The 112,062-nt window shown below is 66.4% G+C and carries 96 protein-coding genes, 2 tRNA genes and 3 pseudogenes; 48 read left to right on the plus strand and 53 right to left on the minus strand.

The window, feature by feature from the left end; translation table 11 throughout:
• Positions 1-190: 190 nt before the first annotated feature.
• Entirely contained in the window at positions 191-1,399 is a 1,209-nt protein-coding gene (locus tag A9G05_RS10070) for an ammonium transporter (protein ID WP_069560842.1), read from the minus strand.
• Between the two features lie 359 nt (positions 1,400-1,758).
• Here A9G05_RS10070 and A9G05_RS10075 point away from each other — a divergent pair, with 359 nt between their 5' ends.
• The 6 genes from A9G05_RS10075 (at position 1,759) to A9G05_RS10100 (ending at position 6,633) form a co-directional block, all read left to right on the plus strand.
• Positions 1,759-2,073: a YqjD family protein gene (locus tag A9G05_RS10075; RefSeq protein WP_044406086.1), complete on the plus strand. Its 315-nt coding sequence runs from the start codon at positions 1,759-1,761 to the stop codon at positions 2,071-2,073.
• A 1-nt stretch (position 2,074) separates the two neighbouring features.
• Positions 2,075-2,464, plus strand: a complete 390-nt coding sequence (locus tag A9G05_RS10080; protein ID WP_069560843.1) for a phage holin family protein — start codon at positions 2,075-2,077, stop codon at positions 2,462-2,464.
• Positions 2,461-2,793 (plus strand): hypothetical protein, encoded by a 333-nt coding sequence (locus A9G05_RS10085; RefSeq protein ID WP_069560844.1) that lies wholly within the window; start codon positions 2,461-2,463, stop codon positions 2,791-2,793. The genes A9G05_RS10080 and A9G05_RS10085 overlap by 4 nt, the downstream gene beginning before the upstream one ends.
• A 108-nt stretch (positions 2,794-2,901) precedes the next feature.
• A complete protein-coding gene (locus A9G05_RS10090; protein WP_069560845.1) occupies positions 2,902-4,065 on the plus strand; it encodes an EAL domain-containing protein in 1,164 nt (387 codons plus the stop codon).
• A 102-nt stretch (positions 4,066-4,167) separates the two neighbouring features.
• Complete coding sequence (locus tag A9G05_RS10095) at positions 4,168-5,499, plus strand: deoxyguanosinetriphosphate triphosphohydrolase (RefSeq protein ID WP_069560846.1); 1,332 nt, start codon at positions 4,168-4,170, stop codon at positions 5,497-5,499.
• Between the two features lie 9 nt (positions 5,500-5,508).
• Complete coding sequence (locus A9G05_RS10100) at positions 5,509-6,633, plus strand: FUSC family protein (protein WP_083272534.1); 1,125 nt, start codon at positions 5,509-5,511, stop codon at positions 6,631-6,633.
• Positions 6,634-6,679: 46 nt separating this feature from the next.
• Here A9G05_RS10100 and A9G05_RS10105 read toward each other — a convergent pair whose 3' ends face one another.
• Complete coding sequence (locus tag A9G05_RS10105) at positions 6,680-7,321, minus strand: response regulator transcription factor (protein WP_069560921.1); 642 nt, start codon at positions 7,319-7,321, stop codon at positions 6,680-6,682.
• Between the two features lie 373 nt (positions 7,322-7,694).
• Between A9G05_RS10105 and A9G05_RS10110 the strand changes: the two genes are divergently transcribed.
• Positions 7,695-10,658, plus strand: coding sequence for an HD domain-containing phosphohydrolase (locus A9G05_RS10110; protein WP_069560847.1), 2,964 nt, complete (start codon positions 7,695-7,697; stop codon positions 10,656-10,658).
• A 70-nt stretch (positions 10,659-10,728) separates the two neighbouring features.
• Here the strand turns inward: A9G05_RS10110 and A9G05_RS10115 are convergent, their stop codons facing one another.
• Positions 10,729-11,070, minus strand: a complete 342-nt coding sequence (locus tag A9G05_RS10115) for a YggL family protein (RefSeq protein ID WP_044406107.1) — start codon at positions 11,068-11,070, stop codon at positions 10,729-10,731.
• Positions 11,071-11,263: 193 nt separating this feature from the next.
• Here A9G05_RS10115 and dacB point away from each other — a divergent pair, with 193 nt between their 5' ends.
• Positions 11,264-12,712: a D-alanyl-D-alanine carboxypeptidase/D-alanyl-D-alanine-endopeptidase gene (gene dacB / locus A9G05_RS10120; RefSeq protein ID WP_069560922.1), complete on the plus strand. Its 1,449-nt coding sequence runs from the start codon at positions 11,264-11,266 to the stop codon at positions 12,710-12,712.
• 31 nt (positions 12,713-12,743) lie between these two features.
• On the opposite strand, the gene A9G05_RS10125 is transcribed toward dacB, so the two are convergent.
• Positions 12,744-15,497, minus strand: coding sequence for a diguanylate cyclase (locus tag A9G05_RS10125; protein WP_240923299.1), 2,754 nt, complete (start codon positions 15,495-15,497; stop codon positions 12,744-12,746).
• A gap of 132 nt (positions 15,498-15,629) precedes the next feature.
• Complete coding sequence (gene rlmKL / locus A9G05_RS10130; protein ID WP_069560849.1) at positions 15,630-17,816, minus strand: bifunctional 23S rRNA (guanine(2069)-N(7))-methyltransferase RlmK/23S rRNA (guanine(2445)-N(2))-methyltransferase RlmL; 2,187 nt, start codon at positions 17,814-17,816, stop codon at positions 15,630-15,632.
• A 429-nt stretch (positions 17,817-18,245) separates the two neighbouring features.
• Between rlmKL and rmf the strand changes: the two genes are divergently transcribed.
• Positions 18,246-18,461, plus strand: coding sequence for a ribosome modulation factor (gene rmf, locus A9G05_RS26485; protein WP_074968920.1), 216 nt, complete (start codon positions 18,246-18,248; stop codon positions 18,459-18,461).
• Positions 18,462-18,550: 89 nt separating this feature from the next.
• Here rmf and A9G05_RS10135 read toward each other — a convergent pair whose 3' ends face one another.
• A complete protein-coding gene (locus A9G05_RS10135) occupies positions 18,551-19,588 on the minus strand; it encodes a quinone-dependent dihydroorotate dehydrogenase (protein WP_069560850.1) in 1,038 nt (345 codons plus the stop codon).
• A gap of 54 nt (positions 19,589-19,642) precedes the next feature.
• Positions 19,643-19,867, minus strand: a complete 225-nt coding sequence (locus A9G05_RS27185) for a DUF2835 domain-containing protein (RefSeq protein WP_069560851.1) — start codon at positions 19,865-19,867, stop codon at positions 19,643-19,645.
• Positions 19,868-20,020: 153 nt separating this feature from the next.
• Here A9G05_RS27185 and A9G05_RS10145 point away from each other — a divergent pair, with 153 nt between their 5' ends.
• Complete coding sequence (locus tag A9G05_RS10145) at positions 20,021-20,935, plus strand: DUF6685 family protein (protein WP_069560852.1); 915 nt, start codon at positions 20,021-20,023, stop codon at positions 20,933-20,935.
• A gap of 21 nt (positions 20,936-20,956) precedes the next feature.
• Here the strand turns inward: A9G05_RS10145 and A9G05_RS10150 are convergent, their stop codons facing one another.
• From A9G05_RS10150 to A9G05_RS10170, 5 genes are all read right to left on the minus strand, one after another.
• Positions 20,957-22,150, minus strand: a complete 1,194-nt coding sequence (locus A9G05_RS10150) for a CaiB/BaiF CoA-transferase family protein (RefSeq protein WP_069560853.1) — start codon at positions 22,148-22,150, stop codon at positions 20,957-20,959.
• Positions 22,151-22,169: 19 nt separating this feature from the next.
• Positions 22,170-23,807: an AMP-binding protein gene (locus tag A9G05_RS10155; RefSeq protein ID WP_069560854.1), complete on the minus strand. Its 1,638-nt coding sequence runs from the start codon at positions 23,805-23,807 to the stop codon at positions 22,170-22,172.
• Between the two features lie 66 nt (positions 23,808-23,873).
• Complete coding sequence (locus A9G05_RS10160) at positions 23,874-24,710, minus strand: amidohydrolase family protein (RefSeq protein WP_069560855.1); 837 nt, start codon at positions 24,708-24,710, stop codon at positions 23,874-23,876.
• 52 nt (positions 24,711-24,762) lie between these two features.
• Entirely contained in the window at positions 24,763-25,902 is a 1,140-nt protein-coding gene (locus A9G05_RS10165) for an acyl-CoA dehydrogenase family protein (protein ID WP_069560856.1), read from the minus strand.
• Between the two features lie 198 nt (positions 25,903-26,100).
• On the minus strand, positions 26,101-27,405 hold the full coding sequence (locus A9G05_RS10170) for a dicarboxylate/amino acid:cation symporter (RefSeq protein WP_069560857.1): 1,305 nt from the start codon (positions 27,403-27,405) through the stop codon (positions 26,101-26,103).
• Positions 27,406-27,727: 322 nt separating this feature from the next.
• Between A9G05_RS10170 and A9G05_RS10175 the strand changes: the two genes are divergently transcribed.
• On the plus strand, positions 27,728-28,726 hold the full coding sequence (locus tag A9G05_RS10175; protein WP_069560858.1) for an AraC family transcriptional regulator: 999 nt from the start codon (positions 27,728-27,730) through the stop codon (positions 28,724-28,726).
• Positions 28,727-28,878: 152 nt separating this feature from the next.
• Here the strand turns inward: A9G05_RS10175 and A9G05_RS28070 are convergent.
• Positions 28,879-29,172, minus strand: a pseudogene (locus A9G05_RS28070) (putative quinol monooxygenase); the annotation flags it as partial.
• A 160-nt stretch (positions 29,173-29,332) separates the two neighbouring features.
• Between A9G05_RS28070 and A9G05_RS10185 the strand changes: the two are divergent.
• On the plus strand, positions 29,333-29,929 hold the full coding sequence (locus tag A9G05_RS10185; protein ID WP_069560859.1) for an NAD(P)H-dependent oxidoreductase: 597 nt from the start codon (positions 29,333-29,335) through the stop codon (positions 29,927-29,929).
• A gap of 17 nt (positions 29,930-29,946) precedes the next feature.
• On the opposite strand, the gene A9G05_RS10190 is transcribed toward A9G05_RS10185, so the two are convergent.
• The 4 genes from A9G05_RS10190 to A9G05_RS10205 all read right to left on the minus strand — a co-directional run bounded on the left by A9G05_RS10190 (position 29,947) and on the right by A9G05_RS10205 (position 34,057).
• Positions 29,947-30,435: a GNAT family N-acetyltransferase gene (locus A9G05_RS10190; protein ID WP_069560860.1), complete on the minus strand. Its 489-nt coding sequence runs from the start codon at positions 30,433-30,435 to the stop codon at positions 29,947-29,949.
• Between the two features lie 179 nt (positions 30,436-30,614).
• Entirely contained in the window at positions 30,615-32,168 is a 1,554-nt protein-coding gene (ahpF, locus tag A9G05_RS10195; protein WP_069560861.1) for an alkyl hydroperoxide reductase subunit F, read from the minus strand.
• A 138-nt stretch (positions 32,169-32,306) separates the two neighbouring features.
• Positions 32,307-32,870: an alkyl hydroperoxide reductase subunit C gene (ahpC, locus tag A9G05_RS10200; protein WP_044406148.1), complete on the minus strand. Its 564-nt coding sequence runs from the start codon at positions 32,868-32,870 to the stop codon at positions 32,307-32,309.
• A gap of 224 nt (positions 32,871-33,094) precedes the next feature.
• Positions 33,095-34,057 carry an NAD(P)H-quinone oxidoreductase gene (locus A9G05_RS10205; RefSeq protein ID WP_069560862.1) on the minus strand — a complete coding sequence of 321 codons (963 nt, stop codon included), beginning with the start codon at positions 34,055-34,057 and terminating at the stop codon, positions 33,095-33,097.
• Between the two features lie 127 nt (positions 34,058-34,184).
• Between A9G05_RS10205 and A9G05_RS10210 the strand changes: the two genes are divergently transcribed.
• Both A9G05_RS10210 and A9G05_RS10215 read left to right on the plus strand, forming a co-directional pair.
• Positions 34,185-36,266, plus strand: a complete 2,082-nt coding sequence (locus tag A9G05_RS10210; protein WP_069560863.1) for a carboxy terminal-processing peptidase — start codon at positions 34,185-34,187, stop codon at positions 36,264-36,266.
• Between the two features lie 90 nt (positions 36,267-36,356).
• Positions 36,357-38,105 carry a bifunctional diguanylate cyclase/phosphodiesterase gene (locus tag A9G05_RS10215; RefSeq protein ID WP_069560864.1) on the plus strand — a complete coding sequence of 583 codons (1,749 nt, stop codon included), beginning with the start codon at positions 36,357-36,359 and terminating at the stop codon, positions 38,103-38,105.
• Between the two features lie 166 nt (positions 38,106-38,271).
• Here the strand turns inward: A9G05_RS10215 and A9G05_RS10220 are convergent, their stop codons facing one another.
• The 7 genes and pseudogenes from A9G05_RS10220 to A9G05_RS10250 all read right to left on the minus strand — a co-directional run bounded on the left by A9G05_RS10220 (position 38,272) and on the right by A9G05_RS10250 (position 41,512).
• Complete coding sequence (locus tag A9G05_RS10220; RefSeq protein WP_069560865.1) at positions 38,272-38,742, minus strand: sel1 repeat family protein; 471 nt, start codon at positions 38,740-38,742, stop codon at positions 38,272-38,274.
• Positions 38,742-39,107, minus strand: a complete 366-nt coding sequence (locus A9G05_RS10225) for a hypothetical protein (RefSeq protein ID WP_069560866.1) — start codon at positions 39,105-39,107, stop codon at positions 38,742-38,744. The genes A9G05_RS10220 and A9G05_RS10225 overlap by 1 nt, the downstream gene beginning before the upstream one ends.
• The gene (locus tag A9G05_RS10230) at positions 39,104-39,412 is read right to left on the minus strand and encodes a helix-turn-helix domain-containing protein (RefSeq protein ID WP_069560867.1); all 309 of its coding nucleotides are present in this window, start codon (positions 39,410-39,412) and stop codon (positions 39,104-39,106) included. Before A9G05_RS10230 ends, A9G05_RS10225 begins: the two co-directional genes overlap by 4 nt.
• A 127-nt stretch (positions 39,413-39,539) precedes the next feature.
• A pseudogene (locus tag A9G05_RS10235) lies at positions 39,540-39,984 on the minus strand (YkvA family protein).
• A gap of 401 nt (positions 39,985-40,385) precedes the next feature.
• Positions 40,386-41,111, minus strand: a complete 726-nt coding sequence (locus A9G05_RS10240) for an FKBP-type peptidyl-prolyl cis-trans isomerase (protein WP_069560869.1) — start codon at positions 41,109-41,111, stop codon at positions 40,386-40,388.
• A gap of 233 nt (positions 41,112-41,344) precedes the next feature.
• Positions 41,345-41,421, minus strand: a tRNA-Asp gene (locus A9G05_RS10245).
• A 15-nt stretch (positions 41,422-41,436) separates the two neighbouring features.
• A tRNA-Val gene (locus A9G05_RS10250) sits at positions 41,437-41,512 on the minus strand.
• Positions 41,513-41,669: 157 nt separating this feature from the next.
• On the opposite strand from A9G05_RS10250, the gene rdgC reads away from it, so the two are divergent.
• From rdgC to sugE, 3 genes are all read left to right on the plus strand, one after another.
• Positions 41,670-42,590: a recombination-associated protein RdgC gene (gene rdgC, locus A9G05_RS10255; RefSeq protein WP_044406173.1), complete on the plus strand. Its 921-nt coding sequence runs from the start codon at positions 41,670-41,672 to the stop codon at positions 42,588-42,590.
• Positions 42,591-42,647: 57 nt separating this feature from the next.
• Entirely contained in the window at positions 42,648-43,595 is a 948-nt protein-coding gene (locus A9G05_RS10260; protein ID WP_069560870.1) for a bile acid:sodium symporter family protein, read from the plus strand.
• Positions 43,596-43,761: 166 nt separating this feature from the next.
• Entirely contained in the window at positions 43,762-44,076 is a 315-nt protein-coding gene (gene sugE, locus A9G05_RS10265) for a quaternary ammonium compound efflux SMR transporter SugE (protein ID WP_069560871.1), read from the plus strand.
• A 55-nt stretch (positions 44,077-44,131) separates the two neighbouring features.
• Here sugE and A9G05_RS10270 read toward each other — a convergent pair whose 3' ends face one another.
• The 5 genes from A9G05_RS10270 to A9G05_RS10290 all read right to left on the minus strand — a co-directional run bounded on the left by A9G05_RS10270 (position 44,132) and on the right by A9G05_RS10290 (position 48,624).
• Positions 44,132-46,006 carry an MFS transporter gene (locus A9G05_RS10270; protein WP_069560872.1) on the minus strand — a complete coding sequence of 625 codons (1,875 nt, stop codon included), beginning with the start codon at positions 46,004-46,006 and terminating at the stop codon, positions 44,132-44,134.
• Positions 46,007-46,135: 129 nt separating this feature from the next.
• Entirely contained in the window at positions 46,136-46,465 is a 330-nt protein-coding gene (locus A9G05_RS10275) for an AzlD domain-containing protein (protein ID WP_044406183.1), read from the minus strand.
• Positions 46,465-47,178: an AzlC family ABC transporter permease gene (locus tag A9G05_RS10280; RefSeq protein ID WP_069560873.1), complete on the minus strand. Its 714-nt coding sequence runs from the start codon at positions 47,176-47,178 to the stop codon at positions 46,465-46,467. Before A9G05_RS10280 ends, A9G05_RS10275 begins: the two co-directional genes overlap by 1 nt.
• A gap of 37 nt (positions 47,179-47,215) precedes the next feature.
• Positions 47,216-48,058 carry an AraC family transcriptional regulator gene (locus A9G05_RS10285; protein ID WP_069560874.1) on the minus strand — a complete coding sequence of 281 codons (843 nt, stop codon included), beginning with the start codon at positions 48,056-48,058 and terminating at the stop codon, positions 47,216-47,218.
• Positions 48,055-48,624, minus strand: coding sequence for a GNAT family N-acetyltransferase (locus A9G05_RS10290; RefSeq protein WP_069560875.1), 570 nt, complete (start codon positions 48,622-48,624; stop codon positions 48,055-48,057). The genes A9G05_RS10285 and A9G05_RS10290 overlap by 4 nt, the downstream gene beginning before the upstream one ends.
• Positions 48,625-48,859: 235 nt before the next feature.
• On the opposite strand from A9G05_RS10290, the gene A9G05_RS10295 reads away from it, so the two are divergent.
• Positions 48,860-52,336, plus strand: a complete 3,477-nt coding sequence (locus tag A9G05_RS10295) for a PAS domain-containing hybrid sensor histidine kinase/response regulator (protein WP_069560876.1) — start codon at positions 48,860-48,862, stop codon at positions 52,334-52,336.
• A 38-nt stretch (positions 52,337-52,374) separates the two neighbouring features.
• Here A9G05_RS10295 and A9G05_RS10300 read toward each other — a convergent pair whose 3' ends face one another.
• Positions 52,375-53,190 (minus strand): MerR family transcriptional regulator, encoded by an 816-nt coding sequence (locus A9G05_RS10300; RefSeq protein WP_069560877.1) that lies wholly within the window; start codon positions 53,188-53,190, stop codon positions 52,375-52,377.
• Positions 53,191-53,457: 267 nt separating this feature from the next.
• On the opposite strand from A9G05_RS10300, the gene A9G05_RS10305 reads away from it, so the two are divergent.
• Positions 53,458-54,378, plus strand: coding sequence for an alpha/beta fold hydrolase (locus tag A9G05_RS10305; RefSeq protein WP_069560878.1), 921 nt, complete (start codon positions 53,458-53,460; stop codon positions 54,376-54,378).
• A gap of 121 nt (positions 54,379-54,499) precedes the next feature.
• Here A9G05_RS10305 and putP read toward each other — a convergent pair whose 3' ends face one another.
• The 3 genes from putP to A9G05_RS10320 all read right to left on the minus strand — a co-directional run bounded on the left by putP (position 54,500) and on the right by A9G05_RS10320 (position 59,541).
• Entirely contained in the window at positions 54,500-55,993 is a 1,494-nt protein-coding gene (putP, locus tag A9G05_RS10310) for a sodium/proline symporter PutP (protein WP_069560879.1), read from the minus strand.
• A gap of 576 nt (positions 55,994-56,569) precedes the next feature.
• Positions 56,570-58,609 (minus strand): TonB-dependent receptor, encoded by a 2,040-nt coding sequence (locus A9G05_RS10315; protein ID WP_069560880.1) that lies wholly within the window; start codon positions 58,607-58,609, stop codon positions 56,570-56,572.
• Positions 58,610-58,788: 179 nt separating this feature from the next.
• On the minus strand, positions 58,789-59,541 hold the full coding sequence (locus A9G05_RS10320) for an AraC family transcriptional regulator (protein ID WP_069560881.1): 753 nt from the start codon (positions 59,539-59,541) through the stop codon (positions 58,789-58,791).
• A 152-nt stretch (positions 59,542-59,693) separates the two neighbouring features.
• On the opposite strand from A9G05_RS10320, the gene lon reads away from it, so the two are divergent.
• The 5 genes from lon to cmoB all read left to right on the plus strand — a co-directional run bounded on the left by lon (position 59,694) and on the right by cmoB (position 65,080).
• A complete protein-coding gene (gene lon, locus A9G05_RS10325; RefSeq protein ID WP_069560882.1) occupies positions 59,694-62,090 on the plus strand; it encodes an endopeptidase La in 2,397 nt (798 codons plus the stop codon).
• 70 nt (positions 62,091-62,160) lie between these two features.
• Complete coding sequence (locus A9G05_RS10330; RefSeq protein ID WP_240924759.1) at positions 62,161-62,559, plus strand: protease inhibitor I42 family protein; 399 nt, start codon at positions 62,161-62,163, stop codon at positions 62,557-62,559.
• Between the two features lie 93 nt (positions 62,560-62,652).
• Positions 62,653-63,306, plus strand: a complete 654-nt coding sequence (locus tag A9G05_RS10335) for a lysoplasmalogenase (RefSeq protein WP_069560884.1) — start codon at positions 62,653-62,655, stop codon at positions 63,304-63,306.
• A 65-nt stretch (positions 63,307-63,371) separates the two neighbouring features.
• Complete coding sequence (gene cmoA / locus A9G05_RS10340; RefSeq protein ID WP_069560885.1) at positions 63,372-64,115, plus strand: carboxy-S-adenosyl-L-methionine synthase CmoA; 744 nt, start codon at positions 63,372-63,374, stop codon at positions 64,113-64,115.
• Positions 64,112-65,080 (plus strand): tRNA 5-methoxyuridine(34)/uridine 5-oxyacetic acid(34) synthase CmoB, encoded by a 969-nt coding sequence (gene cmoB / locus A9G05_RS10345; protein ID WP_069560886.1) that lies wholly within the window; start codon positions 64,112-64,114, stop codon positions 65,078-65,080. The genes cmoA and cmoB overlap by 4 nt, the downstream gene beginning before the upstream one ends.
• 114 nt (positions 65,081-65,194) lie before the next feature.
• On the opposite strand, the gene pdxJ is transcribed toward cmoB, so the two are convergent.
• The 11 genes from pdxJ to rpoE form a co-directional block, all read right to left on the minus strand.
• Positions 65,195-65,944, minus strand: a complete 750-nt coding sequence (gene pdxJ / locus A9G05_RS10350) for a pyridoxine 5'-phosphate synthase (protein WP_069560887.1) — start codon at positions 65,942-65,944, stop codon at positions 65,195-65,197.
• Positions 65,937-66,641 (minus strand): DNA repair protein RecO, encoded by a 705-nt coding sequence (recO, locus tag A9G05_RS10355; RefSeq protein ID WP_044407215.1) that lies wholly within the window; start codon positions 66,639-66,641, stop codon positions 65,937-65,939. Before recO ends, pdxJ begins: the two co-directional genes overlap by 8 nt.
• Positions 66,642-66,647: 6 nt before the next feature.
• The gene (gene era, locus A9G05_RS10360) at positions 66,648-67,550 is read right to left on the minus strand and encodes a GTPase Era (protein ID WP_044407217.1); all 903 of its coding nucleotides are present in this window, start codon (positions 67,548-67,550) and stop codon (positions 66,648-66,650) included.
• On the minus strand, positions 67,543-68,232 hold the full coding sequence (rnc, locus tag A9G05_RS10365) for a ribonuclease III (protein WP_069560888.1): 690 nt from the start codon (positions 68,230-68,232) through the stop codon (positions 67,543-67,545). Before rnc ends, era begins: the two co-directional genes overlap by 8 nt.
• Entirely contained in the window at positions 68,229-68,606 is a 378-nt protein-coding gene (locus tag A9G05_RS10370) for a DUF4845 domain-containing protein (RefSeq protein WP_069560889.1), read from the minus strand. The genes rnc and A9G05_RS10370 overlap by 4 nt, the downstream gene beginning before the upstream one ends.
• 107 nt (positions 68,607-68,713) lie before the next feature.
• Positions 68,714-69,568 carry a signal peptidase I gene (lepB, locus tag A9G05_RS10375; RefSeq protein ID WP_069560890.1) on the minus strand — a complete coding sequence of 285 codons (855 nt, stop codon included), beginning with the start codon at positions 69,566-69,568 and terminating at the stop codon, positions 68,714-68,716.
• Between the two features lie 5 nt (positions 69,569-69,573).
• Positions 69,574-71,373, minus strand: a complete 1,800-nt coding sequence (gene lepA, locus A9G05_RS10380; RefSeq protein WP_069560891.1) for a translation elongation factor 4 — start codon at positions 71,371-71,373, stop codon at positions 69,574-69,576.
• A gap of 151 nt (positions 71,374-71,524) precedes the next feature.
• Positions 71,525-72,940, minus strand: a complete 1,416-nt coding sequence (locus tag A9G05_RS10385; protein ID WP_069560892.1) for a DegQ family serine endoprotease — start codon at positions 72,938-72,940, stop codon at positions 71,525-71,527.
• A gap of 208 nt (positions 72,941-73,148) precedes the next feature.
• Complete coding sequence (locus A9G05_RS10390; protein ID WP_069560893.1) at positions 73,149-74,099, minus strand: MucB/RseB C-terminal domain-containing protein; 951 nt, start codon at positions 74,097-74,099, stop codon at positions 73,149-73,151.
• Positions 74,100-74,109: 10 nt separating this feature from the next.
• Positions 74,110-74,691: a sigma-E factor negative regulatory protein gene (locus A9G05_RS10395; protein WP_069560894.1), complete on the minus strand. Its 582-nt coding sequence runs from the start codon at positions 74,689-74,691 to the stop codon at positions 74,110-74,112.
• Positions 74,692-74,724: 33 nt separating this feature from the next.
• On the minus strand, positions 74,725-75,306 hold the full coding sequence (gene rpoE / locus A9G05_RS10400; RefSeq protein ID WP_069560895.1) for an RNA polymerase sigma factor RpoE: 582 nt from the start codon (positions 75,304-75,306) through the stop codon (positions 74,725-74,727).
• Between the two features lie 374 nt (positions 75,307-75,680).
• On the opposite strand from rpoE, the gene nadB reads away from it, so the two are divergent.
• On the plus strand, positions 75,681-77,297 hold the full coding sequence (nadB, locus tag A9G05_RS10405; RefSeq protein WP_069560896.1) for an L-aspartate oxidase: 1,617 nt from the start codon (positions 75,681-75,683) through the stop codon (positions 77,295-77,297).
• On the opposite strand, the gene A9G05_RS10410 is transcribed toward nadB, so the two are convergent.
• Both A9G05_RS10410 and A9G05_RS10415 read right to left on the minus strand, forming a co-directional pair.
• Positions 77,266-77,718 carry a protein YgfX gene (locus tag A9G05_RS10410; protein ID WP_069560897.1) on the minus strand — a complete coding sequence of 151 codons (453 nt, stop codon included), beginning with the start codon at positions 77,716-77,718 and terminating at the stop codon, positions 77,266-77,268. The two genes, nadB and A9G05_RS10410, sit on opposite strands and share 32 nt — an antisense overlap.
• On the minus strand, positions 77,702-77,956 hold the full coding sequence (locus A9G05_RS10415; protein WP_044407239.1) for a succinate dehydrogenase assembly factor 2: 255 nt from the start codon (positions 77,954-77,956) through the stop codon (positions 77,702-77,704). The genes A9G05_RS10410 and A9G05_RS10415 overlap by 17 nt, the downstream gene beginning before the upstream one ends.
• Before the next feature lie 120 nt (positions 77,957-78,076).
• Here A9G05_RS10415 and A9G05_RS10420 point away from each other — a divergent pair, with 120 nt between their 5' ends.
• The 3 genes from A9G05_RS10420 to A9G05_RS10430 are packed head-to-tail and all read left to right on the plus strand — an operon-like array spanning position 78,077 to position 80,704.
• Positions 78,077-79,018, plus strand: coding sequence for a folate-binding protein YgfZ (locus A9G05_RS10420; RefSeq protein ID WP_069560898.1), 942 nt, complete (start codon positions 78,077-78,079; stop codon positions 79,016-79,018).
• Positions 79,019-79,056: 38 nt separating this feature from the next.
• A complete protein-coding gene (locus A9G05_RS10425; RefSeq protein WP_069560899.1) occupies positions 79,057-79,893 on the plus strand; it encodes an HDOD domain-containing protein in 837 nt (278 codons plus the stop codon).
• 58 nt (positions 79,894-79,951) lie between these two features.
• Positions 79,952-80,704: an ABC transporter substrate-binding protein gene (locus A9G05_RS10430; RefSeq protein WP_069560900.1), complete on the plus strand. Its 753-nt coding sequence runs from the start codon at positions 79,952-79,954 to the stop codon at positions 80,702-80,704.
• A 12-nt stretch (positions 80,705-80,716) separates the two neighbouring features.
• On the opposite strand, the gene A9G05_RS10435 is transcribed toward A9G05_RS10430, so the two are convergent.
• Entirely contained in the window at positions 80,717-82,102 is a 1,386-nt protein-coding gene (locus tag A9G05_RS10435) for a sensor histidine kinase (protein WP_069560901.1), read from the minus strand.
• Entirely contained in the window at positions 82,095-82,766 is a 672-nt protein-coding gene (locus A9G05_RS10440) for a response regulator (protein WP_044407382.1), read from the minus strand. Before A9G05_RS10440 ends, A9G05_RS10435 begins: the two co-directional genes overlap by 8 nt.
• 199 nt (positions 82,767-82,965) lie before the next feature.
• On the opposite strand from A9G05_RS10440, the gene A9G05_RS10445 reads away from it, so the two are divergent.
• The 7 genes from A9G05_RS10445 (at position 82,966) to A9G05_RS10475 (ending at position 89,858) form a co-directional block, all read left to right on the plus strand.
• Positions 82,966-84,231 (plus strand): OprD family porin, encoded by a 1,266-nt coding sequence (locus tag A9G05_RS10445; protein ID WP_069560902.1) that lies wholly within the window; start codon positions 82,966-82,968, stop codon positions 84,229-84,231.
• Between the two features lie 30 nt (positions 84,232-84,261).
• Positions 84,262-85,239 carry a tripartite tricarboxylate transporter substrate binding protein gene (locus A9G05_RS10450; protein WP_069560903.1) on the plus strand — a complete coding sequence of 326 codons (978 nt, stop codon included), beginning with the start codon at positions 84,262-84,264 and terminating at the stop codon, positions 85,237-85,239.
• A gap of 99 nt (positions 85,240-85,338) precedes the next feature.
• Positions 85,339-85,794 (plus strand): tripartite tricarboxylate transporter TctB family protein, encoded by a 456-nt coding sequence (locus A9G05_RS10455; RefSeq protein ID WP_069560904.1) that lies wholly within the window; start codon positions 85,339-85,341, stop codon positions 85,792-85,794.
• A 4-nt stretch (positions 85,795-85,798) separates the two neighbouring features.
• Positions 85,799-87,310, plus strand: a complete 1,512-nt coding sequence (locus A9G05_RS10460; protein ID WP_069560905.1) for a tripartite tricarboxylate transporter permease — start codon at positions 85,799-85,801, stop codon at positions 87,308-87,310.
• Entirely contained in the window at positions 87,303-88,355 is a 1,053-nt protein-coding gene (locus A9G05_RS10465) for an AbrB family transcriptional regulator (protein ID WP_069560906.1), read from the plus strand. The genes A9G05_RS10460 and A9G05_RS10465 overlap by 8 nt, the downstream gene beginning before the upstream one ends.
• Positions 88,356-88,567: 212 nt before the next feature.
• Positions 88,568-88,891: a DUF6176 family protein gene (locus tag A9G05_RS10470; RefSeq protein WP_069560907.1), complete on the plus strand. Its 324-nt coding sequence runs from the start codon at positions 88,568-88,570 to the stop codon at positions 88,889-88,891.
• A 244-nt stretch (positions 88,892-89,135) separates the two neighbouring features.
• Positions 89,136-89,858, plus strand: coding sequence for a 4'-phosphopantetheinyl transferase (locus tag A9G05_RS10475; RefSeq protein WP_069560908.1), 723 nt, complete (start codon positions 89,136-89,138; stop codon positions 89,856-89,858).
• Position 89,859: 1 nt separating this feature from the next.
• Here the strand turns inward: A9G05_RS10475 and A9G05_RS10480 are convergent, their stop codons facing one another.
• A complete protein-coding gene (locus A9G05_RS10480; protein WP_069560909.1) occupies positions 89,860-91,476 on the minus strand; it encodes an ATP-binding protein in 1,617 nt (538 codons plus the stop codon).
• 37 nt (positions 91,477-91,513) lie between these two features.
• Complete coding sequence (locus A9G05_RS10485) at positions 91,514-92,236, minus strand: response regulator (protein ID WP_069560923.1); 723 nt, start codon at positions 92,234-92,236, stop codon at positions 91,514-91,516.
• 709 nt (positions 92,237-92,945) lie between these two features.
• On the opposite strand from A9G05_RS10485, the gene A9G05_RS10490 reads away from it, so the two are divergent.
• The 9 genes from A9G05_RS10490 to A9G05_RS10525 all read left to right on the plus strand — a co-directional run bounded on the left by A9G05_RS10490 (position 92,946) and on the right by A9G05_RS10525 (position 107,152).
• Entirely contained in the window at positions 92,946-95,840 is a 2,895-nt protein-coding gene (locus A9G05_RS10490; RefSeq protein ID WP_069560910.1) for a ribonucleoside-diphosphate reductase subunit alpha, read from the plus strand.
• Positions 95,841-96,155: 315 nt separating this feature from the next.
• Entirely contained in the window at positions 96,156-97,400 is a 1,245-nt protein-coding gene (locus A9G05_RS10495) for a ribonucleotide-diphosphate reductase subunit beta (protein WP_069560911.1), read from the plus strand.
• 117 nt (positions 97,401-97,517) lie between these two features.
• Entirely contained in the window at positions 97,518-98,306 is a 789-nt protein-coding gene (locus A9G05_RS27190) for a hypothetical protein (RefSeq protein WP_139131123.1), read from the plus strand.
• 349 nt (positions 98,307-98,655) lie between these two features.
• Complete coding sequence (locus A9G05_RS10500) at positions 98,656-99,189, plus strand: transposase (protein ID WP_069560912.1); 534 nt, start codon at positions 98,656-98,658, stop codon at positions 99,187-99,189.
• A gap of 940 nt (positions 99,190-100,129) precedes the next feature.
• The gene (locus A9G05_RS10505) at positions 100,130-100,621 is read left to right on the plus strand and encodes a phage antirepressor (RefSeq protein ID WP_240920422.1); all 492 of its coding nucleotides are present in this window, start codon (positions 100,130-100,132) and stop codon (positions 100,619-100,621) included.
• A gap of 325 nt (positions 100,622-100,946) precedes the next feature.
• Positions 100,947-102,647, plus strand: coding sequence for a sulfate adenylyltransferase (locus A9G05_RS10510; protein ID WP_069560914.1), 1,701 nt, complete (start codon positions 100,947-100,949; stop codon positions 102,645-102,647).
• Between the two features lie 945 nt (positions 102,648-103,592).
• Complete coding sequence (locus A9G05_RS10515; protein ID WP_069560915.1) at positions 103,593-105,644, plus strand: TonB-dependent receptor; 2,052 nt, start codon at positions 103,593-103,595, stop codon at positions 105,642-105,644.
• A 129-nt stretch (positions 105,645-105,773) separates the two neighbouring features.
• Positions 105,774-106,358, plus strand: coding sequence for a 2OG-Fe(II) oxygenase (locus A9G05_RS10520; RefSeq protein ID WP_069560916.1), 585 nt, complete (start codon positions 105,774-105,776; stop codon positions 106,356-106,358).
• On the plus strand, positions 106,355-107,152 hold the full coding sequence (locus A9G05_RS10525) for an ATP-grasp domain-containing protein (RefSeq protein WP_256548347.1): 798 nt from the start codon (positions 106,355-106,357) through the stop codon (positions 107,150-107,152). Before A9G05_RS10520 ends, A9G05_RS10525 begins: the two co-directional genes overlap by 4 nt.
• Positions 107,153-107,165: 13 nt before the next feature.
• On the opposite strand, the gene A9G05_RS10530 is transcribed toward A9G05_RS10525, so the two are convergent.
• Positions 107,166-107,621 (minus strand): hypothetical protein, encoded by a 456-nt coding sequence (locus A9G05_RS10530; protein ID WP_069560917.1) that lies wholly within the window; start codon positions 107,619-107,621, stop codon positions 107,166-107,168.
• A 121-nt stretch (positions 107,622-107,742) separates the two neighbouring features.
• Positions 107,743-108,336, minus strand: coding sequence for an RDD family protein (locus A9G05_RS10535; protein WP_083272537.1), 594 nt, complete (start codon positions 108,334-108,336; stop codon positions 107,743-107,745).
• Between the two features lie 212 nt (positions 108,337-108,548).
• Between A9G05_RS10535 and A9G05_RS10540 the strand changes: the two genes are divergently transcribed.
• From A9G05_RS10540 to A9G05_RS28425, 4 genes and pseudogenes are all read left to right on the plus strand, one after another.
• The gene (locus A9G05_RS10540) at positions 108,549-108,989 is read left to right on the plus strand and encodes a DUF2846 domain-containing protein (protein WP_069560918.1); all 441 of its coding nucleotides are present in this window, start codon (positions 108,549-108,551) and stop codon (positions 108,987-108,989) included.
• A 129-nt stretch (positions 108,990-109,118) separates the two neighbouring features.
• Entirely contained in the window at positions 109,119-110,003 is an 885-nt protein-coding gene (locus A9G05_RS10545; RefSeq protein WP_069560919.1) for a LysR substrate-binding domain-containing protein, read from the plus strand.
• Between the two features lie 190 nt (positions 110,004-110,193).
• Positions 110,194-111,033 (plus strand): bifunctional allantoicase/(S)-ureidoglycine aminohydrolase, encoded by an 840-nt coding sequence (locus A9G05_RS10550; protein ID WP_256548348.1) that lies wholly within the window; start codon positions 110,194-110,196, stop codon positions 111,031-111,033.
• Positions 111,034-111,682: 649 nt separating this feature from the next.
• Positions 111,683-111,763: pseudogene (locus A9G05_RS28425) on the plus strand (hypothetical protein); the annotation flags it as partial.
• Positions 111,764-111,772: 9 nt separating this feature from the next.
• Here the strand turns inward: A9G05_RS28425 and A9G05_RS10555 are convergent.
• On the minus strand, positions 111,773-112,062 hold a 290-nt coding region (locus tag A9G05_RS10555; protein WP_139131124.1), incomplete at its 5' end, for a DUF2938 family protein.

Below are 112,062 nucleotides of genomic sequence, written 5' to 3' on the forward strand. Positions count from 1 at the left end.
CACCCGGCACGGCGGCGGGAGTGGATCGGTGGAGTGCGATCCCCCTGCGCCACCTGAGCCCCCGTAGCCCGGACTTCAGTCCGGGAATGGGCTGCACCGGATTCCTGAGCTGAAGCCCAGGCTACGGGCGGAGCGCCCCACAAACGATAAAGAGGCGCACAGGTGCGCCTCTCTGTACCACCTGCCGGGGTCAATCCTGGCTGGTCGCGCCGATGCGGTGGATCGACAGGTCGGCGCCGTAGTACTCCTGCTCCTGACTGAGGCGGATGCCCAAGGTCTTCTTCAGCAGGCCATACACGGCGAAGCCCCCCACCAGCGCCACCAACAGGCCCAGCGCGGTGCCGATGAACTGGCTGGCGAGGCTGACGCCGCCGAGGCCGCCCAGGGCCTGCTGGCCAAAGATGCCGCAGGCGATGCCGCCCCAGGCGCCGCACAGGCCGTGCAGGGGCCAGACGCCGAGGACGTCGTCGATCTTCCATTTCACCTGGGTGGCGGTGAAGGCCCAGACGAACAGCCCGCCGGCGATGGCGCCGGTGGCCAGGGCGCCCACCGGGTGCATCAGGTCGGAGCCGGCGCACACCGCCACCAGGCCGGCCAGCGGTCCGTTGTGCAGGAAGCCGGGGTCGTTGCGACCCACCAGCAGCGAGGCCGCCGTGCCGCCCACCATGGCCATCAGCGAGTTGACCGCCACCAGGCCGCTGACGCCCTGCAGAGTCTGGGCGCTCATGACGTTGAAGCCGAACCAGCCGACGATGAGGACCCACGAACCGAGAGCCAGGAACGGGATGTTCGAGGGGGCGAAGGCGATCAGCCGGCCGTCGCGGTAGCGGCCATCGCGGCGGCCCAGCAGCAGCACTGCGCCGAAGGCCAGCCAACCGCCCACGGCATGCACCACCACCGAGCCGGCGAAGTCATGGAAGCTGGCGCCGAAGCTGGCTTTCAGCCAGTCCTGCAGGCCGAAGTTGCCGTTCCAGATCAGCCCTTCGAAGAAGGGGTAGACGAAGGCGACGATCAGCGCGGTGGCGCACAGTTGCGGGCCGAACTTGGCGCGCTCGGCGATACCGCCGGAGATGATCGCGGGGATGGCGGCGGCGAAGGTCAGCAGGAAGAAGAACTTCACCAGCGCGTAGCCGTGGTCCTCCGCCAGTACGGCAGCCGGCTGCAGGAAGGTGACCCCATAGGCCACCCAATAGCCGATGAAGAAGTACGCCAGGGTGGAGATGGCGAAGTCCGAGAGGATCTTCGACAGGGCGTTGACCTGGTTCTTCTGTCGCACGGTGCCGACTTCGAGGAAGGCGAAGCCGGCGTGCATGGCCAGGACCATGACCGCGCCCATCAGGATGAACAGGGTGTTGGAGCCGTGGATCAGGGTTTGCACGGCGCTGCTGAGGTTTTCCATCGAGAGGGGGCTCTCCGGCAGTGAAAGGGCACCAAGAAAGGTCACAGCACCATCACAGCGCACCAGACTGATGCCACCCCACCGGGGGCCACTCCCTGGCGATGCCCCGCAACGGGGCAAAAGGCAGTGTGAAGCATCGGCTGATTCATGACTTTTCCTTTATTTATCAGTCGCTTGATCAATCAAGCGTGCACCTCGGCAGGCCGCCTTGCCGCTCGATAACGGGGCGTTTTCCAGCCGGGCGCACCAGGGCAAAGCAAGCCGCATACCAAGGCACGGCGGACGGCCGGGCAAATTTCCCCTGAACCCTTTGCGCCAGGAAGGGCTCAGAACCCCTGAGCCTTTCAAGGAGAACCACCATGCCCCGCAACAACGCCTCCCGCGCCCAGGACGACCTGATAGCCGAATTCCAGGCCCTCGTCGGTGACACCGAGAAACTGCTGCAGCACACCGCGAGCCTGGCCGGCGAGCAGGCCGAGGACCTCCGCCTGCAGATCCACGACTCCCTCAAGCGCGCCCGGGAAACCCTGAACCTCGCGGAAGAACGCCTGGTGGACAAGGGCAAGGCCGCCGTCGCCGCCACCGAGGGTTATGTGCAGGAGCACCCGTGGCAGACCATCGGCCTCGCCGCCGGGGTCGGCTTCCTGCTCGGCCTGCTGGCCAACCGCCGCTGACATGCAGGCGGACGCGCCCAACCCCGAGGCCGGCGAACCCGGCCCGTCGCCGCGCCGCCTCGGCGCGGCCGTGCTGGGGCTGCTGCACAGCCATGTGGAGCTGTTCGGCATCGAACTGCAGGAGCAGAAAGCCAGCAGCCTGCGCCTGCTGCTGTTTGCCGGGCTGGCGCTGGTCTTCGCCCTGCTGCTGCTGATGAGCCTGTCGGCGCTGGTCCTGGTGCTGTGCTGGGACGCCTGGCGCCTGCAGGCCATCGGCGGGCTCTGCCTGTTCTACGGGCTGCTCACCGTCTGCTGCGCCTGGCGCCTGAAGCTGGCCGTGGACGACGAAGCCTCCCCCTTCGCCGGCACCCTCGAAGAGCTGGCCCTTGACCGTGAGCGCCTGCTGCCATGACCCAGCCCCTGCCCACCTCCCGCCGTGAACTGCACAAGGCGCTGGTCCGCCTGCGCCTGGAGATGCACCGCCAGGAGATCCGCCACGAAGCCCAGGTGATCACCCGGCCCCTGCGCCGGGTGAAGGGCCTGGCGCAAGGCTGGCAGCATCCCCTCGGCCAGGGGCATGCACCACTCTGGGGCATTGCCGGCATCGCTGCGCTGGGTTTCTTCGCCGCTCGCGGCGGCTCGCTGGCGCGCTGGGTCCGCCTGGGTGGCACCCTGCTGCCGCTTCTGGGTGCCCTGTGGAAGCAACGCAGCCAGGCAATGGACCGCCCGCCCCGCTCCTGATCGTCGGACAAGCTGGCCACGTTCTTGCTAATGGATCGGTCCGGGCATCGCCCGCCGTTCCCGCGCTGGCCTGCGCGGACCCTGGGTCATTACAACAAGGAGCCGCCCGTGATCGAGGGGCAACCACTCGCCTCTTTCCAGCCCTTCATCGATACCGCCACCGGCCGGATCGCAGGGGTCGAGGCCCTGGGTCGGCTGCGCATGGAGGACGCCACCCTGCATTCGGTGGGCCCGCTGTTCGTCGACCCGCGCATCCCGCCCGCCGCCCTGCGCCGGCTGGACCGGGAGATCCGCGAGGACGCCCTGCGCCGCCTGCACGAAGCACCGGCCGACTGGTTCCTCAGCCTCAACATCTCGCCCCGCTGGATCAGCCGGCTGCGCCCCGGCCAGGCCCTGCCCAGCCTCAAGCAGCTGCAGCGCAACGGGGTGAGCCCCACGCGCATCGTCTTCGAGATCACCGAACTGGGCGGCGCCAGCCAGCGCCTGCCGGACGTGGTGGCGCGCTACCGCGAGGCTGGGGCGCGCATCGCCATCGATGATTTCGGCGCGGGTTATTCGCAGCTCGACCGGGTGCTGGCGTTGCAGCCGGACATCCTCAAGCTGGACATGCAACTGTTCCAGGCCGCCGCCCGGGGCGGGCCGAGCGGCGAGGTGGTGAAGGCGCTGGCGCAGATGGCGGAGAAGACCGGCTGCTGGATCATCGCCGAGGGCGTGGAGACCGAGGCCGAGCTGGACTTCGCCCTGGAGTGCGGCGCCCGCTACGTGCAGGGCTACCTGTTCGCCGCGCCGCACCTGGCGTTCTTCCCGGCGGATGCCTTCGTCGCACGCTTCGCCGAGCTGCGCGATCGCTACGTGAAACGCAAGCTGGCCCAGCGCTCGCAACTGATGGACATGCGCCAGCAACTGAACCGCCTGATGAACCAACTGAAGGCCTGGGCCGAGGCCGGCGGCGACCACCAGGCGCTGCCGAACCCCGCCGAGTTCCCCAGGCTGCTGCGCATCTACCAGTGCGACCGCACCGGCACCCAACTGACCCCCAACCTGGAATGGCACCAGGGCGCGTGGCGGGATGACGCCCGCTACCAGGGCCACAACTGGTCCTGGCGGCCGTACTTCTACCAGTTGCTGGCCGAGGGCTGGGAGGAGCGCCGCCTGACCCTCTCCAGCACCTACCGCGACGCCACCACCAACCAGTACTGCCTGACCGCCGGCCAGTTCATCGACAACGGTCGCCGCCTGCTGCTGGTGGACATCGACGCCGCCGGGCTCTGAGCCAGGCGCGGAACTCCTGCGGCCGTCCCAAGGTCCACTTGCCTCGCCCGGGCTTAACCGGGAAGCTAGCCTCCCATTGAGCCACTGAGGCGAGGACAGGCATTGGACTGGCAGACACTGCTTACGCGGGAACGGCTCGGCAAGCCGGTGCACAGCACCGAGGAGCTGGGCCGCAGCCCGTTCCACAAGGATCACGACCGCATCATCTTTTCCGGCGCCTTCCGCCGCCTGGGCCGCAAGACCCAGGTGCACCCGGTCTCCAGCAACGACCACATCCACACCCGCCTGACCCATTCCCTGGAGGTGGGCTGCGTCGGCCGCTCCCTGGGCATGCGCGTGGGCGAGGTGCTGCGCGAGGCGCTGCCGGACTGGTGCGAACCCTCGGACCTGGGGGTGATCGTGCAGTCCGCCTGCCTGGCCCACGACATCGGCAACCCGCCGTTCGGCCACTCCGGCGAGGACGCTATCCGCCATTGGTTCCAGCAGGCGGCCGGGCGCGGCTGGCTGGATGCGATGAGCGACGTCGAGCGTGCCGACTTCCTCAGCTTCGAGGGCAATGCCCAGGGCTTTCGCGTGCTCACCCAGCTGGAGTACCACCAGTTCGACGGCGGTACGCGCCTGACCTACGCCACCCTAGGCGCCTACCTCAAGTACCCCTGGACGTCCCGGCACGCCGAGGCATTGGGCTACAAGAAGCACAAGTTCGGCTGCTACCAGAGCGAACTGCCGCTGATGGAGCAGATCACCCAGAAGCTCGGCATGCCGCAACTGGAACCCCAGCGCTGGGCGCGCCACCCGCTGGTCTACCTGATGGAGGCGGCCGACGACATCTGCTATGCCCTCATCGACCTGGAAGACGGCCTGGAGATGGAGCTGCTGGACTACGCCGAGGTGGAGGCGGTGCTGCTGGGCCTGGTGGGCGACGACCTGCCGGAAACCTACCGCCAGTTGGGCCCTCACGACTCGCGCAGGCGCAAGCTGGCGATCCTGCGTGGCAAGGCCATCGAACACCTGACCAACGCCGCCGCGCGGGCCTTCGTCGAACAGCAGGACGCCCTGCTCGCCGGCACTCTGCACGGCGACCTGGTGGAGCACATGGACGGCCCGGCCAAGCGTTGCGTGCTGCGCGCCAAGGCCATCGCCCGCGAGCGCATCTTCCAGGACAAGCGCAAGACGCTGCATGAGATCGGCGCCTACACCACCCTGGAAATCCTCCTCAACGCCTTCTGTGGCGCGGCGCTGGAGCAGCACGGCGGGCGTACGCCGTCCTTCAAGAACCGGCGCATCCTCGACCTGCTGGGCAACAACGCGCCCAATCCGGGCTGGCCGCTGTACCGCTCCTTCCTGCGGGTGCTGGACTTCATCGCCGGCATGACCGACAGCTACGCCACCGAGATGGCCCGGGAGATGACCGGCCGTTCGAGCCCGGTCTAGGGAAGCGTCATGCGTCAGGCGATCAGGCAGAGCTTTCACTGGCACGCCGGCCCTCCGGCCTGGGGCCCGGCGGCCATCGCCGGCCTGGGCTGCGGCCTGCCGCTGCTGCTGGGCCTGTTCACTGCGCACACGGGCTTTCTCTGGGCAGCCACCGGGGCCTTCCAGGCGGCGCTGGCCAACCCGATGCACCGCTTCGGCATGCTGCGCATGCTGCTGCTCACGCTGCTCGGCGCCCTCAGCGCAGGCATCGGCTTCTGGGCCGCCAGCCATCCCCTGGCCAGCCTCGGCACCTTCGCCCTGTGGGGGTTCCTGCTGGCGGTGCTGCAGCGCTACGGCACGGAGCTGGGCAAGCTGGGGGTTGGCCTGGCGGTGTGTCTGTGCCTGGGCCAGGGCCAGGCCGGCAGCGGCAACCTGCACAACGGGCTGGCGGTGGGCGCGCTGTTCGCCATCGGCGGGCTGTGGGTGATGCTGCTGGCGTTCTTCCTGCGGGGCGCCCATGGCCTGCGCCTGTGGCCGGTGCTGCCGCGCCTGGGCGGGTTCATCAGGGTATTCGGCCGGCACGCCGGGCGCCTGCCGCAGCGGCTGTGGTGGATCCACGCCCTGGCCTGCACCCTGGCGGTGGCCCTGGCGGGCCTGGCGGCCAACCTCAGCGGCCTGCCCCGGGGCTACTGGCTGACGCTGACGGTGGTGACGACCTTGCAGATGGAGCTGGACAGCAGCCTGGTACGGGCCATACAGCGCAGCCTCGGCAGCCTGGCGGCAGCGCTGGCACTGATCCTGTTCGGCCACTGGCTGGAGAGCCCGGGTTGGCTGGTTACGGCGATGCTGCCGCTGATCGTGCTCAGCCGTGCCTTCATCGCTCAGCACTACGGCCTGTTCGTGGCGCAGACCACGCTGTGCTTCGTGCTGCTGGCCGAGAGCCTGGCCCACGACTGGCACCTGCCGGAAGTGCGGCTCTACAACAGTCTGCTGGGCGCAGCCTTGGCACTGCTGGTGGCCTATGGCGCGCACCGGGCACGCCTGCGCTGGGCGCCACGGGCGCCGGCGGAGGCAGAAGTGGAGGTAGGGGAAACACGTGGGGCGACTGGACCGGCACCGCTGGCGGAGCCCGTCACCAAGCCCCTGCGCGACTGACCCCCGCAGCGCCGCCGATCTCGACGCCTACGGGGTTGCAATGCGCTCAGACCAGCGCGTTGCGATTGGCGAATTCCACCAGCTCGATCAACGAGCGGGCGTTGAGCTTGAGCAGCAGGCGGGACTTGTAGGTACTGACGGTCTTGTTGCTGATGAACATCTCGTCGGCGATGCGCTTGTTGCTGTAGCCGTTGGCCAGGTACTTCAACACCACCAGCTCGCGGTCGGAGAGGCGGCTGATCAGCTCCTGCTCGTCGGGTACGCCGACCTGGCGCTTGCCAGAACGGATCACGTCGCTGGGGAAGTAGCTGTAGCCCGACAGCACCGCACGCACCGACGACGCCAGTTCGCCCAGGTCGCCTTCCTTGCAGACGAAGCCGGCAGCACCGGCCTGCATGCAGCGGGCGGCGTAGTGGCTGGGGTTCTGCCCGGTCAGCACGAGGATGCGCAGCGGCAGCTCCAGCGAGCTGAGGCGGGCGATGACGTCGAGGCCACCCAGCTTGGGGATGCCGATGTCGAGGATGATGAGGTCCGGCACGTGTTCCCGGGCCAGTGCGATGGCGTCCACGCCGTTGTCGGTCTCGGCGATCACTTCATACCCCTCGCGGTTGAGAAGCAGGCGCACGGCCAGGCGGATTACGGGGTGATCGTCGACGATCAGCACCTTGCTCGGTGCCTCGTTCCCCATGCGCAGGAACTCATCCAGGTCTACCAGTTTGCTCACCTTGTTATCTCCCTTGAGGTGTACGGGTTTCGCCAAGATAGAGATGACGGGAGACCTGTCGAGCGTCGATGGGGTGGATCGCAGGGATTAGGGACGCAGCCGTCAGAACCTTAGGAATAGTCCTACTTACCAGCCGCAGTGTCAGGGCCAAAACCCGTCTTTTCCCTCTGATTCCCAGCGTCCGCCAGCCTGGATACAGGTGCACAGCGCACCCGATTGTGCTTGGCAGCCTGAAGCCTTGCGGCAAGCGGCTCTTTTTCTGCCGCCACCGGCACTGACTCCGACCCTCATCTATGCTGCACACGCGCCTCAACGACAGGGATCAGGAGCTTCGGCAATGCCAAGGTCGCTCGAACGTCGATTTCCATTGCATGTCCACATCAGCCTGCTGTTCACCCTGCTTCTGTTGATCTCCGGAGTGGTCCTCGGCGTCTTCAACTACCGCCAGGCGACCCAGATCATCCTGTCCAGCAGCGATGCGCTGTTCGGACGGATCAGCCAGCAGGTGGAGGCGGACCTGGAAGGCACGTACCGCCCCATCGATACCCTGCTCAACCTCATGGCGCTGACCCCAGGCAACGCGCAGGATGCAGCCTGGCAGCGCCAGGAGCGCCTGCTCAGGCCCTTTGTCCAGGCCCTGCGCGACCACCCCAAGCTGGCCGCCCTCTATCAGGGGTACGACGACGGTGACTTCCTCATGGTCCGCCCGCTGCGCACCGAGGCGTTGAAGAAGCGCTTCGATGCCCCACCCGGTGCGGCCTTCCAGGTCTGGAGCATCGAGCGCAACAACCTCTCCCGTGCCCAGTCGGAATCACTGTTCCTCGACGACAACCTGGCGGTGATCAGCCGCCGGCAGAACCTCAACGAGCGCTACGATCCGCGCGGCCGCCCCTGGTTCAACACCGCCCTGGAGCAGGGTGGCCACATCGCCACCGCGCCCTACGTGTTCTTCTCCAGTGGTGCGGTGGGCACCACCCTGGCCATGCCGGCGGGCGAGGACTCGGTGATCGGTGCCGACCTGACCCTGGACGACCTGTCCGCCACCCTGGCCGCGCACCGGGTCACCCCCGGCACCCAGGTGGTGCTGTTCGCCCCTGGTGGCGAGGCGGTGGCGTATCCCGACAGCGCGCGCCTGATCACCCACATCGACGACAAGCCGCGCCTGAACATGGCCCGCGACCTGGACCCGGCCATTGCTGCGCTGCTCGCCCGCAGCGAGCAGGGTGACCTGCGCATCACCCTGAAGCTGGCGGGACGCCAATGGGTGGTTTCCCGCCAGCACCTCCAGGCGGGCGGTCCCAAGGGGCTCTACCTGGCCCTGCTGGTCCCAGAGGACGAGCTGCTGGCCGATGCCTATCGCATCCGTTGGCAGGGCGGCGTGCTCACTCTGGTCACCCTCATCCTGTGCATCCCGATCGGCTGGCTGCTCTCGCGCATCCTGGTGAAACCCCTGCGGGCGCTGGTGGTGGAGGCCGAGGCCATCCGCCGCTTCGACTTCGCCGTCCCCGCACTCGGCCGCTCCCCGGTGCTGGAGGTGGACCAACTGGCCGTGGCGATGGCGAAGATGAAGGACACGCTGGGCAGCTTCCTCGACATCACCGCCAGCCTGTCGGCGGAGAAGCGTTTCGATGCGCTGTTGAGCCGAGTCCTCAAGGAGACCGTGGAGATCAGCGAATCCGCCGGCGGCATCCTCTACCTGCTGGACGCCGAGCAGGGGCGGCTCGAACCCCAGGCCTTGTTTCTCGACGGCCAGCAGCGACAACCCACGGAGCTCGGCCTGTCGGCACACGGCAGGGATGACCCCGCCCTCCCCGCCTGGATCCGCCAGCCCGCCACCGGGGGCGCGACCCTGGCCCAGGCGCTCGGCTACGATCAGGCCGGCGAGTTGGGGCCGCTGCTGAACGCCCTGGGCACAGCGCGCGCGCACCTGATGGGCACCGGCCTGCACAACCGCCAGGGCGACACCATCGGCCTGCTGGTACTGCTGCAGCGCGACACCGACGGCGAGGCCGACCCAGCCATGCTGCGGCCGGAGCGTGTCGCCTTCGTCGAAGCCCTGTCCGGCGTGGCAGCGCTGTGCATCGAGAGCCAGCGCCTGCTGGAACGGCAGAAGCAGTTGCTGGATGCGTTCATCCAACTGATCGCCGGTGCCATCGATGCCAAGAGCCCCTACACCGGCGGCCACTGCCAGCGGGTGCCGGAGATCACCCTGGCACTGGCCCGCGCCGCAGCCGAGAGCGCAGACGGCCCCTTCCGCGACTACAACCCCACCGAGGAGGATTGGGAGGCCCTGCACATCGCCGCCTGGCTGCACGACTGCGGCAAGGTGACCACCCCCGAGTACGTGGTGGACAAGGCCACCAAGCTGGAAACCCTCTACGACCGCATCCACGAGGTGCGGATGCGCTTCGAGGTGCTCAAGCGCGATGCCTGGATCGCCTACTGGCAGGCCCGTGCCGAAGGCGCCGACGAGGCCGTGCTGGCCGCGCAGCGGGACACCTTGCTGGCCACCCTGGACGACGAGTTCGCCTTCATCGCCCGCTGCAACCTGGGCGGGGAGTTCATGGCCGAGGCAGACCAGCAGCGTCTCCAGGCCATCGCCGGGCGCACCTGGCTGCGCACCCTGGACGACCGCCTGGGGGTGTCCTGGGAAGAGGCCCAGCGCCAGGCGCGCACGCCGCCCCGCCCCCTGCCGGCGGAGGAACCGCTGCTGGCCGACCGCCCCGAGCACCTGCTGGAGCGCGCCGAGGGCGAGCGCATGGCGGTGGACAACCCCTGGGGGTTCCGTCTCGACGTGCCGGAGTACAAGTTCAACCGGGGCGAACTGCACAACCTCGCCATCGCACGCGGCACGCTGACGGCGGAGGAGCGCTACATCATCAACCACCACATCGTGCAGACCATCCTGATGCTCAGCCGCCTGCCCTTCCCGCCGCACCTGAAGAACGTGGCGGAGATCGCTGGCGGCCACCACGAGAAGATGGACGGCACCGGCTATCCCAAGCGCCTGCTCCGCGAGCAGATGAGCCTGCCGGCGCGGATGATGGCCATCGCCGACATCTTCGAGGCGCTGACAGCCGTGGACCGCCCCTACAAGAAGGGCAAGACCCTCTCCGAAGCGCTGGGGATCATGGCCGGCATGTGCAAGGGCGCGCACATCGACACCGAGCTGTTCGGGCTGTTCATCCGCAGCGGCGTGTACCGGGACTACGCCGAACGCTTCCTGCGGCCCGAACAGGTGGATGCGGTGGACGAAGCGCAACTGCTGCAGCGGGCGGAGGTTGTGGGGAACCCGTCATAGCGGCTGCGGTGTTCCTGCAGACATGAAAAAAGGCGCCCTGGGGCGCCTTTTCTCCGAGTCACGTCAACGCTTACTGGGCGTTGATCGCGTTCTCGGGGTACCACACGTCGACCAGCGGGCTGAGGTTGAACTCGGCCAGTTCGCTGCGGCCCTTGAGCCAGGCTTCCAGGGCGGTGCGCTGCTCTTCGTTGACCGAGCCGCGCTTGGCCAGGCAGACGAAACCGTAGTCTTCGCCACCGACGTAGCCCAGGCCGTTGCCATCGATGGCTTCGACGATGAAGGCATCCAGGAAGTCCTGCAATGCGTTGAGGTCCAGGCCTTCCTTGTAGGTCAGGCTGAGTTCGCAGCCCAGCTCCTGGAATTCATCCACACAGAGCTTCTTACGCAGGCGACGGGAGCGGTTCTTGGCCATCAGGCAGTCCTCAGAGGTTTTCAAGGCGCGCACTCTAGCAGGTTCGGCGCCGCTTGGCCCGTGCCGCATGGGCCCCTGCGCCCGGCGGTTGCTTGCGGCATAATGCGCGCATTTTCCCCAAACCACCGTGGGAACACCTTGCCATGCATGCCCCCGTTGTCCACCTCCATCCGGAGGACCGCCGTTGATGTCCCTGTTCAAGACCCTTCGCCCGCTCGCCTTCGCCGGCCTGTTCCTGCCCCTCGCCCTGCCGGCCCAGGCCGTCCAGGTCAACGCGACCCTCACACCGAAGGTCCAGCAGGCCCTGAAGAAGAACAAGATCGCGCCCTCCTCGCTGTCGCTGGTGACCCTGCCGCTGACCGGCCCGGGTGCCCAGACCATCTTCAACGCGGACGTGTCGGTGAACCCGGCCTCCACCATGAAGCTGATCACCACCTATGCAGCCCTGGAGCTGCTGGGTCCCACCTACCAGTGGAAGACCGAGTTCTATACCGACGGCACGCTCAAGGACGGGGTGCTCAACGGCAACCTCTATCTCAAGGGTGGTGGAGACCCGAAGCTGAACATGGAGAAGCTGTGGCTGATGATGCGCGACCTGCGCGCCAACGGCGTGCTGAAGGTCACCGGTGATCTGGTGCTGGACCGCAGCCGCTTCGTCCACCCGCAGTTGCCGGCGTTCAACGACGACGGCGGCGACGACAACAAGCCCTTCCTGGTGGGCCCGGATTCGCTGCTGGTCAACCTCAAGGCGCTGCGCTTCGTCGCCCGTGCCGATGGGGGCCGCGTGACCCTGGCGGCCGAGCCGCCCATCGAGAGCATCCGTCTGGACAACCAGATCAAGGTGACCAAGGCTGCGCCCTGCCCCGCCTTCCCGGACGTGCGCTACAACCCGGTGACCCAGTTCGACGGCACCACGGTGATCGCCATCGGCCAACTGCCGGAAGGCTGCAGCGCCCAGACCTACCTGTCGATCCTCGATCACCCGGCCTATGCCGCAGGTGCCGTGCGCGCCATCTGGAAGGAACTGGGCGGCTCGATCCTCGGCAAGGACCGCCAGGCCGATGTGCCCAAGGACGCCAAGCTGCTGGCCCGCGCCTTCTCCCCGGACCTGGTGGAGATCATTCGGGACATCAACAAGTACAGCAACAACACCATGGCCCAGCAGTTGTTCCTCAGCATCGGCGCGCAGTTCCGCAATGAAGTGGATGGCGACGACGCCAAGGCGGCACAGCGGGTCATCCGCAAGTGGCTGGCTCAAAAGGGCATAACTGCCCCGCACCTGGTGATGGAGAACGGCTCGGGGCTGTCGCGCAACGAGCGGATCAGCGCGCGGGAGATGGCCACCATCCTCCACGCGGCCTGGCAGAGCCCCTACGCCGCCGAATTCATCGCCTCGCTACCGCTGGTGGCGATGGACGGCACCATGCGCAAGCGCCTGCGCCGCACCCCCATGGCCGGCGAAGCCCACATCAAAACCGGCACCCTGAACACGGTGCGCGCCATTGCCGGCTTCAGCCGCGACGGCGCGGGCAACACCTGGGCGGTGGTAGCGATCCTCAACGACCCGCGCCCCTGGGGCGCCTCGTCGATTCTCGACCAGGTGCTGCTGGACCTGCACCAGTCCAAGGGCAGCACCCGTTGAGATGAACGGCGGCCCCGACCGGGGCCGCCCGTCAGGCCGCGACGCAGACGCGATTGCGCCCGGCCTGCTTGGCGGCATAGACCGCCTCGTCGACCCTCCGCAGCAGGTCGTCGGCCAGTTCCCCCTCACGCCAGCAGGCCAGCCCGAAGCTGGCGGTGACCACCCCAACCTCCGGCAGCGCGTCCTTCGACAAGGTGCTCCACAACGCCTCGGCCAGCACCTGGACCTGGGCCTCCCCGGTGTTGGGGCAAATGACGATGAACTCCTCGCCCCCCAGACGACAGAACACGTCGATGCGCCGCAGCCGCTCGCCGACCCGCTGGCAGATGATCTTGAGCACCCGATCGCCGACCTCATGGCCGAAGCGGTCGTTGACCTGCTTGAAATGGTCGATGTCGAACATCACCACCGACAGCGGCCCTTCGCTGCGCTGGGCGCGGGCGATCTCCACTTCCAGGCGCTCTTGGAAGTGCCGGCGGTTGTACACACCGGTGAGGGCGTCGGTGATGGAGAGGGTGCGCAGCTCCTGCTCCACCAGCTTGTGGCCGGTGATGTCGGAGATGTAGCCATGCCAGAGCACGCTGCCGTCGGGCATGCGCTCGGGCACCGACTCACCACGCAGCCAGCGCACGCCCTTATGCGGCAGGAGCACACGGAAGTCCTCTCGCCAGGTCTCCAGGGTCTGGGCAGAGGCGAGGATGCTGCCCTGCACACGCTCAAGGTCCTCGGGGTGAACGCGCTGGTACAACCGCTCACCATCCAGCCGGGCGTCGAGAGCGCTCATCTCTACCAGGTCGTGGATGCCGGCACTGACATAGGGGAAGCGACTGGAGCCGTCGGGCATCAGCTGGTACTGGTAGATCGCCCCCGGTACCCGCGCGCTGAGCTTCTCCAGCAGGCGGTCGCGCTCCTCCAGGGCCTGTTGCACGCGCTTGCGCTCGGTGATGTCGGTGGAAATGCCGAGGAAGCCGATCAACTCGCCCGCCTCGTTGCGCACTTCGGTGAGGATCAGGTTGCCGATCAACTGGCTGCCGTCCTTGCGCACGTAGGTCCACTCGTGTTCGTCGTAACAGCGCCCGGCAGTTACCTCCACCACGTACCGATGGAGGTCGGGTACCGGGCGGCCGAGGCGCTGGGCCAGGGCCGCACAGCGCTCGCGCACCTCACTTTCGAGGTGCAGGGTGTGGGGACGGGTGCCAAGCATCTCCTCGGCGCTGTAGCCGAACATGCGCTCGGCACCGGCATTGAACTGCAGGATGTAGCCCTCGAGGTCAGTGGCGATGATCGACACCTCGGTCGCCGCGTCCAGCAGGCTGCGCAGGTTGCCGTTGGCCAGGGCCAACTGCAGCTCCACCACCTTGCTCTCGCTGATGTCGGTCTGGGTACCGATCAGCCGCAGTGGCGAACCGTCGTCGTTGACCTCCACCACCTGGCCACGCTCCAGCACCCAGGCCCAACTGCCGTCCTTGCGGCGCATGCGGTGCTCGCTGCGGTAGACGTCGACTTCGCCGTTCAGGTAGCGCCGCAGCGCCTCACGTGAACCCTGCAGGTCATCGGGGTGGCGCAGCCCGAGCGCAGTGTCGAGGCTGTCCTCCAGCTCCCCGGGCAGGTAGCCGAGCATGGTCTTCCAGGCGGGCGAGAAGAACATCCGGCCGCTGTCCGGCTCCCAGTCCCAAACGCCATGACCAGCACCGTCCAGGGCGAAGCTCCAGCGCTCCTCGCTGAGCTTGAGCTGCATCTCCCGCTCGTGCAGTTCGGCGGTACGCTCGGCCACCAGGCGCAGGGCCCGCTGGCGCTGGCTGATGAGCAGCAGGACGTAGCCGCCCAGCATCAGGCTGAGGGCAATGCCGGTGCCCAGCACCAGGTGCCAGGAGGTGGTGCGGTTGTCAGCGAGGAACTTCGGGCTGGGGCGCACCTCCAGGCGGTAGGTCCGGTCGCCGAAAGCCAGGGTACGCTCCACCACCAACCCACTGAGGTCGGCGGCGGAATGGCTCTGGTAAAGGCGCTGCGGACGAGCCGGGTCGGTGATGTCGTCGAGCCGTGTGGGCAGGTTGGCGAGCATTTCGCTCGGCAGGCCTTCTTCCAGCTCCTGGCGCAGGCTGACGATGGCAACGACGAAGCCAGGCAGTGGCTCCTCCGCCCTGCCCAGCACCGGGGCGACGATCAGGACACCTTCGTGAACGTCGTCCGGCATGCCGTAGACCCGGACAAGGCCGGACACCGTCACCTGCCGCTCCACTTCGGCCTTGTTCAGCAGCGCCTGGCGCTCGGGCAAGGCGCGCATGTCCAACCCGATGGGCAGCGCGCTGTTGCGGCGTGCGGCGCCGTAGAAGAGCGGCAGGTAGTAGTCGCGAACAGGGCTGGCACCCTCCAGGTCATGGATGCGGAAATCCATCAGCCCCTCTCGGCGCGCCCTGGCCTCATAGGCGCCACGCTGCCCGGACTCAACCCGCGGCACCCAGTAATAGGCCAGTGCGTCCAGCAGCATCGGCTCGACGAAGCGCCGGTAGCGCTGCAGGTCGAGATGGGGCGAGTTGGCCACGAAGCGCTGCAGCGCATCCAGCTCCTTCAATTGACCGCTGAGGCGCTCCTCCACCCGGCTGACGCGCTCGTTGGCGACCTGGGTGAAACGCTCCCGCAACTGGTGCTCCTCGGAGTCATGCACGGCACGGCAGAGCAGGCCGGTGAACCCCAGTCCGATGCCGATGACCAGTACGCAGATGAGCCAAAGCAGCCCGCGGTTGCCTGCAGGTGAGAAAGGGGACGTGGTTGCCTGGGCAGGCATGGCCATGCTCGAGCCTCGGTTCGTGATGGAGAAGACGTCCCTGTGATCACAAACCTAGCGGGGTGATGGCATTTTGCCTAGCGTCGGCGGGAAAAGTTCCGCCCCGCCCTTACGGGCGGAGACGGACGGTACTCAGCAGGCCGTCAGGCGCCAGGCTCGGTGGATCTTGCCGTTGCGGGCGAAGTCCGGGTCGAGGGTCTCGGCGCTGATCTCGCTGACCTGGTAGCGGGCGCTCAGGGCTTCATCCAACTGGAACTTGCGGAAGTTGTTGGAGAAGTAGAGCACCCCACCAGGGGCCAGGCGAGCCATGGCCAGGTCGAGCAGGTGAACATGGTCGCGCTGCACGTCGAACACCCCCTCCATGCGCTTGGAGTTGGAGAAGGTCGGCGGGTCGATGAAGATCAGGTCGTACTCGCCGCGATCCTCCTCCAGCCAGGCCATCACGTCACCCTGCTGCAACCGTTGCTTGTCGGAGAAGCCGTTCAGCGAGAGGTTGCGCCGTGCCCAGTCCAGGTAGGTCTTGGACAGGTCGACGCTGGTGGTGCTGCGGGCACCGCCCTTGGCGGCATGCACGGTGGCGGTGGCGGTGTAGCAGAACAGGTTGAGGAAGCGCTTGCCCGCCGCTTCGCGCTGGATGCGCAAGCGCATGGGGCGATGGTCGAGGAACAGGCCGGTGTCCAGGTAGTCGGTGAGGTTGACCAACAGCTTCACGCCGCCTTCGTTCACCTCCATGAATCGCCCTTCGGCGCCCTGGCGCTCGTACTGGCGGGTGCCGGTCTGCCGCTCGCGGCGCTTGACCACCACGCGGGACGGGTCGATCTGCAGGGCCTGGGGAATCGCCGCAAGGGCATCCAGCAGACGGGCCTGGGCCTTCTCCGGGTCGATGGAGCGCGGCGGAGCGTATTCCTGCACGTGCACCCAGTCGCCATAGAGGTCGACGGCCAGGGCGTACTCGGGCATGTCGGCGTCGTACAGGCGGTAGCACTGGATGCCTTCCTTGCGCGCCCACTTGCCCAGTTGCTTGAGGTTCTTCTGCAGGCGGTTGGCAAACATCTGCCCGCCCTCGGACAGGCGTGCCGGCTCTGCGGCAGGGGCTACGCCCGGTTGTGCCTCGACGGCGGAGTCCTGACGGCGCGAGCCGGTGACGAACTGCTCGGGCAGCACCTTGATCAACAGCAGCTTGCACGGCAGCGCGCCGTTCCAGAAGGCGTACTGCTTGTGGCTGCGGATGCCCATGCGCTTGCCCAGTTCGGGCGCGCCGGTGAACACCGCGGCCTCCCAGCCCATGCAGGCCTGGCGCAGGCGCTCGCCGAGGTTCTGATAGAGGTAGAGCAGGCTGGCTTCGTCGCCGAGGCGTTCGCCGTAGGGCGGGTTGCTGATGACCAGCCCCTTCTGGTTCTGGTCCGGGCGCGGTTCGAAGGTGGCCAGCTCGCCCTGGTAGATCTTCACCCAGGCGCCCAGCCCGGCACGCTCGATGTTGTTGCGGGCCGGCTGGATCAGCCGGGGGTCGGCCTCGTAGCCCCGAATCCACAGCGGTGGGCGGGCCAGCCCGGCTTCGGCGCGGACCTGGGCCTCGTCATGCAGCTTGCGCCAGATCGCCGGCACGTGGCCAAGCCAGTTGGAGAAGCCCCAGCGCTCGCGCTTGAGATTGGGGGCCACATCAGCGGCCATCATCGCCGCCTCCACCAGGAAGGTGCCGACGCCGCACATGGGGTCGGCCAGGGCGCCGCCCTCGGCAGCGATGCGCGGCCAGCCGGCGCGGATCAGGATCGCCGAGGCGAGGTTCTCCTTCAGCGGTGCCGCGCCCTGCTGCAAGCGGTAGCCGCGCTGGTGCAGGCTGTGGCCGGCAAGGTCGAGGGAGAGTATCGCCTCGCCCTTCTCCAGGCGCAGGTGCAGGCGCACGTCGGGGTTCTGCTTGTCCACCGAGGGGCGCTGGCCGGTGCTGGTGCGCAGGCGGTCAACCACGGCGTCCTTCACCTTCAGAGCACCGAAGTGGGTGTTGTCGATGCCGGCGCCATGGCCGCTGAACTCCACCGCCAGGCTGCCATCGGCGGCCAGGTGGTCATGCCAGTCCACCGCTTTCACGCCCTCGTAGAGGTCGTCGGCATTGCTCACCGGGAAGCGCGCCAGCACCAGCAGGACGCGGTTGGCCAGGCGCGACCAGAGGCACAGCCGGTAGGCCGTCTCCAGGCTGCCGTGGCCACGAACGGCGGCGACTTGCTCGCGAGGCTCCTCCAGGCCGAGTTGGCTGACTTCCTCCAACAACAGCCCTTCCAGGCTTTTCGGGCAGGTGAGGAAGAGTTCGTAACGGTCCGACATGCTAGTTCCAGTGCCTTTCGGCTGATCAACGGTGGGGAAATGTCTCCACACCTCGAAGAATTATGTGACTGAAGGTCGCAGAACGTCCCTTCGTCGGATTGGAGAATTCTCATTCTCAGGCGCGAGGCTTTCATGGCACCTCGACATCAACCTCGCGCAAGGCCGCGCCACAGGTGGCACAGGGCTCAGAGGGGCGAAAAAACGCCCGCTCGGCTTATGGTCCGGAACTCATGTTCGTTACGTCCTTATGACAAAACGATCATTCCAATGCCCCGGAGCAAGGGTTAGAACACAGCTTAATCCGCTACCGAAACGGCAGCGGATCAGGGCGGCGCCACGCCGGCAGCGCCTCCCGAAGGCAGGCCAGACCTGCCAGGCCCGGCACCCGGGCCATGGGACATTACAGTCAACAAATGAGGGCTACACCCTATGAGAAGACTTAAGCGTGATCCGATGGAACGAGCATTTCTGCGCGGTTACCAGCACGGCATTCATGGCAAATCCCGCGATCTTTGTCCTTTCACCCATCCCACCACTCGCCAAGCCTGGATCAACGGCTGGCGGGAGGGCCGCGGCGACCACTGGGATGGCTTTACCGGCACGGCCGGCATTCACCGTCTCAATCAACTCCACGCCGTAGGCTGATGCCTCGGACCTGACCGATTTCACCAAGCACGCCCCATCCGGGCGGCGGGCGCAAGCCCAGGGGCTCCCAAGCGGGAGCCCTTTTCATTTCAGCGCCCCTTGCCGAATCCCGGCAGTGCAGCAATGGCGTCCACCGACTCACGAATGAGCGCCGGCCCCTTATAGATGAAGCCCGAGTAGATCTGCACCAGGCTTGCGCCGGCAGCGATCTTCTCGGCGGCGTGGCGGCCTTCGGTGATCCCGCCCACGGCGATGATCGGCAGGCGCCCGGCCAGTTCCGCCGCCAGCACCTTCACGGTGTGGGTGCTCTTCTCCCGCACCGGCGCGCCCGACAGGCCACCGGCCTCGTCACCATGCTCCAGGCCTTCGACGCCTTCGCGGCCCAGGGTGGTGTTGGTGGCGATCACCGCATCCATGCCTGACTCAACCAGCGCACTGGCTACCAGGGCGGTTTCCTCGTCGCTCATGTCCGGGGCGATCTTGATTGCCAGCGGCACGCGACGACCGTGCTGCACGGCGAGGTCCTCCTGGCGCTGGCGCAGGGCTTCGAGGAGTTGCTTGAGCGAGTCACCGAACTGCAGGCTGCGCAGGCCGGGGGTGTTGGGGGAGCTGACGTTGACCGTCACATAGCTGGCGTGGGCGTAGACCTTGTCCAGGCAGATCAGGTAGTCATCGACGGCGCGCTCGACCGGTGTGTCGAAGTTCTTGCCGATGTTGATACCCAGCACGCCGTCGTACTTGGCCGCACGCACCCGCGCCAGCAGGTGGTCGACGCCGTGGTTGTTGAAGCCCATGCGGTTGATCACCGCCTCGGCCTGGGGTAGGCGGAACAGACGCGGCTTGGGGTTGCCCGGTTGCGGCCGGGGGGTGACGGTGCCGATCTCGACGAAGCCGAAGCCCAGTTGGGCGAAACCGTCGATGGCGTCGCCGTTCTTGTCCAGGCCGGCGGCCAGGCCCACGGGGTTGGGGAATTCCAGCCCCATCACCTTGACCGGCAGACTGGCCGGCGCCTTGGTCAGCAGACGGTTCAGGCCAAGGCGTCCGCCGGCCCCGATCAGGTCGATGGACAGCTCATGGGAGGTTTCCGGGGACAGTTTGAACAGCAGCTCGCGGGCCAGGGTGTACATGGGCGGGTTTTCGATCGACGGGATGGGCCGGCGATTATAGCCGCCGGACCCGACTCAAGCGAGGCGACGCAATGACTCCAGGGTGCCGCTGGCGGGGTCGAATACCAGCTCGAAGGAACCGTGGATGCCTTCGTGGGTCAGAAAAGGCCGCAGATGATGCGCAGGTAAGCTAACCTTGCGCCCGTCCCGGCTGCGCACCATCACCCGATTGGCGTGGCCCTGGTAGACCGCGAGGAACTGGTCCGCGGTCAGTGAGATATCCAGCACCAGGCTGGGCATGGAGGCCTCCTCATTGTTCGTCGAAATGATCCAACCTGCCGGCACCCAGCGCCGACCTGCGCCAGGGTATCACTGCCGTTGCCGTCAAAGCCGTGCAGCCATCTTCGACCTCTGCCAAACTCCCCCTCGTGATCCGGGAGTCCTTGTCTGGCCATGAGTTCGCCGCAGTCCCCAACGAACACCCTGTCGTCCCGCCTGGCAGCCCTGGCTCAACGCCTGGGTCTGGTGGGTCGTGCCTCTCGCCAGGTGCTGGAACACGCCAGCCGCCTGCAACTGCCTTTCGCCCCGCTCCCCCCCCTGCAGCCGGACATCTGGTGGCAGAACGGTCCGCCGCTGCAACGCCTGGTGGACCTGCCGCGCAACGCGCTCTCCGGCCCGGTGCAGGAAGACAAGGCCCAGGCCCATGCCGTGCTGGTGCACCTGGTAGAGGAAGAGCGGCGCGACCTGTCCGACTTCGACCTGCGCCTGGTGGAAGGCATCCATGGCCACGATGAGCCGGAACCGCCCTGCCCCAGCTTCGAGCTGTACGCCGCCACCCCCGCCTGCAAGAACGTGCGGATCATCAGCTACAAGGATTTCGTCAAGGCCATCAGCCAACCACTGCCACGCTTCCTGGCCGGCGAGCGACTGGCCCTGTACCAGGCCAGTTGGTACGGCGACCGGGTCTTCTGGCACGGCAGCCACCACCCCGAGGCCTTCGCGGCCGCTGTGGTCTATGCCCGGCGTCGGCAGATGGAAGTCACGCTGCCGGCCGACCTGGTGACCTATCGCCTGCTCCCGACCGGGCTGGACCTGCTGGACAGCCGTTACCACGTACTGTCGATGCCGGTGGAGGCCTGGAGCCACGCCGAGTTCATGGCCCTGCTGATGAGCGAGGGCATTCCCTATGCCCGCCTCAGCCTGCTCAAGAACCGCAAGGGCAAGGCCCCCGAGTTCCTCCTGCTGCCCAAGGACAACCCCGAGGCCACCGCCCTGGGCGAAGGGCTGCGCCTGGCCGGCGCGGCCGACGTGGTGCAGTACCTGCGCACGCTCCTGGACAAGCCCCCCGCCCTTCCCGGCGCGACGTGACGCCCGTCGCCGGCAGGCGCCTCAGCCCTTCGCCGGCCCGGTGACGCCAGCAGCCTTCAGCGCCTCGATCTGCTCCTCGGTGTAGCCCAAACCCACCAGTACCTCCCGGGTGTGTGCGCCCAGCGCCACGCCCGTGTGGCGCGGTGCCGGCAGCCCGGCCGAGAAGCGAATGGGGCAGGCCATCTGGCGCTGGGCCGGTTGCCCCTCGCGCGGGACCTCAACCACCAGCTCGCGGGCGCGGACCTGCGGATGCTCCACCGCCTCGGAGAGGGGCAGCATGGGTTCCACGCAGGCATCCAGGCCGGCGAACACCTGTTGCCACTCGCTGAAGTCGCGCTTCTCGAACTCGATCTCGATGGCACGCTTGAGCGCCTGCTGGTCCTCGGGGCGGGGTGACAGGCCACGGGCCGCCAGCTCAGGCCGGCCGATGGTCGCGCAGAACGCTTCCATGAACTGCGGCTCCAGGCAACCAACGGAGAACCAGCGGCCGTCACGGGTGCGGTAGTAGTCGTAGAAGCTGCCGCCGTTGAGCGCCTGGTTCTCCATGTCCGGCTCGACACCCGCCCCCAGGTAGCCCGCGCCGGCCATGCCATTCAGGCTGAAGGCGCAGTCGGTCATGCTCACGTCCACGTGCTGCCCCTCCCCCGTCGACTGCCGGTGGATCACCGCCGCCAGCAACCCCAGGGCGCCATGCAGCGAACCACCGCCGATATCCGCCAGTTGCACCCCCAGCGGCAACGGGCCGCTGTCGCGTCGGCCGGTGTAGCTGGCCAGCCCGGCCAGGGCCAGGTAGTTGATGTCGTGCCCGGCTCGGTCACGGTAGGGCCCGGTCTGCCCGTAGCCGGTGATGGAGACGTAGATCAGCCGCGGGTTGATCGCCTTCAGCGCCTCGTAGCCCAGGCCCAGCCGCTCCATCACGCCAGGACGGAACTGCTCCAGCAGGATGTCGTACTCGGCCACCAGGCGATGGATCACCGCCAGCGCCTCGGGCCGCTTCAGGTCCAGCGCGATGCTGCGCTTGTTGCGGTTCAGGTAGGCGTGGCTGGTGGACTGCCCGCCGTCATGGGGTGGCAGCACCCTCACCAGGTCCATGCGGGTGGGGGACTCGACGCGCAGCACCTCGGCGCCCATGTCGGCCAGCAGCAGCGAGGCGAAGGGCCCCGGCAGCAGGGTGGAGAAATCGAGGATCTTCAGTGACGCGAGCGGGCCTTTCATGGCGACTCCCAGGTTCGGTTCATTCCCAATGCAACGGCCGCTGCGGGTCGAGCCCGGCGGCCAGCGCAGCGAAGCGGTCTTCCAGTACGTTGCGGCGGATCTTCATGGTGGGCGTCATGCAGCCGTTGTCCACCGTCCAGGGTTCGCGCACCAGCACCAGATGGCGGATGCGCTCATGGGGCAACAGCGTAGCGTTCACCCGCTCCAGCACCGAGAGCAGGTCGCGCTCCAACTGCTCCCGGGCCTCGGCACGGGCTGCCGGGCTCAGCTCCAGCAGCGCCAGTGGCTGGTCCAGGCCGCTGCCCATCAGGCACACCTGCTCCACCCAGTGGCTCTTGGCGAGTTCACCCTCGATGGGAGCCGGGGCCACATACTTGCCCTTGCTGGTCTTGAAGATGTCCTTCACCCGCCCGGTGATGCGCAGGTAGCCCGCCTCGTCCACCTGGCCCTTGTCGCCGGTGTGCAGCCAGCCATCACGCAGGGTCTCGGCGCTTTTCTCCGGCTCCCGGTAGTAACCGGTCATCAGGCTGGGGCTGCGATAGAGCACCTCGCCGTCCTCGGCGATGCGCAGCTCGTTGTCGGGCATGACCCGGCCGACCGTGCCGAAGCGCACCTGCCCGGGCCGGTTGAAGTTGCCGTAGGCGAAGTTCTCGGTCATGCCGTAGCCCTCGCAAATGGTCATGCCCAGGCGCTGGTACCAGCTCAGCAGCGCCACCGGGATCGGTGCGGCGCCACTCACCAGCACCCGCGCACGGTCCAGCCCGAGGGCTCGGCGGATGCGCCGGGCCACCAGGCCGCCCAGCAGCGGGAGGCGCAGCAGGCGCTCCAGCTTCGCCTGGGGCAGCTTCTCCAGCACGCCCTGCTGGAAGCGCGTCCACAGGCGCGGCACCGAGAAGAACACCGTGGGGCGGATGATCCGCAGGTCCTCGGCGAAGGTCTCCAGGGATTCGACGAAGGCGATGCTGCCCCCGCTGTACAGGCTGTTGCTCTCCACCAGGAAGCGTTCGGCCGCGTGGGACAAGGGCAGGTAGGAAACAAACTGTTCCTCCGGCCCCAGGCCCATTTCCCGTACCGAGCGGCTGGAAGCGAAGGCGAAGGCCCGGGCCCTGTGCATCACCCCCTTGGGCTGGCCGGTGGTGCCGGAGGTGTAGAGGATGCTCAGCAGGTCGTCGGGCTGCTGCCAGTGGGCGTCCTCCAGGGGCGGATGGCGGCGCAGCAGGTCATCCCAGGCGTGCTCGGCCGGCAGGGTCGGATAGGGCATGGCGATACGCGCAAGCGTCTCGGGCAGGCCCGGCGCCAGGCGCTCGGGGTCGTCCAGCTTGCCGAGGATGACCACCTTGCAGCCGGCATGGCGCAGCACGTAGTCGATGCTTTCGGCCGACTGCAGCGGGTAGAGCGGCACGCTGACCAACCCGGCGAGCATGATCGCCAGGTCGCTCAGCACCCATTCGGCGCAGTTCTTCGCCAGGATCGCGACGCGGTCCCCCGGTTCGCAGCCCAGGGCGCGCAAGGCGCTGGCCAGGCGCCGGGCCTGGTCGTCGGCCTGGCGCCAGGTGAGCGTGTGCCAGTGGCGCGCCACCGGCTGGCGCAGCCAGACCCGGTCCGGCGTGGTGGTGACCCAGTGGGCCAGTTGTTGCAGTGGCAGTGCGTCAGTCATCCCGTCCCCCTTGTGCTTGTCGTTGTGGTGGAGGCTGGTGCAAGGCGGCCCATCCGGCCGCGCGGTTCAGAGGCGGAACACCCGCCGGGCATTGCCCTGCAGGAAGGCGGCTTCCACCTCCGGCCTGAGCCCCAGGGCGCGGACCTGCTCCATGCACTGCTGCAACGACAACTGCGGGAAGTTGCTGCCGAACAGCACCTTGTCCCGCCCGTAGCTGGCCATGTAGTGCAGCAACGCCTGGGGGTAGTAGCGCGGCAGGTAGGCGGAGGTGTCGATGAAGACGTTGTCGTGCTTCCAGGCCAGCCCGATCATCTCCTCCGTCCAGGGATGGCCGATGTGCCCGGCGACGATGCGCAGCTCGGGGAAGTCCAACGCCACCTCGTCCAGGTAGGGCACCGGCCGCCCGGTCTCCGAGGGCATCAGCGGCCCGGTGTGGCCGACCTGGGTGCAGAAGGGGATGTCCAGTTCGATGCACTTGGCGAACAGCGGGTAATAGAGCCGGTGGTTGGGCGGCAGCTTCCACAGCCAGGGCACGATGCGCAGCGCCTTGCAGCCCAGCTCCTGCACCGCCCGCTCCAGCTCGCGCAGGGCCGTCATGGGGCGCGCCAGGTCCACGGTGGCAACCCCGACGAAGCGGTCGGGGAAGGCACGGGTGTACTCGGCCACCAGGTCGTTGTCGAAGACCCACCCTTCCGGCCGGCACCAGGCTGCCAGCATCAATTTCTCCACCCCGGCCTCGTCCATGGCCGCCACGGTCTGGGCCGGGGTCAGGGGTTGGTCCAGCAGGTGCGCGGAGCCGGATTTCTCGAACAGCCGCACCACCTCGGGCAGCAACTGCCGAGCACGGCCGTTGGCGGGTTGGGCCCAGGCGTCGATGGCGCCCAGCGAAGCAGTGGCATTCATGGCAATGGCCTCCTGGCCGTCAGGCAGGACGGGGTGGTAGCCGGGACGGGCCTCAGAGCTTCATCCCGCGGCTGATGATCTCCTTCATGATTTCCGAGGTGCCGGCGAAGATGCGCTGAATGCGCGCGTTCGCGTACATCTTGCAGATCGGGTACTCCCACATGTAGCCCCAGCCGCCGTGCAGCTGCACGCCCTCGTCCACCACCTTGCACAGCAGTTCGGTGGTGAACAGCTTGGCCTCGGCGGCCACCTCGGGGGTGAGCTTCTTCTGGTTGTGGTCCATCACGCAGCGGTCGGTGAACACCTGGGCGACGTCGATCTGGGTGCGCATCTCGGCCAGTTTGAAGCGGGTGTTCTGGAAGTGGGACACGGGCCGATCGAAGGCCTTGCGCTCCTTCACATAGTCGAGGGTGGTCTGCAGCGCCGCTTCGGCACCGGCCACCGCGCCGCAGGCGTTGGTCAGGCGCTCCTGGGCAAGCATGTTCATCAGGTAGAAGAAACCGCCCTTGGCATCGCCCAGGAGGTTGGCCTTGGGCACCTTGACGTTGTTGAAGAACAGCTCGGCGGTGTCCTGGCTCTTCATGCCCAGCTTCTTCAGGTTGCGTCCGCGCTCGAAGCCTTCCATGCCCCGCTCCACCAGGAACAGGCCCATGGCGTGCTTGTTCGCCGGATCGGTCTTGGCGGCGACTATCACCACGTCGGCCAGCAGGCCGTTGGAGATGAACACCTTGGAGCCGTTCAGCTCGTAGTGGTCGCCCTTGTCCACGGCGGTGGTGCGCATACCGGCCAGGTCGGAGCCGGCGGACGGCTCGGTCATCGCCACGGCGAGGATGATCTCGCCGCGGATGATGCCCGGCAGCAGCCGGGCCTTCTGCTCCTCGTTGCCGTACTCGGCGATGTACGGGCCACACAGGGCGGAGTGCAGCGGGATCATGAAACCGGGCTCGTTGATGGCGGCCAGTTCCTCACACATGATCTGTTCGTAGCGGAAATCCTTGAGCCCCGCACCGCCGTATACCTCGTCCGCCCAAGGCAGCAGGAACCCCATTTCCCCTGCCTTCTTCCACACGCTGCGGTCCACCACCCCGGCAGCTTCCCATTCGTCCTGGTGCGGCACCACTTCCTTCTGCAGGAAGGCGCTGAAGGCGTCGCGGAACAGGTTGTGCTCGGTCTCGAAGTGCTGGCGTTGCATGCGGGGTCCCCCCTGTTGGAATCGTCCCGCAGGGTAGGCGTCGGCCGAATGGCCCCTCAATGACGCAAGCGCTCAGGGTGGATTGACCGATGCGCTCTTGGGAGCGGTGGTGGCGTCCGAACATAAAAAAGCCCGTCATGAGACGGGCTTGGAAAGGCTCCTCCCCGTGGGGAGGGAGGAGAAACCGTTGAAACGGTATCAGGCGCGCTGTGCGTCACCGGTACTGGCAACGTCGACAACCGTCGCACCGTTGCCGGCCAGCTCGCGGTTCAGGGTGTCGGTGTCCAGCTGCTTGCACCACTTGGCGACCACCAGGGTGGCGACGCCGTTGCCGACCAGGTTGGTCAGGGCGCGGGCTTCGGACATGAAGCGGTCGATGCCGAGGATCAGCGCCAGGCCCGCGACCGGCAGGTGGCCGACGGCGGACAGGGTGGCAGCCAGGACGATGAAGCCACTGCCGGTGACGCCGGCGGCACCCTTGGAGGCGATCAGCAGCACCAGCAGCAGGGTGATCTGGTGGGTGATGTCCATCGGGGTGTCGGTGGCCTGGGCGATGAACACGGCGGCCATGGTCAGGTAGATGGAGGTGCCGTCGAGGTTGAAGGAGTAGCCGGTGGGGATCACAAGCCCCACCACGGACTTGTCGGCGCCCAGCTTCTGCAGCTTGTCGATCATGCGCGGCAGGGCAGATTCGGAGGAAGAGGTGCCCAGGACGATCAGCAGTTCTTCGCGGATGTACTTGATGAACTTGAGGATGCTGAAGCCGTGGGCGCGGGCGATGCTGCCCAGGACGATGAGCACGAACAGCAGGCAGGTGATGTAGAAGCAGGCCATCAGTTGGCCGAGCTGCACCAGCGAACCCACGCCGTAGGCACCGATGGTGAAGGCCATGGCGCCGAGGGCGCCGAGGGGGGCGACCTTCATGATCACGTTGATGATGTTGAACATCACCTGGGAGATGCGCTCGATGAACTCGAACACCGGGCGGCCGTAGTCGCCCAAGCGATGCAGGGCATAGCCGAACAGTACGGAGAAGAACAGCACCTGGAGGATGTCGCCGTTGGCGAAGGCGCCGACCACGGTCCCCGGAATCACGTTCATCAGAAAGTCGATGGTGGACTGCTTCTCGCCCGCTGCGGCATAAGCAGCGATGCCCTTGGTGTCGAGCGTGGTCGGGTCGACGTGCATGCCGACGCCGGGCTGGGCGAGGTTGACCACCACCAGACCGATGATCAGGGCCAGGGTGGACACGACTTCGAAGTACAGCAGCGCATAACCACCGGTCTTGCCCACGGCCTTCATGCTCTGCATGCCGGCGATGCCGGTCACCACGGTGCAGAAGATGATCGGGGCGATGGCCATCTTGATCAGCTTGACGAAGCTGTCGCCCAGGGGCTTCAGGGCTACACCAGTCTGCGGGTAGAAGTGCCCGATGAGAATGCCGATGGCGATGGCCACCAGCACCTGGACATAAAGGCTTTTATAGAGGGGTTGACGGGTCATGGCAGTTCCTCTCGGGTGCTGGGGACCAGGTCCGTAACGGACCCGCAGCACCGGGTATCTGGCTCCTCCCTTGCCGGGAGGCTTTGTTGTTCTGCGGCCCAAACCAATGGACGGCTGTGCCCATTTGCAGCCCTTGTGCCAACTTCAAAAAAGTCCCACAAGCCTTGTGGCACTAAGCCCACAACCAACCGCACGATTCAGGAACCGACCGTTTCAGGCGGGTTTCCGCCGACCTGCGAGGGGGATTTCCGCCACCCCGCCCCTTGTGGCGCGTTCCTGCAGCGCCCTACCATCGGCCACCTCCAGACCGGGAACCCGCCCCATGCGCGAGCGCACCATCGCCAGCCATTTCGTCCGTGCCGCCCTGCGTGGCCCGGCGCGTCATGGTCTGGACTGCAGTGCCCTGCTGCGCCAGGCCGGCATCCATCCGGCCCTGCTGGAAGAGCCCCGCGCGCGGGTTGCGCCCGAGCAATTCAGCCGGCTGATGCAGTTGCTGTGGGAGGCGCTGGACGACGAGTACATGGGCTTCGGCCGGCAGCGCAGCAAGCGCGGCACCTTCGCCATGATGTGCCACGCCATCATCCATTGCCGGTCCCTGGAAAAGGCCCTGGTGCGCGGCGCGCTGTTCTACGGGCTGTTCCCGGAAGCCCCGATGATCCGCCTGGAGCGCGAGGGCGAGTGCGTGCGCCTGAGCGTGGACGACAGCATGCTCTGGGACCCGGACCACTTCCTGGTGGAGAGCCTGCTGGTGATCTGGCACCGCCTGGGCAGTTGGCTGATCGGCCAGCGCATCCGCCTGGAGGAAGCCACCTTCGCCTATGCCGAGCCGGAGCACGTGGCCGAGTACGAGTTGCTCTTCCCCACCGCTCGCCGCTTTGGCGCAACGGACACCAGCCTGCTGTTCAATGCGCGCTACCTGGCCATGCCGCTGCTGCAGGACGAGCGAACGCTGAAGCACTTCCTCGAACACTCCCCCGCCGACCTGCTGGCCCGCCCGGATGGCGGCGACAGCCTGACCAGCCAGATCCGCCGCCTGCTGGGGCGCGACTGCCGCACCTGGCCGGACCTGGAGCGGGTCGCCCAGCAGCTGCACATGAGCCCCCAGACCCTGCGCCGCCACCTGCGGGAAGAAGGCTCCAGCTTCCAGGAACTGAAGGACCACCTGCGCCGCGACCTGGCGATCTACCACCTGGGGCGGGACGAGCTGTCCATCCAGGACCTGGCCGAGCAGCTCGGCTTCTCCGAGCCCTCGGCCTTTCACCGCGCCTTCAAGAAATGGACGGGGCTCACCCCCGGCGCCTACCGCGCCCAGGAAGCCTGACCCGCCCCCGCTTGTTCCTGGCCGTAGCCCTGACGTAACCCGGACGTAGCCCGGACTTCAGTCCGGGAGCTCTGCGGCGTCCAAGTCCCAGCGAACGCCCAGAACACCTGAAGCCCCCGCACGCACCTCAACGCACCCTCCTCTCCCACTTCGCTGAGCACCGCCACCTCGCGGATCTCGAAGTCCCGCACCAGGTACTCCATGCGCCGGGCGTGGAACGCCTGCATGTGGGGCAAGGCGGCGTGGAACTCCAGATCCGCCCGCGAGCGCCAGACCTCGAAGAAGATGAACAGTGTCGGGTCCTGAGCATCCCGCAGCATGTGGTACTCCAGGCAGCCGGCCTCGGCGCGGCTGGGTTCGACATAGGCGCGGAACAGCGCCTCGAAGTCATCGGCTTTCTCCGGGCGCAACTGGGCATGGAGGATGAAGGCATAGGGCGCGGTCATGGGCACTCCGTCGGGGGTCAAAGAGAGCACCAGCCTAGCGCACGGGTCCGCGGCCGATTCATGACTTTCACGCAAAGGCGATTTGAGCGGGAGACGGTGTTTCCCGCACCTGCCACTCGCTACGCTGCCGGCCATTCTTCGCTCCCATGAGGCCCTGGCCATGAAAAAGATTCTCCTGCTCAACGGCGGCAAGCAGTTCGCCCACTCTGACGGTCGCTACAACCAGACCCTGCACGAGGCGGCCCTCGCCTTCCTCGACCGCGCCGGATTCGAGGTGCAGGCCACCTTCATCGACGGCGGCTACGACATCGCCGAGGAAGTGCAGAAATTCCTCTGGGCCGATGTGATCGTCTGGCAGATGCCGGGCTGGTGGATGGGCGCGCCCTGGACGGTGAAGCGCTACATCGACGAGGTGTTCACCGCCGGTCACGGCAGCCTCTATGCCAACGATGGCCGTACCCGCTCGGACGCCTCGCAGAAGTACGGCAGCGGCGGCCTGCTGCATGGCAAGCGCTACATGATCTCCGCCACCTGGAATGCGCCCCGGCAGGCCTTCGACGACCCCACCGACTTCTTCGAAGCCAAGGGCGTGGACGCGGTGTACTTCCCCATCCACAAGGCCAACCAGTTCCTCGGCATGCAGCCGCTGCCGACCTTCCTCGCGGTGGATGTGATGAAGCGCCCCGACATCGACGGCGACGTGGCCCGCTACCGGGCGCACCTGGCCGAGGTCTTTGGCGTCGGCTCTCCGACCTGAGGCTCCGAGCGGCTGCTTCAGGCCGGGCGGGTTTCGGCCAGGGCCTGGAGCGCGTCGTCGGCGAGGCGATAGCGCACCAGGTCCTCCAGGGGGCCCGCGCTCAGGCGGCGATAGAACGCCAGCGCGGGCTCGTTCCACTCCATCACCATCCATTCCATGCGGCGGCAGCCACTCTCGCAGGCCACCCGGGCCAGGTGCGCGAGCAACGCCTTGCCAGCACCCAGGCCACGGTGCTCGTGGGAGACGTAGAGGTCTTCCAGGTAGAGGCTCTTGCGGCCCAGCCAGGTGGAATAGGCGTAGTAGTAGACGGCGAAGCCGATGGGCTGCCCCTCCACCTCGCAGATCAGCGCCTGGGCCGGCGAGTCGCAGGCGAACAGGCTCTGCTCGATGTCCGGGACGGTGGCGACCACCTGATGCTCGGCCTTTTCATATCGGGCCAGTTCGAGAATGAAGGTGAGGATCTGGCGGGCGTCGCTGCGCACGGCCGGGCGGATGTGAAGGCTCACGGGGACTCCCTGCCGATTGGCCTGGATAAGGCGGGGACGGTGCTGTCGGCAAAAGAGCGCCGAGCATAATCGCTGCCCATGAATCGCCCAAGGAGCATGTCCGGCGTCGGCATGGACGACTCGCACTAACCCAAAAAAGGCAGCCCGAGGGCTGCCTTTTGGGGTGGAGCGTCGACCGATCAGTTGCGGATCAGGTGATCGAAGGCGCTGAGGGAGGCCTTGGCACCCTCGCCGACCGCGATGACGATCTGCTTGTACGGCACGGTGGTGACGTCGCCGGCGGCGAAGATGCCGGGCAGCGAGGTTTCGCCACGGGCGTCGACGATGATCTCGCCACGGGGGCTCAGCTCGACGGTGCCTTTCAGCCAGTCGCTGTTGGGCAGCAGGCCGATCTGGACGAAGATGCCTTCCAACTCCAGGGTTTTGAACTCGTCGTTGGTGCGGTCCTTGTAGGTCAGGCCGGTGACCTTCTGGCCGTCGCCCTTCACTTCGCTGGTCAGCGCACTGGTGATCACCTCGACGTTGGGCAGGCTGTGCAGCTTCTTCTGCAGGACGGCGTCGGCGCGCAGCTTGCTGTCGAACTCGATCAGGGTGACGTGGGCAACGATGCCGGCCAGGTCGATGGCCGCCTCGACACCGGAGTTGCCCCCGCCGATCACCGCAACGCGCTTGCCCTTGAACAGCGGGCCGTCGCAGTGCGGGCAGTAGGCGACGCCGCGGCCGCGGTATTCCTGCTCGCCGGGGACGTTCATCTCACGCCAGCGGGCGCCGGTGGCGAGGATCACGGTCTTGGCCTTGAGGCTGGCACCGCTCTCGAACTTGACTTCGTGCAGGCCACCTTCGGCCTTGGCCGGGATCAGGGCGCTGGCACGCTGCAGGTTCATGATGTCGACGTCGTAGTGCTTGACGTGCTCTTCCAGCGCGCGGGCCAGTTTCGGGCCTTCGGTCTCCGGGACGGAGATGAAGTTCTCGATGGCCATGGTGTCCAGCACCTGGCCGCCGAAGCGCTCGGCGGCAACGCCGGTGCGGATGCCCTTGCGAGCGGCGTAGATGGCGGCCGAGGCACCGGCTGGGCCACCGCCTACCACCAGCACGTCGAAGGCGTCCTTGGCACTGAGCTTCTCGGCGTCGCGGGCGGCGGCGCCGGTGTCGATCTTGGCGAGGATCTCTTCCGCACCCATGCGGCCCTGGGCGAACAGCTCACCGTTCAGGTAGATGCTGGGCACGGACATGACCTGGCGCTGCTCGACCTCATCCTGGAACAGCGCGCCGTCGATGGACACGTTGCGGATGTTGGGGTTGAGCACGGCCATCAGGTTCAGCGCCTGCACCACGTCGGGGCAGTTCTGGCAGGACAGCGAGAAGTAGGTTTCGAAGTTGAACTCGCCTTCGAGGTTCTTGATCTGCTCGATCACGGCAGCGTCCAGCTTGGATGGGTGGCCGCCGACCTGGAGCAGGGCCAGGACCAGGGAGGTGAACTCGTGGCCCATGGGGATGCCGGCGAAGCGCAGGCTGATCTCGGCACCCGGGCGCTCCAGGGCGAAGGAGGGCTTGCGGGCGTCGTTGCCGTCTTCGCGCAGGGTGATCTTGTCGGTCAGGCCGACGATTTCCTGCAGGAGCTCGCGCAATTCGCGGGATTTGTCGCTGTCATCGAGGGACGCGACGATCTCGAACGGCTGGGTGACCTTTTCCAGGTAGGCCTTCAACTGGGTTTTAAGATTGGCGTCCAACATGACTGACTCCTTGGGTATTTCGGGCGTAAGGGGTCCCCGCGGCGGACGCTGCTGCGTCCGCCCTGCTCGCTCGGATTCGGGCTTTGTGCAGGGTGGCCAGCCGGTCGGCCGGCCACCGGGGGAAGGGTATTGCGTGACTTAGATCTTGCCGACCAGGTCCAGGGACGGGGCCAGGGTAGCGGCACCTTCCTTCCACTTGGCCGGGCACACTTCGCCCGGGTGGGCAGCGGTGTACTGGGCAGCTTTCAGCTTGCGCAGGGTCTCGGACACGTCACGGGCGATCTCGTTGGAGTGGATCTCGACGGTCTTGATGACGCCTTCCGGGTTGATCACGAAGGTGCCGCGCAGGGCCAGGCCTTCTTCCGGAATGTGCACGCCGAAGGCGTTGGTCAGTTGGTGGGTCGGATCGCCGATCAGCGGGAACTGAGCCTTGCCGACCGCCGGGGAGGTTTCGTGCCACACCTTGTGGGAGAAGTGGGTGTCGGTGGTCACGATGTAGACCTCGGCACCGGCCTTCTGGAACTCGGCGTAGTTGTTGGCGGCGTCTTCGATCTCGGTCGGGCAGTTGAAGGTGAAGGCTGCCGGCATGAAGATCAGGACCGACCACTTGCCCTTGAGGGACTCTTCGGTGACCTCAATGAACTTGCCATTGTGGAAAGCGTTGACCTTGAAGGGTTGTACGGAGGTATTGATCAGAGACATCCAGTTAGACCTCTTTTCCATGGGTGAAGGGTGGGTTGAAAAATCTACCCGACGAATACTAGGCGGTTACTCGGTAAAGAGCTTATTGATTGAGAGCATCGCCATCATTGGTTTACTAAATCAATGCTGCAGACCAGTGACTACGGGCCCTGCAGCGATTCAGCAGGCCCTGGCCAGGCCCTCTGCGCCGAGAATTCGCCGATGAACGGCCGACGATCAGACCATCACGACAGGCTCTCGTCCAGTACGACCACCAGCTTGCCGGCCACCTGGTTGCTCGCGAGCGTGTCGAATGCGAGCTGGATGTCGGCCGCCGCAAAGGCCTTTTCCAGTTGCGGCTTCACACGCCCCTCGGCGAACAGCGGCCAGACCTGCTGGTGCAGATCACGCAGCAGATCAGCCTTGAAGGCGTCGTCGCGGTTACGCAGGGTGGAGCCGATGAGCTGGATGCGCTTGCCCAGAACCTGTGCCATGTCCAGCTCGGCCTTGCGGCCGCCCATGAGGCCGATGTTGACCCAGCGACCGTCGTGAGCCAGCAGGTCAAGGTTCAGCGCGGCATAGCTGCCACCGACCGGGTCGAGTATCACGTCGAACGGGCCGAAATCCTTGAGGCCCTGTAGCTCATCGCCCCGCAGCGCGCCGCCCTGGGCGCCCAGGCTCACACAATAAGCCAGTCGCTCAGCCGAACCCACGCTGACCCAGACCGGGTTGCCGAACGCCTTGCACAACTGGATGGCCGCCGAACCGACGCCGCTGGCGCCCGCATGCAGCAGCACCTTTTCACCCGCGCCAAGCGCGGCGAGCTGGAACAGGTTGAGCCAGGCAGTGGCGTACACCTCAGGCACAGCGGCCGCCTCAGCCAGGGACAGCCCCTCCGGTACCGGCAAGGCATGGCGAGCATCCACCACCACCTCCTCGGCCATGCCACCGCCCGCCAGCAGCGCGCAGACCCGGTCACCAACCTCCCAGGCGCCCCCGGGACCGACCTCGGTTATGACCCCGGAACACTCCAGCCCGATCACGTCGCTGGCACCCAGCGGCGGGGGGTAATGACCCGCTGCCTGGAGCAGGTCGGCACGGTTCAAACCCGCCGCAGCGACACGGACTCTGACCTGGCCCACATCACAGCTCGGAACCGTGCGCTCTGCCCACTCCACGCGGCCTTCAATGCCTTGCAATGCTTTCACGCTGCCTCCATAGTGACCCCGGACCCGCCCGGCGCTGACCGCCGGGCTTTTGCTTTGCGCCGAAGGAACCCGGCGCCCTCAAATACGGCCTAATATGCGTTATCACCTGCCCCGACGTCGAATCAGCATGAAGCGTTCTCTGATCTGCTCCGCCCTTGCGTTCGTTTTCAGCATCAGCGCGCTCCCGCTGCATGCCTCCACCACCTCGGCAAGCGACAGCTGGGACTCTCTCCAGCCGGACCGCGAGCAGGTGATCGCCAGCCTCAATGTGGTCGAGTTGCTCAAGCGCCACCACTACAACAAACCGCCGCTGAACGACGAACGCTCGGTGAAGATCTACGAGGGCTACCTCAAGTTGCTCGACCCGGCGAAGATGTACTTCACCGCCGGTGACATCGCCGAATTCAACGCCTGGAAAACACAGTTCGACGACTTCCTGAAGAAAGGTGACCTGCAGCCCGGCTTCACCATCTACAAGCGTCACCTCGACCGCCTGAAGGAACGCCTGGACTTCGCCATTGCCATGCTCGGCAAAGGCGTCGACACCATCGACTTCACTGTCGACGAAACCCTGGAGACTGACCGCGAAAAAGCCACCTGGGCCAAGGACCGCGCCGCGCTGGACGACCTGTGGCGAAAGCGCGTGAAGGACGAGGTCCTGCGACTGAAGCTCGCCAACAAGGAGCCCAAGGCCATCCAGGAGCTGCTGATCAAGCGCTACAAGAACCAGCGCTCCCGCCTTGGGCAGACCCGGGGCGAAGACATCTTCCAGGCCTACATCAACGCCTTCGCCCAGACCTACGACCCCCACACCCAGTACCTCTCCCCGGACAATGCCGAGAACTTCGACATCAACATGAGCCTTTCGCTGGAAGGCATCGGTGCCGTCCTGCAGAGCGACAGCGAGCATGTGAAGGTGGTGCGCCTGGTTCCGGCCGGCCCCGCCGAGAAGAGCAAGCAGATCGCCCCGGCAGACAAGATCGTCGGCGTCGCCCAGGGCAATGGCGAAATGGTCGACGTGATCGGCTGGCGCCTGGATGAAGTGGTCAAGCTGATCCGCGGGCCCAAGGGCTCGGTGGTCCGCCTGGAAGTGGTACCCGCCAGCAACGCGCCGAACGACCAGACCAGCAAGATCGTCTCCATCACCCGCGAGGCGGTGAAGCTGGAAGAACAGGCTGCCAAGAAATCGGTGATCAAGCTCGAACACGACGGCCAATCGTTCAAGCTCGGCGTGATCGAGGTCCCGGCCTTCTACCTGGACTTCAAGGCCTTCCGCGCCGGCAACCCCGAGTACAAGAGCACCACCCGCGACGTGAAGAAGCTGCTGAGTGAGCTGCAGAAGGAAAAGGTCGACGGCGTGGTCATCGATCTGCGCAACAACGGCGGCGGTTCCCTGCAGGAGGCCACCGAGCTGACCGGCCTGTTCATCGATCAGGGCCCCACCGTACTCGTGCGCAACAGTGACGGCCGCGTCGATGTGCTGGCCGACGAGAACAGCGGCGTGTTCTACAAGGGCCCGATGGCCGTGCTGGTGAACCGACTGTCCGCCTCGGCCTCGGAGATCTTCGCTGGCGCCATGCAGGACTACCACCGTGCGCTGATCATTGGTGGCCAGACCTTCGGCAAGGGCACCGTGCAGACCATCCAGCCGCTCAATCACGGCGAACTGAAGCTGACCCTGGCCAAGTTCTACCGTGTCTCCGGCCAGAGCACCCAGCACCAGGGCGTGATCCCCGACATCGAGTACCCCTCGGTGGTGGATACCAAGGAAATCGGCGAGAGCGCCCTGCCCGAGGCAATGCCCTGGGACAGCATCCGCCCGGCCATCAAGCCGGAGGTCGACCCATTCCGCCCCTTCCTGGCCGAGCTGAAGGCCCGTCACGACGCACGTACCGCCCATAACCCTGACTTCGTCTACAGCCGCGAACGCCTGGCCCTGGCCCAGAAGCTGATGAAGGAAACCGTCGTCAGCCTCAACGAAGCCAAGCGCCGGGCCCAACAGACCGACATCGAGAACAAGCAGCTGGCCATGGAGAACGCCCGCCGCAAGGCCAAGGGCGAAGACCTGCTCAAGGAGCTGAAGAAGGAAGACGAGGACGCTCTGCCGGAGGACGACAAGACCAAGCCGGAAGACGACGCCTACCTAACCGAAACCGGTCAGATCCTGCTGGACTACCTGGGTCTGAACGCCACGGTGGCCAAGCACTGAGCGTCATCAGATCGTCACGAAACTGTCGTGAAATGCAGGGGCCGCTTATGCGGCCCCTTGCTTTTAGAGCCTCCTGTACGAGAGCCCCTCATGACAGTCACCGAGCAGTTGAGCGCCTTGGGCCAGATCCTCGCTCACGGCGACCTGAACAGCCTGTTCCAACCGATCTTCTCCCTTTCCGAGCGGCGCATCCTCGGCTACGAGGCCCTGACCCGCGGCCCCTCCAACAGCCCGCTGCACTCCCCCGTCACCCTGTTCGCCGTGGCCCGCCACGCTGGACGGCTGAGCGAACTGGAGATGGCCTGCCGCAAGCGAGCCTGCACCCGATTCCATGAGTTGAAACTGGACGGCAAGCTGTTCCTCAACGTTTCCCCCGAATCCCTGCTGGACCCAGCCCACCAGCCGGGTCGTACCCTGCAGATGCTGCAGGCTTTCGGCATCCCGCCGAGCGAGGTGGTCATCGAACTCACCGAGCAGGCCCCCACCGATGACTTCGCCCTGCTTGACACCGCCCTGCACCACTACCGAGCCATGGGCTTCTCCATTGCCCTGGACGACCTGGGTGCAGGCTATTCCAGTCTCCGCCTGTGGTCAGAGCTGCGCCCCGACTACGTGAAGATCGACCGTCACTTCATCGACGGCATCCACCAGGACGCAGTGAAGCGCGAGTTCGTCGGCTCCATCCTGAAGATGGCCAAGGCCTCCCGCGCCCAGGTCATCGCCGAGGGCATCGAGCTCAGCGAAGAACTGGCCGTGCTGGCCGAAATGGGCCTGGACCTGGTGCAGGGCTACCTGCTCTGCCGGCCCCAGGAGAACCCACCGCGAGAGGCCCGCACCTACCTGCCGCTACTGGACCGCGCCCAGAGCCAACTGGGCGAGGACAGCGCCGACCTCAAGCCCCTGCTCAACGAGCAGCCGGCCATGCACCGCAACACCCCCATCAGTGAAGTGCTGGAAGCCTTCCGCGTGCAGGCCAACCTGAACTCGGTGGCCGTGCTGGACGACCAGCAGCAACCCATCGGCATCGTCCACCGCCACCTACTCTCCGATGCGCTGCTCAAGCCCTTCGCCACCGACCTGTTCGCCCGCAAGCCCATCAGCCGGCTGATGAGCGATGACTTCCTCGCCGTGGAGATCGGCCAGTCCCTGCAGCAGGTCAGCCGCCTGCTCACCAGCCGGGCGCGGCAGCGGATCGAGGAAGACTTCGTGATCATTTCCGAGGGGCGCTACCTCGGCCTGGGGCGGGTGATCGACGTGCTCAAGCTGATCACCGAGATGAAGATTCAGCAGGCCCGCCACGCCAACCCACTGACCCTGCTACCGGGCAACGTGCCCATCCAGCAGTGCCTGAGCCGCCTGCTTCAGCAGGGACGTGCCGCACGGGTCTGCTACGTGGACATCGACAGCTTCAAGCCCTTCAACGACCTCTACGGCTACGCCAAGGGCGACGAAGTGCTGCTGTGCCTGGCGCAATGCCTGAACGAGCGCGTCGATCCAGCGCGGGATTTCGTCGGGCACATCGGCGGGGATGACTTCATGCTGGTGCTCGGCTCGGATGACTGGCGCAGCAAGCTCAACTTCCTGCTGGAGGACTTCCAGGGCCAGTGCCGGCGCTTCTACCGGGCCGACCACCTGCAGGCGGGCTGCTTCATCGCCCACAACCGCAGCGGCCAGCGCGAGGAGTTCCCCCTGCTGTCACTCTCCATCGGCGTGGTGAACCTGACGCCCGAGGCCTGCAGCCAGTTGGATGCCGGGCAACTGGCCGGCCTCGCCTCGGAGGCCAAGCGCCACGCCAAGGCCGTGCCCGGCTACAGCCTGCACATCCTCGACGCGGTCTAGGCGTTGTACGAAAAGTGCCTGCGCTCGGTGATGCTGCGTTGAAAACACCCTCGTGCGCGAGTCCGATCAGAATGCTCATTTACAACACGTGAACTGCGCTTCTTCGGGCGTTTTCGCCTTGCCTGACCTTCGCTCGACGACTTTTCGTACAGAGCCTAGGTTCGACTCAGAGCCCGAGCTGGGCGGCGCGACGATCCAGGCGTTCGGCGGCCTCGACATCCGCCGCCAACCCCGGCCCGCCCTCGCGGTACAGGTCCGCCAGCTTGCGCGCCGCGAGCGGGTGACCGGCCTGCTCCGCCAGACTCCACCAGTGGGCGGCCTGGGTCGCATCCGGTGCCTGCCGGGCGTCACCAGCCAACGCCAGTACGCCCAGTTGGTACGCCGACTTGCCATCCCCGGCCTGACCCGCCAGGCGCAGCAGGCGGATGCCTTCCTCCCGCGCACCGAAGCCCTGACCACGGTGCAGCAACAGGTGACCATAGAAACGCTGAGCCGCCACATGCCCGAGGTTGGCCTGCCGGGCGTACTGCCCCTGCATCCAGTTCCAGGTGCGCGGGTTGCGCACCAGCGACGGGAAACGCAGCAGCCAGCGAGCCACTGCGTAACCCAGCCAGGCGCGCAATTTCCAGATAGCCATCAGAGCTCCTCGGGGTAGTCGAATTCGAAGACGCGAACCACCTCGGCAGCATGCCAGGAGGCAGCAGCAACGCCGTCCGGAGGACCGGAGAAACGCCCCAGCCGTACCACGAACTCGAAGAAGCCCGTACGCGGCAGGCGGCTGGCACCCTGGCTGATCACCAGAGAACTGCGCAAAGGCCGTTCGGCACGGGCATCCAGTGCGGCCAGGTGTTCGAGGGCGGCGGTGAGGGTCTGCATCGCCGGGCTCGGCAGTTGCAGGCGCTCCACCAGGGCCCGGTAGGTGAGGAGATGGCGCTGTCGCCGCGCATCCTCCAGCTCATTCAACAGCGACTGCCAGTGCTGGCGACTGATGCGCACGCTCATTGCACCTCCCAGCCAGCGATACCCAGAGTCACGGCCAGGGACCGCTGGATGGCGGCATCAGGCTCGCGCTCACCCTCCTCGATCAGCCCCAGGTAGACCGGGCTGATACCCACCGCACGCGCCAATTGCTCGATGCTCTGGCCGCGGGCTTCGCGCAGTGCCCGCAGCTCGCGCAGGGGATGGGTATCGGCGGGGGCCGAGGCAGGCGCAGCCTGTCCGGCGGCCTGCAGCAGCGCCTGGTAATCGGCCCAGGGCAATACGGCGTATTCTGCTTCGCCGTCACGCATGATCACTTGCACGTTCATTGCAACTCCCGTGGACAGCAGTGCCGACGTCTCAGCACCTTCCTTGCAGGCGGCCATCTTAACAGGGCGAATCGGCCTACGGGGCCCTACATGAACGGAGCATGACCGGGTAGGCAGGCCCTCGGGATCAGTTGAATTCCTCTGACAGCTCTTGCGGTGCAGGGAGCTGTTCCAGGCGTGCGACCACCTCCGGTGCCTGGGCATCTCGCCAGCGACGGAACGCCTCCAGCTCCCGGCCCCAGGTGCGCATGACCCAAGCCAGCACCGCCAGATCATCGATCAGGCCCGCCCCCAGCACCCAGTCGGGGATCGCATCCACCGGCGTCAGGAAGTAGACCAGTCCGGCCACCACGGACAACAGTGCTTTGGGACTCAGATCCCGGTATTGCCCGCGAGCCCGCGCCACGCAAAGTGCCATCAGCAGCTTCAGGTCCTCCCGCGCCCCACCCAGACGCCCCCCCCTGGCGGGCGCTCTTTCGGGTGACGGCCAACAGCAAGGCCGGTAGCCGACCGCGGGCCAGGAATCGGCCAGCCAGGGGCAGGTAACGTTCGAAATTCCACGGTGCCTTCATGTCTCGAGTCTCCGAACCGCGTAGAACGGGCCCTTCGGCGGTTACTCACAGAAGCTGTGGATAACCTTGTTGACAGTGTATTGATTGCGCCATGAAAGCCCCGCACCACGAGGCTTCCGCTTAGATCGGCGATTTTTTCGCCACGCCGAAAAAATCCAACGAAATCAATCAGTTGATTTTTTGACCAGCCGCTGCGGCAGCCCGTCGCAGTGACAAATCCGTGGCTGCACGCCCGTGTGCATAACCATAACAGGCCGGTGTGTCTCCACCCCCTTTCAGACCTGCTGGTCGAGCCGGGGTTCGTTTGCTAACCCGCAGTTCCGTTACGGTCAGGAGCGCCTATCAAAAGCAAGGCACAAACGAAAACGCCCCGCTAAGCGGGGCGTCTGGTCGACCAGGCATTACTGCTGCGGGGCAGCACCTTGCTCAGCGCCTTGATCCTTGATGCCGATCAGTTCCAGGTCGAAGACCAGGACCGAGTTGGCCGGGATCGCCGGGCTCGGGCTCTGCGCTCCGTATGCAAGCTCGGACGGGATGTACAGCTTGTACTTCTCACCCACGTGCATCAGCTGCAGGCCTTCCACCCAACCGGGGATCACGCCACCCACCGGCAGGTCGATCGGGCTGCCACGCTGGATGGAGCTATCGAACACGGTGCCGTCAGTCAGCTTGCCTTCGTAATGGACAGTGACCACATCGGTGGGCTTGGGCTGGGCGCCGTCGGCCTTCTTGACCACTTCGTACTGCAGACCGGAAGCAGTGGTGGTGACTTCCTTGCGTTTGCCGTTCTCTTCCAGGAACTTCTTGCCCGCCTTGGCGGACTCTTCGTTCAGCTTGGTCATGCGCTCTTCGGCACGCTTCTGCAGGAAGGCGAAGGCTTCGACCAGCTCTTCGTCCTTCAGGCGCTGGTCCTTCTTGCCGATGGCGTCTTCGATACCCAGGGCGACGGCTTTGGAATCCAGGTCATCCATGCCTTCCTGGGCGAGGCTCTTGCCCATGTTCAGGCCGATACCGTAAGACGCCTTCTGGGCCGGGGTCTTCAGCTCGACGCTGCTGGTCTGGGAGTCGCAGCCTGCGAGCACCAGGCCCACCAGGGCCACCGCTGCCGCCAACCGAGTTTGTTTCATGCTGATTCCTTAGTCTGTACGCCGTGAGGGCATGTTCGAAGAAGCGGCGAGCTTAGCAGGCCGCTGCGATCAGTGGCTATGGGCACTTAGGATCGAAAACAGGGGAATAAGTTCAGCGTCAGGGCGAGGATTTTGCGGCTTTTCACGGCCATTCGCCTGATCCGGAATCGCACCGAAAAAACCGGGACAAACGAAAAAGCCCTCAGGTATCGCTACCTGAGGGCTTTGCAATATGGCGCAGCGGACGGGACTCGAACCCGCGACCCCCGGCGTGACAGGCCGGTATTCTAACCGACTGAACTACCGCTGCGCGTTACCCCGAGATTGGTGGGTGATGACGGGATCGAACCGCCGACCCTCTGCTTGTAAGGCAGATGCTCTCCCGGCTGAGCTAATCACCCTTCACTCTCGAAGTGGTGCGCATTCTAGGGATGCATTCGAACTCTGGCAAGCCCTTTTTCAAAAATTTTTTTCAGCCGTTCCAAAGGCTTAGCGCAGGGTTGGCCTGCAGGCCCGGGACGAGAATAATGCGGCCTTTGTTTCTGGAGAGTTCCTCTTATGTGGTTCCGCAACCTGCTCGTCTATCGCCTCACCCAGGATGTGCCCTTCGACGCCGATGCCCTGGAGGCCGCCCTGGCCACCAAGCCGGCCCGCCCCTGCGCCAGCCAGGAACTGACCACCTACGGCTTCGTGGCGCCTTTCGGCAAAGGTGCGGACGCGCCGCTGGTCCACGTGAGCGAGGGCTTCATGCTGGTGGCCGCCCGCAAGGAGGAACGCATCCTGCCCGGCAGTGTGGTGCGGGACGCCTTGAAGGAGAAGGTCGACGAGATCGAGACCCAGCAGATGCGCAAGGTCTATAAGAAGGAGCGCGACCAGTTGAAGGACGAGATCGTCCAGACCCTGCTGCCCCGCGCCTTCATCCGCAAGTCGGCCACCTTCGCCGCCATCGCCCCGGCCCAGGGCCTGATCCTGGTGGACGCCTCCAGCCCGAAGCGCGCCGAAGACCTGCTCTCCACCCTGCGCGAGGCCATCGGCTCGCTGCCGGTGCGCCCTGCCTCGGTGAAGATTGCCCCCACCGCCACCCTCACCGAGTGGGTCAAGACCCAGGAAGCCGCCAAGGACTTCTACGTCCTCGACGAATGCGAGCTGCGTGACACCGACGAAGACGGCGGCGTGGTGCGCTGCAAGCGCCAGGACCTGACCAGCGACGAGATCCAGCTGCACCTTTCTTCCGGCAAGCTGGTCACCCAGCTTTCCCTGGCCTGGCAGGACAAGCTCTCCTTCATCCTCGACGACAAGCTGGTGATCAAGCGCCTGCGCTTCGAAGACCTGCTGCAGGAGAAGGCCGAGCAGGACGGCGGCGAAGACGCCCTCGCCCAACTGGATGCCAGCTTCACCCTGATGATGCTGACACTGGTGGAGTTCCTGCCCCAACTGCTCGACGCCCTCGGCGGCGAAGAGATTCCCCAGGGCATCTGAACCTCCCGAAGCGCCGGCCAAGAGCCGGCGCTTTCACGATAACGACAAGGAATGACCATGCGCGCCCTCGCTGCCCTGAGCCGCTTCGTCGGCAACACCTTCGCCCTCTGGATCCTGCTGTTCGCCGTGCTGGCGTTCTGCGTCCCGGCGCCCTTCCTGCCGATCACCCAATGGATCGTGCCGTTGCTGGGGCTGGTGATGTTCGGCATGGGCCTGACACTGAAGGCAGCGGATTTCCGCGAAGTCGCGCGGCGGCCACTGTGGGTGCTGATTGGCGTGCTGGCCCAGTTCATCGTCATGCCGAGCCTGGCCTGGTTGCTCTGCCGGATTCTGCAGCTACCACCAGAGATCGCCGTCGGCGTCATTCTGGTCGGCTGCTGCCCGGGCGGCACGGCCTCGAACGTGATGACCTGGTTCTCCCGCGGGGATGTGGCGTTGTCCGTCGCCATCACCGCCGTCACCACCCTGCTGGCACCACTGGTCACGCCCGCCCTGATCTGGCTGCTGGCCTCGGCCTGGCTGCCGGTGCAGTTCAGTGCCCTGTTCATGTCCATCCTGCAGGTGGTGCTGGCGCCCATTGCCCTCGGCATCGTGGCGCAGCGCCTGCTGGGCGCACGGGTGCAGGTGGCCGAGCAGGTGCTGCCATTGGTCTCGGTGCTGTGCATCGTCGCCATCGTGGCCGGCGTCGTCGCTGCCAGCCAGGCGAAGATCGCCGAATCCGGCCTGCTGATCATGGCAGTAGTGGTGCTGCACAACGGCTTCGGCCTGGCGCTGGGCTACCTCGCCGGCCGCGTCTTCGGCCTGCCGCTGGCCCAGCGCAAGACCCTTTCCATCGAAGTGGGCATGCAGAACTCCGGGCTCGGCGCGGCCTTGGCCAACGCCCACTTCTCACCCCTGGCCGCCGTGCCGAGCGCGCTCTTCAGCGTCTGGCACAACCTCTCGGGGTCATTGTTGGCCGCCATCTTCCGACGCATGAGCGAAACCGATTCCGACAGCCGCACATAGCACTGACGGACAGCCACCTGGCAGTACGGACTTGTCCACCCAGCCAAAATGTGCAAAATACTGCGCAAACGCAGGGACGGCCCTGCCACTTCCAGCCACGCCTTCAGTGCGGCGCTGCAGTGACCACCCGGGGACGGCCCCCATTCCGCCCCCTCTGGAGGTCACCATGTCCTGGATCATCCTGTTCTTCGCCGGCCTGTTCGAAGTGGGTTGGGCCGTCGGCCTGAAGTACACCGAAGGCTTCACCCGCCCGCTGCCCACCGCCCTCACCGTGCTGGCCATGGCCATCAGCCTCGGCCTGCTGGGCCTGGCCATGAAGCACCTGCCCCTGGGTACCGCCTACGCGATCTGGACCGGCATCGGTGCCGTCGGCACCGTCATCGCCGGCGTCATCCTGTTCGGCGAATCGGTCGCGCTGATGCGCCTGGGCAGCGTCGCCCTGATCATCTTCGGGCTGATCGGGCTCAAGATGAGCACCTGAATCACACCCATGAAAAAGCCCGCCTTCTGGCGGGCTCTTTCATTCCGGGGGTCGATCAGCGCACATCACCGCGCAGCGCCGCCACCGACGCCTGCAGACTGAGGCGGTCCACCGTCTCCGGCGCCAGCGCCGGGCCTGCCACCAGGTTGATGTGGGACCAGAAGCGCCTGAAGAAGCCCTTGTTCGGGTCGCGGCTGAAGAAGCTGCCCCACAGGCCCTGCAGCGCCATCGGGATCACCGGCACCGGGTTCTGTTCGAGGATGCGCTCCACACCGCTCTTGAACTCATTCATCTCACCATCGCCGGTCAGCTTGCCCTCGGGGAAGATGCACACCACCTCGCCGGCCTTCAGGTACTCGTCGATCTTCTTGAACGCACGGTCGTAGACCAGCAGGTCCTCGCTGCGGCCGGCGATCGGCACGGTGCCGGCCGTGCGGAAGATGAAGTTGAGCACCGGCAGGTTGTAGATCTTGTAGTACATGACAAAACGCACCGGCCGGCGCACGGCGCCGCCGATCAGCAGCGCGTCGACAAAGGACACGTGGTTGCACACCAGCAGCGCCGCGCCCTCCTCCGGGATCGCCTCCAGGCCGCGATGGTGCACGCGGTACATGGAGTGGCCGAGCAGCCACACCAGAAAGCGCATGCTGAACTCGGGGACGATCTTGAAGATGTAGCTGTTCACCGCGATGTTCATCAGCGACACCACCAGGAACAGCTGCGGGATCGACAGCCCGGCCACGCTCAGGAACAGGATCGAGGCGATAGCCGAAACCACCATGAACAAGGCGTTGAGGATGTTGTTGGCCGCGATCACCCGCGCCCGCTCGTTCTCGGCGGTGCGCGACTGGATCAGGGCATACAGCGGCACGATGTAGAAGCCGCCGAACAGGCCGATACCGAAGATGTCCGCCAGGATCATCCACGCCTGCGGCTCGCTCAGCACCGCCAGCCAGTCATGGGGCTGGGCCCCCTGTGGGAAGCCACCGGAGTGCCACCACAGCAGGATGCCGAACAGCGTCAGGCCAATGGAGCCGAAGGGCACCAGGCCGATCTCCACCTTGCCGCCGGAGAGCCGCTCGCACAGCATCGAGCCCATGGCGATACCCACCGAGAACACCGTGAGGATCAGCGTCACCACGCTCTCATCGCCGTACAGCAGATCCTTCGAATACTCCGGGATCTGCGTCAGGTAGACGGCACCAAGGAACCAGAACCAGGAGTTACCCACCAGCGAGCGCGACACCGACGGCCGCTGCTCCAGGCCCAAGCGCAGGATGCGCCAGGACTGCACGAAGATGTTCCACTCCAGCTTCAGCTCCGGCATGGTCGCCGCCGCACGGGGAATGCCCCGGCTGGCCAGGTAGCCCAGGCAGGCAGTGAGCAGGATGGCGCCGGCCACGATCGGCTCGTAGTTCGCGGCGGACATCATGATGCCCGCGCCGATGGTGCCGGCGAGGATCGCCAGGAAGGTGCCCATCTCCACCAGCGCGTTGCCTCCCACCAGCTCCTGCTCTCGCAGAGTCTGGGGCAGGATCGAGTACTTCACCGGGCCGAACAGCGCCGAGTGGGTCCCCATGGCGAACAATGCCGCCAGCAGCAGCCAGAGGTTGTCGAAGAAGAAGCCCAGCGCACCGACCGCCATGATGACGATCTCCGCCAGCTTGATGACACGGATCAGGGCGTCCTTGGCGTACTTCTCACCGAATTGGCCGCCCAGAGCGGAAAACAGGAAGAACGGCAGGATGAACAACAGCGCGCAGAGGTTGACGTAGATCCCCTTGTCGCCGGAGATCGCCAGCTTGTAGAGGATCGCCAGGATCAGCGACTGCTTGAAGATGTTGTCGTTGAAGGCCCCGAGCAGCTGGGTCACGAAGAACGGCAGAAAGCGCCGAGTGCCCAGCAGAGCGAATTGCGAATGTTGGCTCATCGTCCTTGGTACCTGATGGTTGGCGAGAATGCGCCCCGCAGGGGATCGCACGTCGCTGATTGGACATCAGGACCCGGTCGGAAAGCCACATCTGCCGCGAGGATGTTTGAAACGGCGCGGATTTCCTGCCTAGATCGGCAACTGCCCCAGGTACGCCCGCAGCGCGAAGAACAGCAGCAGCCCACCGAGGATGGTCGCCAGCAGGTGCCGGGTCAGCGCGGCAATGAGGATGCAGCCCAACCCGCCCAGCAGGTAGGCGTTGTCCAGCGCCACGGCCAGGTGCTCACCGTCAGGCATCAGCATGCCCGGCACCACGATGGCGGTGAGCACCGCAGTGGGCACGTAGTGCAGCCCCTGGCGCACCACCGGTGGGAAGCGCAGGTCCGGCCAGGCGAACAGGCTGTAGCGAATGGCGAAGGTGATCGCGGCCATGCCGAGGATCAGCAACCAGGTTTCCATCACAGGGCCTCCCCCAGCAGGTCCAGACGATCACGGCGCTCCAGCACCACGCCCACCACGATGCCGGCCAGCGCCGCCGCCATCAGCCCGAGCTTGTAGGGCAGGCCCTGGCACGCCACCGCCACCGCGCCGGCCACCAGCGCCGCCGCCACCTGCGGGCGGTTGCGCAGCATGGGCACGACGATGCCGATGAAGGTCGCCAGCATGGCGAAGTCCAGCCCCCAGGCCGCCAGGTTGGGCACCGCCTGGCCGAACACCACCCCCACCAGGGTGTAGGACACCCAGCTCAGGTACATCGCCAGCGCCGCACCAAGGAAGTACCAGTGCTTGAGCGGCGAGTCGTCCTCCTCCGCATAACGGTGCTGCACCACGGCGAATGCCTCGTCGGTGAGCCAGAAGGCCAGCAACAGGCGCCAGCGCCGCGGCAGGTGCCGCACGAAAGGTTGCAAGGTGGCGCTGTAGAGGGCGTGGCGCAGGTTCACCACCAGGGTGGTGAGCAGCACCACCGCCACCCCGGCACCGCCACCCAGCAGGGTGATGGCGATGAACTGGGCCGAGCCGGCGAACACCAGCAGGGACATGCCCAGGGTCTGCCAGGCATCGAGGCCAGCGCCGGCGGCCAGGGTGCCGTAGATGATGCCGAAGGGCATGGCGCCGATGAGCATCGGCACAATGTCGCGCACGCCGCGGACGAATTCTGTAGAGCGGGACATGGGATTCTCCTTGTCCCCGTACTCTGCCAGCCGACGCTCAGTCGGTCTTGAACGATCTTGCGCTGGCGGTCCGGTACTCGCCGGGGCCTATACCGTAGGTCTGCTTGAACTGACGGGTCAGGTGGCTCTGGTCGGCAAAGCCCAACTGCATGGCCACCGACAACGGCGCACAACCGCTGCGCAGCATGGCCCGTGCCTGCTCCAGGCGACGCTGCTTGAGCCACGTGTGGGGAGGCATCCCGGTGGAACGCTGGAAGACCCGGGCAAAGTGGAACGGCGAAAGCCCCACCAGGGCAGCCAGCTCCTCCAGGGATGGAGGCGAGGCCAGGCGCGCTGCCAGCACCTCGCGGGCCAGCGCCACGGCCTGGGGCTCCTGCCCCGCCGGCCGTGGAGCACCGATGCGCGCATGACGACTGAACAGCAGCAGGATCGCCTCACGCCAGGCCACCTGCTGCTCCAGGGCCGAGGCATTGCGCTCCAGCAGGCAGTGCAGGTCGAGGAAGCGGCGGGTCACCTCAGGGTCATGCAGCACGCTGTCGGCGAAGGTGGGCAGGCCACCGGTGGCGATCTCCAGCTCGTCCAGCACATCGGTCACCCGGTGCAGGTCGGGGTAGAACCCTCGGTAGCGCCACCCTTGCTCATGGGCCTTGGAGCCGGTGTGCAGTTCGTCAGGGTTGATCAGCACCATGCTGCCGACGGCGGCCAGGTGATCGCTGCCGCGATGACGAAAACGCTGAGCGCCGGATTCGAGGATGGTGAAGACGTACCCCTCATGCACATGGGGCGCGAAGCGCTGCTGGATGTAGCGCGCGTGCAGGAGTTCGACCCCGCTCAGCGCACTGGCCTGCCAGAAGCGCGTGCGCTCACCGCCCGTGTTCATTGGACGAATGCGGCTTCCAGGGCCTGCTTCAGCGCCGGCCACTCGTGGTCGGTGATGCTGAACATGACGCTGTCGTCCAGGCGTCCATCGGCCAGGCGGCGGTGGTTGCGCAGCACGCCCTCGCGCACCGCACCGAGCTTCTCGATGGCCCGCTGCGAGCGCAGGTTGCTGCCGGCGGTCTTCAGTTGCACCCGTACTACCTGCCACTCCTCGAAGGCATGACGCAACATCAGGTACTTGATCGAGGCATTGAGGCCAGTGCCGTGCTCACTGCCGGCCAGCCAGGTCCAGCCGATCTCCACGGCGGGCAGGGCGGGCATGAATTCGGCGAATCGGCTGGTGCCCACCAGGCGGTCACCCAGGCGGATGGCGAACACCACGGCCTGGCCTTCTCGCTGCTGGGCGATGGCCTGGCGATACCAGTCCGGCCGCAGCGGGCCGCTCATGTAGACCAGTTCGTTGCGATTGGCTTCGGCCAGGGCCGCCAACTCGCTGACATCGGCCTCCCCCAGTGGCTCCAGGCGCAATGCGCCACGCTGCAGGGTGACCGGTTGCGGATTGAACATCTGCGCCCTCCTCAGGCGAATAACCCCTGCCCGTTCTACGCGACAACCGGACGCGGTTGCCTGGCAGGGCTGCGGCGGGCTCCAGGCCCGGCGCGGCAAGCCAAGCTAACAGCCCGGCAAGAGGCGCTCAAGTCCGCCTGCGACCTTGGTAGCAGCCGCCTGACGGAAATGACCTTTGGTGCGAAACTGCAGCCTGTGCCCGGGCCCTGCCCGCCCCCTTTCCTCCGGAGTCTGCATGTCGTTGTCCAGCGGGCTGATCGCCGCGGTCGCCCTCCTCTACATGGCGGTGCTGTTCAGCATCGCCTTCTACGGCGATCGCCGCAGCGCCCCGATGCCGCCCCGGGCGCGTGCCCTGATGTTCAGCCTGTCGCTGGCGGTGTACTGCACCAGCTGGACCTTCTTCGGCGCCGTCGGCCAGGCCGCCGGGCAGCTCTGGGCCTTTCTGCCAATCTACCTGGGGCCCATCCTGCTGATGGTGTTCGCCCCCTGGGTGCTGCAGAAGATGGTGCTGATCAGCAAGCAGGAGAACATCACCTCCATCGCCGACTTCATCGCTGCCCGCTACGGCAAGTCCCAGGCGCTGGCGGTGGTGGTGGCGCTGATCTGCCTGGTCAGCGTGCTGCCCTACATCGCCCTGCAGCTCAAAGGCATCGTCCTCGGCGTCAACCTGCTGGTGGGCTCCGGCGCGGACTCCACCGGTACCCGTGCCCAGGACACGGCACTGATCGTGTCCCTGGTGCTGGCGTTATTCACCATCCTCTTCGGCACCCGCAACCTGGATGCCACCGAGCACCACCGAGGCATGGTGATGGCGATTTCCTTCGAATCGCTGGTCAAGCTGCTGGCGTTCCTCGCGGTGGGCACCTACGTCAGCTTCGTGCTCTTCGACGGCTTCGACGACCTCACCCGCCGCGCCCTGCTCGCCCCGCAACTGGAAAGCTTCTGGAACCACCCGGTGGAGTGGCCGACGCTCATCGTGCAGACCGCCGTGGCCATGACCGCCTTCGTATGCCTGCCCCGGCAGTTCCACGTAGCGGTGGTGGAGAACATCGACGCCCGCGACCTGCGCACCGCCCGCTGGGTGTTCCCGGTGTACCTCGCCCTGGCCGCGCTGTTCGTCGTGCCCATCGCCCTGGCCGGCATGATGCTGCTGCCTGCCGGCGTGATGCCGGACTCCTTCGTCATCAGCCTGCCCCTGGCCGAAGCCCACCCGGCCCTGGCCCTGCTGGCCTTCATCGGCGGCGCGTCGGCGGCCACCGGCATGGTGATCGTCGAAGCCGTGGCCCTCTCGACCATGGTCTCCAACGACATGCTGCTGCCCTGGCTGCTGCGCCGGCAGAACGCCGAACGCCCATTCGAAGTGTTCCGCCACTGGATGCTCTCGGTGCGCCGCATCAGCATCGTGGTGATCATCCTGCTGGGCTACGTCAGCTACCGCCTGCTGGGCTCCACCGCGAGCCTGGCCACCATCGGCCAGATCGCCTTCGCCGCCATCGCCCAGCTCGGCCCGGCCATGGCCGGCGCCCTCTACTGGAAGCAGGCCAACCGCCGGGGCGTATTCGCCGGGCTGGCCGCCGGCTCGGCACTCTGGGCCTACACCCTGGTGCTGCCACTGGTGGCACGCGGCCTCGGTTGGCCGCTGGAGGCCTTCCCCGGCCTGGCCTGGCTGATGGCCAACCCGCTCAAGCTGCCTATCGACCCGCAAACCCAGGGCGTGGTCATCTCCCTCGCCGGCAACTGGCTGCTGTTCGCCTGGGTCTCGGTGTTCTCCCGCACCCGCGTGTCCGAACACTGGCAGGCCAGCCGCTTCATCGGCCAGGTAGTCTCGGCACGCCCCAGTGGTCGCTCGCTGCTGGCGGTGCAGGTGGAAGACCTGCTGATGCTCGCTGCCCGCTTCGTCGGCGAGGAACGCGCACGGCAGAGCTTCGCCCGCTTCGCCTACCGCCAGGGCACCAGCTTCAACCCCACGCAGAACGCCAACCAGGACTGGATCACCCACACTGAGCGGCTGCTGGCCGGTGTGCTCGGCGCCTCCTCGGCCCGCGCGGTGGTGAAGGCTGCCATCGAAGGCCGCGAGATGCAGGTGGAGGACGTTGTGCGCATCGTCGACGAAGCCTCCGAAGTGCTGCAGTTCAATCGCGCCCTGCTGCAGGGCGCCATCGAGAACATCACCCAGGGCATCAGCGTGGTGGACCAGTCACTGCGCCTGGTGGCCTGGAACCGCCGCTACCTGGAACTGTTCGACTACCCGGAAGGGCTGATCAGCGTCGGCCGGCCCATCGCCGACATCATCCGCTACAACGCCGAGCGCGGGCTGTGCGGCCCCGGTGATGCCGAAGCCCATGTCTCCCGCCGGCTGTACTGGATGCGCCAGGGCAACGCCCACACCTCCGAGCGACTGTTCCCCAACGGCCGGGTCATCGAGCTGATCGGCAACCCCATGCCCGGCGGCGGCTTCGTCATGAGCTTCACCGACATCACCGCCTTCCGCGAGGCCGAGCACGCCCTCAAGGAATCCAACGAAAGTCTGGAGCAGCGCGTCGTCGAACGCACCCAGGAGCTGTCCCAACTGAACCAGGCGCTGATCGAGGCCAAGGGCACGGCCGAGGCCGCCAACCAGTCGAAGACGCGCTTCCTCGCCGCCGTCAGCCACGACCTGATGCAGCCGCTGAACGCCGCGCGGCTGTTCTCCGCTGCCCTCGCCCACCAGTTGGAAGCGCTGCCGCCCGAGGCCCGCGAACTGGTGGGGCACCTCGACAGCTCGCTGCGTTCGGCCGAAGACCTGATCACCGATCTGCTGGACATCTCGCGGCTGGAAAGCGGCCGCATCACCCCCGACCGCACCACCTTCCCCCTGGCCAGCCTGTTCGACACCCTGGGGGCCGAGTTCAGGGCCCTGGCCCAGGAGCAGGGCGTGCAGTTCCGCCTGTGTGGCAGCCGGCTGAACATCGAGAGCGACGCCAAGCTGCTGCGCCGGGTGCTGCAGAACTTTCTCACCAACGCCTTCCGCTACGCCAAGGGCCACGTGCTGCTGGGCGCGCGCCGCGAAGGCGACTCCCTGCGCCTGGAAGTCTGGGACCGCGGCCCCGGCATCCCCGAGGACAAGCGCAAGGTCATCTTCGAGGAGTTCAAGCGCCTCGACAGCCACCAGACCCGCGCCGAAAAGGGCCTGGGCCTGGGCCTGGCGATTGCAGACGGCCTCTGCCGCGTGCTCGGCCACCGGTTGGAAGTGCGCTCCTGGCCCGGCAAGGGCAGCGTCTTCAGCGTCACAGTGCCCGTGGCGCGCCAGGCCCGCCCGGCCCCGGCACGCCAGCCGCAGGAAGGTGCCGGCCAGGCCCTCAACGGCACCCAGGTGCTGTGCATCGACAATGAGGACAGCATCCTCACCGGCATGGACAGCCTGCTGTCACGCTGGGGGTGCCGCGTCTGGACCGCGCGCAACCGCCTGGAGTGCGAGCAGTTGCTGGAAGAGGCCGTGCGCCCGGAACTGGTACTGGTGGACTACCACCTCGACGAGGGCGAGACCGGCACCGAGCTGATGGGCTGGCTGCGCACCCGCATGGGCGGCCCGGTGCCCGGCGTGGTGATCAGCGCCGACGCCCGTGCCGAACTGGTGGCCGAAGTCCACGCCGCCGGGCTCGACTACCTCGCCAAGCCGGTGAAGCCCGCCGCGCTGCGGGCGCTGATCAGCCGCCATGTGACGCTGCGCTGAGCGGCGGCACCCAACCAGCCCCTCGCTCAGGCGGAGGGCTAAACCTTGAGGAAACCCTTCAGCAGCTCACCGACACGGCCACCCAGCTCCTGGTTGGCCGACGCCTGCAGCCCCCGCGCCAGCTCGCTGTCCACCACCTCCTCCACCAGCGGCCGCAGGGCCAGCAGTTGCCGGTTCAGCGCCTCCAGCTCGGAAACGTGGGGCAGGCTGCTGCTGAGCAGCGGGTTGACCAGGTGGGCGACGATCATGCCGACGATGCCATCGGCCACCGGTGCCACCTGCTGGCGGATCAGCGCGAACTGCTCCAGCAGCACCGCCAGCGGGATGCCGGACCGATGCAGTTGCACCCCGGCGTTGAAGATGCGCGGATTCAGCACCCGCAGGTGATCCCCGGCGAACTCCACTAGCCCCAGCTCGCGGGCGCGGTCCAGGGTGTCGTCGGTCAGCGCCTCGCCGAACAACTCGATCAGCTCGTCGAAGCCCAGGCGGGTCGGCTCCGGCTGGCCCCAGGCCCCGGCGATGGCAGCGTCCAGGCCCAGCACATGGGCCAGGTCGCGCCCCTGCTCCCAGGCCTCCAGCAGCTCGCGGATGCTGGCGATGCTGTAGCCGCGCTCCAGCAACTGACCGATCAGCAGCAGCCGCGACAGGTGCCCGCCGTTGTAGATACCCACCCGCCCGCGACGCTCCGGCGGCGGCAGCAGGCCGCGGTCCTGGTAGGCCCGCAGGTTGCGCACGGTGGTGCCGGCCTCGCGGGCCAGTTCATCGACGGTGTATTCCACCGCCTCGGGCAGGGCATCCCCCTCGGCCGGCGCACGGGCCAGCAGGCGGGACAGGAAGGGTTGGGGTGTCTTCATGGAGGCGGATCATAGCCCTGCCCCCGGACCGCCAACAACACGCCCGCCCCGCCCTATCCTATGGCTGGACTTGCTGCCTCCCCTTCCCGTCCCAAACCCCGCAGAAACCCGCAAAGCCAGGCAGGGCAAGGGCTTCCGGCCAGGGGTAACGGGGTAACGCTGCGGGCACGGCAACTGGCCAGGCGCTGGCGTCTCACTGACAATCCGTGACATCGCCTGATGTCACGATTCGTGCCCCAGGCTCACCTCACGCCCGGGAGCACGTCCATGAACGCACCGCTCAACCTCGAACCCCAACGCACCCTCATCCAGGGCGATGGCGTGCGCCTGGCCACCTACCAATGGGGCAACGCCAAGGGCCCCGTGCTGTTGCTGGTGCATGGCTACCCCGACAACCACCGGGTCTGGCTGCCCCTGGTGCGCGAGCTGGCCGCCGACTACCGGATCATCGCCTACGACGTGCGCGGCGCCGGCGACTCCGAAGCCCCCCGGCGGGTGCGGGACTACCGCCTGGTACACCTGGCCAACGACCTCGAAGCGGTGATCCGCACCCACAGCCCGGACCGCCCGGTGCACCTGGTGGCTCACGATTGGGGCTCGATCCAGAGCTGGGAGGCGGTGACCGACCCGCGTTTCGAGCCGCTGCTGGCCTCCTACACCAGCCTCTCCGGGCCCTGCCTGGACCACGTCGGCCACTGGATGCGCGCCCGCTTCGGACGCCTCGCCCCACGCGGCTGGCTGCAGGCGCTCGGGCAACTGGTCAGCTCCTGGTACATCGCCTTCTTCCAGACGCCCTGGCTGCCGGAGCTGTGCTGGCGGCTGGGGTTGGCGAGAGCCTGGCCGACCCTGATGCGGCAGATGGAGCGCATCCGCGAGCCGGAGCGCAACCCACACCAATTGGCCGACGGCCAGCACGGGGTGAAGCTCTACCGCGCCAACTTCATGCCGCGCCTGTTCGCCGCTCGCCAACGCCCCACCCGGGTGCCGGTGCAAGTGGTGGTGCAGACCCGTGACCGCTACGTGCGGCCTCAACTGTTCGACGGCCTGGAACGCTGGGCCCCGGACCTGCTGCGGCGCGAAGTGGACGCCGGCCACTGGCAACTGCTGGCCCGCCCCGGGCGTCTGGCCGACTGGATGAGGGCCTTCGTCGAGGAGAAGGAGTGCAACACCGGACGCCCTGAGCACTGAACACGTCCGCCACGCTCAAACCGCCGGTCATAAAAAAACGGCCCAGGTCTTGGAAGACGTGGGCCGTTGAGGCGCTATCGCAATCGTCAGGCGGAGTCTGCGCCCCGCTGGAGGACGCCGGTCAGGCGCTGGCGTCCTGGTATTCCTTCTCGGCAGCGTCGAAGCGCTTGATCATCGAGTCCGTCGGCGCAGCGCCGATGCGGCTGAAGACCAGGATGCCGAGGGTGGCGAGGATGAAGCCCGGGATGATTTCGTACAGGCCGGTCCAGCCGAGGAGGTTCTTCCACAGGATCACGGTGACGGCACCCAGCACCATGCCCGCCAGGGCACCGTTGCGGGTCATGCCCTTCCACACCAGGGAGAGGATCACCACCGGGCCGAAGGCGGCACCGAAGCCGGCCCAGGCGTAGGACACCAGGCCCAGCACCTTGCTCTCGGGGTTGGAGGCGATGGTGATGGCGATCACGGCCACCAGCAGCACCATGGCGCGGCCGACCCAGACCAGTTCGTTCTGGCTGGCGTTCTTGCGGAAGAAGGCCTTGTAGAAGTCTTCGGTCAGGGCGCTGGAGCACACCAGCAACTGGCAGCTCAGGGTGGACATCACGGCCGCCAGGATGGCGGACAGCAGCACGCCGGCCACCCAGGGGTTGAACAGCAGCTTGGCCAGTTCGATGAACACGCGCTCGGGGTTGGCGGTGACCGGGCCGGCCACGTCCGGGTGCGTGGAGAAGTAGGCGATACCGAAGAAGCCGACGGCAACCGCGCCGCCCAGGCAGGCAATCATCCAGGTCATGGAGATGCGACGTGCATTGGGGATGGACTTGACCGAGTCAGCGGCCATGAAGCGCGCCAGGATATGCGGCTGGCCGAAGTAGCCCAGGCCCCAGGCCATCAGCGAGATCACGCCGATGAAGGTGGCGCCCTTGAGCATGTCGAAGTGGGCGGCATCCTGCAGCTCGATGGCCACGAAGGTCGGCTCGATGCCGCCGTTGATCATCACCACCACGACCGGGGTGAGGATCAGGGCGAAGATCATCAGGGTCGCCTGCACGGTATCGGTCCAGCTCACTGCCAGGAAACCACCGATGAAGGTGTAGGCGATGGTGGCGGCCGCGCCGGCCCAAAGGGCAGTCGCGTAGGACAGGCCGAAGGTGCTTTCGAACAGGCGGGCACCGGCGACGATGCCGGAGGCGCAGTAAATGGTGAAGAACACCAGGATCACCACCGCGGAGAAAATCCTCAGGATGCGGCTGTTGTCTTCGAAGCGGTTGGTGAAGAAGTCCGGCAGGGTCAGGGCGTTGCCGTTGTGCTCGGTCTGTACGCGCAGGCGACCGGCTACCAGCAGCCAGTTGAGGTAGGCACCGACGATCAGGCCGATGGCGATCCAGGCCTCGGACAGGCCGGAGAGGTAGATGGCGCCGGGCAGGCCCATCAGCAGCCAGCCGCTCATGTCGGAAGCACCAGCGGACAGCGCGGTGACGAAGCTGCCGAGGCTGCGGCCCCCAAGGATGTAGTCGGACAGGTTGTTGGTGGAACGGTAGGCGGCCAGGCCGATCAGTACCATGGCGGCGATATAGATCACGAACGTGATCAGCATCGGGTTGCTGAGTGTCATGGGGTCTCCCCTGCTCGTTTGTTGTTATTCGGGAGCTGAGGGTGGTCTGCTCCCGTGGTGATTGTTTGGCGACCGCACGTGGCGATGACCGCTTGGCTTCTCGACCCTGTCGGCCAGTAGCCGATTCACGTCCGATCGAACCTCAAGCGAGGCGATCCGGCCCCACCCGTCGTCGAAGGCCCTGCTCATGGGGAGCGGCCCTCGCGAACATTCTCAGAAGTACATGGCCTCTTGGCTGAACGCACGGTCCGCCCAGGACAGTGCGTGTATTAACCGCTGCGGGGCCAGGCGGCCACATCATCAAGGCATGGGGCCCGGTCGGGGACAGCGCCTGTACGCGGAAAGGCGTGATTCCCGGGCGCGTTACCCGTTGTCTTCCATGACCATCGCGTTGGCTTCAGTACAGCCCAATCCGTCAACAGGGGCGGGCTGAAAATTCGGAAGGGTGGAATGTAGAGAGGTGGCACCCCGATTTTCTTACAAAATCCTCTGATTTAGTTTCGGGATAGTCCGATAGGGGGAACTTTCTGCCAAAAGGTGCAACCGGCTACTCGTCAGAGTAGCCGGCACTTTGGCTCAGAAAGCCAGGCGCACGCCCATAGTCAGGTTGCGCCCAGGGAGTAGCACCTCGTCCTTGATGAAGGAGCTGTGGTTGCGCCCTTCGGCATCCAGCAGGTTGCTCCCTTTGAGGTAGAGCTCGTAGTCGGCCATCTCCAGCTTCCCGGTGTAGGTCAGGGCGGCACCGAGCATGTTGTAGCCGCCGGTACGGGTCTCGTAGTCGGCGAGCTGGTCCTGGCGCTGCACGCGGTAGAACTCCAACTGCCCGGCGAGGGCCGGTGCCAGGCGCTGGTCGAGGCGGATGCCCAGGCGATCGGCCGGGATGCGCGGCAGGTCGCCGCCACCGCTGCGCAGGCGGCCACGCACGCGGTCGCCGAAGAGCGTGACGTCGGTGTCATCGCTGAAGCGATAGCCCAGCTCGCCCTCGGCGCCGGTCAGCACGGCATCCTGCTGGCGGTACTGGATCTCGCGCATTTCGCCGCCGATGTCGCGCCCGGTGTCCGCCGCGTAGATGAAGTCATTGATCTGGTTGCGGTAGACGCTGAGGCTGAAATGGGTGCGGCCGGCGAACTTGCGCAGGGTCAGTTCGACGTTCCGCGAGGTCTCCTCGCTCAGGTTCGGGTCCCCCAGTTCGACGGTACGGGTCGCGGCGTGGGGGCCGTTGGCGTAAAGCTCTTCGGCCGTAGGCAGGCGCTGGGAGCGGGACAGGGAGAAACCGAGGGAGTATTCCGGCGCGAAGGTCCAGACCGCCCCGGCGGATACGGAAGTGCCACGGTGCTGGCGGCTACGCTCCCCACGGGCGGAGATGTCCTGCCACTCGTGGCGCAGGCCCAGTTCATAACGCCAGTCATCCAGGGTGTACTCCTCCAGCAGGAACAGGCCGTGGTTGCGGGTCAGGCTCGGCGGCACATAGGCCTCTTCGCCCAGGGCCTGGAAATCCCGGCGCGAGCTTTGCCCGCCCAGCACGCCACGCCAGCCGAACAGCGGTGCGTGGGTCAGCTCCAGGCGGGAGTCGTAGGCCTTGTTCTTGAAGGTGGTCGCGGCTACCCCGCCTTCTATCTCCTCGTGCTGGTAGTCGCTGTAGCCCCCTCGCACACGGGCCAGCTCGAAGCCCGGCAACGGGTCGCTGTACTCACCGCGCACGTCCCAGCGCTTCTGCTTCATGTCGATGTAGGGCAGCCCGCCCTCCTCGTGGTCATCATGAGCATGGCCGTGTCCATGGGAGCCGCAATGCCAGTCGCGCGGGCCATGGGTGTGGCAGTGGGCATGTTCGTGGGCGAGCAGGCCGTAGCGATTGTTCTGCTCGGTGTAGGCCAGGCCCAGATAGCCGCGATCCCCGATCCAACTGCCCCCGAGGGTGGCGCTGTCGGTGTCGTTGTAGGCCCCGGTCTGCTTCGAGGATCGCGGGTCGCCGGCCGCGCCGGGGATGTCGTAGGCATTGGCTTGGCGCTTGAGCCCCTCGATGCGCCAGGCGAACGGTCCGGTGCCAATGGTCAGGCCGCCGGCCCCCAGGCCCTCGTCGGCCACGGTGTTACCGCGCAGCTCCAGCTCGCCTTCGTAGCCCTTCTCGGGGAGCGCGACGGGAATCTTCTTGTCGATCACGTTCACCACCCCACCGATGGCACCGCCGCCATACAACAGGGTGGCAGGGCCCTTCAGCACTTCGACGCGCTCCACCAGCAGCGGCTCGATCGCAACGGCGTGGTCCGGGCTGACGGTGGACGCATCCAGCGTGTCCACGCCGTCGCTCAGAACCCGCACCCGTGCGCCGTCCAGCCCGCGGATCACCGGACGGCTGGCGCCGGGGCCGAAGCTGCTGGCATGCACCCCGGGCAGACCGTCGAGCGTCTCGCCGAGGGTCGCCTCGCGGCGCAGGCGCAGGGCGTCGCCTTCCAGCACCTCGGCGGGGGTCGTCATGTCACGGGTTGCGGTGGACAGGGCGCTGGCGCGCACCACGCTGGGGTCCAGTTCCAGCGGCTGCTCAGACTCGGCCGCAAGGGCCATCGAGCCGGAAAACAGGGCAATCGCCAGGGCGAGTGGTGAGTGGATAGGTTTCATCGCAGGTCCTCGAATAGTCGTCAGCGCGCAACCTTGCGCGCCTGTAAGGCAGTTGGACGTGAGCACGGGCAAGCCGCGCCGGACTGCGACTATATAGTGTTATAACGTAACAATTAAGAGCGAATCGCATTGGCCGGCAAATTACTGACAAAGGCTTTAGAACGGGCCTTACGGCCCCGTCAGGCGTGGTCGCGCAGTCGCTTCGGCGTCAGCCCCAGGTGGCGGCGCATGGCGGTGGTCAGCGCGCTCTGGCTGGAGAAGCCGCATTCCTCGGCGATGCGCACCAGGGCGAGGTCGCTTTCGCGCAGCAGGCGGGAGGCACGGTCGAGGCGAGCGCGCAGCAGGTACTGGTGGGGTGTCAGGCCGACGCAGTCCTTGAACAGGGCGTGGAAATGACTGGGACTGAGGCAGGCCACCTGGGCCAGCTCGGCCACGCTGATGCGCCGGGCCAGGTTGTCGGCGATGTAGGCATCCAGCGGCTCCAGGTCAAGGCCCTGGTTGCTGCGCCGCCCGTGTTCGCCGAACAGCCGCAGGTACAGCGCTCGCAGCAGGACACCGCCCAGGGCGCGGGCCAGCAGCGGGTCGTCGCCGTAGCGCTGCAGCTCGGCGCCGGCGTAGCTCAACAGGTGCTGGAAGTCGGCGTCGAGGTCGGGGAAGCGAGGAATGTCGAACAGGCGCTGGAGCAGCTCACGGTCCTCGCTGGCAGCCTCCGGCGCGTTCAGGTCGAGGATCAGCATGCGGTTGTCACCGCAGCCGGCAAAGACGTGCTCGGTGGTGCCCGGCACCACGCAGGCGCGCATGCGGCACACCTCGCCACCGCGACCGCCGACTTCAAAAGCGGCGCGGCCAGACAGGGACATCACCAGTTGATGGTGGTCGTGGGCATGGGCATGGGCCTGTTCATCCAGGCGTTGCAGGCGGGCGACGAGCATGGCGGGACTTGCTCAAAATTTGCGCATTTTAAACAAGCGATGCTCGCCTGCCCAGCACCACCGGGCGCCCACAGTGGTTGAAAAGCCCCCGGAGCCGCCCCATCTAGCCTGCACGCCCCACCCCAAGCCCATTCGTTTCCATCAGGTGCCCAATGAGCGATCAGGAGATCCACGCCACTCTCGTCGATGACACCAGTGCCACCGGTACGGGCCTGGCGCTGCCCGGCCAGACGCTGCCGGACACCGTGTACGTCATCCCCATCCACAACCGCCCGTTCTTCCCGGCGCAGGTGCTGCCGGTGATCGTCGAGGAGGAGCCCTGGGCAGAAACCCTGGAGCTGGTGGCCAAGACCAACCACCACAGCCTGGCGCTGTTCTTCGTCGACAGCCCGCCGGGTGACCCGCGCCATTTCGACCCCAGCACCCTGCCCGAGCACGGCACCCTGGTGCGGGTTCACCACGCCACCCATGAGGGCGGCAAGCTGCAGTTCGTGGCCCAGGGCCTGTCGCGGGTGCGCATCCGTGGCTGGCTCAAGCGCCACCGCCCGCCCTACCTGGTGGAGGTGGATTACCCGCGCCCGCAATCCGACCCGCGCGACGAGGTGAAGGCTTACGGCATGGCGTTGATCAACGCCATCAAGGAGCTGCTGCCGCTCAACCCGCTGTACAGCGAGGAGCTGAAGAACTACCTGAACCGCTTCAGCCCCAACGACCCGTCGCCGCTCACCGACTTCGCCGCCGCCCTCACCACCGCACCGGCCAACGACCTGCAGGAAGTGCTGGACACCATCCCCGTGCTCAAGCGCATGGAGAAGGTGCTGCCAATGCTGCGCAAGGAAGTCGAGGTGGCGCGCTTGCAGAGCGAGCTGTCGGCAGAGGTGAACCGCAAGATAGGCAAGCACCAGCGGGAGTTCTTCCTCAAGGAGCAGTTGAAGCTGATCCAGCAGGAGCTGGGCATCACCAAGGATGACCGCAGCGCCGACAGCGAGCAGTTCCGCCAGCGCCTGGAGGGCAAGACCCTGCCGGAGCAGGCGAAGAAGCGCATCAACGAGGAGCTGAACAAGCTGTCGATCCTGGAGACCGGCTCCCCCGAGTACGCGGTGACCCGCAACTACCTGGACTGGGCCACGGCCCTGCCCTGGGGCGTCTACGGCAGGGACCGACTGGACCTCAAGCACGCGCGCCAGGTGCTGGACCGCCACCACGCGGGCCTCGACGACATCAAGAACCGCATCCTCGAATTCCTCGCGGTGGGCGCCTTCAAGGGCGAGATCGCCGGCTCCATCGTGTTGCTGGTGGGCCCGCCCGGCGTCGGCAAGACCAGCATCGGTAAGTCCATCGCCGAGTCCCTGGGGCGTCCCTTCTACCGCTTCAGCGTCGGCGGCATGCGTGACGAGGCCGAGATCAAGGGCCACCGCCGCACCTACATCGGCGCCCTGCCCGGCAAGCTAGTGCAGGCGCTGAAGGAAGTCGAGGTGATGAACCCGGTGATCATGCTCGACGAGATCGACAAGCTCGGCGCCAGCTACCAGGGCGACCCCGCCTCGGCCCTGCTGGAGACCCTCGACCCGGAGCAGAACGTCGAGTTCCTCGACCACTACCTGGACCTGCGCCTGGACCTGTCCAAGGTGCTGTTCGTGTGCACCGCCAACACGCTGGATTCGATCCCCGGCCCGCTGCTGGACCGCATGGAGGTGATCCGCCTGTCCGGCTACATCACCGAGGAAAAGCACGCCATCGCCAAGCGTCACCTGTGGCCGCGCCTGCTGGAGCGCACCGGGGTGCCGAAGCAGCGCCTGGCCATCACCGACGCCGCGCTCACTGCGGTGATCGAGGGGTATGCGCGGGAATCCGGCGTCCGCCAGTTGGAGAAGCAGCTGGGCAAGATCATCCGCAAGTCGGTGGTGCGCCTGCTGGAGGAGCCCGAGGCGAAGATCCGCGTCGGCAACAAGGACCTGGAGCCGCTGCTGGGCACACCGCCTTTCCGCAAGGAGCAGGTGCTGGTGGGCAAGGGCGTGATCACCGGGCTGGCCTGGACCAGCATGGGTGGCGCCACCCTGCCCATCGAAGCCACCCGCATCCACACCCTCAACCGGGGCTTCAAGCTCACCGGCCAGTTGGGTGACGTGATGAAGGAGTCGGCCGAGATCGCCTACAGCTACGTGAGTTCGCACCTCAAGCAGTTCGGCGGCGACCCGACCTTCTTCGACCAGGCCTTCGTGCATCTTCACGTACCGGAAGGCGCCACGCCCAAGGACGGCCCCAGCGCCGGCATCACCATGGCCAGCGCCCTGCTGTCCCTGGCCCGCGACCAGGCGCCGAAGAAAGGCGTGGCCATGACCGGCGAGCTGACCCTCACCGGCCAGGTGCTGCCGATCGGTGGGGTGCGCGAGAAGGTCATCGCCGCGCGGCGGCAGAAGCTCCATGAGCTGATCCTCCCCGAGGCCAACCGGGGCGCTTACGAGGAGCTGCCGGACTACCTGCGCGAGGGCATGACGGTGCACTTCGCCAAGCGCTTCTCGGATGTCGCCAAGGTACTCTTCGGCTGAACCTGCGGTGCCTACCCAGGGGCCGGAGCAGCGGATATGCTGCACCGGCCCTTGAACGATGGAGCCGTCCATGCGCCTGAATCCCCTCCCCCGCCTGCTGCTGCCCGGTGCCCTCGCCCTGCTGGCCGGCTGCGCCCACGAGTCGACCACCCTGCTGGTGCAGAAACAGGACCGCTGCCCCCTGAAGCTGGACAAGGGCCAGGCCCTGGTGCTCACCCTGCCGAGCAACCCCACCACCGGCTTCCGCTGGGTGGTGAAGGACGCCGCGCCCGGCGTGCTGCGCAGCCTCGGCCCGGAGGTCTACAACGCCCCAGAGGACGCCGGCCTGGTCGGCGGCGCCGGGGAATCCACCTGGCGCTTCAGCGCCGCCCAGCCGGGCGACGGTCGCCTGCTGCTGGTCTACCAGCGCCCCTGGGAAACCGACGTCGCCCCCGAACAGACCTTCGACTGCTCCGTCCACGTGGAGTGACGGCGCAATTGGCGAGCCGCCCTGGCGCGCGACGCCTGGCGGCCCAGCCGAATGCTGAAGCAAAGTGCGCCCTCCCTTCGATGGAGCGGCCCCATGCCTGCCTTGCTGATCGGCCTGACCGGCGCCTGCGCCTTCCTCATCGGCCGTGCACTCGACCTGCCCTGGCTGTGCTTCGCCAGCAAGCCGCTGCCGATCATCGCCCTGATGCTCTGGCTGCGCGGCGCACCGGCCGGTACCTACCGCAACCGCGTCGCCCTCGGCCTGGCGCTGTGCCTGCTGGGGGATGTGTTGCTGCAATGGCCCGGCGACCTGTTCGTCCCCGGCCTGGCGGCGTTCCTGCTGGGCCACCTGTGCTACATCGCTGCCTACCTGAGCGACAGCCGCCGCTTGGCGCCCCTCGCCCTCGCGGCCTGCGTGGTCTATGGCGGCGCCATGTTCGCCCTGCTCGGCAGCGGCGGCCTGGGGCCCCTGGCGCTGCCCGTGGCGCTCTACGCCCTGACCATCAGCAGCATGCTCTGGCGCGCCCTGGCCCGTATCGGCGAGACCGGGATAGCACGCGGGTCGGTGCTGGCTGCCGTGGCCGGGGCGCTGTGCTTCGTGGTCTCGGACAGCCTGCTGGGCATCGCACGCTTCGTCGGCAGCTTCCCCGGTGACGGCTACGCCATCATCCTCAGCTACTGGCTCGGCCAGTGGGGCATTACCGCCTCGGCGCGCTTGAAAGCAGGCACAGCCTCCAACCCGACGTAGCGGCATTTGGGACGGCGGGCAGTCTTGGCTAGAATGCCGCCCTTTCCAACTGCTGGTACCGGCCCGTGAAGCAACAACCCGACCGCATCTACGCCACGCCCCAGGCCCAGGTGGCCGACTTCGCCTTCAACGAGGACGTGGTCCGGGTCTTCCCGGACATGATCAAGCGCTCGGTGCCGGGCTACCCCACCATTGTCGAGAACATCGGTGTGCTGGCCGCGCAGTTCGCCCAGCCCAACACCCCGCTCTACGACCTGGGCAGCTCCCTCGGCGCCGTGACCCAGGCCCTGCGCCGCCACGTGAAGACCGAAGGCTGCCGGGTGATCGCGGTGGACAACTCCAGCGCCATGGTGGCGCGCTGCCGCGAGTACCTGCACGCCCAGGACGCGATGTTCCAGGAGCTGCTGCCGGTGGACGTGCTGGAGGCGGACATCCTCGCCCTGGAGTTCCAGCCCACCAGCCTGGTGGCGCTGAACTTCACCCTGCAATTCGTCCCCCGCGAGCGCCGCCAGGAGCTGCTGGGGCGCATCCACCAGGCCCTGTTGCCGGGCGGGGCGCTGATCCTCTCGGAGAAGCTGCGTTTCGAGGACGCCGAGGCCCACACGCTGCTCACCGACCTGCACGTCGCCTTCAAACGCGCCAACGGCTACAGCGAACTGGAAATCGCCCAGAAGCGCAGTGCCCTGGAGAACGTCATGCACCCGGACAGCTTCGAAGAACACCGCGAACGCCTGCTCGCCGCCGGCTTCTCCAAGGTGGTGCCCTGGTTCCAGTGCCTCAACTTCGCCTCGTTGATCGCCCTGCCATGATCCGCACCCTCGACCTCGACAGCCTGCAACAGCAACTGGCCGGCACCCGCCTGCAGGACTGGGCCGCCGACCTGCCGGCGCAACTGGACGCCAAGCTGGCCGTCGGCCACGGCGACCTGGAGCGCTGGGGGGCTGCCGTCAACGCCCTCCCCGCGCTGCAACCGCAGCAGGTGGAACTGGCCCAGCGCTTCCTGCTGGACGGCCCCTGCGACGAGGCCACCCGGGCCCAACTGAAAACTGCCTTGCAAGGGCTGATTCCCTGGCGCAAGGGGCCGTTCGAGCTGTTTGGCGTGCATGTCGACACCGAGTGGCGCTCGGACTGGAAATGGGCGCGCGTCTCGCCCCACCTGGACCTCGTCGGCAAGCGGGTGCTGGATGTGGGCTGCGGCAACGGCTACTACCAGTGGCGCATGCTCGGCGCCGGCGCCGACTGCGTGGTGGGCGTGGACCCGAACTGGCTGTTCTTCTGCCAGTTCCTCGCCATGAAGCGCTTCCTGCCCGACCTCCCCGCCTGGCACCTGCCCCTGGCCCTGGAGGAGCTGCCGGCGAAGCTGGAAGGCTTCGACACGGTGTTCTCCATGGGCGTGCTGTACCACCGGCGCTCGCCCATCGATCACCTGTACGACCTGAAGGACTGCCTGGTGCGCGGCGGCGAACTGGTGCTGGAAACCCTGGTGGTGGAAGGCGATGCCCAGCAGGTGCTGGTGCCCGAGGACCGCTACGCGCAGATGCGCAACGTGTGGTTCCTGCCGTCGGTGCCGGCGCTGGAGCTGTGGCTGCGCCGCGCTGGCTACGTTGATGTGCGTTGCGTGGACGTGAGCGTCACCCGCGTGGAGGAACAGCGCAGCACGGAATGGATGCGCTTCCAGTCGCTGCCCGAGTTCCTCGACCCGGCCGACCACAGCCGCACCGTCGAAGGCCTCCCCGCCCCCGCTCGCGCGGTGATCGTCGCCCGCAAGCCCTGAACCGCAACCCGGCTTCAGCCCGGGAACGCCCGCCACAAACGAACCGGCCTATCCGTGCGCCACGGGTAGGCCGGCGTTTCATCAGGGGTCAGCGGGTGGTGACCCTGGCCTGCGTCAGGCGCGTGACGCCTGCGCCCCCTGGATCAGCTGCTTCATCTCCACCACCGCCTGCTTGAAGCCGACGAACAGCGCGTGGGCCACCAGGGCGTGGCCGATGTTCAGCTCGTTGATGCCGGGGATCGCCGCCACCGGCTCGACGTTGTGGTAGTGCAGACCATGACCGGCATTGACCACCAGGCCGAGCTTGAGGCCCAGGGCGACGCCCTCACGGATGCGCTGCAGCTCCTGCTCGGCTTCCTCCGGAGTGTGGGCATCGGCGTAACGGCCGGTGTGCAGCTCGATGGCCGGCGCGCCGACGCGGTGGGCGGCCTGGATCTGCAGCGGGTCGGCGTCGATGAACAGCGAAACCTCACTGCCGAGCTTGGTCAGGCGCTCGACGGCGGCCTGGATGCGCGCCTCCTGGCCGGCCACGTCGAGGCCGCCTTCGGTGGTCAGCTCCTGGCGGGTTTCCGGCACCAGGCAGATGTGCTCGGGGCGGATTTCTTCGGCGAAAGCCATCATCGGCTCGGTGACGCCCATCTCGAAGTTCATGCGGGTCTGCAGGACCTCCTTGAGCACACGCACATCGCGCTCCTGGATGTGCCGGCGGTCTTCGCGCAGGTGCACGGTGATGCCGTCGGCGCCAGCCTCCTCGGCGTCCAGGGCGGCCTTGACCGGATCGGGGTAACGGGTCCCACGGGCCTGGCGCAGGGTGGCGACGTGGTCGATGTTCACGCCGAGCAGTACACGGTTGGCTTCAGTCACGGGCAGGTTCCTTGATCGTCATGAAGAGTTCGCGGCTGGCCAGCGGCCGGCCACCGAGATGAGGGGCCAGGGCCTGGCGCATCAGGCGCTTGGCGGCGGCCAGAGCCCCCGGTGCCGACCAGTCGGCCTCGGCCAGGGCCAGCAGCTCGGCGCCCTGGAAGAGGCCGGGCTGCAGGTGGCCGACCGGCTCCAGGCCGGCGTCCGGCAACAACCGGTAGATGCCGTCGACGGCGATAGGCGCGCCGTGCAGGTCGATGTCCAGGGCGAAACCGTAGCCCAGCTCGTCCAGCAGGCGCCACTCGAAGGCGCGCAGCAGCGGCTCCAGCGGGCGGTTGGCGGCAAGGGCCTGGAGGGTCACGGCGTAATGCTGGAACAGGTCGGGGTGAGGCGCTTCCGCCGGCAACAGGCGCACCAGCAGCTCATTGAGGTAGAGCCCACTGAACAGGGCTTCTCCGGTGAGGAAATGCGGGATGCCCGCGCCTTCGAGCCGGCCGATGTTCTTCAGCTCGCTGCGGCCGCGCAGTTCCACTTCGAGGGGGACGAAAGGCCGGGCCAGGGTGCCGGCCTTGCCACGGGCGCCGCGCAACACTGCGCGCAGGCGCCCATCCGGGGTGAACAGGTCCACCAGCGCACTGCTTTCGCGGTAGGCCCGGCTGTGCAGGACAAAGGCCGGTACCGCCTGCGCGGGCGTCTGCATGGCGGGTCAGAGGTCGTTGTAGCCCAGGGAGCGCAGGGCCCGTTCGTCGTCGGACCAGCCGCCTTTAACCTTGACCCAGAGGTTGAGCATGACCTTGGAGTCGAACATGACCTCCATGTCCTTGCGCGCGTCCTGGCCGATGCGTTTGATGCGCTCGCCACCGTCGCCGATGATGATCTTCTTCTGCCCGTCGCGCTCGACGAGGATCAGCGCATGGATGTGCAACGTGCGCCCATCGTGCTTGAACTCCTCGATCTCGACGGTGATCTGGTAGGGCAGCTCGGCACCCAGCTGACGCATGATCTTCTCCCGCACCAGTTCGGCGGCGAGGAAGCGGCTGCTGCGGTCGGTGATCTGGTCTTCCGGGAAGAAGTGCTCGTTTTCTGGCAGGTTGTCCGCCACCAGGCGTTCCAGGGCATCGAGGTTGTGGCCGTGCTGGGCAGAGATCGGCACGATCTCGGCCTTTGGCAGTTGCTCCTGCAGCCAGGTCAGGTGCGGCAGCAGCTCGGACTTCTCTTCCAGGCGATCGGTCTTGTTCACGGCGATGATCACCGGGCCCTGCACGTACTGGACGCGCTCGAGCACCATCTGGTCCTCATCGGTCCAGCGTGTGCGGTCCACCACGAACACCACCACGTCGACGTCCTTGAGGGCGGCGGCGGCGGATTTGTTCATGTAGCGGTTGAGCGCTTTCTCGTTGTTCTTGTGCAGGCCGGGGGTGTCGACGTAGACCGCCTGCACCGCGCCTTCGGTCTTGATGCCGAGCATGGTGTGGCGGGTGGTCTGGGGCTTGCGCGAGGTGATCGCCAGCTTCTGCCCGAGGATGTGGTTGAGCAGGGTGGACTTGCCCACGTTGGGGCGTCCGACGATGGCCACGTAGCCGCAGCGGGAGGTTTCGAGATCAGTCATGGCCATTCTCCACGCCCAGGGCCACCAGGGCGGCGGCCGCAGCCACCTGCTCGGCGATGCGCCGGCTGGCCCCTTGGCCACGGGTCTTGTCGTTCAGCAGGGTGATGTCGCACTCAACGAAAAAGGTGCGGCAATGCGGTTCACCCTGGATATCCACCACTTCGTAGCGGGGCAGTTCGCAGGCCCGGGACTGCAGGAATTCCTGCAGGCGGGTCTTGGGGTCCTTGTTGGTGTCCACCAGGGTCAGGCTTTCCAGCTCGTTCTGCAGCCAGGCCAGGACCCGTTCGCGGGCCTTGTCCATGCCGGCGTCCAGGTAGATGGCACCGATCAGCGCCTCCAAGGCATCCGCCAGGATCGATTCGCGGCGGAAACCACCACTTTTCAGCTCGCCGGAACCCAGGCGCAGGTATTCGCCAAGCTCGAAACCGCGTGCCAGCAGGGCCAGGGTCTCGCCCTTCACCAACCGCGCGCGCAGCCGTGAGAGCTGCCCCTCGCGGGCCTGGGGAAAGCGCTCGTAGAGGGCCTCGCCCGCGACGAAGTTGAGCACCGCGTCACCCAGGAACTCCAGGCGTTCATTGTTGCGCCCGGCGTAGCTGCGGTGGGTGAGGGCCAGGGTCATCAGACCCTGGTCATTGAAGGTATGGCCGAGCTGGCGCTCGAGACGGCTGAGGGATGCGCTCACGGGACTCTTACACGGAATTCTTTGTCGAAATGGACCACCAGGTCGAGGTTCTCGATCAGCGGCTCGCGCTTCTCGTACTTCAGGGTGGCGTAGAAGTCGTTGTTCTCAACCTTCACGCTCAAGGCCTTTTCCAGGTCGATGTCGCGGATGCTGTTGATCTGCATCCCCTTGCGTACATAGGCTTCAAAATCACCCGGAGTGGAGATTCCCTGCCCCTTCTCGTTCTCCACGGACGTGATCAGCTTTTCCAGCGCGTAGTAGTCCATGTAGTGGGGAACGATCTTGAAGGCGGTGCTGGCGAGGAAGGCGACGATGGCCAGGACCACCATCCAACCCAGGAGCGAAAGGCCGCGCTGCGAGCGTGCGAACGTCATATTGACCTCAATGTGGTTGTTGTTCGGGCCGGCCGGCCCGTCGCAAGACTATATATAGCGGGCGGCGCCGTCGTGAACAGCGCCGCAAAAGCGAAATCTCAGGTCGCTCAGTGAATCAGACCGACGCGGGAGAAGTTCGGCAGGCTGCGCAGCTTGGGGTCAGGCCAGCTCATCCACACGGCAAAGGCCTTGCCGACGATGTTGCGGTCCGGAACCATGCCCAGCAGGTCGCGGGGAATGTTCGGGTCGTTCCAGTAGCGACTGTCGTTCGAGTTGTCGCGGTTGTCGCCCATCATGAAGTAGTGCCCCTCCGGGACCACCCACTCCTTGCCGGGCTCCATGAGGTTGCGGCGCATTTCCTTGCGGATCATGTGCTCGGCCTCGCCCAGCTTTTCCTGATAGAGGCGCGCACTGCCCAGGGTGCCGGGCTCGTCACCCACCAGCGTCTCGGCAACCAGTTGGCCATTGACGGTCAGGCGCTTGTCGTTGCTGTAGGCGATGCGATCACCCGGCAGACCGACGACGCGCTTGATGTAGTTGACGTTCGGGTCGCTGGGGTAGCGGAACACCATCACATCACCCCGCTGCGGGTCCCCCACTTCGATGACCTTGGTATCCAGCACCGGCAGGCGGATGCCGTAGGCGAACTTGTTCACCAGGATGAAATCGCCCACCTCCAGCGTCGGCTTCATCGAACCGGACGGGATCTGGAAGGGCTCCACCAGGAAAGAACGCAGCACCAGCACGATGGCCAGCACCGGGAAGAACGACTTGCCGTACTCGACCAGCAGGGGCTCCTTGCCGAGCTTTTCCAGCACTGCCGGATCGGGCTCGCTGACCTGCCCCTGGTAGGTGGCGATCGCAGTGCGCCGGCGCGGTGCCAGCAGGAGCAGATCGAGGAGCGCGAGCACGCCGCAGACCGCCACGGCGATAACCAACAAGAGCGGGAAATTGATCGACATAGACCCTAGCTATCCACTTTGAGAACAGCGAGGAAGGCTTCCTGCGGGATTTCCACGCTGCCTACCTGCTTCATCCGTTTCTTACCGGCCTTCTGCTTCTCCAGCAGTTTCTTCTTACGGCTGACGTCACCGCCGTAGCACTTGGCCAGAACGTTCTTCCTGAGAGCCTTGACAGTGGTCCTGGCCACAATCTGGCCGCCAATGGCGGCCTGGATGGCAACGTCGAACATCTGCCGAGGAATCAGGTCTTTCATCTTCTCGGTCAGCGCTCGGCCCTTGTAGTGGGCCTGCTCGCGGTGAACGATCAGTGCCAGCGCATCGACCTTCTCACCGTTGATCAGCACATCCAGGCGGACGAGGTTGGCGGGCTCGAAGCGGTCGAAGCTGTAGTCCAGCGAAGCGTAGCCACGGCTCACCGACTTCAAGCGGTCGAAGAAATCCAGCACCACCTCATTCATCGGCAGGTCGTAGCAAACCTGAACCTGGGAACTGAGGAACTGCATGTCGCGCTGGACGCCACGCTTCTCGATGCACAGGGTGATGACGTTGCCGAGGTGCTCCTGGGGCACCAGGATGGTGGCGCGCACGATGGGTTCGCGCATTTCCTGAATGGACGCCAGGTCGGGCAGCTTGGACGGGTTGTCGACGTAAACGGTCTCGCCGCTCTTCAGGACGATCTCGAAAACCACAGTCGGCGCGGTGGTGATCAGGTCCAGGTCGTATTCGCGCTCCAGACGCTCCTGGATGATCTCCATGTGCAGCATGCCGAGGAAGCCGATGCGGAAGCCGAAGCCCAGGGCCTCGGAGCTTTCCGGCTCGTACTGCAGCGCGGCATCGTTCAGGGTCAGCTTCTGCAGGGCCTCGCGGAAGTCCTCGAAGTCATCGGAGCTGACCGGGAACAGGCCGGCGTAGACCTGCGGCTTGATGCGCTGGAAGCCGGGCAGCACGTCCACATCCGGGGTGTTGGACAGGGTCAGGGTATCGCCCACCGGCGCCCCATGAATGTCCTTGATGCCGGCGATGATGAAGCCCACTTCGCCGGCCTTGAGGTCTGCGGTCTCGGTGTGCTTGGGAGTGAAGACGCCGACGCTGTCCACCTGGTGGACCTTGCCGGTGGACTTCACCAGGATCTTGTCGCCCTTCTTCACTCGACCGTGCTTGACCCGAACCAGCGAGACCACGCCCAGGTAGTTGTCGAACCAGGAGTCGATGATCAGCGCCTGCAGCGGTGCCTCGATCTCGCCTTCCGGCGGCGGGATCACCTTGACCAGTTGCTCCAGCACCTCGATCACACCCATGCCGCTCTTGGCACTGCAGGGCACGGCGTCAGTGGCGTCGATGCCGATGATGTGCTCGATCTCGTCCTTCACCCGCTCAGGCTCGGCCTGGGGCAGGTCCATCTTGTTCAGCACGGGCATCACTTCCAGGCCCTGCTCGATGGCGGTGTAGCAGTTGGCTACCGACTGGGCCTCGACGCCCTGTCCTGCATCCACCACCAGCAGCGCGCCTTCGCAGGCAGCCAGGGAACGGCTCACCTCGTAGGTGAAGTCCACGTGACCGGGGGTATCGATGAAATTCAACTGGTAGGTCCGGCCGTCCTGCGCCTTGTAGTGCAGGGTGACGCTGTGGGCCTTGATGGTGATGCCGCGCTCACGCTCCAGGTCCATGGAGTCGAGCACCTGGGCCTCCATTTCGCGATCGGAAAGGCCACCACAGAGCTGGATGAAGCGATCCGCCAGGGTCGACTTGCCATGGTCGATATGGGCGATGATGGAAAAGTTGCGGATATGACTCAGGTCACTCACGGGATCGACACTCGAAAAAAGCCGCAAGCTGGTTGCTTGCCGAAAAATAGCCGGGGAGTTTACCTGATCGCCATCACAGGCGTCACGCACGACCGACGACGCCCGCCCATGAAAAAGGGCGACCTGGGCCGCCCTTTTTCAGTGCATCGGATCACTCCGACAATTTGAAGGTGATGAAGCTCGCGCGCCCCTGGCGCAGCACGCGCATGGACACCGAACGATTCTTCGGCAGTTCCTTGGCGACCTTGGCGAAGGTCTGGACCGAATCGATGGCCTGGTTGTTCAGGTGGGTGATCACGTCACCCGGGCGCAGCCCCATGAGTGCAGCCGGCCCTTCCTGGATCTCGCGGATGACCACGCCACCCTTGATGTCCAGCGCTTTCTGCTGCTCCCCGGAGAGACCGGCGACCAGCACACCAAGACGGTTGCTGCTGCGCTCGGCACCCGAGGACTCGCCGGCGGCCAGTTCCTGACCGTCCTCAGGCAGCGCACCGATGCTCAGAGACAGGTTCTTGCGATTGCCATCGCGGACGATGCCCAGGTCGATCTTGGTACCCGGTTTCAGCGCGCCCACAAGATGCGGCAGGTCAGCGGACATGACGATGGGTTGCCCGTTCATGCTGAGGATCACATCCCCCACTTGCAGGCCGCCCTTGGCAGCCGGGCCGTTCTCCAGCACCTGGGCCACCAGCGCACCAGCCGGCTTGTCGAGACCGAAGGATTCGGCGAGGTCCTTGTTCACTTCCTGGATCACCACGCCCAGCCAGCCACGGTTGACCTTGCCGCTGGCCTTCAGTTGATCGGCCACGCTCATCGCCACATCGATCGGGATAGCGAAGGACAGCCCCATGAAGCCGCCGGAGCGGGTGAAGATCTGCGAGTTGATGCCGACCACTTCGCCGTCCAGGTTGAACAGCGGCCCACCGGAGTTACCCGGGTTGATCGCCACGTCGGTCTGGATGAACGGCACGTAGCTCTCGTTGGGCAGGCTACGGCCCTTGGCGCTGACGATGCCGGCGGTGACGGAATGGTCGAAACCGAACGGCGAACCGATGGCCAGCACCCAGCTCCCAACCTTCAACGAATCGGATTTGCCGAGTTTGACGATGGGCAGGTCCTTGCCTTCCACCTTCAGCAGGGCCACGTCGGTGCGGGCATCGGCGCCGATCAGCTTGGCTTCCAGCTCGCTGCGGTCGGACAGGCGCACGATGATCTCGTCGGCGTCCGCTACCACATGGTTGTTGGTCAGGATGTAGCCATCCCTGGAGATGATGAAACCAGAGCCCAGGGACTGCGCCTCACGCTGGCGACCACCCTGGCCACGCGGGGCCTGGGGGATGCTGCGCTCGAAGAACTCCCGCAGCATCGGCGGCAGGCCTTCCAGGTCTGGCATCTGGTTGGCGACGGCGCGCTCGGGCAGCTTCTGTCGCGTACTGATGTTGACCACGGCGGGTGACGCCTGCTCCACCAGCGGGGAGAAGTCAGGCAGTTCGGCGCGCGCCGCGAGGGTTTGTCCGAGCAGCAGCAGCGCCGCCACGGCGGACATGCAGGATTTCATGCTTAGCATCGACATACAGCTCCCGTCATTACACGAGGAATTTGAACCCGCCGAGCGCCCCGGGGCGGAGCGGGCAAACGCAAATGGGGCCGGAAGCGAGGCCTCCAGCCCGATGAACCATTGCACAACTTGGGATACGAATCGATAGCAGATCGCTATCAATTACCAGCCTCCTTCAAGCAGAAGGCCCAGCACTGTCGCCTGCGGCACCCTCAACTCACTGGGGCGCGGAGCTGCCAGCGGTACCCGCCGAACGCATAGACAACGCGACGCGCTCCGCAGTTCCCACAGGAATCTCACCCACGACGGTGACCATCACATCCCCGTCTGCCGTGCTCAACCGACGGGATACCGCCACGGTAGGCCCAAGCTCGTAGGGCACGATGTCTTCCACTCGCGCGCCGTGCAGAGGCTCCAGGAACACCGAAAAACGCGCCAGGCCGTCACCAAACAACAGACAGACCACGGTATCGGATGACGCGGGGCTGCGGCGTTGAGTGGAACTGGAAAGACTGAAGCCTGGCGGCAACCAGTCTGAGTGCCAGGCACTGGCCTGCCCCACCGGAGCCTCGGAGAAACTCACCGCCTGGCAATCGACACCGGGCTGAAGCTCGGCATCCTCCGGGCGAACTGTCTCGAACTGGGTGAACTGGAAGCGCTCCAACAACCCGCCTTTGTCGTTGAGCATCAACGACTTCAGTGGCAGGCCAGTCTCACGATCCAGGTGCAGCTCGAAGCCATAACGATGCTGATCCCGCGGCACGAGGCTGAGAACCACGGCGGCACGCCCTGCAACACGGGACTCGCCCACCACACTGATCTCGTAGGACTTGGCGATCTGCGCCGCATCCAAATCCCGAGCGGGCCACACCTGGCCTCCCATCTGGTCGGCCAGCGCACCGCTCACGCATTGCGTTCTGCCATCTACCCGCACGACCTCCTGGGCCGGACCATCGAGCTGCTGCAGACGCTCACGCACCTGACTGGCGTCGACCCGGTGCCAGATCTGGTGAGTGGAAAAGCTGCCGCTGCGCTCGTAGACGAATGTTCCCTGAAAGTTCTGCTGCTCGGCCTGGGCAATACGCTTCAGCCAATCCTGGGGTTCGGCGGCGTGGGCGGCCTGGACCAGCCAACCACCGAGCAACACGAAGAGTGGTAGTGCACGCATGGATTACTGCTCAGCGGCTCTCCAGACTGGCAGCGCGTGCGTAGGGCAGCGCGCTCTCGGAACCGCTCATGGCGGCCTGTTGGGCATGCTGGCGCAGGTAGGCCGGCAGGCGCTGGTCATGCCAGCCAGACGGCGCAGCCGAACCTTGCGGCAATACACGCGGTGACTCGACACTGTATCCCGCCAGCACCGCATCCTTGTTGGCCTGGGGCGCGGTGATCAGCGGCTGCACGCCACCTTGCTGGGCCAGTTGACGGGTGCCTACCTCGTCCTGGTTGTACAGGCGCACACCGGCCAGCACGGCAACAGTCACCGACGCTGCGACCGCCAGGCGACCCAAGGTACGCCAGGGCCCCTTGGTTGCTGTAGCAGGCGCAACCTCATCCGCCAGCGCTGCGGATACCGCCGCCGCGATGTCGAGACGGGGCTCGAGCAGTTCCTTGTGCATCACGGCACGGGCTATCTGGTAGCGCGACCATGTGGCACGGATCTCCTCATCACCGCTGGAGGCGAGCACTCGGCGCAACTCCAGTTCATCCGCTTCGTTATCCATCACCGCGGACAGCGATTCATGCAGGGCTTCACGACTCATGGCGATTCCTCTCTAATAGCTGTCGCCGCTGTCTCAGGATTCCTGCAGCAAGGGCTGCAGGGCTTTATCGATCGCTTCTCGCGCCCTGAAAATACGCGAGCGGACTGTACCAACCGGACACTGCATGACATTGGCGATGTCCTCGTAACTCAGACCATCGAACTCACGCAACGTCAGCGCCGTGCGCAAATCCTCAGGTAGCTGCTGGATGGTTCGATGGACGGTACCCTCGATCTCATCCCTCAGCAGCGAGCGCTCAGGCGATTCGTTGTCCTTGAGAGCATGATCGCCATCGTAGAACTCCGCATCCTCCGCACTCACATCACTGTCCGGAGGACGCCGACCACGCGCCACCAGATGATTCTTCGCCGTATTGATGGCGATGCGGTACAGCCAGGTATAGAAAGCACTGTCACCGCGGAAATTGCCGAGCGCACGATACGCCTTGATGAAGGCTTCCTGAGCGACATCCTGGGCCTCCTGAGTGTCGTGCACGAACCGCACGATCAACCCGAGGATCTTGTGCTGATACTTCAGCACCAGAAGATCGAAAGCCCTCTTATCGCCTCGCTGCACCCGCTCGACCAGTTGCTGATCCTGTTCCTGGGTTAGCATGGATACTCCTCGTTGGAGCTTGAGGGGCACCGCGCCGCCCAGTGGATCGGCTTGCCAAGATAGACTCGGGCGTTACGCAAAAGTTCTCCCCTCCAAGCAAGCTTCCTGCAAGACCGTTTCCTTCTTGCACGGAATCACGCAGCAGGGTTCAACCGCTGCTGCGCGGATAATTTATTCGCCTGATTTGCCGCAGCCAGAGGAGCAGGAAGCTCCTCGCGGCACAACTCGCCAAGCACGTCACTTCATGTGCGACATACCTAAGAAAGCGGGTGTGGATGGAAAGTTCCCACGATTTCTTCGGCGACCATGAACGCGCTATTGTGCCGACCACCCCCTCTATATACTAGGGGCCGCCTTCCCGCGGGATCCCCGACATGAGCCAACACTTTCAGCACGATGTACTGGTGATCGGCAGCGGCGCCGCCGGCCTCACCCTTGCGCTGACCCTGCCCTCCCACCTGCGCATCGCCATCCTCAGCAAAGGCGACCTGTCCCAAGGCTCGACCTTCTGGGCCCAGGGGGGCGTTGCCGCTGTCCTGGACGACACCGACACCGTCGATTCCCATGTCGAGGACACCCTCGTCGCCGGGGCCGGGCTCTGTCGCGAGGATGCCGTCCGCTTCACCGTCGAGCACAGCCGCCAAGCCATCCAGTGGCTGATCGACCAGGGCGTGCCGTTCACCCGCGAGGACGAAAGCGCCCGCGAAGACGGCGGATTCCAGTTTCACCTCACCCGCGAGGGCGGGCACAGCCACCGACGCATCATCCATGCCGCCGATGCCACCGGCGCCGCCATCTTCAACACCCTGCTGGCACGCGCCCGTCAGTGCCCCAACATCGAACTGCTGGAGCAGCATGTCGCCATCGACCTGATCACCGAGCGCAAGCTCGGCCTGCCCGGCCAGCGCTGCCTCGGCGCCTACGTGCTGAACCGCAGCAGCGGCGAAGTCGACACCCATGGCGCGCGCTTCACCGTGCTCGCCTCGGGCGGCGCAGCCAAGGTCTACCTCTACACCAGCAACCCCGACGGCGCCTGCGGTGATGGCATCGCCATGGCCTGGCGGGCCGGCTGCCGGGTGGGCAACCTGGAGTTCAACCAGTTCCACCCCACCTGCCTGTATCACCCGCAAGCCAAGAGCTTCCTGATCACCGAAGCGGTGCGCGGCGAAGGTGGCCTGTTGCGCCTGCCCAGCGGCGAGCGCTTCATGCAACGCTTCGACAAGCGTGCCGAACTGGCCCCGCGCGACATCGTCGCCCGCGCCATCGACCACGAGATGAAGCGCCTGGGCATCGACTGCGTCTACCTGGACATCAGCCACAAGCCCGCCGAGTTCGTGAAGAGCCACTTCCCCACGGTCTACGAGCGCTGCCTGGGCTTCGGCATCGACATCACCCGCCAGCCCATCCCCGTGGTGCCCGCCGCCCACTACACCTGCGGTGGCGTAGTCGTGGACCGCCACGGCCACACCGACGTCCCCGGCCTCTACGCCATCGGCGAGACCAGCTTCACCGGTCTGCACGGCGCCAACCGCATGGCCAGCAACTCCCTGCTGGAGTGCTTCGTCTACGCCCGTTCCGCCGCCGAAGACATGCTCGGCCAGATGGAACAGATCCCCCTGCCCGACGGCCTGCCCACCTGGGACGCCAGCCAGGTGACCGACTCGGACGAGGACGTGATCATCGCGCACAACTGGGACGAACTCCGGCGATTCATGTGGGACTACGTCGGCATCGTGCGCACCAACAAGCGCCTGCAGCGCGCCCAGCACCGGGTGCGTCTGCTGCTCAGCGAGATCGACGAGTTCTACTCCAACTACAAGGTCAGCCGTGACCTCATCGAGCTGCGCAACCTGGCCCAGGTGGCGGACCTGATCATCCGCTCGGCCATGCAGCGCAAGGAATCCCGGGGCCTGCACTACACCCTGGACTACCCCGACACCCTGCCCGAAGCCCACGACACTATTCTGGTGCCGCCCACCTTTGGCGACTGAAACGCAGCCGCACCCGCAGGCGCCGATGCCAATCGGCGTCCATCGCATCGGCCGGCACGCAGAGCCCCTGGGCCCAGGGGCGACCCGGCTGGCGATAGACCAGCAGCACCGCCAGGGGTAGCGCCAGGCTGTCAGGCGACAGTTGCACGGGCAGCCAGTCGCCATCCCGGCGCAGCAACGCCAGCCCATTAGACGACAGGCGCAACCCGAGGATCGCCGAAGGCGCCGTCAGCAGGATGCGCCGGGGCAGCACCCAGGCCGCGTGGCCAGCGCACAGCAGCGCACCGAGCAGACGCACCCAGGCCGGGCACTCGGCCGTCGCCAACGCCACCAGGCACAGCGCTAGAAGGAAGAGGTAGATCGCCAGCAGGCGCCGCGACGGGCGCCAGTGGCATTCGAAGGGGCTACTTGGGCTGGACACGGTCCAGGATCATTTTCACGATGCGCCGCAGGTCCGCATCTTCCGGCTCACCGCGCTGCATGAACCAGCCGAACATGTCCTGGTCCTCACATTCCAGCAGCTTGCGGTAACGGGCCTGGTCGGCCTCGTCGAGGTGCGGGTACGCCTCCTGCACGAAGGGGACCAGCAGCACATCCAGCTCCAGCATGCCGCGGCGGCTGTGCCAGAAGAGTCGGTTCAGTTCAGTTGCGTCGGCCATCGGGGTGCCTCCAGTAAACAGGCGCGCAGTATAACGGCACGGACGCCGGCCGGCACCCGCTGACAAGCCGCCGACCGGGCTCTATGATGACGCCCCGGACACCCTTTCCAGCGATATCCCATGGCTGAAACCGCATTCTTCTGCCCGCTCACCCACGAAGGCATCATCGCCGTCCGTGGCGTGGACGCCGCCAAGTTCCTTCAGGGCCAGGTCACCTGCAACCTCGCCTACCTCAACGACACCACCACCAGCCTCGGCGCCCGCTGCACCCCCAAGGGGCGCATGGTCTCCAGCTTCCGCGTCCTGCCCGAAGGCGACGGCTACCTGCTCGCCCTCGACGCCCGGTTGCTGGACGTGCAACTCGCCGACCTGAAGAAATACGCCGTGTTCTCCAAGGCCACCCTGGCCGACGAGAGCGCCGCCTGGGTGCGCTTCGGCCTGGCCCAGGGCGACGGCGTGCTCGTAGCGCTGGGCCTCGACCTGCCCACCGAAGCCGGCGCCGTCGTGCGCGCCGAGGGCCGCATCGCCCTGCGCCTCTCCGACGGCCGCGCCGAACTCTGGGCAGCAGCTGATGAGGCCGACAGCATGCGCACCCACCTCGCCACCCACCTGCCCGAGGCCCCGCTGGACGCCTGGCTGCTGGCCCAGGTGCGCGCCGGGGTCGGCCAGGTCTTCGCTGCCACCCGCGAGCTGTTCATCCCGCAGATGATCAACCTCCAGGCGGTCGGCGGCGTCAGCTTCAAGAAAGGGTGCTATACCGGGCAGGAGATCGTCGCCCGCATGCAGTACCTGGGCAAACTCAAGCGCCGCCTGCAGCGCCTGGCCCTGCCCGAAGGCGAACGCCCGGCCCCCGGCCTCGAACTCTTTTCCCCCGTCCACCAGAGCAGCGTCGGCGAAGTGGTGCTGGCCGCCCCGGCGGAACAGGGTTACGAACTCCTCGCCGTGCTCCAGGAAGACGCGGTCAACGACGGACGGATCCACCTGGGCGCCATCGATGGCCCCGTGCTGAACCTGCTCGACCTCCCCTACACGCTGGACGCCGACCGCGAGATCCAGCGCTGAGGGCCGGTCCAACCGCCTACCACGCCTAGAGAGCCCCCATGAGCAAGCTTGCCGAGAAAGTCCAGGAAGACCTGATCCGCGCCATCGACAACGATGAGCTGGTGCTGCCCACCCTGCCCGAAGTGGCGCTGAAGGTGCGCGAAGCCGCAGAAGACCCCGACGTGAGCATCCCCGCCCTGTCCAAGGTGATCGGCAACGACGCCGCCCTCACCGCCCGCATCATCAAGGTGGTGAACAGCCCGCTGCTGCGCACCAACAAGGAAATCACCGACCTGCAGATGGCCATCAGCCGCCTCGGCATCAACTACACCTGCAACCTCGCCACGGGCCTAGCCATGGAGCAGATGTTCCAGGCCACCTCCGATGTGGTCGACCGCAAAATGCGCGAAGTCTGGAACAAGAGCACCGAGATCGCCGGCATCTGCCACGTCCTCTGCCGCCACTACACCCGCCTCGCGCCGGACCAGGCCACCCTCGCCGGCCTGGTGCACCAGATCGGCGTGCTGCCGATCCTCACCTACGCCGAAGAACACTACGAACTGCTGGCCGACTCCATCAGCCTCAACCACGTGATCGAGCGCATCCACCCGATCATCGGCGACCGCATCCTCAAAGCCTGGGAATTCCCCGCCCCGATCGCGCAGATCCCCAGCCAGTACCTGGACTTCACCCGCAACTCGCCCAAGGTCGACTACGTGGACATCGTCCAGGTCGCCACCCTGCAGAGCTACCTGGGCAGCGAACACCCCTACACCCAGCTCGACTGGAGCCAGATCCCCGCCTTCGCCAAACTCGGCCTCGACCCGCAGGTCGACATGCAGGCAGACGAAGACCTCTCCGCCGCCATGGAGGCGGCCATGAGCATGCTGCAGTGAACTAACGGGCGCGCCATACCTGTCTAGACTCCCTGCATACATGGAGTAGCGGACCCAGATGCGCGCCCTTCTATTCATCCTCACCCTCGCCTTCGGCAGCCTCGCCGCCGCCGAAGACGTGCGCCTCACCAACGGTGAATGGACGCCCTACCTCGGCGCCTCGCTGCCGCACCAGGGCGTAGCCTCGCGCATCGTCGCCGAAGCCTTCGCCCTGGAGGGCGTCACCGTCCACTGGGAGTTCCACCCCTGGGCCCGCTCCCTGCGCCTGGCGGAGAAAGGCGAGCGCCACGGCACCGCCATCTGGCTGCGCAATGCTGATCGCGAACGGGATTTCTACGTCAGTGATCCGGTGATCGAGAGCGGCTACGTACTGTTCCACCGCAAGGACACCCCCCTCGACTGGCAGAGCGTGGACGACCTCCGGCACTACCGCCTGGGCGCCACCATCGGCTACGACTACGGCGAAGCCTTCCAGCGCGCCGAGCAGGACGGCCGCCTGCGCGTGCAGCGCCTGGCCGCCGAGGAACAGGGCCTGCGCATGCTCCTGGCCGGCCGCATCGACGTGTTCCCCATGGACAAGGTGGTCGGCATCGCCAACCTGCAAGGCTTCAGCCGCGAAGAACGCAGCCGAGTCACCTTTCACCCCCAGCCGCTGCGCAGCGACACCCTGCACCTGTTGCTGTCCCGCTCGGTTCCCGGCAACGAACAGCTCATGGCGCGCTTCAACCAGGGCCTGGCGCAACTGCGTGAAAGCGGCAAGATCGCCCGCTACCTGCTCGAAGCCGAAGAGCCGCTGAGCAGCCTGCAGTAATGGCAGTGCTGCTCAGGCGGGCGGAAAGCTCACCCGTACCCGCAACCCGCCCGCGCCGCCGTCGTGCAGGCTGATCTCGGCCATGTGCGCCCGGCAGATCTCACCCACGATGGCCAGGCCCAACCCCGCCCCGCTGGCCTGGGCCGTGCGCCGGTAGAAACGCTCGAACACCCGCTCGCGTTCTTCCGGCGGAATGCCGCTGCCCTCGTCCTCCACTTCCAGCACCGCCGGCGCCATCACCCGCAGGGTCACGCTGCCGCCCTTGGGCGTATGGGCCAGGGCGTTGTCCACCAGGTTGCTGAGCAACTCGTTGAGCAGCGTCGGCTCGCCCCTCACCCAAGCGCTGTCCTCCGCCTCCAGCGCCAGGGCGATACCCCGGGCGTGGGCCAGCGGCGCCAGGGCCATCCCCAGCTCACGGGCCAGGGCGCCCAGCTCGATGCGTTCGGCACCGCCCTCGGCAATCGCCCGCGCCCCGCTCTCGATACGGGCCAGGGAGAGCAGTTGGTTGGCCAGGTGGGTCAGCCGATCGGTGTTCGCCGCACTCTCCTCCAGGGTCCGGCGCCAGGCGGTCGGGTCCTGCTCGCGCAGGCCCAGCTCGATCCGCGCCTTCAGGGCCGCCAGGGGCGTGCGCAACTCGTGGGAGGCGTCGGCGATGAAGTCCGCCTGGCGCTGGAACAGCCCGCGCAGGCGCTCGGTGAACCGGTTGAGCGCATCCACCAGCGGTTTGAGCTCGCTCTGCACCACCACCACCGGCAACGGGCGCATGTCGTCAGGCTGGCGCTCCTCCACCGCCGAGCGCAACTGATTGAGTGGGCGCATCGCCGCACTCACCGCCAGCCACACCAGCCCCAGCGCCGCCAGCGACATCAGCGCCAGGCGCCACAGCGTATCCACCAGCAGCCCCCGAGCCAGGCGCTCGCGGGCCTCCTCGGTCTCGGCCACACGGATTTCCGCCATGCCGTTGATGCTTGCCTCGCTCACCGGGCGCAGCAGGCTCACCACCCGCACGTCCACCCCGCCGTAGTTGGCGTCGTAGAAGCGCGCCAGGGCCGGGTAGTCATCGGTGCGCGGCGTGCCCGGCGGAGGGCCGGGCAGGTTCTCGTAGCCGGAGACCAGCTTCCCCTCGATGTCGGTCACCTGGTAGAAGATCCGCCCCGCGCTGTCGTAGGCGAAGGTGTCCAGCGCCACATAGGGCACATCGGCCTTGAGCCGGCCGTCGGCCTCGTAGAGCCCGGCGGAAATGGCCCGGGCCGACGCCAGCAGGGTGCGGTCGTAGGCGGTGTCTGCCGCCTGGCGGGCATTGAAGTAGGCACTCAGGCTGCCGATCACCAGCAGCATCGCCAGCAGCAGCGCCAGCCGCCGCAGCAGCCGCCCGCGCAGGCTTCCCGACTCACGCATCCTGGTGCTCCAGCAGGTAGCCCAGGCCGCGGAAGGTGACGATGCGCGCCGTGCTGCCCTCCAGCTTCTTGCGCAGGCGGTGGATGTAGATCTCGATGGCGTCCGGGCTGGCCTCCTCGTCCAGGCCGAACACCTGAGCGGCCAACTGGTCCTTGCTCATCACCCGGCCGGGGCGCGCGATCAGCACCTCCAGCACCGCCTGCTCCCGCGAGGTCAGCGTCAGCGGCTGGCCGTCCAGGCTGAAGCGCCGGGTGCCCAGGTCATAGAGCAGCGGCCCGCAGCGCTGCTGCTGCTCGCCGCCCAGCACCGTGCGCCGCAGCAGCGCCTTCACCCGCGCCTCCAGCTCCGACAGCTCGAAGGGCTTGGCCAGGTAATCGTCCGCGCCCAGGTTCAGGCCCAGCACCCGGTCCTTCACCTCGCCCCGCGCAGTGAGCATCAGCACCGGCAGCGTCTTGCCCCGCCCACGCAGGCGCGACAGCACCTCGAAGCCGTCCAGGCGCGGCAGCCCCACGTCCAGCACCGCCAGGGCATATTCCTCGCTGGACAAGGCCAGGTCCGCCGCCACGCCATCGTGCAGCACGTCCACCGTCCAGCCCGCTGCGCGCAGCGCCTGGGCCACGCTATCGGCCAATTGCAGGTGGTCTTCGACGAGCAGGATGCGCACGGTGGAGTCCTCCAGGCTGTAGGAAACGGCCCGCAGTGTAACGGCCAGCAACCCGCAAAAAACCGGCCTGCCGAATTCTTTCACGCTGAAAGCCTGGCGAAAGCTTCGCCCCCTAGCATCGGCACAGGGTGGACAGAACCACCCATCCATAGCCGGCCTTGGTTGAGCCGGCTTACAAGAACAACAACGGAGACCACCGATGCACACTGCCTCCCGGCAGGCGTTGCCGCCTGCACGCATCGTCAGCCTGGCCATCGCCGGCTGCACCCTCGCCCCGCTCGCCCAGGCTGACTTCATCAAGGACAGCTCGGCCACCCTCGAAGCCCGCAACATCTACCTGAACCGCGACTTTCGCGAAGGCACCGGCCAGTCCAAGCGCGACGAATGGGCCCAGGGCTTCATCCTCAACATCGAATCCGGCTTCACCGAAGGCACCGTCGGCTTCGGTATGGACGCCCTCGGCATGGTTGGCGTCAAGCTCGACTCGGGCAAGGGCAGCAGTGGCACCGACCTGCTGCCGGTACAGGACGACGGCGGCACCCCGGACACCTACGGCAAGCTGGGTCTGACCGGCAAGGTGCGCGTCTCCAGGAGCGAACTGCGCATCGGCAGCCACATCCCCGAACTGCCGGTGGTCAAGGCCAGCGACAGCCGCATCCTGCCCCAGGTGTTCGAAGGCGGCCTGCTCACCTCCAGGGAGATCGAAGGCCTCACCTTCACCGGCGGCCGCCTGCGCGAAGTGAAGGACCGCGCCTCTACCCACTCCGAAGACCTGGCCCTGAACAACAAGAACCGGCGCTTCGCCAGTGGCGCCAGCGGCGACCACTACGACCTGGCCGGCGCCGACTACGTGTTCAGCAAGCAGCTCACCGGGCGCTACTACTTCGCCGAGCTGGACGACGTCTACCGCCAGCACTTCTTCGGCCTGCTCGCCACCCAGCCCCTGGGCAGTGGCACCCTCAGCGCCGACCTGCGCTACGCCATCAGCGACGACACCGGCCGCGCTGCCGCCGGCAAGGTGGACAACCGCGCGCTGAACGGCATGCTCAGCTACGGCCAGGGCGCCCACAAGGTCGGCCTCGGCTACCAGCGCATGAGCGGCGACACCGGCTACGCCTACATCGACGGCAGCGACCCGTTCCTGGTCAACTTCGTGCAGATCAACGACTTCGCCAACGCCGACCAGCGCTCCTGGCAGGCCCGCTACGACCTGGACTTCGCCCGCCTCGGCGTCCCCGGCCTGAGCTTCATGACCCGCTACATCACCAGCGACAACGCCCAGGTCACCGGCAGCGACCGGGAAGGCCGCGAATGGGAACGCGACGTGGAGTTCAAGTACGTCGTCCAGAGCGGCGCCCTCAAGGACCTCACCTTCCGCGCCCGCCACGCCGGCTTCCGCTCCAGCTTCGCCCGGGATGCCGACGAACTGCGCCTGATCGTCAGCTACGCCCTCGCCATCTGGTGACCCACAATAAGACTCCACAGGAGACAACCGATGAAGACCGCCCTCTCCCGCTTCGCCCTGCTCGCCACCGGCCTGCTGCTCTCCACCCAACTGATGGCCGAGCCCAAGCGCCCCGAGTGCATCGCCCCGGCCGCCCCCGGCGGCGGTTTCGACCTCACCTGCAAGCTGGCCCAGAGCGCCCTGATGGACGCCAAGCTGCTCAGCAAACCCATGCGCGTCACCTACATGCCCGGTGGCGTCGGCGCCGTCGCCTACAACGCCGTGGTCGCCCAGCGCCCGGCGGACGCCGGCACCATCACCGCCTGGTCCAGCGGCTCGCTGCTCAACCTGGCCCAGGGCAAGTTCGGCCGCTTCGACGAGAACGCCGTGCGCTGGCTGGCCGGCATCGGCACCAGCTACGGCGCCATCGCCGTGCGCAGCGACTCCCCCTACAAGACCCTCGACGACCTGATCAACGCCCTCAAGGCCGACCCGGGCAAGGTGGTGATCGGCTCCTCCGGCACCGTCGGCAGCCAGGACTGGATGCAGACCGCCCTGCTGGCCAAGGCCGCCGGCATCGACCCGCGCAACCTGCGCTACGTGGCCCTGGAAGGCGGCGGCGAGATCGCCACCGCCCTGCTCGGCGGGCACATCCAGGTGGGCAGTACCGACATCGCCGACTCCATGCCGCACATCCTCGCCGGCAACATGCGCATCCTCGCCGTGCTCTCCGAAGAGCGCCTGCCGGGTGAGGACAAGGCCAACATCCCCACCGCCAAGGAACAGGGCTACGACATCACCTGGCCGGTGGTGCGCGGCTTCTACCTCGGCCCGAAGGTGAGCGACGAGGAGTACGCCTGGTGGAAGGCCGCCTTCGACCAACTGCTGGCCTCCGAGGACTTCGCCAAACTGCGCGGCCAGCGCGAGCTGTTCCCCTTCGCCATGACCGGCCCGGAACTGGACGCCTACGTGAAGCAGCGCGTCGCCCAGTACAAGGAGATGGCCAAGGAGTTCGGCCTCACCCAATAAGCGCTCACAAGAGCGTGAACAGACGCTAAGGCCCCGAACAGCCGGCTGAGCGCCCCCGCCAGCCGGCCCTCCGCGCCCCCATTCCGCGAGGAATCCCCCATGCTTTTTCAACGCCTGTTCAGTCTGGGCTGGCTGGTCGCATGCCTGTTTTTTGCCGCGCTCGCCTGGGACTACCACGCCGCCTTCTCCTATGAACCGGTCGGCCCCCGCGCCTTCCCCCTGCTCACCCTCGGGCTGATGGCCGCCGCCCTGCTATGGCAGGTGCTGCGCCCCGGCGCCCTGCTGCACAAGCACGACGACACCCCGCTGGACGCCCCCACCCTGCGCAAGGTGATCGCCTGCATCGCCCTGCTGCTGGTCTACGCCGGGCTCTTCGAGCCGCTGGGCTTCATCCTCTCCAGCACCCTCGCCGGCCTGCTGATGGCGCGCCTGTACGGCGGCCGCTGGCTGCCCGGCGCCATCGCCGCGCTGGCCATCAGCGTTGGCCTCTACCTGCTGTTCGACAAGACCCTGGACGTGCCCCTGCCCCTGGGCCTCCTCGACTTCCTGGAGTGACGACATGGATACCTTGAGCTACCTCGGCCAGGGCTTCGGCGTGGCCCTCTCCCCCTACAACCTGGTCACCGCCCTGGTGGGCACCCTGATCGGCACCGTGGTGGGCCTGCTGCCGGGCCTCGGCCCGATCAACGGCGTGGCCCTGCTGATCCCGGTGGCCTTCGCCCTCGGCCTGCCGCCGGAGTCGGCGCTGATCCTGCTGGCCGCCGTGTACCTGGGCTGCGAATACGGCGGGCGCATCAGCTCCATCCTGCTGAACATCCCCGGCGAAGCCTCCACCGTGATGACCACCCTCGACGGCTACCCCATGGCCCGCCAGGGCCTGGCCGGCGTCGCCCTGTCGCTGTCGGCCTGGAGCTCCTTCATCGGCGCCTTCATCGCCACCTGCGGCATGGTGCTGTTCGCCCCGCTGCTGGCCAAATGGGCCATCGCCTTCGGCCCGGCGGAGTACTTCGTGCTGATGGTGTTCGCCATCGTCGCCCTCGGCGGCATGGCCGGCGACCGCCCGCTGAAGACCTTCATCGCCGCCCTGCTCGGCCTGTTCCTCTCCACCATCGGCATCGACGCCAACAGCGGCGTGTACCGCTTCACCTTCGACAGCATCCATGTCGCCGACGGCATCCAGTTCGTGGTGCTGGTGCTGGGCCTGTTCTCGGTGAGCGAGATCCTCCTGCTGCTGGAGAAGACCCACCACGGCCACGTCGCCGTGAAGGCCACCGGACGCATGCTGTTCAACCTCAAGGAGGCCGCCTCGGTCGCCGTGGTCAACCTGCGTTGCGGGGTGATGGGCTTCATCCTCGGCGTGCTGCCGGGCGCAGGCGCCACCCTGGCCAGCGCCGTGGCCTACATGACCGAGAAGAAGCTCGCCGGCGACTCCGGCAGGTTCGGCAAAGGCGACCTGCGCGGTCTGGCCGCCCCGGAAACCGCCATCGGCGCTTCCGCATGCGGCGCCATGGTGCCGATGCTGACCCTGGGCGTTCCCGGCTCCGGCACCACGGCAGTGATGATCGGCGCACTGACGCTGTACAACATCACCCCCGGCCCCATGCTGTTCCAGCAGCAGCCGGACATCGTCTGGGGCCTGATCGCCTCGCTGTTCATCGCCAACGTCATGCTGGTGATCCTCAACATCCCGATGATCCGCGTGTTCACCCGCATCCTCGCCGTGCCCAACTGGGCCCTGGTGCCGGTGATCGCCATCATCACCTCCATCGGCGTCTACGCCGTGCACGCCACCACCTTCGACCTGTTCCTGATGGTCGCCATCGGCATCTTCGGCTACATCCTGCGCAAGCTGGACTTCCCCCTCTCGCCGCTGCTGCTGGGCTTCATCCTCGGTGGGCTGATGGAGCAGAACCTGCGCCGCGCGCTGTCCATCTCCAACGGCGAGCTGGGCATCCTCTGGTCCAGCCCCATCGCCATCGGCACCTGGGTGCTGGTAGCGGTGATGCTGGCCCTGCCGCTGGTGCGCATCTGGCGCCGCCGCGCCCGTCGGGAGGCCCTGGCGGATGCGTGATGGCTGGCACAACTGGTGGGCGACGCCCCTGGTGGGCGCGGCGGGCGGCCTGCTCGCCAGCCTCGCCCACTGGCCGCTGCCGTGGATGATCGGCGCCCTGGTGGCGGTCATCCTGTTCCGCTGCGCCACGCCCTGGCCAATCCGTGACCTGCCGGGCGGGCGCAAGACCGGCCAATGGATCATCGGCATCGGCATCGGCCTGCACTTCACCCCCCAGGTGCTGGAGCAGGTCACCGCCCACTGGGCGCTGGTGCTCTTCGGTGCCCTGTTCACCAGCCTTTCCAGCGTCCTCGCCATCGGGCTGTTGCGCCGCAGCGGCGAGGACCGCGCCACCGCCTTCTTCGCCTGCATGCCCGGCGGCTCCGGGGAGATGGTCAACCTCGGCCAGCGCAACGGCGCCAGCACCAGCCGCGTGGCCGCGGCCCAGAGTTTGCGGGTGGTGGCCGTGGTGCTGTGCATACCGGCGCTGTTCAAACTGCTGCTGGGCGACGGCCCCGCCCTGCACACCAACGCCCCGGTGGACTGGGCCTGGCTGGCCGTGCTGGTCCCGGCCGGCGGCCTGGTGGCGCTGCTCTGGCAACGCCTGCGCCAGCCCAACCCCTGGCTGTTCGGCCCGCTGCTGGTCAGCGCCTGCGCCAGCGTCGCCTGGGACCTGCACATCGGCCTGCCCCCAGGGGCCAGCCAGATAGGCCAGTTGCTGATCGGCAGCGGCCTGGGCTGCCACTTCGACCGCCTCTTCTTCCGCCGCGCCCCCACCTTCCTCGCCCGCACCCTGCTGGGCACCGCACTGATGATCGGCTTCGCCAGCCTCTGCGCCCTCGGCATCGCCTGGGCCAGCGCCCTGGACCTGCGCTCCCTGACCCTGGGGATGATGCCCGGCGGCATCGCCGAGATGAGCCTCACCGCCGAGACCCTGCAGCTCTCCGTCCCACTGGTCACCGCCCTGCAGGTGGCCCGGCTGCTGCTGGTGCTGTTCCTGGCCGAACCGGTGTTCCGGCGCTGGCAGCGCCTGGGTGCATCAGGCCCTGGCGAAACAGGGCGCTGATCCCAGGGTGCGTTGACGACTGAGCCCGTCGGACTCCGCCCAACGTGTCCACCTCCCCTCGCTGACGAACACGGCGCATTGAGCCGCCAACGCCCGCCCGTGGCGGCTCCAACGGCGTGAACTGCTGGCTGAGCAATCGGCAGCCGCCCCACCGCACGACCAGCCCGCGTTTAACCTCGGCATCCCCTCTCACCGCACGCTGGAGCGCCGCAATGGATGTCGGTTCCGTACTGATCAAGCTGAAGAGCGACTCGATGGAACAGGTCGAGGCCTGGAGGAGCGAAATAGAACGCCGCAAGGCCGAAGCCGTGGAAACCCTCAAGGCGGAGGGCGTCACCGTCGAATCCTGGTTTCACCTGGAGCTGAACGGCGAACAGTTCCTGATCGCCTACATGCGGGCCCATGACATCGCCCACGCACAGAAGGTGGGCCGGGAAAGCACCTTCGATATCGACCGCGTGCACAAGCGCTTCAAGGCCCACTGGGAGAAGGTCTACCCCGCCCGGCTGCTGGTGGACCTGGAGAATCCTGAATAAGGAGCGCTGCACCGGGCCCTGAATCCAAAGCAAAAAAAACGGGAGCCACAGGGCTCCCGTTCTCGATTCAGAGAAAACGCCGGGGCCGATAACGGCCCCAGGCTACAACCTCACCTGCGTTCCAGAAGAAACGCACGGCTAGTCTGGCAAAAGCCGACTGGACGATCCGTTTAGCTTTGGTAACCCGATTGCAAACATATGTAACCGAGCCACCGTCTGGTGGCCGTCCCGCCGGCGCGGCAGAATGCGCGCCATGAACCTGACCCTGCCCCCCTTCTGCACCCAGCCCGATGCCGCCTGGCCCTTCGCCGAGGCGCTGGAGGCCGTGGGTTTCCACAGCTGCCGCTTCGACCCGGCGGCCCTCGACGACGGCGACTTCGCCCGCTGCAACATCCCCACCACGCCGAGCATCCAGCGCTCGGTGGCCAAGCGCCGTGCGGAGTACCTGGCCGGGCGGCTCTGCGCGCGAGCGGCCTTGCAGGCACTCACCGGGCAGGCCGAGGTGCCCGCCGCCGGCGAGGACCGGGCGCCGGTGTGGCCGGCCGGCGTCGTCGGCTCCATCACCCACGGCACCGGCCAGGCGGCCAGCGTGGTGGCCCGTGCCGAGGCATGGCGCGGCCTGGGGCTGGACCTGGAGCAGCACCTGGAACCCGAGCGCGCCCTGCGCCTGGCCGGGGAGATCCTCACCGAGGCCGAGCTGCAACGGCTCGACGCCCTGCCGCTGGAGGCCAGGGCCGAGCGGGTGACCCTGACCTTCTCCATCAAGGAGAGCCTGTTCAAGGCGCTCTACCCGCTGGTGGGGGTGCGCTTCTATTTCCATGATGCGGAAGTGCTGGCAGTGGACGGCCACCGCGTGCAACTGCGCCTGTTGATCGACCTGTCCGCCGAATGGCACCAGGGCCGCGAGCTGCAGGGGCAGGTGCGCCACTACCCGGACCGCCTGCTGACCCTGGTGGCGGTGCGCTGACTCAGGAGGGCAGGCGCTCGCCCTGCCGGCACGGCCAGACCAGGCTGAACTGCGCACCGCCCAGGGCCTCGCTGCGGCCGACCTGTGCGCGCCCACTGTGCCAATAGATGATGCGCCGGACGATGGACAGGCCCAGGCCATGCCCGCCGGAGGCGCGGGTGCGGCTGTCGTCCAGCCGCAGGAAGGGAGTGAAGATGCGCTCCCAGTGGCTGTCCGGCACGCCCGGACCGTCGTCCTCCACGTCGATGCGACACAGTGCTTCGCCGATCTGAAAGCTCAGGCGCACCCGCGACTCGGCATGGCGCATGGCGTTGCTCACCAGGTTCTGCAGAGCCCGATGCAGGTAGCGCGGCTCAGCCTCCACCCAGGCCCCCTCCTCGCCACGGCCAAAGGCATGGCCGCGCTCGACGCGGATGGCCGGGCGCAGCGGTGCCAGCTCGGCGATCACCTGCTCCATCAGCGCATCCAGGTCGACCCGCTGGAAGTTCAGCGCCGGCGCGCCCTGCTCCAGGCGGGCGTAGGTCAGCATCTCGTCCACCAGCTTGTCGAGCTCCTGGATGTCGCCGTCCATGCCTTCCATGTACTTGCGCCGCGCGGTGTCGGTCTTGGCGTCGGCGATCATCTCCAGGCCGAAGCGCAGCCGCGCCACCGGCGTGCGCAGCTCGTGGGACACCGCCCGCACCAGCTCGCGCTGCACCGACAGCAACTGCTGCAACTGCTCGGCCATGCCGTTGAAGGCGGCCGCCAGGCGCCCCACCGAGTCCGCACCACGGGCCGGTACGCGGGCGTCCAGCTTGCCGTGGGCGATGCGCGTGGCCGCTGCCTCCAGCCCCAGCAGGCGGCGCTCCAACTGGCGCACCAGCAGGTAGATGGTGAGGCCGATCAGGCTCAGCCCGAGCACGCCGATAAGGATCAGCAGCTCCGGCGGGTAGGGGTTCATCAGCACCAGCGGGCCGATCTCCAGCACCCAGGGCGTATCGACGATGCCGGCGAAGATGCGGATGGAGTCGCCGCCCTTGCCCAGGGCCATGACCGTGTCGCCCTCGTCCACCCGGCGCCGCTGGTCCTCATCGAGGTCGGCGTTCTCCAGGGTCACCAGGTGCAGGTCGAAGCCGAACTGCTTGCTCTCCTTCAGGGCGGCCAGGCGCTGCGGCTGCTCGTTGACCGGGTAGCGCACCAGTTCGTCGATCAGCAGGTAGACGGTGGCCCGGGCCAACTGTTCGCTGATCTGCTGCACCTCGCCGGTGAGCACCAGGTGGTCCTTCTCGCTCACCAGGCTGTAGACCTTGGCGGCGTGGGGGCCGGTCTGCTCCACCATCACCTGGCGGCGCAGCACGCGGGAGCGCACGCCGCTGTCGAGGCGGTCCTCGTCCAGGTCCTGCAGCGCCAGGGGAATGCCCAGCAGGCGGCTCCACAGCACCAGGGCACGGCGGCGCTCCACCTGGGTCATGGGTTCGAGGTTGTCGGACATCAGGCGGAAGGTGCCGCGCGCCAGGCTTTCCCGGTAGCGGTCGGCGCGCACCTCGTTGACCTGGTGCAGGGTGAACACCCCCAGCAGCGCCACCAGCACCAGAGCGGCCAGCAGGCCGCCGTAGATGCGCAGGAAGATGGAGTTCATGGCCGCCCCCGGGCCACGGCCGAGCGGGCGGCGCGGGTCATGGCTGGCCGTCGGCCGCCTCGCCGACGAACAGGTAGCCCTTGCTGCGCACCGTCTTGATCAGGCGCGGGTGCATCGGGTCGTCGCCGATCTTGGGGCGGATGCGCGAGATGCGCACGTCGATGGAACGGTCCTGGCCGTCGTACTCGATGCCGCGCAGGGCATTGAAGATCTCCTCGCGGGAGAGGATGCGCCCGGCGTTCACCGCCAGCAGCCAGAGCAGGTCGAACTCGGCGCTGGTCAGCTCGATGCTGCGCTCGCCGAGCCAGGCCTCGCGCATGGCGTTGTCGATTACCAGGCTGCCGAACCCCAGGCGCCGCGGGGTGTCATCCACCGCCTCGGCCAAGCCCTCGCTGCGCCGCAACAGAGCGCGGATGCGCGCCAGCAGCACCCGCGGGCGCACCGGCTTGTACACGTAGTCGTCGGCGCCCATCTCCAGGCCCAGCACCTGGTCCATGTCATCGGTGCGCGCAGTGAGCATCAGGATCGGGCCGTCGTAGCGCCCCCGCACCTTGCGGCAGATGGACAGGCCGTCCTCCCCCGGCAGCATCAGGTCCAGGATCACCAGGTCCGGGCGCTCCGCCAGGATGCGCGCCACCGCCTGGCCGCCGTCCGACTCGATGGCCACCCGCAGGCCGTTGCCTTCCAGGTACTCACGGGTCAGCTCGGCCAATCGCCGGTCGTCTTCGACAATGAGGATGCGCCAGGCTTCTTGTTCCACCACCTACTCCCATTCCAGCGCCCCGAGGGCCAGGAAAAACGCGCGGATTGTAGCAATGCCGGCCGTTCTGCACAGCGCATGCCAGAAAGGCGCAAAAACACTACATATTGTGTTAGCGTGCGCACCCGTCGGCATCCTCGAATCGCCCCTCAGAAGGCCGGCGAAGTGACGACGAACGGTCCACCCCTCGCCACCCTAGGCCTACCCGGCGCCCGCCGGCCGCCGCGCACAGCGCACCCACAACTTATCCACAGCTTGTTCAGTACCCCTCGCCTTGCAATAGCCCAGACAGCGCATTATCTTGTACCCCCATCGCGCAGCACCCCTACATATTGGGGTTTTGCTAGATCACCAGGCACAACCAGAATCAAGTCCCGAAGAGCCTTTTCCGTGCATTCGAACCCGGTGATCCACCGAGAGCCCAACCCACCGCGCTGCCAAAGCAGACGGTGCCGGGGCGAGACACGCAAGACGTGACCGCCACCGGAAGCGGTGCGCAGCCAGAGCAGGCCGCACCACTAGGTATTGTGTTTCTGTCGTCGTGCTTTAACACGGCGACCCCAGACTTAGTAGGGCCGGGAGGCACCTGAGTCCGACCTCTCTGCCTTAGTAGTACCCACCGCCCGGTCCAGGCCGGCGCGGCGAGCTTTGTAACGGAATAACGGGTGCCCCGGCGCCCAACCAGACCTATACGAACATGGAGACCCCCATGCAGACCGACACCACTCGCGAGAACCCGCAGGCCAACGCGCCGCTGGCAGCCGACTCCGCCCAGGACCTGGCCGCCACCGCTCCCGGCCAGCTGCGCGTGATCAAACGCAACGGCACCGTCGTCCCCTACACCGACGACAAGATCACCGTTGCCATCACCAAGGCGTTCCTCGCCGTGGAAGGCGGTACTGCCGCTGCGTCTTCCCGCATCCATGAAACCGTTGCCCGCCTGACCGAGCAGGTCACCGCGACCTTCAAGCGTCGCATGCCCTCCGGCGGCACCATCCACATCGAAGAAATCCAGGACCAGGTCGAACTGAGCCTGATGCGCGCCGGCGAGCAGAAGGTCGCCCGCGACTACGTGCTCTACCGCGAAGCCCGCGCCCAGGAGCGCGCCAAGCGTGGCGCCGCCGCCAGCGACGTTGCCGTACCGCACCCGAGCATCCGCATCACCAAGGCCGACGGCAGCGTCCAGCCGCTGGACATGGGCCGCCTGCAGACCATCATCCGCGAAGCCTGCGAAGGCCTGGCCGAGGTGGACGGCGCCCTGATCGAGCGCGAAACCCTGAAGAACCTGTACGACGGCGTGGCCGAGAAGGACGTCAACACCGCCCTGGTGATGACCGCCCGTACCCTGGTGGAACGTGAGCCGAACTACTCCTACGTCACCGCCCGCCTGCTGATGGACACCCTGCGCGCCGAAGCCTTGGGCTTCCTCGGCGTGGCCGAAAGCGCCACCCACCACGAAATGGCCGAGCTCTACACCAAGGCCCTGGCCGCCTACGTCGAGAAGGGCGCCGAGTTCGAGCTGATCGACCCCAAGCTCAAGGAATTCGACCTGGCCAAGCTGGGCGCCGCGATCAACCACGAGCGTGACCAGCAGTTCACCTACCTCGGCCTGCAGACCCTGTACGACCGCTACTTCATCCACAAGGACGGCATCCGCTTCGAACTGCCGCAGGTCTTCTTCATGCGCGTGGCCATGGGCCTGGCCATCGAAGAGAAGGACCGTGAAGCCCGCGCCATCGAGTTCTACAACCTGCTCTCCTCGTTCGACTACATGTCGTCGACCCCGACCCTGTTCAACGCCGGCACCCTGCGTCCGCAGTTGTCCTCCTGCTACCTGACCACCGTGCCGGACGACCTGTCGGGCATCTACAACGCGATCCACGACAACGCCATGCTGTCGAAATTCGCCGGTGGCCTGGGCAACGACTGGACCCCGGTGCGCGCGCTGGGCTCCTACATCAAGGGCACCAACGGCAAATCCCAGGGCGTCGTCCCCTTCCTGAAAGTGGTCAACGACACCGCCGTGGCCGTGAACCAGGGCGGCAAGCGCAAGGGCGCCGTCTGCGCCTACCTGGAAACCTGGCACCTGGACATCGAGGAATTCCTCGAACTGCGCAAGAACACCGGTGACGACCGTCGCCGCACCCACGACATGAACACCGCGAACTGGATTCCGGACCTGTTCATGAAGCGCGTCTTCGACGACGGCAAGTGGACCCTGTTCTCCCCCTCCGAAGTGCCGGACCTGCACGACCTGACCGGCAAGGCCTTCGAAGAGCGCTACGAGTATTACGAAGCCCTGACCGAGTACAACAAGATCAAGGTGTTCAAGGTCGTCCAGGCCAAGGACCTGTGGCGCAAGATGCTCTCCATGCTGTTCGAGACCGGCCACCCGTGGCTGACCTTCAAGGACCCGTGCAACCTGCGCAGCCCGCAGCAGCACGTGGGCGTCGTCCACAGCTCCAACCTGTGCACCGAGATCACCCTGAACACCAATGCCGACGAAATCGCCGTCTGCAACCTGGGCTCGATCAACCTGGTCAACCACATCGTCGACGGCAAGCTGGACACCGCCAAGCTGCAGAAGACCGTGAAGACCGCCGTGCGCATGCTCGATAACGTCATCGACATCAACTACTACTCGGTCCCGCAGGCTCGCAACTCGAACCTCAAGCACCGCCCGGTAGGCCTCGGCATCATGGGCTTCCAGGACGCCCTGTACCTGCAGCACATCGCCTACGGCTCCGACGCGGCCATCGAGTTCGCCGACAAGTCCATGGAAGCGGTGAGCTACTTCGCCATCCAGGCCTCCTGTGACCTGGCCGACGAGCGCGGCGCCTACGAGACCTTCGACGGCTCCCTGTGGTCCAAGGGCATCCTGCCGCTGGACTCCCAGCAGATCCTCATCGAAGCCCGTGGCCAGAAGTACATCGACGTCGACCTGACCGAGTCCCTCGACTGGGCCCCGGTGCGCGAGCGCGTCAAGAAAGGCATCCGCAACTCGAACATCATGGCCATCGCCCCGACCGCGACCATCGCCAACATCACCGGCGTATCGCAGTCCATCGAGCCGACCTACCAGAACCTGTACGTGAAATCGAACCTCTCCGGCGAGTTCACCGTGATCAACCCCTACCTGGTACGCGACCTCAAGGCCCGTGGCCTGTGGGACCCGGTCATGGTCAACGACCTGAAGTACTACGACGGCTCCGTGCAGCAGATCGAGCGCATCCCGCAAGACCTGAAAGACCTGTACGCCACCGCCTTCGAAGTCGAGACCAAGTGGATCGTCGACGCCGCCAGCCGCCGCCAGAAGTGGATCGATCAGGCCCAGTCCCTGAACCTCTACATCGCCGGCGCCTCCGGCAAGAAGCTGGACGTGACCTACCGCATGGCTTGGTACCGTGGCCTGAAGACCACCTACTACCTCCGTGCCCTGGCCGCCACCAGCACCGAGAAGTCCACCATCAACACCGGCAAGCTCAACGCCGTCAGCTCGGTGATCGACGAAGGCCTGCAGGCTGCTCCGGCCGCCGCGCCGCAGCCGGCGCCGGTGCCGAAGGCGTGCTCCATCGACAACCCCGACTGCGAAGCGTGCCAGTAACGCAGTCCCCGGCGCGGCCATCGCGTTGTTGGCCACTCGGCCGGACCCCATCACGTACGGACGTACGCTCAGGGGCTCCGGCCAAGTGACCGCCTAGCGCTGACTCACGCCGGAAACTGCGGCGCGCCCGCAGCCAGCCCTCCCCTCTCCCGCTGGCGGGAGAGGGGGACGGGTAAAGAGGGAAACCTCAAGCAGTACCGAATCCGAACAGCACGTCCACAAACCGGGCGTGCAGGCCAGGCAAAGCACCGCCGGCCAGATGATCGCTTTAGCGTGCAACCCACTTTCACGCATCCAGACACCAGGAGAGGAAACATGCTCAGCTGGGACGAATTCGACAAAGAAGACCCCACCGAAGCCAAGGCCGCGCCCGCCGTTGCCCAGGCCGCGCAGAACGCCGACAAGCTCGATGACGAAGCCGCCGGCTCCGTGCAGGAAGCCCGCGCCGTATCGGCTGACGACTCCGACGCCGTCGCCCGCGCCAAGAAGGCCCTCGACGCCCTCGACATCCAGGAAGGCCTGGACGACCTCGAAGGCGCCTCCGCGCGCGTACAGGTCGGCGACAAGCAGATGATCAACGCCCGTGCCGACCTCAACCAGCTCGTACCCTTCAAGTACGACTGGGCCTGGCAGAAGTACCTGGATGGCTGCGCCAACCACTGGATGCCCCAGGAAGTGAACATGAACGCCGACATTGCCCTGTGGAAGAGCAAGGACGGCCTCAGCGAAGACGAGCGCCGCATCGTCATGCGCAACCTCGGCTTCTTCTCCACCGCCGACTCCCTGGTTGCCAACAACCTCGTGCTGGCCGTGTACCGCCTGATCACCAACCCCGAGTGCCGCCAGTACATCCTGCGCCAGGCCTTCGAAGAGGCGATCCACACCCACGCCTACCAGTACTGCATCGAGTCCCTGGGCATGGATGAAGGCGAGATCTTCAACATGTACCACGAGATTCCGAGCGTCGCGAAAAAGGCCTCCTGGGGCCTCAAGTACACCCGCTCCATCTCCGACCCGCAGTTCAACACCGGCACCCCGGAAACCGACCGCCAGTTCCTGCGCAACCTGATTGCCTACTACTGCGTACTGGAAGGCATCTTCTTCTACTGCGGCTTCACCCAGATTCTCTCCATGGGCCGCCGCAACAAGATGACCGGCACCGCCGAGCAGTTCCAGTACATCCTGCGCGACGAATCCATGCACCTGAACTTCGGCATCGACGTGATCAACCAGATCAAGATCGAAAACCCGCACCTGTGGGATGCCCAGATGAAGGACGAAGCCACCCAGATGATCCTCCAGGGCACCCAGCTCGAGATCGAATACGCACGCGACACCATGCCGCGCGGCGTACTGGGCATGAACGCCGCGATGATGGAGGACTACCTCAAGTTCATCGCCAACCGCCGCCTGACCCAGATCGGCCTGAAAGAGGAATACCCGGGCACCACCAACCCGTTCCCCTGGATGAGCGAAATCATGGACCTGAAGAAAGAGAAGAACTTCTTCGAGACCCGTGTGATCGAGTATCAGACCGGTGGTGCGCTGAGCTGGGATTGATTCCGGGTCGAACCATTAGGACTATTTGAAACGCTTCAACCTGATATGGATTTTCGGGGTAGCGAAGGAAGACGAAACCCCGCCTTGTGCGGGGTTTTTATTTTCCCAAGGTCAGTTATGCGCAAATCACATGCTTTTCTGTTACTGCTTTCCTTCCTGGCCAATAACCACAGTCATGCTGGCTTGCTGAAAGGCGAAGAAGAGTATGACAAAGCAATTTTAGCCTCATCCCAACTACAGGAAATTTTGCTAGAGGAAAAAAGCCACCCAATAGAAAAAGAAGAGTCAGCCAGAAAAGAACAACTGAGAGAAGCCATCCTCAAGAGCACTGCAACATATAAAGAGAATTTGGAGGCTTCTGCAAAACTTGGCTTCGCACCCGCGCAACACCTTCTTGCCTATACCCTCGCATTTGAAAAACCAAAAAACGAAAAAAGAATTTGCGAACTACTTGAACTCGCATCTCACCAAGGTCTACTTGCCTCCAGCCTAGCTAAAAGAACCTCGTGCTCCGGATCAAGGAACATTGTGGAAATAATTGAGAAACAAAAAAGAGCGACGCACGATATAGCTACCACCCTATCAAGTACCGACCCTTATTCCAGGTTTTACCCAATCCAAGCCTTCCAACGTCCTGAATGTGAAGACCTTCCTTCGCTCGGTGACAACCCCACATTGGAAGAGATGACAGCAGCACTCGCCGCCCCAAAACTAAGCCTCGCCCAGTTCACTGCAGAGGCGCACTTCATTGTTGGCCGTTATGACCAAAACCTAAAAATCAAGGACGCACTGCAGCATCTAAACCAAGCTGAGGAATTCGGTTGCAAAAGCCAGCATTTACTTAATGCCAAGCGCAATCTGACCAAACGCCTTGAACAGCAAAAACTTGGTACTCAAAAGAACTAATTCGATTTAGTGCGTAGGGTGGATGGCGCTCTTCCCATCCACCAACCGGCGCTGAATGCGGCACAACGGTGGATCGGTGAAGCGTGATCCACCCTACCGGAGCCTGAACGTCGGGTGCCGGGGAAGGTGGAAACGATCTTCTCGCTCACCTACCCTCCCGCCCGCACCACGGCCAACTCGGGGCGTAGGGTGGATGGCGCTCTTTCCATCCACCAACCGGCGTTGAATGCGGCACAACGGTGGATCGATGAAGCGCGATCCACCCTACCGGAGCCTGAACGTCGGGTGACGGGGAAGGTGGAAACGACCTTCCCGTTCACCCGCACCGCCACTGACTCAAGGAGGGGTCATGTCCAATTACCGCCGCGCACGAATGCCGGGTGGCACCTACTTCTTTACCGTCAACCTGCGTGACCGGAGCAGCGACCTGCTGGTCCGCGAGATTCACCTGCTGCGCCAGGCGGTGGGCTTGGTGAAGGCGCGCCTGCCCTTCCATATCGATGCCTGGGTGGTGCTCCCCGAACACATGCACTGCCTCTGGACGCTGCCACCCGGCGACCACGCCTTTGCAGAACGCTGGAAAGCCATCAAATTCGCCTTCTCCAAGCGCCTGCCCGATACCGAACCCCGTACCGAACGGCAACGGACGCGAAAGGAGCGCGGCATCTGGCAACGCCGCTATTGGGAACACCTGATCCGCGACGACCTCGATTACCAACGGCACTTCGACTACATCCACATCAACCCGATGAAACACGGGCACGTCCAACAGGTTCGGGATTGGCCGTATTCCAGCTTTCACCGAGCGGTGCGGGATGGCATCTACCCGCCGGATTGGGCCGGGAACGGGGTTGATACCGACGGAGCGCAGTGGGGCGAGTGAGGCCTGCACCGGGCGAGTCGAGCGCGGCACACCGGTGGATCGATGAAGCGCGATCCACCCTACGGGCTACATCCACATCAACCCGATGAAACACGGGCACGTCCAACAGGTTCAGGATTGGCCGTATTCGAGCTTTCACCGAGCGGTGCGGGATGGCATCTACCCGGCGGATTGGGCCGGGAGCGGGGTTGATACCGACGGAGCGCAGTGGGGCGAGTGAGGCCTGCACCGGGCGAGTCGAGCGCGGCACACCGGTGGATCGATGAAGCGCGATCCACCCTACGGGCCAAGCGCCAGGAGTCGGGTGAGGCGTGATGATGGATCGCGGAAGCCCGGCCCACCGGCCAAGCGCCAGAAGCCATTCGGGGCGTAGGGTGGATGGCGCTCTTCCCATCCACCACGCGGCGTCGAGTGCGGAACAACGGTGGATCGATAAAGCGCGATCCACCCTACGGGCCAAGCGCCAGGAGTCGGGTGAGGCGTGATGATGGATCGGGGAAGCGCGGCCCACCGGCCAAGCGCCAGAAGCCATTCGGGGCGTAGGGTGGATGGCGCTCTTCCCATCCACCAACCGGCATCGAGCACGGCACAACGGTGGATCGATATCGCGCGATCCACCCGCCCTCCGCCCTCCCGCTTCCGCCCGCCCGATCAGCCGTTTCCCACGCAGCAACTGCATTGCCACCTTCCGGGTGCGCCCATAGCCTCCGTCCCCGGCGCCTAAGAAACGCTTACTCACCTAGCGGCCTGACCGCTCCCGAAAGTTCAGCGGCTTTTTTGTGCATGCGGCACACTCGCGCACGCTCAAAACCTCTGTATGTCGGGAGTGGGCTAATACAAGACCCGAAAGGGAAATACGTCCGGCCCTCTAGGTGGGGTTTCTTAACTCCCGACGCCAACAGCCCTGAGAAAGCTGTAAGACCTAGCAGAGGTAATGGACATGCCCGACTCACCCCAGCTCCACGACGAGATTCTCATCCCCACCCTGTTCACCCGCCACCGCCGCCAGCTCCGTGCGTTGCTGCTGGACGACGAGCCCTGGTTCGTCCTCAACGACCTGGCGCGGCTGATCAACCGCGTACCGCTCGACGAACGCGCGCCCCGCAACCTCGACCCGGACCAACTGCAGCCTGCCTGGGTGCGCGACAGCAGGGGCGAGTACCAGCGCGAGCTGCTGGTCAGCGACTGCGGCGTCTACGCACTGCTGATCTTCTACTACCACCCGGAGAACGGCGGCATCCGCCGCTGGATCAGCCGCGAGGTGATCCCGCGCCTGCGCGAGGCCCAGCACCCGGATGCCCTGCGCCCCTACCGCGACGTGGTGCACTGGCAGGAACGCCCGCTGGAGGTGCTGCACTGGCAGGGCCGCACCTGGCTGGATGCCAGCGAATGCCACCGCCTGCTGCAGCGACCGGCACGGGTGATCGGCTGAGCCCCCGCGCAACGCGCAAAGCCCCTGCAGCCGAGCCGTCGCAGGGTGCGCCCGGCAAACGGCCAACGCCCGCTTGCACACCCCCGCACAACACCCACCCCGCCCGGCAGACGCTCCGCCGGTAACTTCCAGACTTTCCCCACAGGGCAACGTCCTTGTCCGCCCCGGCCCCCGGCCCCTACCGTTCAGCCAGTCCGGTGCGCCCACAGGCAGGCCGGACGGCCGCAGTGACCGGCCATGTCCTACCCATAACAAAACGGCACAGTGCGACCCGTTCACCGCTCAGGCGACCAGCGAACGGGGCCAGAGCCGAGCAGGAGGAAACATGGAACTCGCCTTCGATCGCTACCCCCAGCAGCCCCACGGTGGAACCCTGGTCAACCAGGTGGTGCCCGCCGACCAGGTACGGGCAGAAATCGCGCGGGCACGCGCCATGCCGTCGATCCGCATCGACCTGGAGGCGGTGATCACCATCGAGATGATCACCACCGGCGTGCTCTCGCCCAACAAGGGCTTCATGAACCAGGCCGACTACCTGTCGGTACTGGGCAGCGGCCGGCTGGCCAACGGCGTGGTGTGGCCGGTGCCGCTGAGCTTCGCGCCGGTGGGCGAGCGCAACCGCGAGGTGATCGCCGCCCTGGCGGTGGGCGATGAAGTAGCCCTGATCGACGAGCGCAACGAGCCGGTGGCCATCCTCGCCATCGAGGACATCTTCGATTACGACAAGGAAGAGCGCGCCCGCCAGTTGTTCGGCACCACCGACCGCAACCACCCCGGGGTGGACGCCATCCACCGGCGCATGGGCGACGTCGCCCTGGGCGGCACGCTGCAGTTGCTGCAACGGGTCGACTGGGGCCCCTTCGAGTCGCTTCGCCTGGAGCCCCGGGACACCTGGAAGCGCTTCTACGAAGAGCGCGGCTTCCGCTCCGTGGCCGGCTTCATCACCGGCGCCAACCCGCTGCACCGGGGCCACGAATACATCCACCGCAACGCCCTGGAAGGCATCGACGGCCTGCTGCTGCAACCGCTGGTGGAAATGGCCAAGCGTGAATACGTGCGCCACGAATACCGCATGCAGGCCTACCGCAACGTGCTGGAGACCTACTACCCGAAGGACCGCGCCATCCTCTCCCCGCTGCGGGTCACCTACATCTTCGCCGGCCCTCGGGAGACGGTGCTGCACGCCCTGATCATGAAGAACTACGGCTGCACCCACGCCCTGATCGGCCGCGACCACGCGGGGATCGGCAGCTATTACGACAAGTACGCCAGCCACAGCATCTTCGACCAGTTCACCCCGGACGAGCTGGGCATCGAAGTGCGCCTGTTCCACGAGGTGTTCTACTGCGTGCGCTGCGCCAGCCACGCCACGACCGAAACCTGCCCCCACGACGAGCGCTACCGGCTGAACATCTCCGGCACCGGCATCCGCGAAATGCTGCGCCACGGCCTGGTGCCGCCCAAGGAGGTGGTGCGCCCGGAGTCGGCCCTGGCGGCCATGCAGGGCATCCAGCCCAAGGGACTGGGGGACGACGGCGAAGGCACCCTGCCGGTGGCCAAGGTGATCCAGAGCCTGTTCCCCTTCTACACCCGCTTCACCCGCCTGGGCGGCGCACCGCGCCAGCAGCCGCTGGACGCGGAGGCCCTCACCGTGCGCGACCTGGAACTGGCCTGCCACGAAGCGCGCACCCACACCGGCGATGTCTACGACGGCGTCTACCGCGAGTACACCGCCCTGCTGGACCACAACCGCAGCCTGCAACCGGCCTGGGTGGACGACGCGCGCGACGCCCTGCACCGGCAGCAGCGGCGCCTGCTGGATGACCTGGACGAGAAGTTCAGGCAGGCGCCGGAGCAGGCCTCCGACGAGTTCATGTATCAGGACCAGGCGGAAGTGCAGCGGGAACTGAGCGCCGCCCGCACGCTGCTCGACGACATCCCCACGGCGATGGACGCCACCCGCCTCGCCAACCGCGCCTGGAACAGCCTGCCCTACCCCCGCTACCGCGGCGCCGACGACGCCTGACCCCACACCCCACGGCAGCGCCTGCATGGGCTGCCGTGGGTGTTTCTTTCCCTCCACCGACCGGCATCGAATCGGGCCATGGCGGCAAACGCAGGATGGGCTGAGCGGTGCAAAGCCCATCATTGCCCGAGCGCCGGGGGGCGATGCGGTTCGCACAGCTCACCGCATCCTACGGGCCCGCCCGTGGGGTCACCGGCGTTGCATGGGGCAACACGGTGAACCGATGAACTCGAATCGAGGCATGGCGGCAAACGCAGGATGGGCTGAGCTGTGCGAAGCCCATCATTGCCCGAGCGCCGGAGTCGATGCGGTTCGCACAGCTCACCGCATCCTACGGACCCGCCCGTGGGGTCACCGGCGTTGCATGGGGCAACACGGTGAACCGATGAACTCGAATCGGGGCATGGCGGCGAACACAGGATGGGCTGAGCTGTGCGAAGCCCATCATTGCCCGAGCGCCGGAGCCGATGCGGTTCGCACAGCTCACCGCATCCTACGGACCTGCCCGTGGGGTCACCGGCGTTGCATGGGGCAACAGCCCGCTCCACCCTCGAATCGAGGCATGGCGGCAAACGTAGGATGGGCTGAGCTGTGCGAAGCCCATGATTGCCCGAGCGCCGGGAGTCGATGCGGTTCGCACAGCTCACCGCATCCTACGGACCCGCCCGTGGGGTGGATGGCGCTCTTCCCATCCACCGGCCGGCGTCGGATGCGGCACAGCGGTGGAACGATGAAGCCTGCTCCACCCGACGGGCCGAAGCGCCGGGGATGACGCGAAAAAACGTTACGGTATAACATCTGCACCCCCTGACCCCGGCACGGAGACATGAGCGGTTCCGTGCAGCCCCTCCCCGCCCTGTCGACCGGCCTTGCGCCCGCGTCGGGCCGGCTGCCGTCCCGCTCACCTGCCGGGGCGCCCTCCCGACCCGGTTGCAAGGACACACGATGAAGAACGAGCTTGCCCCCCTGGCCATGCTGGCCGCCCTGGCAGGTGGCGCCGAAGCGGCGTCCACTGGCGAATCCACCCTCACCCTCGGCGAAGTCCGGGTGGACTCCACCTCCGGGCGCCCCCTGCAGACCGGCAGCAGCGTGCTGACCTCGGTGGACGTGCTGGGCGCCGACAAGGTGGAGGAAAAGAACGTGATGAACAGTTGGGAGCTGCTGGGGCAGATGCCCGGCATCCAACTGACCGAGACCCGCCAGGGCGCCGAATCGGGCAAGGCCACCTTCCGCGCCTTCAACGGCGAGGGCTACATCAACGGCATCAAGACGTTGATCGACGGCGTGCCGAGCAACGTCAACAGCGGCAACCAGCGCTTCATCGACATGGTCTTCCCCCTCGACATCGACTACATCGAGGTGGTGCGCGGCACCAACGACCCGCGCTACGGCCTGCACAACATCGGCGGCAACATCAACTTCGTCACCCGCCAGGGCGGCAACTACAGCGACGGCCGGCTGACCTACGGCAGCTTCAACACCCGCGAACTGCAGGTGGCCGTGGGCCGCGAGTCGGGCAACTTCGCGCAGAACTACTTCTTCGCCAAGCAGGACTCGGACGGCTTCCGCGACCACGCCAAATCGGACAAATACTCCCTCGGCGCCAAGTGGTTCTTCACCGACGACGAGGGCCTGCTCAAGGTCGGCCTGGTGACCCGCCTCTACCACCACGAGGCCGACGAGCCGGGCTTCCTCACCCGCCAGGAACTCAAGGCCAGCCGCACCGACTCCGCCGCGAAGAACGCCAACGACGGCGACGACCGCGACATGAAGCAACTGGCGCTGCACCTGGACTGGCAACTGCGCGACGACCTGAGCCTGAGCAACACGCTCTACCACAATCGCTACGAGGACGACCGCAAGGTCACCTTCACCTCCTACGCCGTGGGCAACGCACCGCGCCAGCGCCGCCAGTGGGACGAGCGCCAGACCGGCCTGCTGAGCAACCTCACCTGGGCCAGCACCGACTGGCTGACCCTGGACGGCGGCATCAACCTCGAACACCAGGACAACGAGTACCGTCGTTACCGCTACAGCTACAGCGTGCCGACGGACTTCGACGCCCCGCCGGCGCGCATCCAGAACGACGACGCCTACACCCTGGACAACTTCGGCACCTACGTGCAGGCGGTGATCCAGCCCACCGAGCAGTTGAAGATCATCCCGGCGTACCGCCTGGACCGCTTCTCCGGCGAAACCGAACTGCCCGGCGGCATCAAGGCCGACCTGCAGGACTACGGCTGGATTCGCCAGCCCAAGCTGAGCGTGGTCTACAGCCTCACCCCGGACCTGAACGTCTACGCCAACTGGGGCCGCACCTTCCAGATCCTCACCGGCTCCCGCGAGCCGGCCTACCTCACCGCTGGGCAGAAGACCTTCAAGCCCTCCATCAACACCGGCAAGGAAGTGGGCGTGCGCTTCAACCCGGTCAACGGCACCGAAACGCGCGTCGCCCTGTGGCAGCAGGACGCCACCGACGAAGTGGCCAACATGCCCAGCACCGGCACCACTGTCGGCCTCGGCAAGACCCGCCGGCGCGGCGTCGACCTGCAACTGACCGCCGAACTCGACGAGCACTGGAGCCTCTGGGCCTCCCACTCGATCCAGGAGGCCAAGGTGGTCAGCGCCTTCACCGCCAGCGGCCAGTCCCTGGCGGGCAAGGAGGTGTTCTCCACCCCGCGCCACATCTCCAACCTGGGCGCGGACTACCGGCTCAACGACGACTGGCGCTTCGGCCTGCAGGCCCGCGCCCAGGGCGACTACTACATCGACGAGCTGAACCAGCAGGGCAGGTACGGCGGCTACGCGCTGCTGGACGCCAGCGTGAACTACCGGCTGAGCCCCACCACCAGCCTGGACCTGCAGGTGAAGAACCTCACCGACCGTCAGTACGAATACGTCTGGTACGACAACTTCTTCTGGGGCGGTGCTGACCAGCCGATGTTCTCCCCGGCACCGGGGCGCACCGCCTACCTGTCGCTGAACCTGAAGCTTTAGCCCCGAGCGGGCGTGGCAGCCACCCTGCCACGCCCGCGAACCCCATCCCACCGGGCGCAAACGCTCCTCGACAGCCCGCCCGGCGCGGCCGTAGCATCCGGCCTTTCCCACGAAACCACGGACCGGATCATGGAAAAGACCGACCTGGGCGGTATGCGCTTTCTCATCCACGGCTTCCTCAGCCCCGACGAATGCCAGGGCCACATCCACGCCAGCGAAGCCCTGGGCTACGAAGAAGCCGCCATCCAGACCCGCGACGGCGGCCAGGCGATGAACAAGGCCATCCGCAACAACGACCGCATCCTCTTCGACGACCCGGCCCTGGCCCAGCGCCTGCTGGAACGGGCCCGCCCCTGGCTGCCCGACTGCCTGGACAACGAGTGGCAACTGGTGGGCCTGAACGAACGCTTCCGCTTCTACCGCTACACCCCGGAGCAGTACTTCAAATGGCACCGGGACGGCGCCTTCCAGCGCAGCCCCAGCGAGATCAGCCAGCTGACCCTGCTCATCTACCTCAACGACAACTACCAGGGCGGTGCCACCCAACTGCGTGACGAAGCCGACATCCGCCCCGAGGCCGGCATGGCCCTGGTCTTCCCCCACCGTGTGATGCACCAGGGCTCGCCGATAGCGGCCGGGGTGAAGTACGTGCTGCGAACCGATGTGATGTACCGGCGGATAGAGGCCGGGGCTACCCCGACAGGAGGGGCATGACCATGCACCTGCTTTACCCATGCGCACCTGATAACCCGCGCGTCCCGGACGAGACGTTCGCCGAGGAGTTCGCAGCGGCCACAGCGGCCGGCCTCGCCTGTTCGCTGTTCTCCTGCGAAGAGCTGGAGCTGCAACGCTTCAAGCCGACGCCCACCCTGGGTGAAGGCGCTCGCGTTCTGTACCGCGGCTGGATGCTGACGCCGGACACCTACCGCTACCTGACCGACGCCGTCGCCAGCAAGGGCGCCATTGCAATGACCGGCCCGGCGCAGTATCGGCATTGCCACCACCTGCCCGAGTGGTACCCGCACTGCCGGGACCTGACCCCCGCCACCCTGGTGCTGCCCCGCGAGGCCGACTTCGCCGCCGCACTGGCCGACACCGGCTGGACCGCCTGCTTCGTCAAGGACTACGTGAAATCGCTGACCACCCAACGCGGCTCGGTGGCCCGCAACGCCAATGAAGTGATCGAGATCCTCACGCTCATCGAACGCTACCGGGGCGCCCTGGAAGGCGGCGTGTGCCTGAGGGAATTCGAGCCACTGAAGCCGGAGACGGAGACGGAGGAGCGTTACTTCGTCCTCGACGGCCGCGCGTTCGGGCGCAACGACGAGGTCCCGGCACTGGTTCATGAAGTCGCCCGGCGAGTGCCCTGCCCCTTCTTCTCGGTCGACCTGGTGGCCTCCGAAACCGGCGCCCTGCGCCTGGTCGAGCTGGGCGACGGGCAGGTTTCCGACCGCAAGCAATGGCCGGCGGATCGCTTCGTGGCGATGTTGCAGTCAGCGCGGGGTTGAGCGGAAACAGGCCCTACCGATTCGCCAGGAAAATCGCCAGCGCGGCAAAACGCTTTCGGGCTTCCCAGGCGAATACCCGATTGGCCAGCGGATCAAGCAGCCACCCTAGCCAGCGCGGGCGCAGCTTCAGGCTGAAGCTGTAGATCAGCTCGGAGCGCCCACCGTCGAGATCGCGATGACGCATCGACGCCGCCCACGACTCGAACAACCCGGTTGGCTCCACCAGCATGGCGGCTGCAACCTTGCCCGGCTGGTAGTTCACGAAGCGGGTACGCATTGCCAGCAGGCGCTTCCAGCCCTTGCCCCGGTTGAAGGACACCGCGCCGATGGAGGGGTGGCTGTCGCCTGTCTCCATATGCGCGACGGCCAGCAAGGTGTCCCACTGCAACCGCACGCGGTGGTTATGGAAGGTTTCGAAGGTGGCGTCGGCGGAGGCCGGCATGATCAGGGTGAAACGGTGGGTGCTCATGAGTCTGGGCCCCGGTGCGGTCCCCCTGCCGACGCAACCCGATGCAATGGCCCTGCGGGCGACGCAATTGGCAAAGGGAAGCGCCGTCCTCCGGCACAACCTGAAAGGCACGGGGCAGTAATCACGCCCTGACCACAAGGGTCTTCGCAGCATGGTCGCCAAGGCGCTGGCGTCGCTGCCCGAAGATGAAGATCACGTCGAAAATGCCCAGCAGGCCAACCAACCCCCGCAGGCAGGATTTGTGCAATTCGCAGGGCGCACCGGTCTCGCTGTCGACAACGCGGATCTTCAGCAGGCGCTTGCCGATGCCCTGTCCATTGAACCCGTCCTTGGCCAGCAGATAGCCGAACAGCAGCAGCATGCCGGCCTTGCCGACGGTGTCCTGGATGCCGCTGTGGTGAGCGGTCAGGAACTCGATGGCGGTACTGATCACGGCCAGCACCAGCAAGGCCAGCCAGAAGTCGAGCTGCGATGCCACCAGCCTCGCCCAGAGCGGGGCGAGTTGCAGGTCGAGCGGTTCATGCCGAACCGCGCTGGATGCTGGGGCTTGTCGCGGCACGGCACACTCGCCCGGGGTCGATTCCCGCTCAGCAAGCACGCCGCGTATGACCCGCTCGGCCACCTCGGTCAACCCGCCCTGCTCAAGCAAATCGACCAGGACCTCCGTCCGTCTACCGCTGTAGGTTTCCCGCAAGCGCGCTTCGGTTGCATCCATTTCCGACTTCCTTGTGATCGACAGGGTGGCGGATTCTGTGTTGCCGCCACTTCAGCCGTCAATCACCGCAAAAAGACCGGATATCGCCGCAATCGACCTTGCCATGCGCGACCCATTACCACTCACCCTTGCGCTCTCCATCGGCCTCGATAAAGTATCGCGGCGGCGAAATGAGATCACCGCAAGAACCTTCACTCAGGAACGAGTAATCCATGACCAAGATCATGATGTGCACGGCGGCGCTGGCAGTTGCGCTGCTCTCCGGTTGCGCTTCGGTACCGATGGAATCCCCCGAAAAAGACGCAGCCCTCAAGGCCTTCCCGAACCCGCCGCAGGACCAGTCCGCGGTCTACATCTTCCGCGACACGTCCCTGGGCGCTGCGCTGAAGAAGACCGTGAAGATCGACGACAAGGTGATCGGGGAAACCGCACCCAACACCTATTTCTACCGCCTGATCACCCCGGGTGCGCACGTGCTGTCGACCGAGTCCGAGTTCGGTGACAACACCCTCAACCTGAATGCCCAGCCCGGCAAGAACCACTATGTACGCCAGTCCATCCGGATCGGTGTGTTCGCCGGTGGCGCCACCCTGAGCGAAGTCTCCGAGTCCGAAGGCAAGAAGGCCGTGGCCGACACCAAGCTGGCCCGCTGAAAACCCCGTGGATGGGGTCGGCAATCGACTCCATCCACAGCCTGCTCGCACACCCCGCCCCCTCGTCGTTGCCCGCCTTTCTCCAAGCTGCTACAAGCCTTCATCCCCATTTGAAAGACGAATACCCCCATGGACCACAGTGACAGATCGAATAACCGTCTGTTCGAGCTGGACCTGCTGCGGGCGCTGGTGGCGGTGGCCGATTGCGGCAGTTTCACCAGTGCCGCCGGGCGTCTCAGCTCCACGCAGTCGACGGTGAGTCAGAAGGTCCGGCGGCTGGAAGAGCTGGCCGGGCATCGGTTGCTGGAGCGCGGTAACCGCGATGTGCTGCCCACCGATGCCGGGGAGACGCTGCTGGCCTATGCCCGGCGCATGCTGGCGTTGAACGATGAACTGCACGAGGCGCTGGCCGGGGCGCGGGTGTCGCTGACGGTGCGCATCGGCGTGCCGGATGACTTCGCCGCCGGCAGCACCACCCGCCACCTGGCGGTGTTCAACCACCACTTCCCCCAGGCCAAGCTGGAGGTCACCAGCGGGTTGAGCCGCGACCTGGCCGCCAGCTATGACCGTGGCGAGCTGGACCTGGTGCTGATCAAACAGCGCCGCAACAGCCGCGACGCCATCGCCCGCTGGCCGGAGAAGACCCGCTGGGTGGACAGCGCGCGCACCCCGGCTGCCCAACTGGACCCGCTGCCCATCGTCACCTTCCCGCCGCGCGGGCTGTACCGCGACGAGATGATCAGCGCCCTGGAAGCCGCCGGCCGGCGCTGGCGCATCAGTTTCACCAGCTCCAGCCTGAGCGGCATCCAGGCTGCCATCGCCGATGGCATGGGCGTCGGTCTGCTGCCGGCGCGGGCGGTGACGGCCGACCACGCGGTGCTGCCGAAGAAGATGGGGCTGCAGCCACTGGACCTGTTCGAAGTGGCGCTGCTGCACCGCCCCAGTGCCGGGCCGGTGATCAAGGCGCTGGCCGAATCCCTGTGCCGCCTGCTGGACGAGGAACGCCAGCGCTGAGGTCGCGCATCGCATTCGATAACCGAATGCGACCCATCCCGATATTTAATTTGTGGATGCAAAGGCGGCTGGATATCGTGGATTCCGCCCCGCGCACCTGCGACCCGTCCGGTTGCGGCTGCGCCCATGCGACGCCAGCGTCTGCCTCATGGCCACTGGCGGGGCGCCGAATACCCACAGGAGACTTTTCGTGTCCAAGAAGCCTTTCTATTTCGCCCCCCACGGCGGTCACCCGGCCCAGACCGAGCTGCTGACCGACCGTGCGATGTTCACCGAAGCCTACGCCGTGATCCCCAAAGGGGTGATGCGTGACATCGTCACCAGCCACCTGCCCTTCTGGGACGACATGCGCATGTGGGTCATCGCCCGCCCGCTGTCCGGTTTCGCCGAGACCTTCTCCCAGTACATCGTCGAGCTGGCGCCCAACGGCGGCAGCGACAAGCCCGAACTGGACCCGAACGCCGAGGCGGTGCTGTTCGTCGTCGAAGGCGAGCTGACCCTGACCCTGCAGGGCCAGGTGCACAGCATGCAGCCGGGCGGCTATGCGTTCATTCCGCCGGGCGCCGACTACAAGGTGCGCAACACCTCCGGCCAGCACACCCGCTTCCACTGGATCCGCAAGCACTACCAGCGCGTTGACGGCGTGCCGCTGCCGGAAGCCTTCGTCACCAACGAGCAGGACATCGAGCCGAAGGTGATGCCGGACACCGAAGGCCGCTGGAGCACCACCCGCTTCGTGGACATCAGCGACATGCGCCACGACATGCACGTGAACATCGTCAACTTCGAGCCGGGCGGCGTGATCCCCTTCGCCGAGACCCATGTGATGGAACACGGCCTCTACGTGCTGGAAGGCAAGGCGGTGTACCGCCTGAACCAGGACTGGGTCGAGGTGGAAGCCGGCGACTTCATGTGGCTGCGCGCCTTCTGCCCGCAGGCCTGCTACTCCGGTGGCCCGGGTCGCTTCCGCTACCTGCTGTACAAGGATGTGAACCGCCACATGCGCCTGACCCTCAACCAGGCCCATTGATCCAGACGACGGGAGCCCAGCGCTCCCGTCGTCGTTTCTGCGGTGCCGCAAAGGCTTCGTAGCCTGGGCTTCAGCCCAGGGATGCCTCGGTGGATCCCGGCCCCGGGCTGAAGCCCGGGCTACGGTTGCTGCTGAACCTCGGAGACGACGGGAGCCCAGCGCTCCCGTCGTCGTTTCTGCGGTGCCGCAAAGGGTCCGTAGCCTGGGCTTCAGCCCAGGGATGCGTCGATGGACCCCGGCCCCGGGCTGAAGCCCGGGCTACGGTGGCTGTCGAAACTCGGAGCAGCAGCGCTTCGCGAGCAGGGCTCGCTCCTACAGGGCTCGGATGGCCTGATCTCCCGGCGTCGTTTCTGCGGGGTTGCAAAGAACCCGTAGCCTGGGCTTCAGCTCAGGATTGCCTCGGTGGACTCCGGCCCCGGGCTGAAGCCCGGGCTACGGTGGCTGCCGAACCTCGGAGCGGCAGCGCTTCGCGAGCAGGGCTCGCTCCTACAGGGCTCGGATGGGCTGATCTCCCGGCGTCGTTTCTGCGGTGCCGCAAAGGCCCCGTAGCCTGGGCTTCAGCCCAGGGATGCGTCGATGGACCCCGGCCCCGGGTGAAGCCCGGGCTACGGTCACAATCACCCGAGTGGTGCTGGAAAGCACCGACCTGGTGGCCATGCTCTGGCACGAGCGCGTGCACCGCGACCCGGCCCACCAGTGGCTGCGGGAGCAGATCGTCAGCGCCCTGTGAGCCGGCCGCTCAGCCCGCGCAGTTCATCCACCCCCAGGCCATGCCCAGGGCCGCCAGGTACAGGCCCAGGCCGAACACCAGGTGCGTGCGCAGGCTGCGCAGCCGCGCCTTGAGCGGCTCCGGGGTGCGGGCGGCGGCGATGCCGAGCCCGAAGGCCGGCTGCATCACCAGGAAGGGCGCCGCCACGCTCAGCAGCCCGAACACCAGCGCCGGCCACAGGCTTGGCCGGCACAGCCAGGCAGGCCCGGCAACCGCCACCAGCAACGCGGCGAAGCCGATGCCGATCAGGTAGTGGCAGG

The sequence above is a fragment of the Pseudomonas sp. ENNP23 genome (genome assembly GCF_001728945.1).
In the GTDB taxonomy this organism is placed as follows: Bacteria; Pseudomonadota; Gammaproteobacteria; order Pseudomonadales; family Pseudomonadaceae; genus Metapseudomonas; species Metapseudomonas otitidis.

What these genes read in the sequence shown, in the direction of transcription:
- A9G05_RS10070 (WP_069560842.1), bottom strand. Translation starts at nt 1,399, where the DNA reads ATGGAAAACCTCAGCAGCGCCGTGCAAACCCTGATCCACGGCTCCAAC.
- A9G05_RS10075 (WP_044406086.1), top strand. Translation starts at nt 1,759, where the DNA reads ATGCCCCGCAACAACGCCTCCCGCGCCCAGGACGACCTGATAGCCGAA.
- A9G05_RS10080 (WP_069560843.1), top strand. Translation starts at nt 2,075, where the DNA reads ATGCAGGCGGACGCGCCCAACCCCGAGGCCGGCGAACCCGGCCCGTCG.
- A9G05_RS10085 (WP_069560844.1), top strand. Translation starts at nt 2,461, where the DNA reads ATGACCCAGCCCCTGCCCACCTCCCGCCGTGAACTGCACAAGGCGCTG.
- A9G05_RS10100 (WP_083272534.1), top strand. Translation starts at nt 5,509, where the DNA reads ATGCGTCAGGCGATCAGGCAGAGCTTTCACTGGCACGCCGGCCCTCCG.
- A9G05_RS10105 (WP_069560921.1), bottom strand. Translation starts at nt 7,321, where the DNA reads ATGGGGAACGAGGCACCGAGCAAGGTGCTGATCGTCGACGATCACCCC.
- A9G05_RS10110 (WP_069560847.1), top strand. Translation starts at nt 7,695, where the DNA reads ATGCCAAGGTCGCTCGAACGTCGATTTCCATTGCATGTCCACATCAGC.
- A9G05_RS10115 (WP_044406107.1), bottom strand. Translation starts at nt 11,070, where the DNA reads ATGGCCAAGAACCGCTCCCGTCGCCTGCGTAAGAAGCTCTGTGTGGAT.
- A9G05_RS10125 (WP_240923299.1), bottom strand. Translation starts at nt 15,497, where the DNA reads ATGCCTGCCCAGGCAACCACGTCCCCTTTCTCACCTGCAGGCAACCGC.
- rlmKL (WP_069560849.1), bottom strand. Translation starts at nt 17,816, where the DNA reads ATGTCGGACCGTTACGAACTCTTCCTCACCTGCCCGAAAAGCCTGGAA.
- rmf (WP_074968920.1), top strand. Translation starts at nt 18,246, where the DNA reads ATGAGAAGACTTAAGCGTGATCCGATGGAACGAGCATTTCTGCGCGGT.
- A9G05_RS10135 (WP_069560850.1), bottom strand. Translation starts at nt 19,588, where the DNA reads ATGTACACCCTGGCCCGCGAGCTGCTGTTCAAACTGTCCCCGGAAACC.
- A9G05_RS27185 (WP_069560851.1), bottom strand. Translation starts at nt 19,867, where the DNA reads ATGCCCAGCCTGGTGCTGGATATCTCACTGACCGCGGACCAGTTCCTC.
- A9G05_RS10145 (WP_069560852.1), top strand. Translation starts at nt 20,021, where the DNA reads ATGAGTTCGCCGCAGTCCCCAACGAACACCCTGTCGTCCCGCCTGGCA.
- A9G05_RS10150 (WP_069560853.1), bottom strand. Translation starts at nt 22,150, where the DNA reads ATGAAAGGCCCGCTCGCGTCACTGAAGATCCTCGATTTCTCCACCCTG.
- A9G05_RS10155 (WP_069560854.1), bottom strand. Translation starts at nt 23,807, where the DNA reads ATGACTGACGCACTGCCACTGCAACAACTGGCCCACTGGGTCACCACC.
- A9G05_RS10160 (WP_069560855.1), bottom strand. Translation starts at nt 24,710, where the DNA reads ATGAATGCCACTGCTTCGCTGGGCGCCATCGACGCCTGGGCCCAACCC.
- A9G05_RS10165 (WP_069560856.1), bottom strand. Translation starts at nt 25,902, where the DNA reads ATGCAACGCCAGCACTTCGAGACCGAGCACAACCTGTTCCGCGACGCC.
- A9G05_RS10170 (WP_069560857.1), bottom strand. Translation starts at nt 27,405, where the DNA reads ATGACCCGTCAACCCCTCTATAAAAGCCTTTATGTCCAGGTGCTGGTG.
- A9G05_RS10175 (WP_069560858.1), top strand. Translation starts at nt 27,728, where the DNA reads ATGCGCGAGCGCACCATCGCCAGCCATTTCGTCCGTGCCGCCCTGCGT.
- A9G05_RS10185 (WP_069560859.1), top strand. Translation starts at nt 29,333, where the DNA reads ATGAAAAAGATTCTCCTGCTCAACGGCGGCAAGCAGTTCGCCCACTCT.
- ahpF (WP_069560861.1), bottom strand. Translation starts at nt 32,168, where the DNA reads ATGTTGGACGCCAATCTTAAAACCCAGTTGAAGGCCTACCTGGAAAAG.
- ahpC (WP_044406148.1), bottom strand. Translation starts at nt 32,870, where the DNA reads ATGTCTCTGATCAATACCTCCGTACAACCCTTCAAGGTCAACGCTTTC.
- A9G05_RS10210 (WP_069560863.1), top strand. Translation starts at nt 34,185, where the DNA reads ATGAAGCGTTCTCTGATCTGCTCCGCCCTTGCGTTCGTTTTCAGCATC.
- A9G05_RS10215 (WP_069560864.1), top strand. Translation starts at nt 36,357, where the DNA reads ATGACAGTCACCGAGCAGTTGAGCGCCTTGGGCCAGATCCTCGCTCAC.
- A9G05_RS10220 (WP_069560865.1), bottom strand. Translation starts at nt 38,742, where the DNA reads ATGGCTATCTGGAAATTGCGCGCCTGGCTGGGTTACGCAGTGGCTCGC.
- A9G05_RS10225 (WP_069560866.1), bottom strand. Translation starts at nt 39,107, where the DNA reads ATGAGCGTGCGCATCAGTCGCCAGCACTGGCAGTCGCTGTTGAATGAG.
- A9G05_RS10230 (WP_069560867.1), bottom strand. Translation starts at nt 39,412, where the DNA reads ATGAACGTGCAAGTGATCATGCGTGACGGCGAAGCAGAATACGCCGTA.
- A9G05_RS10240 (WP_069560869.1), bottom strand. Translation starts at nt 41,111, where the DNA reads ATGAAACAAACTCGGTTGGCGGCAGCGGTGGCCCTGGTGGGCCTGGTG.
- rdgC (WP_044406173.1), top strand. Translation starts at nt 41,670, where the DNA reads ATGTGGTTCCGCAACCTGCTCGTCTATCGCCTCACCCAGGATGTGCCC.
- A9G05_RS10260 (WP_069560870.1), top strand. Translation starts at nt 42,648, where the DNA reads ATGCGCGCCCTCGCTGCCCTGAGCCGCTTCGTCGGCAACACCTTCGCC.
- sugE (WP_069560871.1), top strand. Translation starts at nt 43,762, where the DNA reads ATGTCCTGGATCATCCTGTTCTTCGCCGGCCTGTTCGAAGTGGGTTGG.
- A9G05_RS10270 (WP_069560872.1), bottom strand. Translation starts at nt 46,006, where the DNA reads ATGAGCCAACATTCGCAATTCGCTCTGCTGGGCACTCGGCGCTTTCTG.
- A9G05_RS10275 (WP_044406183.1), bottom strand. Translation starts at nt 46,465, where the DNA reads ATGGAAACCTGGTTGCTGATCCTCGGCATGGCCGCGATCACCTTCGCC.
- A9G05_RS10280 (WP_069560873.1), bottom strand. Translation starts at nt 47,178, where the DNA reads ATGTCCCGCTCTACAGAATTCGTCCGCGGCGTGCGCGACATTGTGCCG.
- A9G05_RS10285 (WP_069560874.1), bottom strand. Translation starts at nt 48,058, where the DNA reads ATGAACACGGGCGGTGAGCGCACGCGCTTCTGGCAGGCCAGTGCGCTG.
- A9G05_RS10290 (WP_069560875.1), bottom strand. Translation starts at nt 48,624, where the DNA reads ATGTTCAATCCGCAACCGGTCACCCTGCAGCGTGGCGCATTGCGCCTG.
- A9G05_RS10295 (WP_069560876.1), top strand. Translation starts at nt 48,860, where the DNA reads ATGTCGTTGTCCAGCGGGCTGATCGCCGCGGTCGCCCTCCTCTACATG.
- A9G05_RS10300 (WP_069560877.1), bottom strand. Translation starts at nt 53,190, where the DNA reads ATGAAGACACCCCAACCCTTCCTGTCCCGCCTGCTGGCCCGTGCGCCG.
- A9G05_RS10305 (WP_069560878.1), top strand. Translation starts at nt 53,458, where the DNA reads ATGAACGCACCGCTCAACCTCGAACCCCAACGCACCCTCATCCAGGGC.
- putP (WP_069560879.1), bottom strand. Translation starts at nt 55,993, where the DNA reads ATGACACTCAGCAACCCGATGCTGATCACGTTCGTGATCTATATCGCC.
- A9G05_RS10315 (WP_069560880.1), bottom strand. Translation starts at nt 58,609, where the DNA reads ATGAAACCTATCCACTCACCACTCGCCCTGGCGATTGCCCTGTTTTCC.
- A9G05_RS10320 (WP_069560881.1), bottom strand. Translation starts at nt 59,541, where the DNA reads ATGCTCGTCGCCCGCCTGCAACGCCTGGATGAACAGGCCCATGCCCAT.
- lon (WP_069560882.1), top strand. Translation starts at nt 59,694, where the DNA reads ATGAGCGATCAGGAGATCCACGCCACTCTCGTCGATGACACCAGTGCC.
- A9G05_RS10330 (WP_240924759.1), top strand. Translation starts at nt 62,161, where the DNA reads ATGCGCCTGAATCCCCTCCCCCGCCTGCTGCTGCCCGGTGCCCTCGCC.
- A9G05_RS10335 (WP_069560884.1), top strand. Translation starts at nt 62,653, where the DNA reads ATGCCTGCCTTGCTGATCGGCCTGACCGGCGCCTGCGCCTTCCTCATC.
- cmoB (WP_069560886.1), top strand. Translation starts at nt 64,112, where the DNA reads ATGATCCGCACCCTCGACCTCGACAGCCTGCAACAGCAACTGGCCGGC.
- recO (WP_044407215.1), bottom strand. Translation starts at nt 66,641, where the DNA reads ATGCAGACGCCCGCGCAGGCGGTACCGGCCTTTGTCCTGCACAGCCGG.
- era (WP_044407217.1), bottom strand. Translation starts at nt 67,550, where the DNA reads ATGACTGATCTCGAAACCTCCCGCTGCGGCTACGTGGCCATCGTCGGA.
- A9G05_RS10370 (WP_069560889.1), bottom strand. Translation starts at nt 68,606, where the DNA reads ATGACGTTCGCACGCTCGCAGCGCGGCCTTTCGCTCCTGGGTTGGATG.
- lepB (WP_069560890.1), bottom strand. Translation starts at nt 69,568, where the DNA reads ATGTCGATCAATTTCCCGCTCTTGTTGGTTATCGCCGTGGCGGTCTGC.
- A9G05_RS10385 (WP_069560892.1), bottom strand. Translation starts at nt 72,940, where the DNA reads ATGCTAAGCATGAAATCCTGCATGTCCGCCGTGGCGGCGCTGCTGCTG.
- A9G05_RS10390 (WP_069560893.1), bottom strand. Translation starts at nt 74,099, where the DNA reads ATGCGTGCACTACCACTCTTCGTGTTGCTCGGTGGTTGGCTGGTCCAG.
- A9G05_RS10395 (WP_069560894.1), bottom strand. Translation starts at nt 74,691, where the DNA reads ATGAGTCGTGAAGCCCTGCATGAATCGCTGTCCGCGGTGATGGATAAC.
- rpoE (WP_069560895.1), bottom strand. Translation starts at nt 75,306, where the DNA reads ATGCTAACCCAGGAACAGGATCAGCAACTGGTCGAGCGGGTGCAGCGA.
- nadB (WP_069560896.1), top strand. Translation starts at nt 75,681, where the DNA reads ATGAGCCAACACTTTCAGCACGATGTACTGGTGATCGGCAGCGGCGCC.
- A9G05_RS10415 (WP_044407239.1), bottom strand. Translation starts at nt 77,956, where the DNA reads ATGGCCGACGCAACTGAACTGAACCGACTCTTCTGGCACAGCCGCCGC.
- A9G05_RS10420 (WP_069560898.1), top strand. Translation starts at nt 78,077, where the DNA reads ATGGCTGAAACCGCATTCTTCTGCCCGCTCACCCACGAAGGCATCATC.
- A9G05_RS10425 (WP_069560899.1), top strand. Translation starts at nt 79,057, where the DNA reads ATGAGCAAGCTTGCCGAGAAAGTCCAGGAAGACCTGATCCGCGCCATC.
- A9G05_RS10430 (WP_069560900.1), top strand. Translation starts at nt 79,952, where the DNA reads ATGCGCGCCCTTCTATTCATCCTCACCCTCGCCTTCGGCAGCCTCGCC.
- A9G05_RS10435 (WP_069560901.1), bottom strand. Translation starts at nt 82,102, where the DNA reads ATGCGTGAGTCGGGAAGCCTGCGCGGGCGGCTGCTGCGGCGGCTGGCG.
- A9G05_RS10445 (WP_069560902.1), top strand. Translation starts at nt 82,966, where the DNA reads ATGCACACTGCCTCCCGGCAGGCGTTGCCGCCTGCACGCATCGTCAGC.
- A9G05_RS10450 (WP_069560903.1), top strand. Translation starts at nt 84,262, where the DNA reads ATGAAGACCGCCCTCTCCCGCTTCGCCCTGCTCGCCACCGGCCTGCTG.
- A9G05_RS10455 (WP_069560904.1), top strand. Translation starts at nt 85,339, where the DNA reads ATGCTTTTTCAACGCCTGTTCAGTCTGGGCTGGCTGGTCGCATGCCTG.
- A9G05_RS10460 (WP_069560905.1), top strand. Translation starts at nt 85,799, where the DNA reads ATGGATACCTTGAGCTACCTCGGCCAGGGCTTCGGCGTGGCCCTCTCC.
- A9G05_RS10465 (WP_069560906.1), top strand. Translation starts at nt 87,303, where the DNA reads ATGCGTGATGGCTGGCACAACTGGTGGGCGACGCCCCTGGTGGGCGCG.
- A9G05_RS10470 (WP_069560907.1), top strand. Translation starts at nt 88,568, where the DNA reads ATGGATGTCGGTTCCGTACTGATCAAGCTGAAGAGCGACTCGATGGAA.
- A9G05_RS10475 (WP_069560908.1), top strand. Translation starts at nt 89,136, where the DNA reads ATGCGCGCCATGAACCTGACCCTGCCCCCCTTCTGCACCCAGCCCGAT.
- A9G05_RS10480 (WP_069560909.1), bottom strand. Translation starts at nt 91,476, where the DNA reads ATGAACTCCATCTTCCTGCGCATCTACGGCGGCCTGCTGGCCGCTCTG.
- A9G05_RS10490 (WP_069560910.1), top strand. Translation starts at nt 92,946, where the DNA reads ATGCAGACCGACACCACTCGCGAGAACCCGCAGGCCAACGCGCCGCTG.
- A9G05_RS10495 (WP_069560911.1), top strand. Translation starts at nt 96,156, where the DNA reads ATGCTCAGCTGGGACGAATTCGACAAAGAAGACCCCACCGAAGCCAAG.
- A9G05_RS27190 (WP_139131123.1), top strand. Translation starts at nt 97,518, where the DNA reads ATGCGCAAATCACATGCTTTTCTGTTACTGCTTTCCTTCCTGGCCAAT.
- A9G05_RS10500 (WP_069560912.1), top strand. Translation starts at nt 98,656, where the DNA reads ATGTCCAATTACCGCCGCGCACGAATGCCGGGTGGCACCTACTTCTTT.
- A9G05_RS10505 (WP_240920422.1), top strand. Translation starts at nt 100,130, where the DNA reads ATGCCCGACTCACCCCAGCTCCACGACGAGATTCTCATCCCCACCCTG.
- A9G05_RS10510 (WP_069560914.1), top strand. Translation starts at nt 100,947, where the DNA reads ATGGAACTCGCCTTCGATCGCTACCCCCAGCAGCCCCACGGTGGAACC.
- A9G05_RS10515 (WP_069560915.1), top strand. Translation starts at nt 103,593, where the DNA reads ATGAAGAACGAGCTTGCCCCCCTGGCCATGCTGGCCGCCCTGGCAGGT.
- A9G05_RS10520 (WP_069560916.1), top strand. Translation starts at nt 105,774, where the DNA reads ATGGAAAAGACCGACCTGGGCGGTATGCGCTTTCTCATCCACGGCTTC.
- A9G05_RS10525 (WP_256548347.1), top strand. Translation starts at nt 106,355, where the DNA reads ATGACCATGCACCTGCTTTACCCATGCGCACCTGATAACCCGCGCGTC.
- A9G05_RS10530 (WP_069560917.1), bottom strand. Translation starts at nt 107,621, where the DNA reads ATGAGCACCCACCGTTTCACCCTGATCATGCCGGCCTCCGCCGACGCC.
- A9G05_RS10535 (WP_083272537.1), bottom strand. Translation starts at nt 108,336, where the DNA reads ATGGATGCAACCGAAGCGCGCTTGCGGGAAACCTACAGCGGTAGACGG.
- A9G05_RS10540 (WP_069560918.1), top strand. Translation starts at nt 108,549, where the DNA reads ATGACCAAGATCATGATGTGCACGGCGGCGCTGGCAGTTGCGCTGCTC.
- A9G05_RS10545 (WP_069560919.1), top strand. Translation starts at nt 109,119, where the DNA reads ATGGACCACAGTGACAGATCGAATAACCGTCTGTTCGAGCTGGACCTG.